The organism is Pigmentiphaga sp. CHJ604 (assembly GCF_036972535.1).
GTDB lineage: Bacteria > Pseudomonadota > Gammaproteobacteria > Burkholderiales > Burkholderiaceae_B > Pigmentiphaga > Pigmentiphaga daeguensis.
Genome location: NZ_CP136998.1, coordinates 1 through 111,498 on the forward strand (window position 1 = coordinate 1; position 111,498 = coordinate 111,498).

Annotated in this window: 108 protein-coding genes and 4 pseudogenes; 55 read left to right on the top strand and 57 right to left on the bottom strand. The window is 67.2% G+C overall.

The window, feature by feature from the left end; genetic code table 11:
- Positions 1–186: 186 nt before the first annotated feature.
- The 6 genes and pseudogenes from dnaA to R4823_RS00030 all read left to right on the top strand — a co-directional run.
- On the top strand, positions 187–1,710 hold the full coding sequence (dnaA, locus tag R4823_RS00005) for a chromosomal replication initiator protein DnaA (protein WP_338616995.1): 1,524 nt from the start codon (positions 187–189) through the stop codon (positions 1,708–1,710).
- Between the two features lie 241 nt (positions 1,711–1,951).
- Complete coding sequence (gene dnaN / locus R4823_RS00010) at positions 1,952–3,058, top strand: DNA polymerase III subunit beta (protein ID WP_087839045.1); 1,107 nt, start codon at positions 1,952–1,954, stop codon at positions 3,056–3,058.
- A 222-nt stretch (positions 3,059–3,280) separates the two neighbouring features.
- Positions 3,281–5,788 carry a DNA topoisomerase (ATP-hydrolyzing) subunit B gene (gyrB, locus tag R4823_RS00015; protein ID WP_087839044.1) on the top strand — a complete coding sequence of 836 codons (2,508 nt, stop codon included), beginning with the start codon at positions 3,281–3,283 and terminating at the stop codon, positions 5,786–5,788.
- 148 nt (positions 5,789–5,936) lie between these two features.
- Positions 5,937–7,085: an ImmA/IrrE family metallo-endopeptidase gene (locus R4823_RS00020; protein ID WP_087839043.1), complete on the top strand. Its 1,149-nt coding sequence runs from the start codon at positions 5,937–5,939 to the stop codon at positions 7,083–7,085.
- Positions 7,085–7,177 carry a DUF4411 family protein gene (locus R4823_RS00025; protein ID WP_338616997.1) on the top strand — a complete coding sequence of 31 codons (93 nt, stop codon included), beginning with the start codon at positions 7,085–7,087 and terminating at the stop codon, positions 7,175–7,177. Before R4823_RS00020 ends, R4823_RS00025 begins: the two co-directional genes overlap by 1 nt.
- 28 nt (positions 7,178–7,205) lie before the next feature.
- A pseudogene (locus R4823_RS00030) lies at positions 7,206–7,583 on the top strand (DUF4411 family protein); the annotation flags it as partial.
- A gap of 41 nt (positions 7,584–7,624) precedes the next feature.
- On the opposite strand, the gene R4823_RS00035 reads toward R4823_RS00030, so the two are convergent.
- Positions 7,625–8,539, bottom strand: coding sequence for a LysR family transcriptional regulator (locus tag R4823_RS00035; protein ID WP_338616998.1), 915 nt, complete (start codon positions 8,537–8,539; stop codon positions 7,625–7,627).
- Between the two features lie 133 nt (positions 8,540–8,672).
- Between R4823_RS00035 and R4823_RS00040 the strand changes: the two genes are divergently transcribed.
- Together R4823_RS00040 and R4823_RS00045 are read left to right on the top strand one after the other, a co-directional pair.
- Positions 8,673–8,867: a hypothetical protein gene (locus R4823_RS00040; RefSeq protein WP_087839040.1), complete on the top strand. Its 195-nt coding sequence runs from the start codon at positions 8,673–8,675 to the stop codon at positions 8,865–8,867.
- Between the two features lie 198 nt (positions 8,868–9,065).
- Entirely contained in the window at positions 9,066–9,317 is a 252-nt protein-coding gene (locus R4823_RS00045; protein WP_087839039.1) for a hypothetical protein, read from the top strand.
- 9 nt (positions 9,318–9,326) lie between these two features.
- Here R4823_RS00045 and R4823_RS00050 read toward each other — a convergent pair whose 3' ends face one another.
- From R4823_RS00050 to R4823_RS00070, 5 genes are all read right to left on the bottom strand, one after another.
- Positions 9,327–9,602 (bottom strand): DUF2164 domain-containing protein, encoded by a 276-nt coding sequence (locus R4823_RS00050; RefSeq protein WP_087839038.1) that lies wholly within the window; start codon positions 9,600–9,602, stop codon positions 9,327–9,329.
- A 31-nt stretch (positions 9,603–9,633) separates the two neighbouring features.
- A complete protein-coding gene (locus R4823_RS00055; RefSeq protein ID WP_338617001.1) occupies positions 9,634–10,734 on the bottom strand; it encodes a fumarylacetoacetate hydrolase family protein in 1,101 nt (366 codons plus the stop codon).
- A 182-nt stretch (positions 10,735–10,916) separates the two neighbouring features.
- Positions 10,917–11,906: a tripartite tricarboxylate transporter substrate binding protein gene (locus tag R4823_RS00060; protein WP_087839032.1), complete on the bottom strand. Its 990-nt coding sequence runs from the start codon at positions 11,904–11,906 to the stop codon at positions 10,917–10,919.
- A gap of 204 nt (positions 11,907–12,110) precedes the next feature.
- The gene (locus R4823_RS00065) at positions 12,111–12,695 is read right to left on the bottom strand and encodes a VOC family protein (protein WP_254914602.1); all 585 of its coding nucleotides are present in this window, start codon (positions 12,693–12,695) and stop codon (positions 12,111–12,113) included.
- A gap of 14 nt (positions 12,696–12,709) precedes the next feature.
- Entirely contained in the window at positions 12,710–13,636 is a 927-nt protein-coding gene (locus R4823_RS00070) for a fumarylacetoacetate hydrolase family protein (RefSeq protein ID WP_087839031.1), read from the bottom strand.
- Between the two features lie 346 nt (positions 13,637–13,982).
- Between R4823_RS00070 and R4823_RS00075 the strand changes: the two genes are divergently transcribed.
- Positions 13,983–14,630: a GntR family transcriptional regulator gene (locus tag R4823_RS00075; RefSeq protein ID WP_087839113.1), complete on the top strand. Its 648-nt coding sequence runs from the start codon at positions 13,983–13,985 to the stop codon at positions 14,628–14,630.
- A gap of 43 nt (positions 14,631–14,673) precedes the next feature.
- Entirely contained in the window at positions 14,674–15,408 is a 735-nt protein-coding gene (locus R4823_RS00080; protein ID WP_087839030.1) for an ABC transporter substrate-binding protein, read from the top strand.
- A gap of 222 nt (positions 15,409–15,630) precedes the next feature.
- Here the strand turns inward: R4823_RS00080 and R4823_RS00085 are convergent, their stop codons facing one another.
- The 8 genes from R4823_RS00085 to R4823_RS00120 form a co-directional block, all read right to left on the bottom strand.
- On the bottom strand, positions 15,631–16,608 hold the full coding sequence (locus tag R4823_RS00085; protein ID WP_087839029.1) for a tripartite tricarboxylate transporter substrate binding protein: 978 nt from the start codon (positions 16,606–16,608) through the stop codon (positions 15,631–15,633).
- A gap of 57 nt (positions 16,609–16,665) precedes the next feature.
- Positions 16,666–17,604 (bottom strand): ABC transporter substrate-binding protein, encoded by a 939-nt coding sequence (locus tag R4823_RS00090; protein WP_132980235.1) that lies wholly within the window; start codon positions 17,602–17,604, stop codon positions 16,666–16,668.
- Between the two features lie 190 nt (positions 17,605–17,794).
- Complete coding sequence (locus R4823_RS00095; protein WP_087839027.1) at positions 17,795–18,538, bottom strand: IclR family transcriptional regulator; 744 nt, start codon at positions 18,536–18,538, stop codon at positions 17,795–17,797.
- 67 nt (positions 18,539–18,605) lie between these two features.
- On the bottom strand, positions 18,606–19,397 hold the full coding sequence (locus tag R4823_RS00100; protein WP_165963252.1) for an IclR family transcriptional regulator: 792 nt from the start codon (positions 19,395–19,397) through the stop codon (positions 18,606–18,608).
- Positions 19,398–19,426: 29 nt separating this feature from the next.
- Positions 19,427–20,404, bottom strand: coding sequence for a tripartite tricarboxylate transporter substrate binding protein (locus R4823_RS00105; protein ID WP_338617004.1), 978 nt, complete (start codon positions 20,402–20,404; stop codon positions 19,427–19,429).
- A gap of 46 nt (positions 20,405–20,450) precedes the next feature.
- On the bottom strand, positions 20,451–20,816 hold the full coding sequence (locus tag R4823_RS00110; protein ID WP_279820146.1) for an NIPSNAP family protein: 366 nt from the start codon (positions 20,814–20,816) through the stop codon (positions 20,451–20,453).
- Positions 20,813–21,577, bottom strand: coding sequence for an RraA family protein (locus R4823_RS00115; RefSeq protein ID WP_279820144.1), 765 nt, complete (start codon positions 21,575–21,577; stop codon positions 20,813–20,815). The genes R4823_RS00110 and R4823_RS00115 overlap by 4 nt, the downstream gene beginning before the upstream one ends.
- Positions 21,578–21,592: 15 nt before the next feature.
- A complete protein-coding gene (locus tag R4823_RS00120) occupies positions 21,593–22,564 on the bottom strand; it encodes a membrane dipeptidase (RefSeq protein WP_279820142.1) in 972 nt (323 codons plus the stop codon).
- A 198-nt stretch (positions 22,565–22,762) separates the two neighbouring features.
- Here R4823_RS00120 and R4823_RS00125 point away from each other — a divergent pair, with 198 nt between their 5' ends.
- Genes R4823_RS00125 through R4823_RS00135 form a run of 3 tightly spaced genes read left to right on the top strand, consistent with a single transcriptional unit; the run spans position 22,763 to position 26,512 of the window.
- Positions 22,763–23,266, top strand: coding sequence for a (2Fe-2S)-binding protein (locus R4823_RS00125; RefSeq protein WP_243724602.1), 504 nt, complete (start codon positions 22,763–22,765; stop codon positions 23,264–23,266).
- Positions 23,267–23,276: 10 nt separating this feature from the next.
- Positions 23,277–24,278, top strand: coding sequence for a xanthine dehydrogenase family protein subunit M (locus R4823_RS00130; RefSeq protein WP_087839020.1), 1,002 nt, complete (start codon positions 23,277–23,279; stop codon positions 24,276–24,278).
- A gap of 11 nt (positions 24,279–24,289) precedes the next feature.
- A complete protein-coding gene (locus tag R4823_RS00135; protein WP_338617006.1) occupies positions 24,290–26,512 on the top strand; it encodes a xanthine dehydrogenase family protein molybdopterin-binding subunit in 2,223 nt (740 codons plus the stop codon).
- On the opposite strand, the gene R4823_RS00140 is transcribed toward R4823_RS00135, so the two are convergent.
- Entirely contained in the window at positions 26,501–27,349 is an 849-nt protein-coding gene (locus R4823_RS00140) for a LysR family transcriptional regulator (protein ID WP_279820138.1), read from the bottom strand. The genes R4823_RS00135 and R4823_RS00140 overlap by 12 nt on opposite strands.
- 42 nt (positions 27,350–27,391) lie before the next feature.
- Between R4823_RS00140 and R4823_RS00145 the strand changes: the two genes are divergently transcribed.
- Both R4823_RS00145 and R4823_RS00150 read left to right on the top strand, forming a co-directional pair.
- On the top strand, positions 27,392–28,270 hold the full coding sequence (locus R4823_RS00145; RefSeq protein WP_132980240.1) for a M24 family metallopeptidase: 879 nt from the start codon (positions 27,392–27,394) through the stop codon (positions 28,268–28,270).
- Positions 28,271–28,407: 137 nt separating this feature from the next.
- Positions 28,408–29,580 (top strand): annotated as a pseudogene (locus tag R4823_RS00150) (MFS transporter); the annotation flags it as partial.
- A 98-nt stretch (positions 29,581–29,678) separates the two neighbouring features.
- On the opposite strand, the gene R4823_RS00155 reads toward R4823_RS00150, so the two are convergent.
- The 9 genes from R4823_RS00155 to R4823_RS00195 form a co-directional block, all read right to left on the bottom strand.
- Positions 29,679–30,407: a class I SAM-dependent methyltransferase gene (locus tag R4823_RS00155; RefSeq protein WP_132980241.1), complete on the bottom strand. Its 729-nt coding sequence runs from the start codon at positions 30,405–30,407 to the stop codon at positions 29,679–29,681.
- The gene (locus R4823_RS00160; protein WP_132980242.1) at positions 30,404–31,201 is read right to left on the bottom strand and encodes a class I SAM-dependent methyltransferase; all 798 of its coding nucleotides are present in this window, start codon (positions 31,199–31,201) and stop codon (positions 30,404–30,406) included. Before R4823_RS00160 ends, R4823_RS00155 begins: the two co-directional genes overlap by 4 nt.
- Positions 31,202–31,280: 79 nt before the next feature.
- Positions 31,281–31,844, bottom strand: a complete 564-nt coding sequence (locus R4823_RS00165; RefSeq protein ID WP_338617008.1) for a GNAT family N-acetyltransferase — start codon at positions 31,842–31,844, stop codon at positions 31,281–31,283.
- A 3-nt stretch (positions 31,845–31,847) separates the two neighbouring features.
- Complete coding sequence (locus R4823_RS00170; RefSeq protein ID WP_132980244.1) at positions 31,848–32,672, bottom strand: IclR family transcriptional regulator; 825 nt, start codon at positions 32,670–32,672, stop codon at positions 31,848–31,850.
- Between the two features lie 30 nt (positions 32,673–32,702).
- Positions 32,703–33,413, bottom strand: coding sequence for an amino acid racemase (locus tag R4823_RS00175; RefSeq protein ID WP_087839003.1), 711 nt, complete (start codon positions 33,411–33,413; stop codon positions 32,703–32,705).
- 196 nt (positions 33,414–33,609) lie between these two features.
- Entirely contained in the window at positions 33,610–35,193 is a 1,584-nt protein-coding gene (locus tag R4823_RS00180) for an AMP-binding protein (RefSeq protein WP_338617010.1), read from the bottom strand.
- Positions 35,190–35,813 carry a 2-hydroxychromene-2-carboxylate isomerase gene (locus R4823_RS00185; protein ID WP_132980245.1) on the bottom strand — a complete coding sequence of 208 codons (624 nt, stop codon included), beginning with the start codon at positions 35,811–35,813 and terminating at the stop codon, positions 35,190–35,192. The genes R4823_RS00180 and R4823_RS00185 overlap by 4 nt, the downstream gene beginning before the upstream one ends.
- A gap of 2 nt (positions 35,814–35,815) precedes the next feature.
- Positions 35,816–36,781 (bottom strand): tripartite tricarboxylate transporter substrate binding protein, encoded by a 966-nt coding sequence (locus R4823_RS00190; RefSeq protein ID WP_338617011.1) that lies wholly within the window; start codon positions 36,779–36,781, stop codon positions 35,816–35,818.
- Positions 36,782–36,891: 110 nt separating this feature from the next.
- Positions 36,892–37,407, bottom strand: a complete 516-nt coding sequence (locus R4823_RS00195; protein WP_132980246.1) for a MarR family winged helix-turn-helix transcriptional regulator — start codon at positions 37,405–37,407, stop codon at positions 36,892–36,894.
- Between the two features lie 149 nt (positions 37,408–37,556).
- Between R4823_RS00195 and R4823_RS00200 the strand changes: the two genes are divergently transcribed.
- From R4823_RS00200 to R4823_RS00255, 12 genes are all read left to right on the top strand, one after another.
- Positions 37,557–38,329 (top strand): IS5 family transposase gene (locus R4823_RS00200; protein WP_132980470.1). Its coding sequence is split into 2 segments (ribosomal slippage): positions 37,557–37,881 and positions 37,881–38,329, totalling 774 coding nucleotides; the frame shifts between segments, so codons are not numbered across the junction.
- 125 nt (positions 38,330–38,454) lie between these two features.
- Positions 38,455–40,146, top strand: a complete 1,692-nt coding sequence (locus tag R4823_RS00205) for an FAD-dependent oxidoreductase (protein WP_165963254.1) — start codon at positions 38,455–38,457, stop codon at positions 40,144–40,146.
- Positions 40,136–40,345: a DUF2783 domain-containing protein gene (locus R4823_RS00210; protein WP_087838997.1), complete on the top strand. Its 210-nt coding sequence runs from the start codon at positions 40,136–40,138 to the stop codon at positions 40,343–40,345. The genes R4823_RS00205 and R4823_RS00210 overlap by 11 nt, the downstream gene beginning before the upstream one ends.
- Entirely contained in the window at positions 40,342–41,547 is a 1,206-nt protein-coding gene (locus R4823_RS00215; protein ID WP_087838996.1) for an FAD-dependent monooxygenase, read from the top strand. Before R4823_RS00210 ends, R4823_RS00215 begins: the two co-directional genes overlap by 4 nt.
- A 10-nt stretch (positions 41,548–41,557) precedes the next feature.
- A complete protein-coding gene (locus R4823_RS00220) occupies positions 41,558–42,169 on the top strand; it encodes a nuclear transport factor 2 family protein (RefSeq protein ID WP_165963255.1) in 612 nt (203 codons plus the stop codon).
- 31 nt (positions 42,170–42,200) lie between these two features.
- Entirely contained in the window at positions 42,201–43,265 is a 1,065-nt protein-coding gene (locus R4823_RS00225) for an ABC transporter substrate-binding protein (protein WP_176400735.1), read from the top strand.
- Between the two features lie 20 nt (positions 43,266–43,285).
- Positions 43,286–43,807, top strand: coding sequence for a DUF664 domain-containing protein (locus R4823_RS00230; protein WP_132980250.1), 522 nt, complete (start codon positions 43,286–43,288; stop codon positions 43,805–43,807).
- A gap of 35 nt (positions 43,808–43,842) precedes the next feature.
- The gene (locus R4823_RS00235; protein WP_132980251.1) at positions 43,843–44,418 is read left to right on the top strand and encodes an NAD(P)H-dependent oxidoreductase; all 576 of its coding nucleotides are present in this window, start codon (positions 43,843–43,845) and stop codon (positions 44,416–44,418) included.
- A gap of 49 nt (positions 44,419–44,467) precedes the next feature.
- Positions 44,468–45,454 (top strand): tripartite tricarboxylate transporter substrate binding protein, encoded by a 987-nt coding sequence (locus tag R4823_RS00240; protein ID WP_165963257.1) that lies wholly within the window; start codon positions 44,468–44,470, stop codon positions 45,452–45,454.
- A gap of 201 nt (positions 45,455–45,655) precedes the next feature.
- Positions 45,656–46,747, top strand: a complete 1,092-nt coding sequence (locus tag R4823_RS00245; protein WP_132980252.1) for an aromatic ring-hydroxylating dioxygenase subunit alpha — start codon at positions 45,656–45,658, stop codon at positions 46,745–46,747.
- Positions 46,748–46,909: 162 nt separating this feature from the next.
- Complete coding sequence (locus R4823_RS00250) at positions 46,910–47,410, top strand: hypothetical protein (RefSeq protein WP_132980253.1); 501 nt, start codon at positions 46,910–46,912, stop codon at positions 47,408–47,410.
- 11 nt (positions 47,411–47,421) lie between these two features.
- Positions 47,422–48,033, top strand: coding sequence for a hypothetical protein (locus R4823_RS00255; RefSeq protein ID WP_279820109.1), 612 nt, complete (start codon positions 47,422–47,424; stop codon positions 48,031–48,033).
- A 42-nt stretch (positions 48,034–48,075) separates the two neighbouring features.
- Here the strand turns inward: R4823_RS00255 and R4823_RS00260 are convergent, their stop codons facing one another.
- From R4823_RS00260 to R4823_RS00275, 4 genes are all read right to left on the bottom strand, one after another.
- Entirely contained in the window at positions 48,076–49,404 is a 1,329-nt protein-coding gene (locus R4823_RS00260; protein WP_279820106.1) for a cytochrome c, read from the bottom strand.
- On the bottom strand, positions 49,404–51,677 hold the full coding sequence (locus tag R4823_RS00265; protein WP_338617017.1) for a molybdopterin cofactor-binding domain-containing protein: 2,274 nt from the start codon (positions 51,675–51,677) through the stop codon (positions 49,404–49,406). The genes R4823_RS00260 and R4823_RS00265 overlap by 1 nt, the downstream gene beginning before the upstream one ends.
- Positions 51,674–52,180 (bottom strand): (2Fe-2S)-binding protein, encoded by a 507-nt coding sequence (locus tag R4823_RS00270; protein WP_087838986.1) that lies wholly within the window; start codon positions 52,178–52,180, stop codon positions 51,674–51,676. The genes R4823_RS00265 and R4823_RS00270 overlap by 4 nt, the downstream gene beginning before the upstream one ends.
- 257 nt (positions 52,181–52,437) lie before the next feature.
- A complete protein-coding gene (locus R4823_RS00275) occupies positions 52,438–53,265 on the bottom strand; it encodes a DUF3014 domain-containing protein (RefSeq protein WP_132980255.1) in 828 nt (275 codons plus the stop codon).
- Positions 53,266–53,456: 191 nt separating this feature from the next.
- Here R4823_RS00275 and R4823_RS00280 point away from each other — a divergent pair, with 191 nt between their 5' ends.
- From R4823_RS00280 to R4823_RS00295, 4 genes are all read left to right on the top strand, one after another.
- Positions 53,457–54,251, top strand: coding sequence for an enoyl-CoA hydratase-related protein (locus tag R4823_RS00280; protein ID WP_087838984.1), 795 nt, complete (start codon positions 53,457–53,459; stop codon positions 54,249–54,251).
- Between the two features lie 311 nt (positions 54,252–54,562).
- A complete protein-coding gene (locus tag R4823_RS00285; RefSeq protein WP_087838983.1) occupies positions 54,563–55,537 on the top strand; it encodes a tripartite tricarboxylate transporter substrate binding protein in 975 nt (324 codons plus the stop codon).
- Between the two features lie 39 nt (positions 55,538–55,576).
- Entirely contained in the window at positions 55,577–57,367 is a 1,791-nt protein-coding gene (locus tag R4823_RS00290; RefSeq protein ID WP_132980256.1) for a thiamine pyrophosphate-binding protein, read from the top strand.
- A 27-nt stretch (positions 57,368–57,394) separates the two neighbouring features.
- The gene (locus tag R4823_RS00295) at positions 57,395–58,867 is read left to right on the top strand and encodes an aldehyde dehydrogenase family protein (RefSeq protein WP_087838981.1); all 1,473 of its coding nucleotides are present in this window, start codon (positions 57,395–57,397) and stop codon (positions 58,865–58,867) included.
- On the opposite strand, the gene R4823_RS00300 is transcribed toward R4823_RS00295, so the two are convergent.
- Positions 58,868–59,164 carry an acylphosphatase gene (locus tag R4823_RS00300; RefSeq protein WP_087838980.1) on the bottom strand — a complete coding sequence of 99 codons (297 nt, stop codon included), beginning with the start codon at positions 59,162–59,164 and terminating at the stop codon, positions 58,868–58,870.
- 97 nt (positions 59,165–59,261) lie between these two features.
- On the opposite strand from R4823_RS00300, the gene R4823_RS00305 reads away from it, so the two are divergent.
- Both R4823_RS00305 and R4823_RS00310 read left to right on the top strand, forming a co-directional pair.
- Entirely contained in the window at positions 59,262–60,467 is a 1,206-nt protein-coding gene (locus tag R4823_RS00305; RefSeq protein WP_087838979.1) for an MFS transporter, read from the top strand.
- Positions 60,468–60,545: 78 nt separating this feature from the next.
- A complete protein-coding gene (locus R4823_RS00310) occupies positions 60,546–61,205 on the top strand; it encodes a bifunctional 4-hydroxy-2-oxoglutarate aldolase/2-dehydro-3-deoxy-phosphogluconate aldolase (protein WP_087838978.1) in 660 nt (219 codons plus the stop codon).
- 10 nt (positions 61,206–61,215) lie between these two features.
- Here the strand turns inward: R4823_RS00310 and R4823_RS00315 are convergent, their stop codons facing one another.
- Entirely contained in the window at positions 61,216–63,051 is a 1,836-nt protein-coding gene (locus tag R4823_RS00315; protein WP_243724604.1) for an ABC transporter ATP-binding protein/permease, read from the bottom strand.
- 201 nt (positions 63,052–63,252) lie between these two features.
- Between R4823_RS00315 and R4823_RS00320 the strand changes: the two genes are divergently transcribed.
- Positions 63,253–63,801 carry a tripartite tricarboxylate transporter substrate-binding protein gene (locus R4823_RS00320; protein ID WP_165963260.1) on the top strand — a complete coding sequence of 183 codons (549 nt, stop codon included), beginning with the start codon at positions 63,253–63,255 and terminating at the stop codon, positions 63,799–63,801.
- Positions 63,802–63,820: 19 nt separating this feature from the next.
- On the opposite strand, the gene R4823_RS00325 is transcribed toward R4823_RS00320, so the two are convergent.
- Together R4823_RS00325 and R4823_RS00330 are read right to left on the bottom strand one after the other, a co-directional pair.
- A protein-coding gene (locus tag R4823_RS00325; protein WP_087841031.1) for an IS3 family transposase occupies positions 63,821–64,956 on the bottom strand; the annotation gives its coding sequence in 2 pieces (ribosomal slippage) (positions 63,821–64,701 and positions 64,701–64,956; 1,137 coding nt in all).
- A 388-nt stretch (positions 64,957–65,344) separates the two neighbouring features.
- Positions 65,345–66,814, bottom strand: a complete 1,470-nt coding sequence (locus R4823_RS00330) for a hypothetical protein (RefSeq protein WP_338617020.1) — start codon at positions 66,812–66,814, stop codon at positions 65,345–65,347.
- A 523-nt stretch (positions 66,815–67,337) separates the two neighbouring features.
- On the opposite strand from R4823_RS00330, the gene R4823_RS00335 reads away from it, so the two are divergent.
- The 3 genes from R4823_RS00335 to R4823_RS00345 all read left to right on the top strand — a co-directional run bounded on the left by R4823_RS00335 (position 67,338) and on the right by R4823_RS00345 (position 69,829).
- Positions 67,338–68,312 (top strand): tripartite tricarboxylate transporter substrate binding protein, encoded by a 975-nt coding sequence (locus R4823_RS00335; protein ID WP_132980766.1) that lies wholly within the window; start codon positions 67,338–67,340, stop codon positions 68,310–68,312.
- Between the two features lie 59 nt (positions 68,313–68,371).
- Positions 68,372–68,899, top strand: coding sequence for a cupin domain-containing protein (locus R4823_RS00340; RefSeq protein WP_243724708.1), 528 nt, complete (start codon positions 68,372–68,374; stop codon positions 68,897–68,899).
- Positions 68,900–69,004: 105 nt separating this feature from the next.
- Positions 69,005–69,829, top strand: a complete 825-nt coding sequence (locus tag R4823_RS00345) for an amidohydrolase family protein (RefSeq protein WP_243724709.1) — start codon at positions 69,005–69,007, stop codon at positions 69,827–69,829.
- Between the two features lie 50 nt (positions 69,830–69,879).
- Here R4823_RS00345 and rrtA read toward each other — a convergent pair whose 3' ends face one another.
- Positions 69,880–70,356: a rhombosortase gene (rrtA, locus tag R4823_RS00350; protein ID WP_338617022.1), complete on the bottom strand. Its 477-nt coding sequence runs from the start codon at positions 70,354–70,356 to the stop codon at positions 69,880–69,882.
- Between the two features lie 178 nt (positions 70,357–70,534).
- Positions 70,535–71,670 (bottom strand): IS3 family transposase gene (locus R4823_RS00355; protein ID WP_087841031.1). Its coding sequence is split into 2 segments (ribosomal slippage): positions 70,535–71,415 and positions 71,415–71,670, totalling 1,137 coding nucleotides; the frame shifts between segments, so codons are not numbered across the junction.
- Between the two features lie 69 nt (positions 71,671–71,739).
- Between R4823_RS00355 and R4823_RS00360 the strand changes: the two genes are divergently transcribed.
- The 4 genes from R4823_RS00360 to R4823_RS00375 are packed head-to-tail and all read left to right on the top strand — an operon-like array spanning position 71,740 to position 75,392.
- Positions 71,740–72,267, top strand: a complete 528-nt coding sequence (locus R4823_RS00360) for a tripartite tricarboxylate transporter substrate-binding protein (protein WP_256369626.1) — start codon at positions 71,740–71,742, stop codon at positions 72,265–72,267.
- A 10-nt stretch (positions 72,268–72,277) separates the two neighbouring features.
- Positions 72,278–73,246: a TAXI family TRAP transporter solute-binding subunit gene (locus tag R4823_RS00365; RefSeq protein WP_087838976.1), complete on the top strand. Its 969-nt coding sequence runs from the start codon at positions 72,278–72,280 to the stop codon at positions 73,244–73,246.
- Positions 73,247–73,281: 35 nt separating this feature from the next.
- A complete protein-coding gene (locus R4823_RS00370) occupies positions 73,282–74,265 on the top strand; it encodes a hypothetical protein (protein ID WP_338617024.1) in 984 nt (327 codons plus the stop codon).
- A gap of 17 nt (positions 74,266–74,282) precedes the next feature.
- Positions 74,283–75,392: an alcohol dehydrogenase catalytic domain-containing protein gene (locus R4823_RS00375; RefSeq protein WP_338617026.1), complete on the top strand. Its 1,110-nt coding sequence runs from the start codon at positions 74,283–74,285 to the stop codon at positions 75,390–75,392.
- Positions 75,393–75,400: 8 nt separating this feature from the next.
- On the opposite strand, the gene R4823_RS00380 is transcribed toward R4823_RS00375, so the two are convergent.
- The 4 genes from R4823_RS00380 to R4823_RS00395 form a co-directional block, all read right to left on the bottom strand.
- A complete protein-coding gene (locus R4823_RS00380) occupies positions 75,401–76,285 on the bottom strand; it encodes a LysR family transcriptional regulator (protein ID WP_087838973.1) in 885 nt (294 codons plus the stop codon).
- 4 nt (positions 76,286–76,289) lie between these two features.
- The gene (locus R4823_RS00385; protein ID WP_338617028.1) at positions 76,290–76,697 is read right to left on the bottom strand and encodes a DoxX family protein; all 408 of its coding nucleotides are present in this window, start codon (positions 76,695–76,697) and stop codon (positions 76,290–76,292) included.
- A gap of 87 nt (positions 76,698–76,784) precedes the next feature.
- Positions 76,785–77,594, bottom strand: a complete 810-nt coding sequence (locus R4823_RS00390; RefSeq protein ID WP_338617030.1) for a class III extradiol ring-cleavage dioxygenase — start codon at positions 77,592–77,594, stop codon at positions 76,785–76,787.
- Positions 77,595–77,834: 240 nt separating this feature from the next.
- Positions 77,835–78,614 (bottom strand): helix-turn-helix transcriptional regulator, encoded by a 780-nt coding sequence (locus R4823_RS00395; RefSeq protein WP_132979676.1) that lies wholly within the window; start codon positions 78,612–78,614, stop codon positions 77,835–77,837.
- Between the two features lie 107 nt (positions 78,615–78,721).
- Between R4823_RS00395 and R4823_RS00400 the strand changes: the two genes are divergently transcribed.
- From R4823_RS00400 to queC, 3 genes are all read left to right on the top strand, one after another.
- Complete coding sequence (locus tag R4823_RS00400) at positions 78,722–79,954, top strand: MFS transporter (protein ID WP_087838966.1); 1,233 nt, start codon at positions 78,722–78,724, stop codon at positions 79,952–79,954.
- A gap of 97 nt (positions 79,955–80,051) precedes the next feature.
- The gene (locus R4823_RS00405; RefSeq protein ID WP_165963132.1) at positions 80,052–80,213 is read left to right on the top strand and encodes a DUF6726 family protein; all 162 of its coding nucleotides are present in this window, start codon (positions 80,052–80,054) and stop codon (positions 80,211–80,213) included.
- The gene (gene queC, locus R4823_RS00410) at positions 80,213–80,923 is read left to right on the top strand and encodes a 7-cyano-7-deazaguanine synthase QueC (RefSeq protein ID WP_132979677.1); all 711 of its coding nucleotides are present in this window, start codon (positions 80,213–80,215) and stop codon (positions 80,921–80,923) included. Before R4823_RS00405 ends, queC begins: the two co-directional genes overlap by 1 nt.
- Positions 80,924–80,929: 6 nt before the next feature.
- On the opposite strand, the gene R4823_RS00415 is transcribed toward queC, so the two are convergent.
- The 6 genes and pseudogenes from R4823_RS00415 to R4823_RS00440 form a co-directional block, all read right to left on the bottom strand.
- Complete coding sequence (locus R4823_RS00415) at positions 80,930–81,121, bottom strand: DUF4351 domain-containing protein (RefSeq protein WP_256369627.1); 192 nt, start codon at positions 81,119–81,121, stop codon at positions 80,930–80,932.
- Between the two features lie 21 nt (positions 81,122–81,142).
- Positions 81,143–81,703: pseudogene (locus tag R4823_RS00420) on the bottom strand (Rpn family recombination-promoting nuclease/putative transposase); the annotation flags it as partial.
- Positions 81,704–81,975: 272 nt separating this feature from the next.
- A complete protein-coding gene (locus tag R4823_RS00425; RefSeq protein WP_087838963.1) occupies positions 81,976–82,941 on the bottom strand; it encodes a D-2-hydroxyacid dehydrogenase in 966 nt (321 codons plus the stop codon).
- A gap of 191 nt (positions 82,942–83,132) precedes the next feature.
- Positions 83,133–84,389 (bottom strand): annotated as a pseudogene (locus R4823_RS00430) (malic enzyme-like NAD(P)-binding protein); the annotation flags it as partial.
- Positions 84,390–84,739: 350 nt separating this feature from the next.
- The gene (locus R4823_RS00435) at positions 84,740–85,468 is read right to left on the bottom strand and encodes a GntR family transcriptional regulator (protein WP_243724499.1); all 729 of its coding nucleotides are present in this window, start codon (positions 85,466–85,468) and stop codon (positions 84,740–84,742) included.
- Positions 85,469–85,506: 38 nt separating this feature from the next.
- Entirely contained in the window at positions 85,507–86,481 is a 975-nt protein-coding gene (locus R4823_RS00440; protein WP_087838960.1) for a tripartite tricarboxylate transporter substrate binding protein, read from the bottom strand.
- A 149-nt stretch (positions 86,482–86,630) separates the two neighbouring features.
- On the opposite strand from R4823_RS00440, the gene R4823_RS00445 reads away from it, so the two are divergent.
- The 3 genes from R4823_RS00445 to R4823_RS00455 all read left to right on the top strand — a co-directional run bounded on the left by R4823_RS00445 (position 86,631) and on the right by R4823_RS00455 (position 91,057).
- Positions 86,631–88,223, top strand: a complete 1,593-nt coding sequence (locus R4823_RS00445; protein WP_338617032.1) for an AMP-binding protein — start codon at positions 86,631–86,633, stop codon at positions 88,221–88,223.
- A gap of 58 nt (positions 88,224–88,281) precedes the next feature.
- Positions 88,282–89,055, top strand: coding sequence for a citryl-CoA lyase (locus R4823_RS00450; protein WP_087838958.1), 774 nt, complete (start codon positions 88,282–88,284; stop codon positions 89,053–89,055).
- Positions 89,056–89,197: 142 nt separating this feature from the next.
- On the top strand, positions 89,198–91,057 hold the full coding sequence (locus R4823_RS00455; protein WP_338617033.1) for a PhoX family phosphatase: 1,860 nt from the start codon (positions 89,198–89,200) through the stop codon (positions 91,055–91,057).
- Positions 91,058–91,232: 175 nt separating this feature from the next.
- Here the strand turns inward: R4823_RS00455 and pcaD are convergent, their stop codons facing one another.
- Together pcaD and pcaB are read right to left on the bottom strand one after the other, a co-directional pair.
- Positions 91,233–92,399 carry a 3-oxoadipate enol-lactonase gene (pcaD, locus tag R4823_RS00460; protein WP_087838956.1) on the bottom strand — a complete coding sequence of 389 codons (1,167 nt, stop codon included), beginning with the start codon at positions 92,397–92,399 and terminating at the stop codon, positions 91,233–91,235.
- Positions 92,400–92,402: 3 nt separating this feature from the next.
- Complete coding sequence (pcaB, locus tag R4823_RS00465) at positions 92,403–93,764, bottom strand: 3-carboxy-cis,cis-muconate cycloisomerase (protein ID WP_165963133.1); 1,362 nt, start codon at positions 93,762–93,764, stop codon at positions 92,403–92,405.
- A 194-nt stretch (positions 93,765–93,958) separates the two neighbouring features.
- On the opposite strand from pcaB, the gene R4823_RS00470 reads away from it, so the two are divergent.
- The 6 genes from R4823_RS00470 (at position 93,959) to R4823_RS00495 (ending at position 100,016) form a co-directional block, all read left to right on the top strand.
- Entirely contained in the window at positions 93,959–95,125 is a 1,167-nt protein-coding gene (locus R4823_RS00470) for an enolase C-terminal domain-like protein (RefSeq protein ID WP_338617034.1), read from the top strand.
- A gap of 11 nt (positions 95,126–95,136) precedes the next feature.
- Positions 95,137–96,057, top strand: coding sequence for a 2-dehydropantoate 2-reductase (locus tag R4823_RS00475; protein ID WP_338617036.1), 921 nt, complete (start codon positions 95,137–95,139; stop codon positions 96,055–96,057).
- A gap of 19 nt (positions 96,058–96,076) precedes the next feature.
- Positions 96,077–97,336, top strand: coding sequence for a 3-isopropylmalate dehydratase large subunit (locus R4823_RS00480; protein ID WP_087838953.1), 1,260 nt, complete (start codon positions 96,077–96,079; stop codon positions 97,334–97,336).
- Positions 97,333–97,836 (top strand): 3-isopropylmalate dehydratase small subunit, encoded by a 504-nt coding sequence (locus R4823_RS00485; RefSeq protein WP_176400733.1) that lies wholly within the window; start codon positions 97,333–97,335, stop codon positions 97,834–97,836. Before R4823_RS00480 ends, R4823_RS00485 begins: the two co-directional genes overlap by 4 nt.
- Positions 97,837–97,876: 40 nt before the next feature.
- Positions 97,877–98,890, top strand: coding sequence for a tripartite tricarboxylate transporter substrate binding protein (locus tag R4823_RS00490; protein WP_087838952.1), 1,014 nt, complete (start codon positions 97,877–97,879; stop codon positions 98,888–98,890).
- An 82-nt stretch (positions 98,891–98,972) separates the two neighbouring features.
- Entirely contained in the window at positions 98,973–100,016 is a 1,044-nt protein-coding gene (locus R4823_RS00495; RefSeq protein ID WP_087838951.1) for a LacI family DNA-binding transcriptional regulator, read from the top strand.
- Between the two features lie 85 nt (positions 100,017–100,101).
- On the opposite strand, the gene R4823_RS00500 is transcribed toward R4823_RS00495, so the two are convergent.
- The 10 genes from R4823_RS00500 to R4823_RS00545 form a co-directional block, all read right to left on the bottom strand.
- Complete coding sequence (locus R4823_RS00500; protein WP_243724500.1) at positions 100,102–100,257, bottom strand: hypothetical protein; 156 nt, start codon at positions 100,255–100,257, stop codon at positions 100,102–100,104.
- Positions 100,258–100,275: 18 nt separating this feature from the next.
- Positions 100,276–101,229: a porin gene (locus R4823_RS00505; protein WP_338617040.1), complete on the bottom strand. Its 954-nt coding sequence runs from the start codon at positions 101,227–101,229 to the stop codon at positions 100,276–100,278.
- 163 nt (positions 101,230–101,392) lie between these two features.
- Entirely contained in the window at positions 101,393–102,571 is a 1,179-nt protein-coding gene (locus R4823_RS00510) for an alpha/beta hydrolase (protein WP_279818815.1), read from the bottom strand.
- A 22-nt stretch (positions 102,572–102,593) separates the two neighbouring features.
- On the bottom strand, positions 102,594–103,121 hold the full coding sequence (locus R4823_RS00515) for a VOC family protein (protein WP_279818812.1): 528 nt from the start codon (positions 103,119–103,121) through the stop codon (positions 102,594–102,596).
- A gap of 37 nt (positions 103,122–103,158) precedes the next feature.
- Complete coding sequence (locus tag R4823_RS00520) at positions 103,159–103,884, bottom strand: ABC transporter ATP-binding protein (RefSeq protein ID WP_087838948.1); 726 nt, start codon at positions 103,882–103,884, stop codon at positions 103,159–103,161.
- A complete protein-coding gene (locus tag R4823_RS00525) occupies positions 103,877–104,659 on the bottom strand; it encodes an ABC transporter ATP-binding protein (protein ID WP_279818809.1) in 783 nt (260 codons plus the stop codon). The genes R4823_RS00520 and R4823_RS00525 overlap by 8 nt, the downstream gene beginning before the upstream one ends.
- A complete protein-coding gene (locus R4823_RS00530) occupies positions 104,656–105,651 on the bottom strand; it encodes a branched-chain amino acid ABC transporter permease (protein WP_279818806.1) in 996 nt (331 codons plus the stop codon). Before R4823_RS00530 ends, R4823_RS00525 begins: the two co-directional genes overlap by 4 nt.
- The gene (locus R4823_RS00535) at positions 105,648–106,532 is read right to left on the bottom strand and encodes a branched-chain amino acid ABC transporter permease (protein ID WP_279818803.1); all 885 of its coding nucleotides are present in this window, start codon (positions 106,530–106,532) and stop codon (positions 105,648–105,650) included. The genes R4823_RS00530 and R4823_RS00535 overlap by 4 nt, the downstream gene beginning before the upstream one ends.
- 18 nt (positions 106,533–106,550) lie before the next feature.
- Complete coding sequence (locus R4823_RS00540) at positions 106,551–107,720, bottom strand: ABC transporter substrate-binding protein (protein ID WP_087838944.1); 1,170 nt, start codon at positions 107,718–107,720, stop codon at positions 106,551–106,553.
- 19 nt (positions 107,721–107,739) lie between these two features.
- On the bottom strand, positions 107,740–108,345 hold the full coding sequence (locus R4823_RS00545) for an NAD(P)H-dependent oxidoreductase (protein WP_087838943.1): 606 nt from the start codon (positions 108,343–108,345) through the stop codon (positions 107,740–107,742).
- Positions 108,346–108,476: 131 nt separating this feature from the next.
- Between R4823_RS00545 and R4823_RS00550 the strand changes: the two genes are divergently transcribed.
- Together R4823_RS00550 and R4823_RS00555 are read left to right on the top strand one after the other, a co-directional pair.
- A complete protein-coding gene (locus tag R4823_RS00550; RefSeq protein WP_279818797.1) occupies positions 108,477–109,400 on the top strand; it encodes a LysR family transcriptional regulator in 924 nt (307 codons plus the stop codon).
- Between the two features lie 126 nt (positions 109,401–109,526).
- A complete protein-coding gene (locus R4823_RS00555) occupies positions 109,527–110,510 on the top strand; it encodes a tripartite tricarboxylate transporter substrate binding protein (protein WP_279818794.1) in 984 nt (327 codons plus the stop codon).
- Between the two features lie 12 nt (positions 110,511–110,522).
- On the opposite strand, the gene R4823_RS00560 is transcribed toward R4823_RS00555, so the two are convergent.
- Positions 110,523–111,437 (bottom strand): LysR family transcriptional regulator, encoded by a 915-nt coding sequence (locus R4823_RS00560; RefSeq protein ID WP_176400732.1) that lies wholly within the window; start codon positions 111,435–111,437, stop codon positions 110,523–110,525.
- Positions 111,438–111,498 lie beyond the last annotated feature (61 nt).

Genomic DNA, 111,498 nt, shown 5'->3' on the forward strand with positions numbered 1-111,498 from the left:
CCTCCATGGTGTCAAATAAATCCAATGTTGTCAATCAGTTAGGCGCGGCGCAGCCGGGATGGACCGGGCGCGCCTGTGGATAACTTCCGCCCGGAGGAGTAGAATCGGAGGTTTCGGGATCGGCCACTAGAACATCCTTCGCGCCCCCTGTCCTGCGTGGGCGCACCGGTCCTATTAGCGAGATTCATGGAAGATTTTTGGCAAACCTGCGCCCAGACGCTAGAGCAGGAACTCACTCCTCAGCAGTACAGCGCCTGGATACGTCCCCTCGTCCCGCTCGCCTTCGATGAAGCCGAGGCGGTGCTGCGGGTCGCGGCGCCCAATCGTTTCAAGCTCGACTGGGTGCGCAGCAATTTCTCCGGCCGTATCGAATCTCTGGCGGCGCAGTGGTTCCAGCGCCCCGTGCAAGTCAAGTTCGAACTGGATACCCCCCGCATGGTGGCCCCACTGCGGCCGCCCGCGCCCAGCCCCGCTGCCGTTGCCGCCAACGGGAACGGCCACGCCGGCAACGGCCATGCCGCGCCGCGCCAGGCTGCGCAGGCGCCGCTGGGCTTTCCCGGCGATCCGGTCGCCGCGGTCAATTCCGCGGCGGCCCGGGCGGCGCAGCGGGCAACCGAGGCGCCTCGTCCCGCGCCGCGTCCCGCCGCTCCGGCCAAGGCCGAAGCCAGCGAAGCCACGGGCATCTACGAACGGTCGCGCCTGAACGTCGAGCTCACCTTCGAGAACTTCGTCACCGGCAAGGCCAACCAGTTGGCCCGCGCCGCCGCGCTGCAGGTGGCCGAGAACCCCGGCACCTCGTACAACCCGCTGTTCCTGTATGGCGGCGTGGGCCTGGGCAAGACCCACCTGATCCACGCCATCGGCAATTCCATGATGGCCGAGAACGCCGCCGCGCGGGTCCGGTACATCCACGCCGAGCAGTTCGTGTCCGACGTGGTCAAGTCCTACCAGCGCAAGGCCTTCGACGATTTCAAGCGCTACTACCATTCGCTGGACCTGCTGCTGATCGACGACATCCAGTTCTTCTCGGGCAAGAACCGCACCCAGGAAGAATTCTTCTACGCCTTCGAGGCCCTGGTGGCGCTGCGCAAGCAGATCATCATCACCAGCGATACCTATCCGAAGGAGCTGTCCGGCATCGACGACCGGCTCATCTCGCGTTTCGACTCGGGCCTGACCTGCGCCATCGAGCCGCCCGAGCTGGAAATGCGCGTCGCGATCCTGCTGAAGAAGGCGGAGACCGAGGGCGTGCACCTGCCCGAGGAAGTGGCCTTCTTCATCGCCAAGCACCTGCGCAGCAACGTGCGCGAGCTGGAGGGCGCGCTGCGCAAGGTCCTGGCCTACGCCAAGTTCCACGGCCGCGCCATCACGGTGGACGTCTGCAAGGACGCCCTGAAGGATCTGCTGTCCGTGTCCAACGGCCAGATCACCGTCGAGAACATCCAGAAGACCGTGGCGGACTTCTACAAGATCAAGGTCGCCGACATGTATTCCAAGCGGCGGCCCGCCAACATTGCCCTGCCGCGCCAGATCGCCATGTATCTGGCCAAGGAGCTCACCCAGAAGAGCCTGCCCGAGATCGGCGAGCTCTTCGGGGGCCGCGACCACACCACGGTGCTGCACGCGGTGCGCAAGATTTCGGAATCCCGGGCCAAGCAGGCGGAACTGAACCATTCGCTGCACGTGCTCGAACAAACCCTGAAAGGATGACGAACCGCGACGAACCCCATCCGGGACCCTGTGAGTTGGAGTGTGGAAAAACCGTGGAGCATTTCTGGACAACCCGACGCCGTTTTTTTCGATCGAAAGTTGTTCATGGTTGTGCGCTATTCTCCAGGCCGGTTCCCCACTCGCTAAAAACTGGACAAGTTCTTGATTTATAATAGTTTTTTGAAGAAATTCCAGTTATTCACAGGGTCCTATTAACTACCAACCCAAAGAAGGATTGGATATGCAATTGGTCAAAGCCTCACGCGATGCATTGCTGAAGCCGCTCGCGACCGTTTCAGGCATCGTGGAACGGCGGCACACCCTGCCCATCCTGGCCAACATCCTGTTGCGCAAGGAAGGCAGCCGCGTGTCGTTCGTGTCCACCGACATCGAGGTTCAGATCACCACCCATGCCGATTTCGGCGTGGGTGATGCGTCTGAGTCCACCACGGTGGCAGCCCGCAAGCTGCTCGACATCCTGCGCGCCCTTCCCGACACCGGCGACGTGTCCCTTTCCCTGGCCAACAAGAAGCTGTCGGTCCAGTCCGGCAAGAGCCGCTTCGCGCTGCAGACCCTGGCGGCCGAGGAGTTCCCCACCGTGGCCCAGCCGGCCTCGTGGAACGCTTCGCTGACCATGACGCAGAAGTCGTTCAAGCACCTGATGAACATGGTGCACTTCGCGATGGCGCAGCAGGACATCCGCTACTACCTGAACGGCATGCTGCTGGTGCTGGACGGCAACAACGTGCGCTGCGTCGCCACCGACGGCCACCGCCTGGCCTATTGCGCGGTCGCCATCGATGCCGATGCCCCCAAGCAGGAAGTGATCGTCCCGCGCAAGACGGTGCTGGAACTGCTGCGCCTCCTGGACGACAGCGAGGAGCCCATCGAGATCTCGGTGGCAGCCAATCAGATCCGTTTCCGCTTCGGCGACGTCGAGCTGATCTCCAAGCTGGTCGAAGGCAAGTTCCCCGACTACCAGCGCGTGATCCCGAACGGCTACACCAAGCATTTCCCGATCGCCCGCGAAGCCCTGCAGCGCAGCTTGCAGCGCGCCGCCATCCTGACCACCGACAAGTTCAAGGGTGTGCGGATGCAGATGGCCGATCATGTCCTGAAGATTTCCGCCAGCAACGCGGAACAGGAAGAGGCCCAGGAAGAACTCGAGATCGACTTCGGCTTCGAGCCCCTGGACATCGGTTTCAACGTCAGCTACCTGCTGGACGTGCTGGGCAACCTGAAGGCCGAGACGGTGCAGTGGAGCGTGGGCGACGCCAACTCCTCGGCGCTGATCACCTTGCCCGACGACACGGACTTCAAGTATGTCGTGATGCCTATGCGCATTTAAGGCCCCCCCTACGCGCTTACGCGCGCCCCCAGGGGCGGCACTGGCGGACCGGCAAAGCCGGATCCGCTGTGCCCTGGGTCTGGGGAGGATGTCTTGGGGTGGGGCGGTGGTTTTTTAGGTTGTTCCTTTGGGGGGCAACCGTGGGTGGCCTGAGTGGGCGCCCACTTTTGTTTTTTCTGGCGGGTGGGGTATTGCCTGTGCAGAGTGGATGGTTGGATATCTATGACCGAACAGAACACTACGCCCGAGTCGGGCGAGATCGATAACAGCCTTGACGGGACGCCCGTGGTGGCCGCTGCCCCTGTGGTGGACAGCTACGGCGCCGACTCCATCAAGATGCTGAAGGGGCTGGAGGCCGTGCGCAAGCGGCCGGGCATGTACATCGGCGATACGTCCGATGGCACGGGCCTGCACCACATGGTGTTCGAGGTCGTGGACAACGCCATCGACGAAGCGCTGGCCGGCTATTGCGACGAGATCATCGTCACCATCCATGCCGACAACTCCATCTCGGTGTCCGACAACGGCCGGGGCATTCCGACCGCCGTGCACAAGGACGACGAATTCCAGCGCAGCGCCGCGGAGATCGTCATGACCGAGCTGCACGCGGGCGGCAAGTTCGACCAGAACTCGTACAAGGTCTCGGGCGGCCTGCACGGCGTGGGCGTATCCTGCGTGAACGCGCTGTCCGAATGGCTCCGTCTCAGCATCCGGCGCAACGGCGAGCTGCACCAGATGGAGTTCCGCCGCGGTGAACGCGTCGAGCCGCTGAAGGTCACCGGCAAGACCGACAAGCGCGGTACCCGGGTGCAGTACCTGGCGGATTCGCAAATCTTCACCAACGTCGAATACCACTACGAGATCCTGTCCAAGCGGCTGCGCGAGCTCTCGTTCCTGAACAACGGCGTGCGCATCAAGCTGGTGGACGAGCGCCAGGGCAAGGAAGAAGACTTCGCTTTCAGCGGCGGCGTCAAGGGCTTCGTCGAGTACATCAACCGCGCCAAGACCGTGCTGCATCCCAACGTCTTCGCGGTGGCCACCGAGTCGTCGGCCGGCGGCGTGCCGGTGGGCGTGGAAGTGGCGATGCAGTGGAACGACAGCTACACCGAAAGTGTGCTGTGCTTCACCAACAACATCCCGCAGCGCGACGGCGGCACGCACCTGACCGGCCTGCGCGCGGCGATGACGCGCATCATCAACAAGTACATCGACGAGAACGAACTGGCCAAGAAGGCCAAGGTCGAGACCACCGGCGACGACATGCGCGAGGGCCTGACCTGCGTGTTGTCGGTGAAGGTGCCCGAGCCCAAGTTCAGCAGCCAGACCAAGGACAAGCTGGTATCCAGCGAAGTGCGCCCCGCCGTGGAAGACGCCGTGGCGCGCAGCCTGGAGAGCTGGCTGCTCGAGAACCCCATCGACGCCAAGGCCTTGTGCGGCAAGATCGTCGAGGCCGCCCGCGCCCGCGAGGCCGCGCGCAAGGCGCGCGAGATGACGCGCCGCAAGGGCGTGCTGGAAGGCGCCGGGCTGCCCGGCAAGCTGGCCGACTGCCAGGAAAAGGATCCGTCCAAGTCCGAGATCTACATCGTCGAGGGCGATTCCGCCGGCGGTTCGGCCAAGCAGGGCCGCGACCGCAAGTTCCAGGCCATCCTGCCGCTGCGCGGCAAGGTGCTGAACGTCGAGAAGGCGCGTTTCGACAAGCTGATCAGCAGCGAGCAGATCGCCACCCTGATCACCGCGCTGGGCACCAGCATCGGACCCGACTTCAACATCGACAAGCTGCGCTACCACCGCATCATCATCATGACCGACGCGGACGTGGACGGCGCGCACATCCGCACGCTGCTGCTGACACTGTTCTATCGCCAGATGCCGCAGCTGATCGAGCATGGCTATGTCTACATCGCCCAGCCGCCGCTGTACAAGGTCAAGGTCGGCCGCGACGAGCGCTACCTGAAGGACGACGCCGAAGAGGCCGCCTTCATGCTCGAGCTTTCGCTCAAGGATGCCCGGCTGTTCCCCTCCGCCGACGCCCAGCCCATCGCCGGCGACGCGTTGAAGGAACTGGCGCGCCAGTACAACCTGGTCGACGCCGTGATCGAGCGCCTGTCGCGTTTCGTGGACCTTGCCACGCTGTCGGCCATCGTGCGCGGCTTCGAGGCGGACCTGTCGTCCGTGGACCAGGCCGAGCTGTCGCGCCAGCGCCTGCAGGCCGAACTGGAAGACCCGTCCATGCCCGGCGTGGTGCAGGTCAAGGTCTCGGTGGACGAGGAAACCCAGCAGTCCAGGCTGGAGATCCATCGCAACCACCACGGCAATATCCGCGTCAGCGTGATCGACCAGCATTTCGTCGACGGCCCCGACTACAGCGTGCTGCGCAACGCCGCCCAGACCTTCCAGGGCCTGATCGGCCCGGGCGCGAAGATCGAGCGCGGCGAAGGCGACAAGCGCAAGGAACTGCCGGTGGCCGACTTCCGCGAAGCCATGCAATGGATGCGCGCCGAGGCGGAACGCTCGCTGTCCAAGCAGCGCTACAAGGGCCTGGGCGAGATGAACCCCGGGCAGCTGTGGGAAACCACCATGGATCCCACCGTGCGCCGCCTGCTGCGGGTGCAGATCGAGGACGCGATTTCGGCGGACGAGATCTTCACGACGCTGATGGGCGACCACGTCGAGCCGCGCCGCGCGTTCATCGAGACGCATGCGTTGATGGCGGGGAATATTGACGTTTGAGGCACGGCTGACTTACGGCGCATCGACCGTCCAGCAAGACAATTCGACGGCCACCTTTGGTGGTCGTTCGTTTTTGTGTTTCGTTTCAGGACACTCCAGTGACCGGCCAATTGATGTGCGAAACATTGCTGCGATATAAACTCCAGGCATGACTCGCGTCTCCATACAACCAATCATGTTCATCTGGGCCCGCCAGCGCGCCCAGATGGATGAGGCTGTGCTGCTGGCGCGTTTTCCTCGCCTTATGGAGTGGGAGTCCGGCGCTATCCAGCCCACTTTGCGCCAACTCGAACAGTTCGCGCAGGCTACGCACGCGCCGTTGGGGTATTTCTTCCTTCCCGAGCCTCCGCGAGAGGACTTGCCGATTCCCGATTTTCGGACAATGGGCCGAGATTCGCCACGCCTGACTGCCGATCTGCTGGATGTGATTTTCACCTGTCAAACGCGACAAACTTGGTATCGGGACGAAGCCCTGGTTAACGGCGAGAAGCCACTGCCCTTCGTCGCCTGCGTGACGATGGAAACGCCGCCGATGGAAGTGGCGCAACGAATCCGCGAGGTGCTCGGGTTCAGCGTGGAGGCTCGTTCTGAATGTCCCACGTGGGCTGAGGCATTGCGCCTGTTTATTGCGCAGGCCGAGCAAGCAGGTGTGATGGTGATGGTCAGTGGGGTGGTGATGAACAACAACACCCGGCAGCTGAACCCCCGTGAATTTAGAGGTTTTGCCCTTGCGGATAAGCTGGCACCCTTGGTGTTCATCAACGGGGCGGATAGCAAGGCTGCCCAGATGTTTACGTTGGCGCACGAACTTGCGCATTTGTGGCTGGGGCAGTCGGCTTTGTCGGATGCTCGGATATCGGAAGTTTCCGATTACGCCGTGGAAGTATGGTGCAACCAGGTAGCAGCCGAACTGCTTGTTCCCCGGGCGGACTTTCTTGATGCGCTTCGCGCCGATGAGCCGCTGGATGCCGCATTGAAGCGGCTGGCACGACATTTCAAGGTAAGCACCTTGGTGCTTCTGCGGCGGATGTGGGACGTGGGATATCTCGATAGAGCGGCGTTCTGGCGGGCTTATCGGGATGAAGAGGCGCGTTTGAGGAGTTTGGCTGAGCGCAATGCAGGAGGCGGCGATTTCTATCGAACCACTGTCGCTCGCGTCAGCAAGCGATTTGCTCAGTCCTTGGTTGCAAGCACCCTTGAAGGGCGAACTTTGTACCGGGATGCGTTTCGCATGCTTGGCATCGCAAAGTCGGGCACGTTCAACGAGCTGGGGCGAATACTGGGATTTCCGACCTGATGGCCTACCTGCTGGATGCCAACGTCTTCATTCAGGCCAAGAACCTACAGTACGGGTTCGACTTTTGCCCCCGCATTTTGGTCTTGGCTTGACCAGGCATATGACGCCGGGCGACTCTGCAGCATTCGCCAAGTGGGTGATGAACTGACTGGTGGTGGGGACGAATTGGCCGAGTGGGCACTGGGTAGGGAGGACGGATTCTTCCTGGCCCCGGACGCCGCTGTGCTTACTGCCGCCCAGCACGTAAGCGCATGGGTAGTCCAACAAGGGTATGAGCCTGCGGCTGTGAATACCTTTATGCAGGTAGCGGACTTCTGGTTGGTTGCAACCGCGTTGACCGGCCATCATACGCTGGTGACGCATGAAGTGGCGTCAGCATCCGTCAAGAAAATCAAGATTCCCAATGTGTGCATTGGACTAGGGGTGGACTTCATGTCTCCCTACCAAATGCTGCGCAGGGAGCAGGCTAGATTCGTCTTGGGGCCAACGCCGACTTGAGGCTAGGCGCCGGATCGTGGCTCATCGAGCATCTAGCGCTTTCAGCCCGGCGCCTGCGCGCCGTCCATGCCGCGCAGCAGTTCCTCCAGTGTGGCGCGCGCCGCCTCCCCCGCCGGACTCAACGGCCGCGCGGTACTCCACACGACGCTGATGCCACGCTGGATGGCCGGCTCGGCAATGGGGGTGAAGGCAATGCCGTCCACCACGGCCGGCACCGGGCCGATGCGGGGGCGGATCGTATATAGCTCGCCCTGCCGCATCAGCGCGGTGATCAAGTGGCTGGAACTGGCGTTCAGCACCGGGCGCACCTCGCGGCCTATGCCGGCCGCGGCGCTGTCGACCAGCCGCCGCAGCCGGTTCGGCGGGATGGACAGAGCCAGTGGATAGGACAAGGCATCCCCCAGCGGCATGGACGCCGGCAGCACGGGGAAACCGTCCGCGGGGCCGCAGAAGCAGAACACCTGCCGGCCGCGCTCGATCGCATGCAGGCTGGTGTCCGAGCTGCCTTCGGGCAGCACGCCTATGTCGGCCTCGTTGCCCGCCATCCATCTGGTGATGGCGTGGCTGTCTCCTTCCAGCAGCGTCAGGCGCACCCGCGGATGGCGGTCGCGCATCGCGCCGAACAGGACGGGGCCGAGCTGGTCGGCCAGCGAGGTCGGGATCGCCACGATCAGGTCGCCGGCCGGTTCCGTGGCGACGCGCGCCATGGCGGCTTCGGCCTCGGCCACGTTGCGGAAGATGCGCCGCGCATGGGCGATGAGCTGTTCGCCCGCGTTGGTGGGTTGCACGCCGCTGGACGAGCGTTCCAGCAGCGGCGTGCCCAGCGATTCTTCCAGCAGCCGGATCTGCCGGCCCACCGCGGGCTGCGCTCGCAGCAGGCGCGCGGCCGCGCGATTGATGCTGCCTTCTTCCACCACCACCAGGAACGCGCGCAGATGATCGAGATTGAGTGCCACGCAGCGTCTCCAGGCCTGGCCGCTATCCATTTTTTTTAGAAAAGCTCTAAAGGAATTGTACTTCCGCGCCTTCGCCGCGCTGATTAGACTGCCCGGCATCCCGGGGCATGTCAGGCCGCGGTGGGAGGAGGAGATGACTCAGGATATCGATCGGGGCCGGCGCCGGGTCCTGGCCACGGCCGCTCGATCCGCCGCTGTGGCCGGGCTGGTGCCGGCCTGCGCGCTGGCGCAGTCCTATCCCTCGCGTCCGGTGCGCCTGCTGGTGCCGGTCAGCGCGGGCGGCGGCACCGACATGATCGCATCGCCAAGGCCGACCAGCACGCACTGATCGAAGCCCACGGTGGCCGCGAGGCGGTGGTCCGGCGCGGGGGATTCGGCGCCACGCCGGCGCCGGGCGTGGAGGCGAAGTTCGCATAGCAGCCGGGACTCGTGGATTGGATCGCCATGCTGGATAATCCATCCAGAAGCCGGGGACTTATCGGCCCCGGCCGGCTGCCCTAAGCTGAAGCTCCCAAGTGAGGCCACCATGCGTACCCTGATCATCATCGCCATCGGACTGGTCCTGGCCATCGCGCTGCTGCGCGTGGTCCCCGCGCCCCATCGCACCTGGGCCGCCGGGCTCTTCACGCTGGCCTGGCTGGCGGCGTGCGCATGGAACCTGCGCACCGGCCTTTCCCACGGCTATACCCTGGCCGAGGAACTGCCCATCCATGCGGCACTGTTCGGCATCCCGGCGCTGGTCGCATGGGGTCTGTGGTGGTGGGCGCGCCGTGGGTAAGGCGCGAGCCTAGCGGCGCCCCTTGCTCGCCTGGTCGTACTTGCGCCAGTAGGCAAACTCTTCCTCGTGGACCTCGAGGTCGATCTCCGATAGGCGCAACTGCAACCGCTCCTGCACGTCCGCGACCGCCTGGTTGTAGATCGCGGGCCCGATCTCTTCGACGAAGAAGGCGAGCAGCCCGCCGGCGGCGACGTTGCCGATGGGCTCCTCCATGTTCTGGTCGAAGTAGCGCTGGATCGAGGCGATGGCAGTGGTGCGGACTTGCTTGTCGAGTTCGATGGTCATGTCGGCTTTCTGGCGAGGGGCGCCGGGCCGTTCAATTTATCACCTCCTCCACGCGGTTCACCAATTTCCCGATCTTCTCGATCTCGCATTCGATCACGTCGCCGTCCTTCAGCCACTGGCGCGGGTTCATCGCATAGCCGACGCCCGAGGGCGTGCCGGTGGCGATCACGTCGCCCGGCTCCAGCGTCAGCCCCGACGACAGCGACGCGATGGTGCGCGGGATGGAGAAGATCATCGCGCCGGTGCTGGCGTTCTGGCGCTGTTCGCCGTTGACCTTGAGGGAGATCCGCAGCGCATGGGGATCGCCGACGGCTTCGGGCGAGACGATCCACGGGCCGAGGGGGCAACTGCCGTCGATGGCCTTGCCCTTGAACCACTGGTCGTGGCGTTTCTGCAGGTCGCGGGCGCTGATGTCGTTGAGGATCGTGTAGCCGAAGATGTGGCCGGGGGCGTCGCCTTCGGCGATGTCGCGGCCGCCCTGGCCGATGACGACGGCGAGTTCGACCTCGTAATCCAGGCGGCGGGTGACGCGCTGGTCGTAGCGGATGGCGCCCTCGTGCGGGACGATCGCGGTCCAGGGCTTGGTGAAGAACTGCGGATGCTCGGGCTCCTGGGTATCGAGATTGCGCAGCGCCTGCGGCGCCTGCAGACGTCCGCCCAGCAGCGACAGCTCCAGCGAGCGCGCGCGTCCGATGGTGAACAGGAAGGCGCCGCCGCTATGGTTGCCGGCCTGGATCTCGCGCATCTGGAAGAAGGCCGTGTCGACGGCCACCACCAGGTCGCAGGACGTGGCCAGGTAGACGCCGCCTCCGATGGCCGGGCCGTTCACGGCCGCGACCACTGGCTTGGCGTTGCGCTGGATGCGCTGCCGCGCGGCGACGTTCCAGCGGCCGTAGGCATCGATGGCCTGGGGATCTGCCTGGGCGGTGAAACGCAGGTCCTGGCCGGCGCTGAAGATGTCGCCCGCGCCGGTCAGGACGGCGCAGCGGCAACCCGGGTCGACCTCGACCTCGTCGAAGGCGGCGACCAGTTCCTGGAAGGTCTGGAGATCGTGGGCGTTCCTGGCGTCGGGGCGATCGATGACGACCCGCCAGATGGGGCCTTGTTGGTCGATCCTGATGTGCTGAGGCATGGTGTCTCCTGTCGTGGCCGCGTGCATCGGTGCGGCGGATTATCTCGACGGAAGACACCGGGAAGACGTCGCTTTCACCAGTGTGAAAGCGTTTTCACAAATGTGAAATTCAGTGATGTGGAAAACGCAGAAGCGGTTCGCGCGCAGATCCGCGCGAACCGCTTCAAGGACACGCGGGAGACTTATTGAGGTTCGATCCCCGCCGCCTGGATCACCGGCTTCCACTTGGCCGTCTCGGCCTTGATGCGGGCGGCGAACACGTCGGGCATTTCACCCAGCGGCGTGATGCCGGCGTTCTCGAGCTGTGCGCGGAAAGCCGGTTCGTTGATCATCTTGCGGCCTTCCTCGGCCAGCTTGGCGACCACGTCCGCCGGCATGCCGGTCGGGCCCATCAGTCCGTTCCAGGTGTCGACCTCGTGGCCCGGGTAGGTTTCCGCGATGGTGGGTACCGAAGGCAGCTGCGGCAGGCGCTTGTCGCTGGAAACCGCCAGCAGCGTGAGCTTCTCGGGCGTCTTGGCGTAGGACATGACTTCCGAGACGCTGGCGCTGTACATGTCGATCTGCCCGGCCAGCACGTCGGCCAGGGCCGGCGCGCCGCCGCGGTAGGGAACGGTGGTGGCGGTCACGCCGACGCGGCTCAGGAACAGCAGCGCCGACAGGTGGGTCAGCGTGCCGTTGCCGCCGTGGCCCACGTTCAGCTTGCCGGGATTGGCCTTGGCGTAGTTGACGAGGTCGGTCACGGTGCGGAAGTTGCGCTGGGGGTTGACCGCCAGCACGAAGGGGTTGCCGCCCACGTTGACGATGGGGGCGAGGTCGCGGATCGGGTCGTAGCGGATCTTGTTGGTCATGGGCGCCGTGACGATCTGCGTCATGGTCGCCATGAACAGCGTGTAGCCGTCGGGCTGGGCGCGCGCGACCTGCTCGGCGGCGATGGTGCCGGCCGCGCCGCCCTTGTTGTCCACGATGAAGGGCTTGCCGAAGATCTTGCTCATGCGCTCGGCCATCATGCGGGCCATCATGTCGGTATTGCCGCCCGGGGCGAACGGCACCACGATGGTGACCGGCCGGCTGGGCCAGGCATCGGCGGCCAGGGCGGTGGCGGGGCCCGCGGCGATCGCGGCCGCCGCCAGGGCCAGGGGAATGCGGCGCAGCCATTGCTGGAGGGGGTTCATGGTGTCGTCTCCTTCATCGGTCGTCATTGTCGTCGGTGGAGCAGGCCGCCGTTCGGTGCGAGCGCGCCGGCGGCCGGAAAACGGGCGCGAAAGGGGCCTCCCCGCGCGCGAACGCGCCGGGGCAATGCCTGTGGAAAGAATCCCCTTGCGTGCCGGGTTCGTATGTGCCGGGCTGGCGGGCGCCGGGGCCGCCGGCGCTCGTGCTCAGTCTTTTTTTCCCGTGTCCTTCTTGCCGTCCTTGGCGGCCAGCACCGCGGCGGGCGGCTGGACGACGAAGTGGGCGAGGCGGTGCCGGTCGAACGATTCCAGGTTGCGCTCCCAGGTCTGCGGCTGGTGGTCGGCGTCCATCGGAATCTGGTCCATGTCGGTATAGATCTCGACGTTGTTGCCGTCCGGATCCTTGAACACTAGGAACCAGTTCGCGCCGGGGCCGTGCTGGCCGATGCCGCGCTCGATCGTCACGCCCAACTGGCGGGCCACGTCCACGGCGCGGCGCATTTCCTCGACCGATTCCACGTAGTACGAGAAGTGCTCGAGCCCTGGGCGCGTATAGCGCGGAAGATCGTCGCGGTCGGGGGCGTCGTCGGGGATGCGCGACAGGGCCAGGTCATGGTGGTCTTCACCCGCCCGCAGGAAGACCATCTGGTCGCCGATGCGGTCGGACACGCGCAGGCCCATGACCTCGGTATAGAAGCGGGTGGAGGCTTCGAGGTCGCGAACCATCAGGACCAGGTGGCCCAGTTTGCGCGTACGGATGGGAGCGACCGGTTGCTGGTCAGCGGATGTCACGTTTGCCTCCTTGCCTATCGGCTTTCCTGCACGACGGTGTTCTCGATCGTGCCGATGTTCTCGATGCGCGCCACCATCCTGTCCCCCGCCTTCAGGTAGACGCCGCGCCCCATGCCCACGCCGTCGGGCGTACCGGTGGCGATGAAGTCGCCGGGATGCAGGGTCAGGATGCGCGACAGGTAGGCGATCTGCTCGGCCACCGAGAAGATCATTTCCGAGGTGCTGCCGTCCTGCATGGTCTCGCCGTTGACCGCCAGCGACATGCGCAGTTGCTGGGGGTCGCCGATGCAGCCCGCCGGCACCAGCCACGGGCCCATGGGACCGAAGGTGTCGAAGCTCTTGCCGCGGAACCAGTCGTGGGTGAAGGGATAGTCGGTGCGGCGGTTGAGGTCGCGCGCGCTGATGTCGTTGAATACGGTATAGGCGGCGATGGCCGACAGGGCGTCGTCGACCGGTACGTGGCGGCAGGTCTTGCCGATGACCACGCCCAGTTCCACTTCCCAGTCGAGCCGACTGGTCTCGGGCGGCATCTGGACGTTTTCGCCGGTGGCGACCACGCTGGTCTCGGCCTTCATGAAGATGTAGGGCTGGCTTTCGCTGCGCGCCGCCAGCTTGGTGCCCATCTCGTCGGCGTGTTCGTAGAAATTGGAAGCCGTCGCGAAGATGCGGCGGGGCTGGTAGGGGACCGCATAGGTGGCGTCTTCCACCACGGCCAGCCGGCCGCTTGCGGCGAGTTGGACGGCGCGATCGGCCATCGTGGCGATCAGCGGGCCGCTGCCGGCCCAATCCGCGATCAGCGCGCCGATGCCCCCCGCCACGCGGGCCGGGTCCACGTCGCAGGCTTTCGCCAATTGCGCCAGGTCATACAGGGTGTCGTTGACCACCAGGCCAGGATGCTTGCCGCCGTTGCGCTGATAAGTCGCCAGACCGTGCCAGTTCACGGAATCTCCTCGTTGCTGTCTGTGTTGGATCCGGGGCGTCGACCCGGCGGGACCGCCAGTTTTACCCCATGCTTTGGGATACTTTAAGCATGTCGTGTATACACGTCAACCGTTTTAAGATAAATTTTTTGCCAGGTGTGTGCCAGAAAAAGGGGAGGACAAACCCGGAATGGCAGGGGCGGGGCAGGAGTCGGCCATCGAATGCGGCTGCTTTTTGTATGCAATATCGTCCTAGTGTGTTCAATAAGGGAGATCCGGCATATCCAGGTGCCGCTCATGTTCATGGTCGAAGCGGTGCCGCGTATAATCCGCGGGCATTCGCTGGCCCATGTTGAAGGATGCTTTCGTGACCACCATTGCCGCTCGGATCAGCCAGTCGCTGGCTGACGAGATCATTGCGGGTACCCTGGCCCCGGGCGAGAAGCTCGAGGAGCCCTCGCTGGCCGAGCGCTTCCAGGTATCGCGCACACCCATCCGCGAGGCGCTGCGCCTGCTCAATGCCCGCGGCCTGATCGAGCTGGTGCCGCGCCGTGGCGGCGTGGTGGCCAACGTCAGCGCCGAACAACTGGCCGACATGCTCGAGGCGCTGTGCGAACTGGAGTCGCTGTGCTGCCGCATCGCCACCCAGCGCATGAGCGCCATGCAGCGCCGCCAGCTCGAACTGCTGCACGAACAGGCCCAGCAGGTTTCCGAGCGCGGCGATGCCGATGCCTATCTCAAGATCAACGCGCGCTTCCACCAGCTCATCTGCCAGGGTACGCAGAACCAGACCCTGGTCGCTCAGGTCGAAAACCTGCGTGACCGGCTGGCGCCGGTGCGCGCCGCGCAAAGCGGGGTCGAACGGCGCTTCGAAACTTCCCATCGCGAACACGAGAAGATCGTGGAAGCGGTGCTGGCCGGCCAGCCCGAGCAGGCCTACCTGGCCATGCGCAGCCACACCACCCGGCTGACGCTTCATGTGATGGAGCAGATCGAGGCCCAACGCGCCGGCTAGCGACCATTCCTCGCGCGTCGGCCACTGAAGGAACTGATTCGCCATGCAACCGACCGAAGCCCTTCGCGCCGCCTTCACGCCCCAGCAGGTCCTGCGCGCTTCCATCAACGTCGGCAATCCCATACTCGCCAGCCGTGACGACGAGCACGGCGCGCGCGGCGTATCGGTGGACCTGGCGCGGGAACTTGCCAGACGGCTGGGCGTCGGGCTGGAACTGGTGGTCTTCCCGTCGGCCGGCGAATCGGTCGAGGCCGTGGCCGCCGAACAGGCCGACATCGGCTTCTTCGCCATCGACCCCAAGCGTGGCGAGCACATCGCCTTCACCGACGCCTACGTGGTGATCGAGGGAGCCTACCTGGTACGCGACGGCTCGCCCATCGCCGCCCATGCCGACGTGGACCGGCCGGGCGTGCGGGTCACGGTCGGCAAGGGCAGCGCCTACGATCTCTACCTGACCCGGAGCCTGCTGCAGGCAAGCATCGAGCGGGCGCCGACGTCGCCGGCCGTGGTCGACGTGTTCCTGGAAAGCGGCGCGGACGTGGCGGCCGGCGTGCGCCAGCAGCTCGAAGCCGATGCCGCGCGGCTGGGCGGCGTGCATCTGTTGCCCGGTCATTTCATGTTGATCCGGCAGGCCATGGGCGTGCCCAAGTCGCGCGGCGATGCCGCCGCGGATTACCTGCGCGCCTTCGTCGAGGAAATGAAGGCCTCGGGGTTCGTCCAGGAAGCGCTGGCGCGCCATGGGATAACCGGCGCGGCGGTGCCCCGCGCCGAAGACTGAACAGGCGCTAGGCTGACTCGACATTCATTTTCTTTATCCGGTCTTGTCCGGGGTGCCGGGGCCGGCTTCGCTGCGCCTGCGCGCCCGCCCGGCCCCGGCACCCCGGACAAGACCTGCACCGCTGGACACGCAGATCCATGGGCGGATCAAGAACCCATTCCTGCAAGTAATCACACTCATCGCATCCTTAGCCATCATGGATGCCATGAATGTCGATTCCCCCTAGTCCATCTGCACGTGCAGCCTGGAGAACACGTCCGACCAGAACCGCTGTTCCTGGTCGGTGTAGGCCTTGATCTGCGCGAGATCCATGTCCACGGTCTCGGCTCCCATTTCCCGTAGCCGTTCGGTGGTCTTGGGCTGGGCGATGGCCTTTCTGATCGACACGTTCAGTTTCTCCAGGATGGGCCTGGGCGTGCTGGCGGGCGCGAAGATCGCCGCCCACGAGTACAGCCCGAAGCCGATACCCGACTCGCGCAAGGTGGGCAAGCCGGGCATCAGGTCAGTGCGTTCCGGGCTGGTAACGGCCAGCGCCCTGACCAGTCCCTGGTCGATGAAGGGCTTGGCCGAAGCCAGCACCGCGAACATCATCTGCACCTGCCCACCCACCAGGTCGTTCAAGGCCGGCGCTTCCCCGCGGTAGGGCACGTGGACGATGTCCACGCCGGCGGCGTTCTTGAATATCTCGCCGTTCAGGTGCAGGCTGGATCCGCGCCCGCCCGAAGCGAAGTTCAGCTTGCCCGGGTGCGCCTTGGCGTACTGCACCAGTTCCTGGGCCGTGCGTATCGGCAGGGACTTGTTGACGATCAGCACGCCCGGGTTGCGGGCGATCATGGCGACGGGAACCAGGTCCTTGAAGAAATCGTAGCTCTGGTTGCGGTAAAGGAAGGAGTTGGTGACGCCCGAGAGTCCGCTGACGCCCAGCGTATAGCCGTCGGGCGGGGACTTGGCGACGAAGCCCGTGCCGATGTTGCCGTTGGCGCCCGGACGGTTGTCGACGATGGCGCCTTGGCCCAGGAAGGGCTCCAGATCGGCCAGTGCCGCGCGTGCGAGGGAATCGCTGCTGCCGCCCGGCGCATAGTTGACGACCACGCGTATCGGCCGCTCCGGGTAGTTCGATGCATCGGCCGCGGCGCAGGGGATGGTGGCCATCGTACCCGCGAGCAAACCGGCGATTGCGAGGAGTTTCGTGCTGTCCATGCGACCGACCTCAGTGGATGTGTTGGCTGCCTGCCCTCGATACCTGGAACGGATGCTTCATTCGATCAACACGTCCGCCTCGTCGATCAAGGATGCGGGAAGCTGGAGTCCGAGCAGGCCGGCGTTCTTCAGGTTGAGCGTGGTGGGGCCGCGCATGCTGCGGTCGATGGGGATTTCCGCGGGATCCGCCCCATGCAGTATCTGGTCGACGACTTGGGCCATCATCGGCCAGCCCTTCTTCTTGCCCGGGCTGATGGTCGCCAGGCCCCCCGCTCGGGTGATGGACAATTGGTTGCCCACGGCAGGCAGCCGCGCGTCCAGGAAGAGCCTGCCCAGCATTTCGCCGTTCATGTTGAACAAGGCATGGGGCCCCACCAGGACGGCCTGGCAGCCATCGCGCTTCATGGCGTGGACGCTGGACTCGAAGTCCTCGATCCGCAGCGTTTCATAGATCGGCATCTCGCAACCCATGGTCCGTGCGGCTTCGCCGAATTCCCGCATCACGGCGGGCGCGGGCGAATAGGTCGGGTTGTACAGGTGGCCGATGCGGGTCAGGCCGGGAACCGCCATCTTCAGCAGCCTGACCTTGGCCCAGTTGTTGTAGGGAATGTAGGAGAAGCCGGTGAAGTTCATGCCCGGCCGCCGGTAGCTTTCCGCAAGCCCCGCCTCGATGTGATTGGTGGCCCAGCAGACGACGGGAATCCTGACGTCCCGCGTGGCTTCCTTGAGCGCTATGTTGGCATTGGTCAGGAAGGAAACGATCACATCCGCGGGCCAGGCCACGAGGGCGTTGGCATGGGCCTGGATGAGATCGGGATCGCGGTTGCCGTACAGCTCCTGGTAGACCACGTCGACGTTTTCCCGATAGCCGATGGTCTCCATGCCCCGCTTGAAATCGACGATGTCCTGCGTGTCGATGACAGGATCGCCTTTCGCCACGACGTGGATCAGGCCGACCCGGTACGGCCTGGCCGGCCCCTTGTGTTCCCCTGGCATGAATGTCTCCCTTCCCTGCTTTGGTCGCGGGTTGTTCTGAAATAGAGAACGGCGTATCGAAATACGAACCTATCATAAGCACCGGCGCGCAAGGCCGTCAATCGGTGAATGCCTGCGCGGGGCAAGGCCGGGCGGCCTCGGTGTCTGACGACGACGCGAGGCGCTCAGGCGGAAACGAAGTGGGATGGGGTCAGGCGGAGGAGCCGAGTTTTTCCGAGACCCGGCGGGCGGCCTCGCACACCCGCTGCGCATGGTCGCGCATCAGCTTGGGCGTGAGGCGGTCGGTCGGCCCCGAAATGCCGATGGCGGCAATGGCCTTGCCATAGCGGTTGAAGACGGGAGCGGCCAGCCCGCCTATGCGTTCCCGCCATTCGCCGCGGTTGATCGCATAGCCGAGCTTGCGTATGCCGGCCAGTTCCTTGCGCAGGGCTGCGTCGTTGGCCAGGGACAGGCCCGTGTGGGGGGCGAGTGCCGCGGCCGCGGCCGCGATGATGGCATCGTCCTGGTAGGCCAGCATCGCCTTGCCCGTCGCGACGGCGCTGGCGGGCGCCCGGCCGCCGACCTCGGTGTACGCCCGGATGGGTTGCGGGCTGTCGATCTTTTCGAGATAGATGACCTCGGTCTTGTCGAGTATCGACAAATGCACCGTTTCACGCGTTTCGAGCGCGAGGCTTTCCATCTCCGGCAAGGCCACGGTGCGCACCGCCAGGCGTCCCACGATCTTCTCGCCCAGGCTCCAGATCTTGGGCGTGGCGAAATACTTGCCTTCGACGGAATCGACATAACCGAGCGCGGCCAGCGTCTGCAACAGGCGGTGCGCGTTGCTCTTGGACAGTTCGAGTTCGCTCGCAATGTTGGTTACCCCGCGCGGCGTATCGCTGTCTGCCAAAGCCTCGAGCAGTTTCAGGCCCTTCGAGAGGGTCTTGTCGATCATAGGAAGAAGAGGATTCGTTGCGGATCACGGGCGAGTTTATCTCGCGCGGATTCGCTTGTCCCGTGGCCTACCGCAAGCGCCGGCCCGGCCCCGCCAGGCTGCGTTCGATCCGCTTCCTTCTTTCTTCCAGTGCCTTGACCAGCGCCGGCACCCGCTCGGGCCGTATGCGGTCCTGTACCGCGCTCAGGCTCAGCGCCGCGGTGGGGGCGCCGCGCGCGTCCGATACCAGCACCGCCAGGCCGCGCACGCCGGTCATGACCAATCCGTCGCTCAAGGCGTAGCCGTCCCGGCGCGCCCGTGAGACCGCCTCGCGCAGCGACGGTTCCGACACGTTGGGGTAGGCCCGCAGCGGTTCGCGTATCGATTCGAACACCAGTTCCGCCTCGTCCTCGGGCAGCGCCGCGATCATGATGATGCCGCCCGCCCCCACGCCCAGCGGCCGGCGCGTGCCGACGTCGACGGTGAAGGCCTTGATGGGATAGGGTCCCATCTTGCGTTCGATGCAGACGGTGTCGTAGCCCGAGCGCACCGCCAGGAAGGCGGTGTCGCCGGTTTCGTCGGCCAGCGCCTGCATCTCGGGCCCGCACAGCTGGCGCAGGTCGGCGCGGCCGCTGGAGACGGACCAGCCCAGCACCGCCATTTCCATGCCCAGGCGGTAGCGCCGGGTGTCCTCGTCCTGTTCCACCAGGCCGTGTTGCAGCAGGGAAGTCAGCAGCCGGTGGACGGTGGGCTTGGACAGGCCCGAGGCATGCTGGAGATCGATCAGGCGCAGGCCGGATTCGCCGGCCGACGCCAGGAGCCGCAGCACCGCGACGGCCCGGTCCACGGTCTGCGCGCCGCTGGTGTCGGGACGGTTCATGGCGCGCATCGTAGCATGCGGGTTGGCCGTCACTCGCCGTCGAGCTTGATGCCGGTCTTGCTGACGATGCCGCTGTACAGGTCGATCTGCTGCTTCCAGAAGGCGGCCAGTTCCGCGGGCGTGGAACCGACGGCGTCGGACCCGGCATCCTTGAACCGCTGGCGCGACTGCGGGTCTTTCGCGGCGGCCGAGACGGCCGCGGCCAGGCGGTCCAGGACGGGCTGGGGCGTGCCGGCGGGCGCGTAGATCGCGACCCAGAACGGGAACGCGTAGCCGGGTACCGCCTCGGCCACGGTGAGCACGTCGGGCAGCATGGCCGAGCGCTCGGTGGTGGTCACTCCCAACGCGCGCACCCGTCCTTCATGGATGTTGCCTATCTGCGGCGGCACGCCGTCCAGCATCATGTGGATGCGCCCGCCCAGCAGGTCCTGCATGGCCGCCGCCGTGCCCTTGTAGGGCACGTGCTGCATGTTGACGCCGGCCAGGGTCTTGAACAGCTCCGAGGCCAGGTGGATGGCGGTGCCGTTGCCGGAAGACCCGTAGTTGTACTTGTCGGGATTCTTCCTGAGCAGTTCGACGAATTCCTTCATGTTCCGCGCCGGCACCTTGGGATTGACGACCATGACCAGCGGGAACTGGGCGACCAGGGACACGGGCGCGAAGTCCTTGACCGGGTCGAAGCCCAGCCGCTCCTTGCCCAGCAGGCCGGTGGCGACGGCGGACGAGGAATTGAAGATCAGGGTGTAGCCGTCCGGCGCCGCGTTGGCCACGGTCTTGGCGGCGATGGCGCCGCCGGCGCCGGCCATGTTTTCCACGACGACCTGCTGCTTGAGGTCCTCGGCCATCTTCACCGCCGCGATACGGGCCAGCTGGTCGATGCCTCCCCCCGGGGAGAACGGTACCAGCAGCCGTACGGGGCGGGTGGGGAAGTCGGCCGCGCGGGCCGGCAGGGAGGCGGTGGCGGCCAGCGCGAAGGCGGCCGCCCAGTGGATAAGGGGCTTGAACATGTATGTCTCCATTGTGCGGGCCTGTCGCGGCCCGTGTCGTGGCGCGTCAGGGTTGGCCGGACAGGTCGAGGCCGCGCGCGTCGTCGATGAGATGGGCCAGGCGTTCGCGGAAGAAGGGCGCCGGCTTGAGGATGCGGCACTCCTGCGCCAGCATCAGCGGCCTGGCCTGGACCAGGAAGGCCTTCCAGTCCGGGTCGGCGAACAGCGCCTCGCGGCAGTCCATGCGCTGCTGCAGGCTGCGGTAGCCCCATTGCGTGACGGTCTGGTTCAGGGCGCCGATCTCGCTCACGTAGTAGCCCAGCAGCGCGGGCAGGTGGCGCATCTGCGCGGCCATCCCTTCCTTCCTATAGAGCGCGACGAAGGCGTCGAGGTTGCCCGGGTGGAAGGTATAGAGGCGTTGTTCGACGATCATGTCGCCTCCCGCTGGTCCTGGCTGAACTTGTAGACGTGGGTGCGCCTGGCCAGTTCGGGAATGGGCATGCCGGCCTGGATATCGTGGTAGCGGCGGGCCTCGCCTTCGCCGATTTCCTGGGCGCGCTTGAGTACCGTCTCGACGGCCTCGCGCGGGATGAAGCAGATGGCGCCTTCGTCGGCCACCACCAGGTCGCCGGGCCGCACCTGCACGCCGCGTATGTGCACGATGCCGTTGATGGCGACGGTCTCCAGCCGCCACTTGCCCGTGATGGAGCTGACGCCGCGCGACCAGATCGGGAAGTCCTGCGAGCGCGACTGCTCGACGTCGCGGATGGCGCCGTCGATGACGGCGCCCGCCTCGCCCTGGCGCTTGGCGATGGCGGCCGACAGCCCGCCCATGTTGGAGATGCCGGGCACGCCTTCGATGACGAGCACGTCGCCGGGTTCGGCCAGGTTGTGGGCCTCGATCTCGGCCATCTTCGAGATGCGGTCCTTGGCGCCCTTGTAGGCGTCATCGCGCTGTTCGACGTTGCGCAGGGTCAGCGCCGGGCCGGCCATGCGCCGCCCGGGCAGGGTGGGAGGCAGGTCGCAGCCCGGGACCACGCCGCACAGGCCCAGTTCGTCCATGGCGTCGGAGACGGTGCCGGTCAGGTCCTCCAGCGCCAGGAAGGCGTCGATGACGGCCTGCGGATAGCGGGGGATGTCGAGGTCGCCGAAGACGGCGGCGGGCAGCTTGCCCAGGGGAGTCTTGCTGGTCATGGGATGTCCTTGTGGTCAGGCGGCGGGCGTGCCCGCCATCACGATGCGGAAGAGCCGCAGGAAGTTGTCGCGGGCGATGGCGTCGATGTCGCGGCGCGCCAGGCCGATGTCCGCCAGGCCGGCCAGCATGTCCTGCTGGGCCTGCAGGTCGTTGATGGGATAGCGCCATGGCCAGGTCCCGTAGACCTCGGGTTTGCGCATGAATTCCTGGTAGCGCTCGGCCGGCTGGTCGGTGATGAAATCCGAGCCTATGCCCACGTGCGCCACGCCGATGCGGTCGACGGCATAGCGGATGTGCGCCACCACGTCCTGCGCGCCCGGGGTTTCGCCCGGCATGCGCACCAGCGGCGGCAGGTAGGTGATGCCCAGCACGCCGCCGTTGGCCTTGAGCGCGTCCAGCAATGCGTCGCTCTTGTTGCGGGCGTTGGGGCACAGGGCGTAGGCATTGGCATGCGTCACCGCCACCGGATGGCGCGAGAGGGCCAGCACGTCCAGGCCGCTGCGGTCGCCCACGTGCGACAGGTCGATGACGATGCCCAGGTCGTTCAGCACGCCCACCAGTTCGCGCCCCAGCGAGGACAGTCCGGCGTCGGCCGGTTCTGCGCAGCCGTCGCCGTACAGGTTGCGGATGTTGTGCGCGACCTGGATCACGCGCACGCCCAGCGCGTGGAAAAGCTCCATCAGCTTCAGGTCACGCGCCACGCCCGGCACGTTCTGGTAGCCCAGCACGATGCCCAGCTTGCCCGCCTGCCTGGCTCGCTCGAAGCCGTCGCCGTCCTCGACCACCTGGACCAGGTCCGACAGGGTGGCGAGGTGCGCGCGGTAGTCCGCCAGCTGGTTCAGCGAATGGCGCAGGTCGGGGATGGGGTTGATGCCGCGAAAATTGTTCAGCGTGATGTGGACGGCTTCCACGCCGTGGGCCAGGCAGGCCTCGGCGTAGGCGGCGGTCATGCGCGCGCCGTTCAGCAAGTCGAATACCTTGATCATGCTCGGTAGTTTTCCTGGTGATTGCTGGTCCGTAATATGGACCAGCGAGAGCAGGATTTTCTGTTTATAGAAATAATGTGTCGATATAGGTAGTCCGATATATGGACCAAAAGGGCAAAACGGGCGGCGCCGGTCCCCATGCCCGGGCCGGGGCCGGGAACGGCAGTTGCTGCGGCGCCGGGGCTTCCGGAGATCGCCATGTGCCCTGCCCCCGCCTCGCAACCCGCCATGTTCCTGTCCACGAAAGTGGGCCTGACCGTCAACGGGGTGCGCCACGAGTTGCGCCTGGACCCTCGCACCACCCTGCTCGATTGCCTGCGCGAACACCTCGCCCTGACCGGGACCAAGAAGGGCTGCGACCATGGGCAGTGCGGCGCCTGTACCGTCCACCTGGATGGCCGGCGGGTCAATGCCTGCCTGGTGCTGGCGGCCACGCTGGACGGCCGCGAGGTGACCACCGTGGAAGGACTGGCCCGGGACGGCGGACTGCATCCGGTGCAGGCGGCCTTCCTGGAGCAGGATGCCTACCAGTGCGGCTACTGCACCGCGGGCCAGATCATGTCGGCGGCGGCGCTGCTGTCCGAACCCTGCGGCGAGACGGATGCCGATATCCGCGAGGCCATGAGCGGCAACCTCTGCCGCTGCGGCGCATACAAGAACATCCTGGCGGCCGTGCGGCAGGCGCGCCGCGGCACCGCGTAGCGGGGCGGCCATGGAAATATTCCAGCTCTGGCGAGCCGAAGACGTCGCCCAGGCGGTGGGTGCCGCCGCCTATGCCGAAGACCGCCAAGGCTCGACGGTCCGGTTCCTGGCGGGCGGCACGACGCTGATCGACCTGATGAAGCTGGACGTGGAACGGCCGGCCATGGTGATCGATATCAGCCATCTGCCGCTCGACCGCATCGAGGCCACGCCCGGCGGCGGCGTGCGCATAGGCGCGATGGTGCGCAATTCGGACCTGGCCCATGATCCGTTGATCCGCGAACGCTATCCGGTGCTGTCGCAGGCGCTGCTGTCCGGAGCCTCGGCGCAGTTGCGCAACATGGCGACGACCGGCGGCAACCTGTTGCAGCGGACCCGCTGCGTGTATTTCCGCGACGTGGCCATGCCCTGCAACAAACGCGAGCCTGGTTCGGGCTGTCCCGCCATCGGCGGCTACAACCGCAACCTGGCGGTGCTGGGGACCAGCGAGGCATGCATCGCCAGCAATCCGTCGGACATGAACGTCGCACTGATGGCGCTGGGCGCCACGATAGACATCCAGGGGCCCGGAGGCGCGCGCACGGTGGCCATCGACGATTTCTTCGTGCTGCCGGGCGATACGCCGCAGCGCGAGACGGTGCTGGAGGAAGGCGAGCTGATCACGCACGTGACGCTGCCCGCGCTGCCAGCCGGCACCCGCTCCCATTACCTGAAGCTGCGGGATCGCGCGTCCTATGAGTTCGCCCTGGCCTCGGCCGCGGTGGTCGTGACCATGGCCAACGGCAGCATCCAGGCCGCGCGGGTCGCCATGGGCGGCGTGGGCACGCGGCCCTGGCGCTCGCCGCCGGCCGAAGTCCTGCTGGCGGGCGGCGCGCCCTCGGCGGCGGTATTCGATGCCGCGGCGCGGGAATTGCTGCGCGAGGCGCGGCCGCAAAGCCAGAACGCGTTCAAGATCGAGCTGGCGCGGCGCTGCCTGGTCCACGCCCTGGATACCGTGACGGCGGCCGGCTGACGGAGAGCGAAATGACCCAGCACACCGAATCCTCCATCGGCGCCGGCCATATCCGCGTGGAAGGGCCGCTCAAGGTGACGGGCCGCGCGCGCTACGCGGCGGACCACGGCTTGCCCGGCATGCTGCACGCCGTACCGGTATGCGCCACCGTGGGAAAGGGGCGCATCCTGGGCATCGAGACGGGCGTCGCCCGCGGCATGCCCGGGGTGCGCAAGGTCTACACCCGCGAGAACATCGGCCGTTTTCCGCGCGTGGACGAGAGCGCGGCCAAGCTGGACGAATACCGTCCGCCGATGGAGGACGACGAGATCCGCTACTACGGCCAGTATGTCGCGCTGGTGGTGGCCGACACGCTGGAGCAGGCGATGGCCGCGGCGGCGGCGGTGGCCGTGCAATACGACGCGCAGACGCCGGACGTATCCATGGATCTGGCGCCCGATGACGAACCGCGGGTGGATACCGAGCGCGGCGATGCGCCGGGCGCATACGCCCAAGCCGGGATCCGCATCGACCATACCTACACCACGCCGCCCGAGACCAACAATCCCCTGGAGATGCACGCCACCGTGGCGGTCTACGACGGCCGCGCGTTCACGCTGTACGAAAGCTCGCAGGGCATCGTGAACCATCGCGTGGCGATGGCGCGCATGCTGGACGTGCCGGAAGATAGCGTCCGCGTCGTTACCGAACACGTAGGGTCGGGTTTCGGCAGCAAGCTCTGGCCCTGGGGACACTCGCTGCTGGCGGCGGCCGCGGCGCGCGACCTGGGAAGTCCGGTCAAGCTGGTGCTGAGCCGCCGGATGATGTTCCACAACGTCGGGCATCGCTCCAACACGAGCCAGCGCGTGCGCCTGTCCGCGACCAGGGATGGCCAGCTGACCTCGCTGCGGCACGATTACCTGTTCCATGTGGCGATGGATGAATACCACAAGGAAAACTGCGGCGAGGCGACCGGCTTCCTGTACAGCACACCCAACCTGCGCGCCGCCTACGGATCCGCGCGCCGGAACATCGCGCCCACTACGTCCATGCGCGGGCCGGGCGCCGTTCCCGGCCTGTACGCGATCGAATCGGCCATGGACGAGCTGGCCATCGAGCTGGGCATGGACCCCGTCGAACTGCGGCTGCGCAACGAACCCGAGCAGGACGAAGCGGCCGGCCTGCCCTTCTCGTCCCGCCACCTGCGCGAGTGCCTGCTGCAAGGCGCGGAGCGCTTCGGCTGGGCACGGCGCGATCCGCGCGTCGGATCCATGCGGCGCGACGGCCTGGTCCTGGGATGGGGCATGGCGGCCTGTTCATGGATGGCGGTCAGGCTGAAGGCACAGGCCAGCGTGGCGCTGCGGGCCGACGGTACCGCGCGCGTGGCCAGCGCCACGCAGGACATCGGCACCGGTACCTACACCGTGATGGCGCAGATGGCGGGCTCGGTGCTGGGCCTGCCGCCCGACCGCATCGAGGTGGCGCTGGGAGACACGGCGCTGCCGCCGGGACCCACCTCCGGCGGCTCGATGGCCACCGGTTCGCTCGTGCCCGCGGTGCTGGCGGCCGCCCGCGACGCGGTCCGCCAGCTGGCCGCCTGCGCCGCGCGCGCCGGCCTGCCGCAACTGGCCGGCGTGGCCGCCGACGACTTGCGGTTGACCGGCGGCCGGCTGCATGGCGCGGGGCGCCCGCCATCGTCCGGGGTGCCTTTCCAGGACGTGCTGCGCGCGGCGGGCATCGAGCGGATCGAGGGCCACGGCCAGTCCGAGGGCAGCGACGCCGACCCCCGGGCCAAGCGCCATTCCATGCATTCCTTCGGCGCTCATTTCGTCGAGGTGACCTGGGAGCCGGCCATCGCCCGGCTGCGCGTGGCCCGCGTCGTGACGGTGATCGATGCCGGGCGCATCATCAATCCGCGCACCGGCCGCAACCAGATCGAGGGGGCCGTCGTGATGGGGGTGGGCATGGCGCTGCTGGAAGAAACTTCCTACGATTCGCGCCAGGGCGCACCCGTCAACAACAACCTCGCGGACTACATGGTCGCCACCCATGCCGACGCGCCGGACATCGACGTGCATTTCGTCGAGCATCCGGACACCGTGCTGAACGAACTGGGCGCGCGGGGCATCGGCGAGATCGGCCTGGCCGGGGTGGCGGCTGCCATCACCTCGGCTGTCCACCATGCCACCGGCGTGCGCGTGCGGGACCTGCCGGTGAAGGTCGAGACGCTGCTGCAGGCGCGGTCAGCGGATTGACCCACCCCGTGTCCTGGCCTTCGTCCGGGCCGGATGCGGCCCGCCATGGAACAACTCCACGATCGCCTGCCGCAGCCAGGTGTTGCCCGGTTCCTGGTCATGGCGCTTGTGCCAGTACACCATCACGTCGTAGCCCGGCATCTGCACCGGCGGAGCGAAGTGGCACAGGCCCCAGCGCCGGGCCACCGACAGCGCCAGGTTGCGCGGCATGATGGCCACCACGTCGGTGTCCGACACCAGTTCGGCGATGGCCAGGAAGTGCGTCACCCGCGCCACCACCCTGTCGCTCATGCCGTTGGCCACCAGCATGCGGTCGATCAGTATCGAATGGTTGGTACCCGCCACGTTCGGCACCACGTGTCGCGCCCGCTTGAACTCGGCCAGGCTGAGCGTGCCGCGCGGCACCGTGGATGGCCGCGCCACGCAGGCATAGACGTCCGAGAACAGGATCCGGCTGCGCACGCCGGCGATGTCGGGGTTGATGGCGCCCAGCGCCAGGTCGATGGTCCCCTTCGAGAGTTCCTGGGCCAGCTCCTCCGGGCTCGCGCTGGTGGCGATGGTCTCCACGCACAGCTGCGGCGCATGGTGCTGGAGATGGCGGATCAGCCGGGGCAGGAAGGTGTGCTCGCCGATGTCGGTCATCGCCAGGCGGAACACGCGTCGCGCGGTCGCGGGTACGAACGAACCCTTCTCCAGCGTCTGGGCCAGGATCTGCAAGGCCTGGGACACCGGGCCCACCAGTTCGTCGGCGAAGGGAGTGGGCTCGACGCCCTTGGCCAGCCGCACGAACAGCGGATCGCCATACATGTCGCGCAGGCGGGCCAGCGCGTGGCTCATCGCGGGCTGGTCGGTGGGACTCGCACCCCCGAAGGCACCATCATGCACGGCACCTATGAGGCGCTGGTCCGCGCGGTGCCGAACGCGAGCTTCGTCGAGGCAGGCGAACTGATGCAGGACGTGCGCGAGGTCAAGAGCCAGGAAGAGATCGACGTCCTGCAATGCTCCATCGACCTGGTCGAGCGCGCGCTGGAGGCGCAACTGGCCGCGGCGCAGCCTGGGGTGCCGGACTATGTCGTCTGGGCCGAGACCATGCACGCCATGTTTCGGCGCGGCTCGGAACTGTCGGTTCATTTCAACTGGATCAGCGGCGATAATCCCGGCCGCACGCTCACGCGGCCCACCGCCCGGCCGCTGCGCGAGGGCGACCTGATCCTGGGCGAGATCGAGGCCTCGGTCATCGGCTACCGCGCCCAGCGCCTGCCCGTGGTGGCGGTGAACCGCTGTCCGCCCGTCATCCGCGACCTGTCGGTCATCCATGGCGACATGTACGCCGAACTGCTCGAGGTGCTGCGCGCCGGTGCCACCGTACGCGAGGCGATCGCCGCGACGGTGGACATCACGCGCCGCATCGCGCCGCGCAGCGGCCCGCTGGCCGGGCTGAAGGCCTCGCTTATCCTGCACGGACGGGGATTGGGCGACGACCGGCCGCTGGTGCTGACCAAGCTCGGCGGCGATCCCTTCTACGGCGCGACCGAACGCGCCATGGAGGCGGTGTTCCCCGAGGACGGCGTCTATATCTGCAAGCCGGCGATCTCGACCGCCGACGGCGTGTTCCAGTTCGCCTGGGGCGACACCGTGCGTGTCACGGCGCGCGGCGCGCGGCGCATGGGCAGGATGCCCCACGGCGTACAGGTCTCGGAACCCGGGTCGTTCACCGACTGGCCCACCGACGTCACGGTGCTGGGCGGGGGGGCGTAGGCGGGCCCGCCATGCTCCGGAGGGAATGCGCTACGATGGGCGCGGCCAAAAAGACATCCCCCACCGGAGCGGGCATGGACAACGACACGCCGATCGACCCCTACCGCAAGATCAGCGCGCGCATCATTCCGCTGATGATGCTGCTGTACCTGATGGCCTTCCTGGACCGGGTGAACATCAGCTTCGCCGCGCTGACCATGAACCAGGACCTGGGTTTCACGCCGACCATCTTCGGCTGGGGCGCAGGCATCTTCTTCATCGGCTACTTCCTGTTCGAGATTCCCAGCAACGTCATCCTGGAGAAGGTTGGCGCGCGGCTGTGGATCGCGCGGATCATGGTGACCTGGGGCCTGATCTCGGCGGCCATGGCCTTCGTGTCCGGCACCGCGAGCTTCCTTACATTGCGCTTCCTGCTCGGCGTCGCCGAGGCGGGCTTCCTGCCCGGCATGCTGCTCTACCTGACCTACTGGTTCCCGGCCCGTCACCGGGCGAAGTTCATCGCCCTGTTCATGGCGGCGGTGCCGCTGGCCAGCGCGATCGGCTCGCCCATCTCGGGCCTGCTGGTCGGCATGGACGACGTGATGGGGCTCAAGGGCTGGCAATGGCTGTTCATCCTGGAAGGACTGCCCTCGTGCGTGCTCGGCATCGTGGTCCTGTTCGCGCTGCCGGACAGGCCGGCCACCGCCAGGTGGCTGTCGCCGCGCGAGCGCGAGATCGTCGAGGCAGACCTGGCGCGGGACCGGCTGGCCGGTTCGGGGCGCAGCCACCACGCCATGTGGCCGGCCCTGGTGGATCGCCGCGTGCTGGTCCTGTGCGGCGTGTACTTCGGCATCGTCATCGGGCTGTACGGCATCGGCCTGTGGCTGCCGCAGATCGCCAAGGCGATGGGTTACTCGAATGCCGCGGTCGGCTTCATCGTGGCCGCGCCCTATGCCGTCAGCGCGGTGGCCATGCTGGCCTGGGGCCGCCGCAGCGACAAGCGCGGAGAACGCGCCGGCCACGTCGCGGCCGCGGCCCTTCTCAGCGTGGCCGGCCTGCTCGCCAGTCTGTACTTCGGCACGCCGTGGATCGCGTTGTGCTGCCTGGGCCTGGCCTCGGTCGGCATCTATGCCTGCCTGGGGCCGTTCTGGGCAATGCCGCCGCTGTTCCTGCAAGGCACGGCGGCGGCGGGCGGCATCGCGCTGATCAACTCGGTGGGCAACCTGGGCGGCTTTGCCGGCCCCTACCTGATGGGCTGGATCAAGGAAAGCACCGGCAGCTTCTCGCTGGGCATGGCAGCCCTGGCCGGCTGCCTGGGCGCGGCCGCGATATTGGCGCTGTCGCTGGGCCGGGAGATGCGGGCGATGCGCGGCCGGATCATGCGTAGCCGCCCTTGCATGCTTCCAGGGCGGCCGGCCGGACCGGCCGTTCAAGCCGATGCCGAGACCAGCAGCATCATCGGCCGCTCGCGCTCCTCCGCCAGTTCGGGCATGGCCCGCACCTGTTCTTCCGTGGGGCCCCATTCGACCAGGCGCGTCACGGTGAATCCGGCCTCGACCAGGAGCCGGAACAGTGTGCCCAGGGTGCGGTGCTGCTTGACCACGCCCTCGGCCAGCCAGTTCGTGACGCGCGGGCCTTCGAGCTGGTAGTTGTCCACTGGCCAGGTCTTGCGGCCGTCGACACCTGGCAACCATCCCGGATGGCGCGAGGCCATGTAGATCGGATGCTCGATGGAGAAAACCAGGCGGCCTTCCGGCTTCAGCGCGGCGTGGATGGCCGCGAGCAGTTCCGGCAGGCGCTGGATGTAGTGAAAGGTCAGCGAGCTGTACGCGAGATCGAATGCCCGGGCTGGCAGCGCGGGCTGTTCGAGGTCTGCCCGCCGATAGTCTATGCCGCCTTCGGGAGTCAGCTCCCGCGCCCGAGCGAGCATCCGCTCGGAAACGTCGAGCGCCAGCACGCCAGCGGCACCATGCTCCCGCGCCCATCGGCTGAACCAGCCATATCCGCAGCCCAGGTCCACGATGGCCTGGTCCCGGACGTCGCCCACCATGTCCCGCAACGCCGGCCACTCGGGCGCGCCCGCCAGGCCGTGGACGGACCGGCCGAGGCGGCCGTAGCCTTCGAAGAAGGCGGGGTTGTCGTAGATGTTCTGGCTCATGGCGCCGATGCCACCCGATCCACCCGCACCAGGCAGTATGCGGCGGTGTCGTAGGGAACGGTCACGACGTCGCGGCCGCGCAGTTCGGGCTGGGCGTCGATCAAGGTCCGCAGCCGTTCATCCACCCCGGCCCGCTGTTCCGGCGGCAGCGCCGAGATGAAGCTGGTGGAGCGCACCCGGTTCAGGATGACGTCTTCCGGGGATCCGGTGTGGTCGTTGGCATAGTGCCGCTCGTCCATGGGGCCGAAGCCCGGATGGGGAAAGGCCTGGCGCCAGGCACCGGTGTAGTAGCGCGGCGCGTCGCCCTCGAACTCGTTGACGATGCGGTCGATCGCGGCCACCCAGGGCACGCGCGCGTCGCGCATGTTCCAGACCAGTCCCAGCCGGCCGCCGGGCTTGAGCACGCGATGGATCTCGTCCAGGGCCTCGGCCGTGGCGAACCAGTGGAAGGCCTGCGCGCACACGACCACATCGACACTGGCATCGGGTAGCGGGATGGCGTCGGCCGTGCCGACCAGCGGGCGGACCTCGGGATGGGACGCGGCCAGCTTGTCCAGCATCGCAGCCACCGGCTCCACGGCGATCACGCTGGCGCCCGTGGCAAGCAGGCGGGGCGTGAACTTGCCGGTGCCCGCGCCCAGGTCCAGCACGGTGGCGCCGGCATGCAGGCCCAGCGTATCGCGCAGCCATCCGGCGATTTCCGGCGGATAGTCGGGACGTCCGCGGACGTAGGTGTCCGCCCCTTTGGTATAGCCGTCGACGGCTGAGTGATGGATGGAGCTCGTGCTGTCCATGTGTTCTCTCCGGTGAAGCGCGGGGGCGATCTGTTTTACCATGCGCGTCTATCGGGGCCAGGAGGCCGCATGCAGGCAATCAACCGCCCGCCGCCTGGCCCTTGCGCCGTGCAAGCCATTCCTCGCGCGTGATCTCCCAGATTTCGCTGGGCAGCCTGCCCGATACGTAGCCGCGCTCCTCGGTGGCGACCATGCGCATGCTGCCGCGCGCCGAGATCCGGCTGGACGCGATGTTGGCCGCAGCCTTGGGCACGCGCAGCCTGGGTTTGCCCAGCACGTCGAACCAGTAGGCGGTGACCGCTTCGGCGGCTTCCGTCATCAGGCCCTGGCCTTGCCATTCCGGCACGATCCAGAAGCCCCGGTTGTTGTCCGGGTCGTCCATCAGGCTCACCACGCCGATCAGCCGGCCGGGCTCCTGCCTGGGCCGCAGGCTCCAGTGCCACTCCCGGCCTTGCGCCATGGCCGGCAGCGCCGCATCGCGCAGGAACACGAGCGCGCCGTCCTCGGGATACGGCCAGGGAACGCGGTCGGCCAGGAAGCGCACGATCTCCCTGCGCGCGAAGGCATGCTGGATGGCCGGGGCATCGGCCAGCGTCAGGGGAGGCAGCAGCAGGCGCGGCGTGGAAAGCGCGGGAATGGGCATGGCCTACTCCGCCGCGGGCTTCCAGCCGATGGATCGCGATACGCCCTGGGTTTCCTCGACCAGCGCCGCGGCGATCTCGGCGGCGCTGGGCACGATCGCCTGGCCGGGCGGTTCGCGGAAGATCAGCGTGATGACGGTGGACAGCGCGCCCTGGTAGTCGAGGATGGGCGCGGCCAGGGCCGACAGGTTGTTGACGTAGTGGCCGTGGTTCTCGGCATAGCCGCGTGCGCGCACGGCCTGCCTCGTCTGGTCCAGGTCGGCGGCGGCCATGCGTTCGCCCCGCGCCTTGGCGCGCGCGACTTCCTTCTGGATGAAGGGTTTGGTGATGGCCGGCGGGAGGTGGGCCATGAAGACGATGCCCGAGGCCGAGGTCAGGACCGGGAACACCGATCCCAGGCCGAGGTCGGTGCCGATCAGGAAAGTGCTGCGTTTGAGCCGCACGCAGGTCGGCCCCGATTCGCCCCACACGCACAGCAGGCCCGTCAGGTCGAAGCGCGTACAGATGCGGTCCAGCGCCTGCGAGGCCAGCGTGAAGACGTCGGTCTTGGTCATGGCCGACACGCCCCAGCGCAGCGCCTGCGGCCCCAGGCCGTAGTGGCCGGTGGCCGGGTCCTGCACCACCAGTCCCGACTTGGCGAAGCTGGTCAGGTAGCGGTGCGCCTGGCTGGCCGAGATGCCGGCGTCCCTGCCGATGTCGCGCAGCGGCAGCGAGCCGGTGGCGGCCGCCAGTGCGTCGATGACCCGCACGCCCACTTCGACGGACTGGATGCCTTTCTTCTCGCGCACGGCGGGCGTTGCGGCACGCTTGGGCTGTTTCGATGCGGGCATGCGGGGCAACCTGTCAGATGGTGGACGGGATCACGGCGGTCCTCCCAGCGCCCGCTCGACCGCGGCCTCGGCATGCAGCCGGGTGGTGTCGTAGCAGGCGAGAGGCGGCGCGGCGCCGTCCAGCAGCAGCGGCAGTTCGGTGCATCCGACGACGACCGCCTGCAGGCCGGCGAGCCGCATTCCGTCAATGATCGCCAGCACCCGTCGGCGCGAGCCGGGATCGATGCGGCCGCGCGTCAGCTCGTCGACGATGATGGCGTCCAGCGCCGCGCAGTCCTCGGAAGCCGGCGGAACCAGTTCGATGCCGTGGTGGTCGCGGTACCAGTCCCTGTAGAAGGGCGACATGGTGACGTGGCGGGTGCCGATCAGGCCGGCGCGATCCAGGCCGGCGGCTCGCAGCGCGGTGGCCGTGGGAGTGCCGATGTGCAGCAGGGGCAGGCCGACGCCGCGTTCGACCTCGTCGGCGAAGCGGTGGGCGGTGTTGGCGGTCAGCAGGAAGAAGCCGGCGCCGGCACGCGCCAGCCGCTGGCCCGCATGGACGAGCGATGCGCCCACATCGCCCCAGCGGCCGTCGGCGCCGGCCTGCAGCAGCGGCTCGAAGTCCAGCGTGACGAGGATGCTCTCGGCGTTGTGGTGGCCGCCGGCGCGGCGCTGCATGGCCTCGTTGATCAGCCGGTAGTACAGGGCCGACGATTCCCAGCTCATGCCGCCTATGAGGCCGATCAGCTGTGTTTGTGGCATGGGTCGAATTCCTCCGGCATGGCTGGGCGCCCGAAATTCGAGGAATTGTACTATGAACAATATATTGGCTATTGTGCAATAGCGGCCGGGGTTCCGGCCGATGCCCGTGCGCCCGCGCCAGCCGGGCGCCGCACGCAGGGCGTCGGGCCCGTATCCGCCCGATTTCCATGCGCGCCTGGAGGCGAGCCGGCACCGGTCAGCCCGTTGCCGCGCCCGGTGCCGCCGCCAGTTCCCTGAGCCTGGCCTTCGATATCTTGCCCACGCCGATGCGGGGGAAATCCTCGACGAACACGACCTCGCGCGGCACCTTGTACTTGGCCAGTTCCCGCCGGCATGCCTCGACGATGGCGTCGGCCAGCCCCGTGACGCCGCCGTCCGCCGGCAGTCGCACGAAGGCGACGGGAACTTCGCCGTAGGCGGCATCGGGCCGGCCGACCACGGCCACTTCGCTTACCCGGGGTACCGTCCGGATGACCCGCTCTATCTCTGCCGCGGAGACCCCTTCGCCGCCGACCTTGAGCAGGTCCTTGGCGCGGTCGCCGAACTGGATCGAGCCGTCTTCATGCAACAGCACGCTGTCGCCCGTCCTGAAGTAGCCATCATCGTCGAAGGCGTCCCGCGTCGCTTGGGCATTGCCGAAGTACTCGGCAAACAGGGTGATCCCCCGTATGCCACGGACCAGAAGATTGCCGCGTTCGCCGGGCAGGCAGTCGCGGCCCCGGTCGTCGACGATGCGTACGCCGTAGCCGGCGGATGGGCGGCCGATGGCGCCGGGCCGGGGAGGCGACCACGGATCGGTGACGATGCCTTGCGCGACCATTTCGGTCATGCCCCACGCTCCCATCATCCTGATGCCGAAATGGGCCTCGTGCTCGGGCAGCCAAAGCGCATTGCACCATTGCCGGAAGGCGTGGCCGCGGGGAACGGGCATGCCCGCCAGCACGTTGGCACTGAAGATGACGTGAGATCCCACGGTGCTGCGATGCTCGAGCGCGACCGGCCAATAGCGGCTGGCCGAGAAGCGGGGCTGCAGGACGATGCTGGCGCCGGCCCAGAGCGCGGGAAAGACCGACCAGGACAGGCCGACCACGTGGAACAGCGGCAGGAACACCTGGAACACGTCGTCGCCGCGCAGGCCGTGCTGCATGGCGCCGAGTCTGCCGGCCCACAAGGCGTTGGCATGCGTCCATGCCACGCCCTTGGGACGCGAGGTCGTGCCACTCGTGAACAGCACGGACAGCGGCGCCGCCGCGTCGGGCGGGCGTTGCGGCGCGGGCGCGGCCAGCAGCGCGGCGTGGCGTTCGTCGGGCCGTGGCGCGGTGGCGGCGTCGGCGGGCTGCCCGGCATCGTCGTCGGTGATCGCCAGCCATTTCAGGCCGGGGCAATGGCCGCGGATCTTCGCCGCGAATTTCGGATGCGTGACGGCCCCGCAGGCCTCCGTCAGTTCGGCGAAATAGGCCAGTTCCGGTCCGGCGGCCATGGCATTGGTGGGAACACAGACGGCGCCCAGATGCGCGCAGGCGAAATACGTCAGCAGGAATTCCGGACAGTTCTCCAGGTGCATCAGGACGCGGTCGCCGACGCGCACGCCGCGCCTTTCCAGGCCGCCCGCCAGCGAGGCGACCTGTCCGGCGAACTCGGCGTAGGTCCAGGTGCGCGATACGCCGGGCTCCGGCGCCCAGGTCAGGAACGGGTGTCCGGGCCGCTCGGCCGCCTTCCTGCGGAGCAATGTGGCCAGATCGTGGCCGGTGAATTGAAGCAGCGCGTCCTGGTGTGTCATGGCGCGGGATCCCACGAACCGTGCTCGAGCCAATGTTCGAGCATCCATAGGCGGTCCACCCCCCAGAGGGGTTGGCCGTCGACGATGAAGAAAGGCACGCCGAACACCCCCTGGGCGACCGCGTGATCCACCTCTTCCTTGAGCGCGGCCTTGATGCCGGGCGATTCCATGCCTTGGCCCAGCGCCGCGGTGTCCACGCCCAGCAATGCCGCTTCCTCCAGGACCGCTTCCGCGGTGGAGATGTCTTCCCCCTTGGCCCACAGCCTGGCGCAGATGGCGCGCGCAAAGCGCGCGGCCTGCGCGGAATCGTGCCGCTTCAACCAGAGGAAGGCGCGCAGCGCGCGGATGGGGGACACGTCCGGGTGGCGCAGCTCGCATATCGGCACGCCCAGCAGACGCGCCATGCGGTGCTTGTCCTGCCGGGAGTAATCGGCCTTGAGCGGCGTCGCCGGAACCGGCTTCAATCCCATCACCTGCAGTACCGTGACGCTCAGGAGCACCGGCCGCCAGTCCACCTGCCTGCCATGGCGCGCCGCCAGTGTCTCGATTTGGGTCGAAGCCAGGTAGCCATAGGGAGAGATCGGATCGAAGTAGAAGGCGATGGGGGAAGGCTGGTCCATGCCTACAACTTCTCGATGCCGGCCGCCTTCACGATGCCGCTCCATCGCGTCAGCTCGCTGGCGATGAGACGCGAGAACTCGGCGGCCGTGCTGGTTTCCGGATCCAGCCCCATGGCGGCATACCGTTGTTGGACTTCCGGTAGCGCGATCACGCGATGTACCTCGCGCTGGAGACGGTCGACGATGGCCGGCGGTGTGCCGGCGGGGGCCAGCAATCCTTGCCACAGCTGCACGTCCAGGCCCTTGAGTCCCAGGCTGGTGAAGGTCGGCACGCCCGGAAACGAGGGGTGTTCGGCACGCGAGGTGATCGCTATGGCCTTGAGCTTGCCCGTCTTCAAGCCGGCGCCGATGGAAATCGAGTCGGAAATGGTCGCCAGCACGTCGTTGGCGATGGCGGCATTGACCGCGTCGGTACTGCCTTTGTAAAGGATTTCCTGGAACCGGGAACCCGCCTGCAGGTTGAGCTGTTCGCCGATCAGGCGAAACGGCGCGGCCGCGGACGAATAATTGGCTTTTTCGGGATGCGCCTTTGCATAGGCCAGCAGCTCGGGCAGGCTCTGGGCGGGCCCGCTCTTGTTGACGGCCACCAGCACCGGCAGCGACGCGACCAGCGAAATCGGAGCGAAATCCCTGGCGGCGTCGTACTTCACTTCCTTGTACAGCGCGGGGTTGATCGCGAGCGCGCCACTGGCGCCCAGCAGGATGGTGTAGCCGTCGGGCGCCGCGCGGGCCACGTACTCCGTCGCGATCATCGAGGCCGCGCCTGGGCGGTTCTCGACCACCACTTGCACCCCCAGCCCTTCGGACATTTTCTGCGCGAGCACGCGCGCCAGGATGTCGCTGCCGCCGCCGGCGGTATAGCCCACTACCAGGCGTACCGGCCGCGTGGGGTAGTCGTTCGCGAAGGCGGGGGCGTGTACGAACGCGGCGAGCACGACGGCCCCCGCCGACAGGCGTTTGCAAGGCATGGTGTCTCCTGAGTCATTGGCCGCTTCTGCTCGGCTGGCCGATCGCTGGCAGGGACAATATAAGGCTTCCTTACAATATGCGTAACGAGGGGGAACCCTAGTCCGGCGCGCTACATCTCCAAGGCCCGGCCCTGCAGCTTGTCGACCACGCGGAACAGCGTCGCGCGTTCCTGCGCCGACAGGCCCGACAGCAGGTCTTCCTGGAATTCCAGGGCCACGGGAACGATGGCCCAGTAGACCTCCTGGCCGGCATCGGTCAGGTCCAGGAAGGCTTCGCGCCTGTCGTTCTCGTTGGGCCGCCGCCGGATCAGTCCCGCCGCCTCGAGATCGGTGATCGCGCGCGAGACCATGACCTTGGTCATGCGGGTCTTGGCGCAGATATCGCGTGCGGTCATCGCGGCGTGTTCCCCTTCCGCGCCGCGCCGCTCACCCAGGAAGGAAATCACGCGCCAGCGCGGGCCGTCGATGCCGAAGCGTTCGGAATACGCCGCATAACTGCGCGCGAAGCGGTCGGCGACCAGGCTCGACAGCATGTTCAGCCGGTAGGGCAGGAAGGCGTCGAGCTGCAGGGAAGGGTGTTCGCCTGCCGGGCGGGAGGAAGCGGGCGTCGATCGCTTGATGGCCATGGGGACGAAGCAGGGTCTGGTGCCAAAGGGCGAATTCTAGTCCTCTTGCCGCGGCGGACGCAGGCCTGGGTGGCGCAGGCACCCGGGTTTTGCCTAGGTCGTGTTAACACTAATGGTGTTAATCATGAAAATTAAGAGATACTTCGGTGATGGAAATCAGCGAAGCCCAATTCAAGCAGATAGAGCATTGCCTTCCTCGCCAGCGGGGCAATGTGAGCATGAGCAATCTGAACGTGCTGAACGCGATCCTGTACGTGGCCGAGCACGGCTGCAAATGGAGAGGGTTGCCGGAGCGTTTTGGCAACTGGCACACGATCTATACGAGAATGAACCGGTGGTCCAAGAGCGGCGTTCTGGATCGGGTGTTCGAGCAACTGCAGCAGTCGCAGATTGTCCGGATACGCATCGAGGCGGTGTCGCTGGACAGCACGATAGTCAAAGTGCATCCGGACGGTACGGGGGCCCTCAAAAAAAAGGCCGCCAAAGCATTGGCAAGTCTCGAGGAGGCTGGACCACCAAGATTCATCTGGTTGCCGCGGATGCTCGAACGGCAGTGATCTTCGCGCTGTCGCCGGGCCAAGCCGGCGATGGCCCGCAGGGGCGGGCACTGTTGCGCCGCCTGGGCAGACCGAATCGGCCACTGCACTTGCTGATGGACAAAGCCTACGAAGGCAACGAGACTCGGCAACTGGCCTTGGATTTGGGATACATCCCAGTCGTGCCGCCATTGAAGACGCGTGTTCAGCCATGGCAGTACGACCGGGAGATGTATAAGCGGCGCAACGAGGTCGAGCGCCTGTTTCGGCGACTCAAAGGCTTCCGCAGAATCTTCTCCCGCTTCGACAAACTCGACGTCATGTTTACCGGGTTCATCAATTTCGCCCTGATTGCAGATGGGCTGCGTTGTGTTAACAGGCCCTAGTCGCCGAACCTTCGGAAATCGCTTGACTTGGTTTCATAGGAAACCAATACTGTTCGGAAATTAGTTTCGTAGGAAACTAATTGCGGCGCATGGACCGCATATCGATTCTTGATGGAGTGTCCGGCATGGCATCGACCGAAGGCATATCGGGCAGTGGCGCGCGATATGACTCCCTTTACTTCGACTATGTGCACCATCCTTTCGAGCTTCCCCCGGAAATGCGCGGGGACGCGCCGGTGCACCAGGTGGTCGTCGCCGGCGCCGGGCCCGTCGGCCTGACCGTGGCGCTGGAGCTTGCCCGGCGCGGCATCGAGGTGGTGGTGCTGGAGGAAGACGACACCGTCAACCGGGGCAGCCGGGCGGTGGGCACCGCGCGGCGCAGCCTGGAGATCTTCGAGCGCATCGGCGCGGGCACGCGTTTCGTCGAGACCGGCGTGTCGTGGAAGGGCGGCCGCAGCTACTACCGGGACAAGCTGGTGCTGGATTTCCAGGTGCAGCAGGATCCGCGGCTCAAGCATCCACCCATGGTGTCGCTGGCGCAGTGCCACGTCGAGCAGTACCTGTACGAGGCGCTGCGCGCCTACCCCAACGTTTCCCTGCGCTGGTCGTCGCGGCTGGAGCATGTCGAACAGGACGGCGAACGGGTGACCGCCCGGGTCCATACGCCGTCCGGGTCCTACGCGTTGCATGCGCAGTGGCTGGTGGCGTGCGACGGCGGCCGTAGCGCGGTGCGCCGCTCGCTGGGCAAGGAGCTGCGGGGCAGCGTGTACGAAGGCCGCTACCTGATCGTCGACATCCAGATGCGCAGCAAGGAACCGCCCGGCCGGCGCGTCTGGTTCGACCCGCCGGCGTTTCCGGGGGCGACCATCATCATGCACAAGCAGCCCTTCGACATCTGGCGCATCGACTACCAGCTGTTGCCCGAAGAGGACCTGGAACGGGAGATCCAGCCCAAGCGGGTGCGCGAGCGGGTGACCGAATTCCTGGCGTCGATAGGCGAGACGGCGGATTGGCAGATCGACTGGATCAGCCCGTACCGCGCACACAGCCTGACGCTGGACGACTACCGCGATGGCCGCGTGCTGTTCGCCGGCGACGCCGCGCACCTGGTCCCCATCTTCGGCGCGCGGGGCATGAACGGCGGCGTGGACGACGCTCACAACCTGGGCTGGAAGCTGGCCTGGGTGGCGGCGGGACAGGCTCCGCCGGCCCTGCTGGATACCTATTCGATCGAACGCGTGGATGCGGCCAGGCAGAACATGGCACTGGCGGAGAAGAGCACGCGTTTCATGACGCCGCCCACGCGCGGGCACGCCGTCATGCAGGAAGCGGTGCTGTCGCTGGCGGTAAGCGAGCCCTTCGTGCGCGAGCTGATCAATCCTCGCCAGGTGACGGAACTGCGCATGACCGGTTCGTCGCTGCGTCTTGCCGACGATGGTTCGTTCGGCCACGGCCCCGCGCCCGGCGCCGTCTGCCCGAACCTGCCATGCGGCGCATCGGCCGGCGGGACGGTGTTCCTGCACGACAGGCTGGGTCGCGATTTCACGCTGCTGGCGTTCGGCGACGCTGGACTGGGCGACAAGTCGCGGCGCCTGGACGCGCTGCGCGCGTCGATGGGCGTGCCGTTCGGCATCGATGCCGTCGCGCTCGACGATGCCGGGATCGCCGGGGCGTTCGACGCCAGGCCGGGTACGGCCTACCTTGTGCGGCCCGACGGCCACGTGATGGCGCGGTGGCGTGCCTGGGAACCCGAAACGGTGTTGCCGTGCCTGGTGCGCGCGGTGCGCGGTAAAGAGGAGTTGGACCATGCTGGTTGAACAGACATTGCCCGCGGGGCTGCTGGAACGCAATTGGGAGGCGCTGGCCGTCGCGATGAACGCGGCCGGGCCGGACAAGGAGGCGGTCTTCCTGGCCAAGGTCGCCTTGATGTTGTCGTCCATGCTGGCCGATCCGGGCCGGCTGGCGCAGGTCATCGAGGTCGCACTGCGCGACCTGCGGCATGGGGAGCAGGCATGAGCACGGGCGACAAACGCATCGCCATCGCCGGCGCCGGCATAGGCGGCCTGGCCGCGGGGCTGGCCCTGCTCAAGCAGGGCTTCGACGTCGACATCTACGAACAGGCGGCCGAGCTGGGCGAGGTGGGTGCCGGCGTGCAGATCAGCCCCAACGGTACGCGGCTGCTCCAGGCATGGGGGCTGGGCGACGCCATGTTCGAACTGGGCACCCAGACCAGGGGCAAGGAGATCCGCGTCTGGAACACGGCGGACGCCAATCGCTACCTGGAGCTGGGCGCCGCGTCGGTATCGAAGTACGGCGCGCCCTACCTGACGTTCCATCGCGCGGACCTGCATGCGCTGCTGCTGGAAGCCGTGCGGCGGGAGAAACGCGACGCCATTCACCTGAACGCCGCCTTCGCGTCCCTGGGCACGGCTGACGGGGGCGCCGAGATGCGCCTGGCCTCGGGCCGGACCGTCCGGGCCGATGCGCTGATCGGCGCCGACGGCGTCCATTCCAAGGTGCGCCAGGCCTTGTTCGGTGCGGACCGGCCCCGGTTCACCGGCTGCATGGCCTGGCGTGGCCTGATCGACGCGAGCCGCCTGCCGGCATCGATCAACCGCACGGGCGGCGTGTCCTGGCTGGGGCCGACCGCGCACGTGCTGACCTATCCCATCCGCAAGGGACGGATGCTGAACTTCATCGGCATGGTGGACCGGGCGGACTGGACGGTCGAGTCATGGAACGCGCGCGGCACGATAGCGGAATGCCTGGCGGATTTCGAAGGCTGGCACGAGGACGTAATCGCCATGATCGAGCGCATCGAGGTGCCCTACAAATGGGCACTGATCGTGCGCGATACCCTGCCCGTCTGGGTGCGGGGGCACGTCGCCCTGCTGGGCGATGCCTGCCACAGCACGCTGCCCTTCATGGCCCAGGGCGCCAACATGGCGCTGGAAGACGCCATGGTGCTGGGCCGCTGCCTGCGCCGCACACCCGATGACATTCCGGCCGCGCTGGCCTCGTATGAACGGATGCGGGTCGAGCGGACCACGCGGATCGTGAACGAGTCGGCGGCCCAGATCACGCGCGTCCATGCGCCCGTGTTGGCCGAGGCCGGCGCCGCGCGGGAACACATCCGGCGCGAGTGGGAGCCGCACCGTGTCGAGGACCGCTACGACTGGGTCTATGGCTATGACGCCATCGAACAGCCTTTCGCCTAGGAGCGCCGCCATGTCTTCTTCCGCCGCCGACGATCTCGCCATACGGAGCCTGCGGCAGCGATGGGCCTTCCATCGCGACCAGGGCGATTTCGCCGGCATGGCCGGCTGCTTCCACCCCGAGGCGACCGCCAGCATCTCGTGGTTCAACGGCAAGGTCGCGGACCTGGTGCCGCTGCTGGCGGCCAGCGACGCGGCGCGCAAGCCCGGCGAACACGGCAAGCACTGGGTCGGGAACTGCCGCGTGGACCAGCGTGGCGACCGGGCCCTGCTGGAGTCCGACATGGCCATCCTGATCCGCGAGCACATCGACGGACAACTGTTCGACTACACCGGCTACTGCCGTTTCCTCGACCAGGTGGAACGCCGCGCCGGCAGGTGGGGCATCCTGCACTGGACGGCGATCTTCGACAAGGACCGCCTCGATCCCGCGCAGGGCGAGGCGCCCCCATGGCTGCGCGAGGTGGATCTGGCGGCCCCGGATGCCGGGCTGGCCTTCATGCGCCTGCGGCAACGCAAGAAGGGCCGCGACGTGTCCGCCTCGACGGTGGTGGGCGGCGGCCAGGCCGAGCAGCAATTGCGGCGCGCGGCCTGGGCATGGCTGGAGCGGCGCGATGGCCAGTGAACATTCCCCCTTGAACGATGAGTCCCGCGTGATGAATCCCTCCACTCTCTGGTACACCCGCTGCCCGGTGCCGACGGCGTTCGGCGTCGCCGTCGAGCGGGGCTTTCTCGATGCCGAACTGGCGCGCGACGGCATCGTGGCGCGTTCGCTCGCATCCAGCACCGACAACCAGGTCAGACAGTCGCATTTCCACCATTCCCAGCCCAACTCGTTCCGCCACGGCGGCAACGGCCCTCCGCTGGTGACCCGCTCGCGCGGCGGCCGGGTCAAGCTGATCGGCCTGTCGTGGAACGACAGCATCAAGCCCATGCTGGTCATGCCGGACAGCGGCATCGCCTCGGTGCGCGAACTGGCCGGCAGGAAGGTCTCGCTGCCGATACGCGCCGGCGATTCCATCGATTTCTGGAAGGCCTCGTCGCTGCGGGGCACCGAACTCGCGCTGGCGCGCGAGGGCATGACCATGGATGACGTGGCGATGACGCCGGTCTCGACCAACCGGACGTTCATGGACGGAGCGACGGCCTCCACCGCCCGGACGGCCACGCTGTGGGGCGCGCAATGCATGCTGGGCCACCAGCGCGAGGAAGCCTTCGCGCTGGTCCGGGGCGAGGTGGACGCGCTCTACAGCCAGGGCGCGATTGCCGCCGTGGTCATGGGGTTCACCGGCGCGGTGGCCATCGCCGACGCGGCCTCCAGTCCCGACCTGGCCGGTCGCGTGAACAACGATGCACCGCTGGCCCTGACCGTGAGCGAGGACCTGCTGGCCGAGCAGCCGGAACTGGTGGCGCGCTGCCTGGCCGCGGTCCTGCGCGCGGCCGCCTGGGCGGCGGCCAACGAGCGCGAGGCCAAGCGTGTCATCGCTGCCGACACCGGCCTGCCCGAGGAACTCGTGGACGCGGCCTTTCCGCAGGAGGTCCACCGCCAGCTCGAGGTCGACCTGCGTCCGGAGTGGGTGGAGGCGCTGCGGGTGCAACACGACCACTTGCTGCGGCATGGCTTCCTGGCCGCGCCCATCGACTTCGACCGTTTCGTCGACCATGGCCCGCTGCGGCGCGCCCGGGAAATCCTGGCCGGCGAAGCGGCCGTGTCCCAGTGAACAAAGACAAGGAGACCGCCATGCCCGAGGAATTCACCCGCTTCCTGACCCTGTTCGACCGGCTGGTCCGCTACTCCGACGACTGGGTGGCGCGCATGGACGCCGGCAAGATGGACTGGGCCCCGATCGAGAACGCCAGCACGCGCTTCGGCACGCGGGTGTCGCGCATCACCGTGCGCAGCCTGCTGATCCATACGGTGCTGGCCGAGCGCAACTGGGTGCGCGCCATCCCGGCCTGCGAGCCCGGTGGTGTCATTCCCCTGCCGAGCGATCCCGCCGCCGCGGCCCGTTTCGAACAGGGGGACCTGCGCGCGACGGCGCTTGCCCTGCACGACGAGAACCTCGAGGCGCTGGGCCGCTATACGCCAGCCGAGCTCGGCAAGAAGGTGCACTTCGTCGGCCGGGAATGGTCCGGCATGGGGCTGTTGTGGGGCATGTACGCCCACCGCGCCTTCCACGTCGGCAACATCGACATCTATCTGCGGCAGAGCGACGTGGTCGGGCCCGAGTTCTTCGAGTTCAACCCGGCCATCATGGCCTGATGCCGGTCTCTTTCCCTCTCTTGCGATCCTGACCCATGACCACTTCCCCCCTACGCATCGCGGGCCTGTGCGGCAGCCTGCGCAAAGCCTCCTACAACCGGCTGGCCCTGGAGGCCGCCGGCAGTCTCATGCCGGCCGGCATGGAGCTGTCGGTGCTCGACATCCGGGGCTTTCCCATGTTCGACGCCGACGTCCTGGCCGAAGGAATGCCCACTGCCGTCCGGAAAGTGCGGGAGGCCGTGCGCGGCGCGGATGCCGTGCTGATCGCCAGCCCGGAATACAACTTCTCGGTGTCCGGCGTCCTGAAGAATGCGATCGACTGGATTTCCCGCGGCGACGACCAGCCCTTCGCCGGCAAGCCGGTCGCCATCCTCAGCGCCACCCAGGGGCCGCTGGGCGGTGCGCGGTCACAGTACGACCTGCGCAAGATCATGGTCTTCCTGGACGCCCTGGTGCTGAACAAGCCCGAGGTCTTCATCGGCATGGCGCCGGGCAAGTTCGATGCGGCCGGCGCGCTGGCCGACGCCCCGACCCGGGAGATCCTGGGCCGGCAGATGGCCGCCCTGCAGGCGTTCGTGCAGTTCGTGCGGCGCGGGCGGACCCAGCCCTGACGGGCGGACGGCCGTCCTGCGTCCATATCGTTCCAACCGGAGAATGGCGATGTTCGGATTGATGAAGCGGTTGCTGCGGATCGGGGGCATGGCGATGGTGGGCCTGGCTACCGCGGGTGTCCATGCGCAGGGCTTTCCCGCCAAGCCCTTGCGGTGGATCGTCGGCTATCCGGCCGGCGGGGGCAGCGACAACGCGGTGCGGATACTGGCGGCCAGGCTGGCCGAGAAGCTGGGGCAGCCCGTCATCGTCGAGAATCATCCGGGCGCGGCCACCATCGTCGCGGCGGAAACGGCGGCCAAGTCCGCGCCGGACGGCTACACGCTGTTCTCGGTCGACAACGGCACGGTCGTCTTCAACCCCCTGCTCTACAAGAAACTGCCCTATGACCCATCGCGCGACTTCGCGCCGGTGGCCCTGTACGGCAAGTTTCCGTTGTTGCTGGTGGTGAATCCGCAGGTGGTGCCGGCCGACTCGGTCGCATCGCTGGTGCGCCTGGCCAAGGCGGCGGGCGGATCCATGGGGTATGCCTCGCCCGGCCTGGGCAGTCCGCAGCACCTGGCCGGCGAGCTATTCAAGGAGATGACCGGCGCGCCGCTGCTGCACGTCCCCTACAAGGGCACCGCGCCGCTGACCCAGGATCTGCTGGGCGGCCATATCGGCGTCTCTTTCATAGGCGTGCCCACCGGCATGCGGCAGGTCCAGGCGGGCAAGCTGCGCGCGCTGGGCGTGGCCGAGGCGTCCCGTCTGCCCTCGCTGCCCGAGATCCCGACCCTGGCCGAGGCCGGGGCGGGCGACATCGTGGCCTATGCCTGGCAGGGCGTGGTCGTGCCGGCGGGGACGCCTGCCGCTACCGTCGACCGGTTGTCGGCGGCCTTGCAGGCGATCGTCAAGAGCCCAGACGTCCAGGCACGCCTGCGCGAGATAGGCGTCGAGCCGATGGAGGGTGGCAAGGCCGACATGGCGGCCCTGACGGCCGGCGACCTGAAGCGCTGGGGGGACGTGATCCGCAAGCGGGGAATCACGCTGGAGCAATAGTGAGGGGATGTGCAAACCTGTATACAGATTTTCCACAGAAAAAGGCGATGATCAGAGATAAGGGGCAAAAATCCTAGGGTTTTCCCGCTATTTCCCTTGTTTTGATTCGGGAGCAAAATCAACCTGTATACAGATTTGATGATGCTCCGTTCCTCGCATGCGCCTAGCCGCTGCCACGGGCCGGGCTCCTGGAGGAAGACCATGTTTCTGAAGAACACCTGGTACGTCGCCTGTACCCCCGATGAAATCGCCGAAAAACCGCTGGGCCGCCAGATCTGCGGCGAACGCATGGTCTTCTACCGGGGCCAGGACGGCAAGGTGTCCGCGCTGGAAGACTTCTGCCCCCATCGCGGCGCGCCGCTGTCGCTGGGTTTCATCGACAAGGGCGAACTGGTCTGCGGCTACCACGGCCTGCGCATGAACCCGGACGGCACCTGCGCCGGCATGGTCGGGCAGCGCGTGCGCGCCTTCCCCAGCATCCGCAGCTACCCCGCCGTGGAACGCTACGGCTTCATCTGGGTGTGGCCGGGCGACGCCGAGCTGGCCGATCCCGCCAAGATCCACCACCTGGAATGGGCCGAGAGCCCCGACTGGGCCTACGGTGGCGGCCTGTACCACATCCATTGCGACTATCGCCTCATGATCGACAACCTCATGGACCTCACCCATGAGACCTACGTCCACGCCAGCAGCATCGGCCAGGCCGAGATCGAGGAATCGGCCCCGTCCACCAAGACCATCGGCGACGAGGTCGTGACCAGCCGCCACATGGAAAACATCAAGCCGCCCCCGTTCTGGGCCGCGGCGCTGCGCGGCAACGGGTTGGCCGACGACGTCCTGTGCGACCGCTGGCAGATCTGCCGCTTCACGCCGCCCAGCCACGTGCTGATCGAAGTGGGCGTGGCGCATGCCGGCAAGGGCGGCTACAACGCGCCGGCCGAGTTCAAGGCCTCGAGCATCGTGGTCGATTTCATCACCCCCGAGACCGAGACCTCGATCTGGTACTTCTGGGGCATGGCGCGCAACTTCAAGCCCAACGACGAACAGCTCACGGCCACTATCCGGGAAGGCCAGGGCAAGATCTTCGGCGAGGACCTGGACATGCTGGAAGCGCAGCAGCGCAACCTGACCGAGAACCCGGGCCGCAAGATCCTGAAGCTCAATATCGATGCCGGCGGCGTGCAGTCGCGCGTCGTGCTGGATCGCCTGCTGGCCGCGGAAGCCGCCGAACGGGCCAGCCGCATCGCGGCGTCCGCCGAAGCGGCAACGGCGCAGGCGGCCGCGGCGGGTTGAAGGGTAGTGTATTGAATCACGACCCGGCATAGACATGCCGGGTTTTTTTGCGCCTATCTATGGCGGCTGGCGCCTCGCCAGGATCTCCCCTGCGCGAGGTATAGTTCGAGCCACTACTCTACTCTAATAAGAGAGACCGATTACTCGACGCAGGGAGGGGGAATGAAAGATAGCGGGAGATGGGTGGCAACTGGCGCCATCGCGATGCTGTTGTCAGGATGTGCGACGACTTCTGTTTTGATACCGGAGGGGTATGGCGGTCCGATTGCCACAATCAAGGACAACGCCGTTTCGGAAACAAAGAATCGAGGCCAGTTTTTTTATGTGGCCGAAATCGACGGAAAGCGGGTGGATAATGCGCTTCAAACCACTCGGGTGGCGAACAGTGGCGCTGGCTTTGCGCTGAGCCCCGTTCCCTTTGCCAGAGAGGTCCCGGTTCGCCCGATGACTCTCAAGCTGCAGGCACGGGTCGCCTACGGCGCACCCCTTCAAGCCATGGCCAATGCGACTACGCTGTACACGGCGGAATCCGTTCTTACCTTCACTCCGGAGCCGAACAAGAATTATCTGGTGACAGGAGCGCTCAATGAGAGTCAGCAGCTTGTCTGGCTTCAGGATGAGCAGGGAAACAAGCTGGCAGCAGATGCTCCGGCATCCAAGTGACGGAGCCGCCCGTGAATACTGTGAATAGAGTTTTCCCGCTGCCGTTTCCTGGTTTCAAGTCGATCGCCTGCACGGCGTTCGCGATCATGGCGGCAGGTTGTACCTCTCATCCATTGGTACAGGATTACGCCCCGCCGGTCTCGAGTTGCTGCGCCCGGGCTCAGGAGATCGCCTATTCGGAGTTGCCATTCGGTGGGAAGGTGGATATCGCTTTTGCTCCGTCATCGCCTACGTATGTGATCGAAGGTAAGCCGCGTCATGTTGGCGGCGTTCGTATTCCGTCAGCAGTCGACCCCTCTTCCTTGATTGTCACTACATATGGTTCTACGACTTATTTGCCGATGGCGACGGCCGTGGTGCCCGATTTCATTTTCCTAGATGAAGCCTTCCAGATCGTCGGTCGCGCTGTCGCGGATTATTCAGATTATCGGGGGCCGCTTGCCTCGGGCTCTTTCGGGCTCCAGACCCGGGTGCTGGTACCGGCAAAGACCCGCTATGTCATTGTTACGCCCGGACAGCCTACCCAAACCAAGCCCATAGGCTATGGAGGTGTGGGCCAGCGTTACTCCATGCCGCCCGCCGCGCTTGGCGAGATCTCATTGCAGTTGTACGGTCATTCGTGAAGCGAACGACGGGGTGCTTCTCCAGAAGCGCCCCGTTCCCCGTTATTGCTCCCTCCCCTGCAACGCCAGCGGATACTCGCCCCGGATCCGCCTGACCGCATCCTGCACGCCATTCCAGGCCGGCTGGCCGGTGAAGGACTCGCGCATGAACTGCACCACCGCCGCGACCTGCGCATCGTTCAGCGCATACGCATAGCCCGGCATGTGGCCGCCCCGCGGGTTGCCCGCATCGTGCTGGGTGCCGTTCAGGACGTAGCGGATCACGTTGTCGGGCTGGTCCAGGTTCAGCGAGGTGGCCAGCCACAGCGGCGGCTGGGCGCCGAACAGGTCGGGTCCGCCGGGACCGGGATGGTGGCAGGCCGCGCACGCGTTGGCGTAGATGCGGGCGCCCAGCGTGTCGGTGGTGGCCACGGCGGCCTGCGCCGCCGCCTCGCGCTGCGGCGGCGTGGGGCCGGTCTTGCCCTGGCCGGCCCCGGCCATCTGGCTGGCGATGTAGGTGGCCAGCGCACGGGTGTCGGACTCGGCGATCTGCGAGGTGCCGACGCGTACCACCGGGGTCATGGATGCGCCGGCCGCGCCATGCTGGTCCGAGTAGCCGGCGCGCAGGTAGTCGAACAGGGCCTGTTCGGTCCACGGTATCGGCGCCTTGGAGGACCCATTGAGCGCCGGGGCGATCCAGCCTTCGGCTTGGCCGCCGCCCAGGTGGTCCTTTCCGCTTTTTTCGGCGCCCAGCGCGTTGCGGGGCGTATGGCAGGCGCTGCAGTGGCCCAGCGCGACCGCCAGGTACTGGCCGCGGTTCCAGGCTTCCGATTCCGAGGCCACCTTGGCGACCGGATCGCGGTCCAGGAACAGCAGGTTCCACCCGGCCATCAGCATGCGCTGGTTGAAGGGGAACGGCAGATGGGTTTCCTGCGGCTGGTTGCGGACCGGCGGCTGGCTCATCATGTAGGCGTACAAGTCATGCATGTCCTCGTCGCTCATCTTGGTGAACGAGGTGTACGGGAAGGCCGGGTAGAGGTGCGTGCCGTCGCGGGCGATGCCGCGTCGCATGGCCCGCTCGAAGGCCTCGAACGACCATCCGCCTATGCCGGTCTCGGTATCGGGCGTGATGTTGGTCGAGACGATGACGCCGAAGGGCGTCTCCATGTGGAACCCGCCGGCGTTGGCCTGCCCGCCCGGCGCGGTATGGCAGACGACGCACATGCCGGCGGCTGCGACTTCCTGGCCGCGCCGGACTTGTTCTTCGGGGAATTGCCTGGTATCCACCGTCGCGGTGGGGATCTCCGGCTCATGCGCGATCAGCGCTGCGCCGGCCGCGACGACGACCAGCAGGATCACGATGGTCAGCAACCACTTGGCGGCGCGGCTCATTATTTGGTCTCCTTGTTGGCGGCGGCAAGGGCGGCCCGCACGCGTTCGGGCGTGAAGGGCGCTTCACGCAGGCGCAGGCCGGTGGCGTCGAAGATCGCGTTGGCGATGGCGGCGGGACCGGGAACGGACGCCGATTCGCCGGAGCCCAACGGCGGATTGCCGTTGGGCGGCATCAGTACCACGTCGACCTCGGGCAGCTCGGTGAACTTGAGGATGGGATAGGCGCCCCATTCCAGGCTGGAGACGCCGTTCTGGTCGAAGCTCACGCTTTCCTTCAGCGTGCGGCTGACGGTCTGGATGACGTTGCCTTGCACCTGGTGGCGCACGCCGTCGGGATTGATCATCAGGCCACAGTCCTGGCCCGCCACGACGCGGGTCACCCGTACCTTGCCGGTGTCCAGGTCGACCTCGACGTCGGCCACCCAGGCGCACCACGAGGCGCCCACGCCGGGGAAGGTGCCGTGCACGTACTGGTGCTGGGAGACGCCGCGGCCCTTGACGACGCCTTTGGTCGGGCGCTCGGCCGGCGCCTTGCGCGGCTGCCAGCCGGCCTTCTCGGCCACGGCCTTGAGCAGCGCGATGGGGCGCGGGTCCTCCATGAAGCGCAGGCGGAACTCGACCGGGTCGGCGCTCTCCTTGGCCGCGAGCTCGTCCATGAAGGATTCGTGGGCGAAAACGTTGGGCAGCGCGGCCACGCCGCGCATCCACGACGCGCGCACGATAGGCGCCATGTCCAGCGCCACGATGTCCAGGTCCGAGGCGCGGTACTGCGGGATGGCGGTGCGGTCGCCCATCTCGAACACCGTGGCCTCGGCCTTCTCTTTGCCCATCAGCAGCGAAGCCAGCAGCGGCGCGCCGTTGGAGGGATAGCGGGTGCCGAAGCGGTAGACCAGCGAATCGGAGCCGGCGATGCCGCCGTGCACGTCCATGGTCTGGGCCGTACCCTTGGGCTCCCAGGCGTGCTCTTCCTCGCGCATGTATTGCACGCGCACCGGCTGGCCCAGCTCGCGCGCCAGCACCGCGGCATCGGCCGAAGCGTCGTCGGCGCAGTTGCGGCCGTAGCAGCCCGAGGCCTCCATCCGCACGACGCGGATGCGGTCTTCCGGGATGTCGAGCATCTTGGCGATGTCGCTGTGCAGGTTATGGGGGTTCTGGCTGCCGCTCCAGACAGTCAGCTTCTGGTCCTTCCAGTCGGCCACGCCGCAGGACGGGCCGATGGAGCCGTGCATCTGGTAGGGCCACACGTAGGTCGCCTTCACCGTGTTCCTGGCCGATGCCAGAGCCTTGTCCGGGTCGCCCTTCCTGGCCAGGGGGCGCTGCTTGGAAGGCTGGGAGGCGAGCGCGTCGGTGAGCGAGGCCATGGAGCCCAGCGCCGGCGGCGCCTTCCATTTCACCTTCAGCAGGCGCGAGGCCAGGATGGCGTCTTCCTCGCGGCGCGCGACGACAGCCACGAAGTCCTTGATGACGACGACTTTCACCAGGGACTTCACCTTGGCCACCGAGGACTCGTCCACCGATTCCAGGCTGGTAGCCACCATGCCGCCCGAGTCGCGGCCCAGGTAGGGCGGCCGCACGATGCGCGCGTGCAGCATGCCCGGCAGGCGCACGTCGTGGACGTAGGTCAGCTTGCCGGCGACCTTGGCGGGAATGTCGACGCGCGGCACGGGGCTGCCGACGATGGTGTATTCCGAGACCGGCTTGAGCGGAACGTCGGCCGCCAGCGGCACCGACAGTGTCTTGTTCTCGATCAGTTCGCCGTAGGAGGCCAGGCGCTCGCCGCTGGCGCGCAGTACCTGGCCGTTGCGGGTGACGAGCGAGGAGACCGGCACGTCGTGGCGGCGCGCCGCCTCTTCCAGCAGGAATTGCCGGATCTGCGCCGCGGCCTTGCGCATGGGCACGGCCGACGCCTGTACCGAGTTGCTGGCGATGGTGGGACCCTGGTTGGGCGTCGCGTCGGTGTCGCCCAGCACCATGGTGACCTGGCTCATGCCGACGTCCAGTTCTTCGGCCACGATCTGCATGAACGCCGTGCGGATGCCGGTGCCCAGGTCGACGTGGCCGTTGCAGGCGCGGACGGTGCCGTCGGCCATCAGTTGCACATAGGCCGAGACGAGGGTCTTGTCCACCAGTTGCGAGCCGGCATCGGTGGCCGGGCCGGCGGCGGCCATGCCGCGCTTGACCAGGGCGGGGAACGTGAAAGTGACCGCGAGGCTGCCGGTGGCCGCCAGGAACTGGCGGCGCGAGAGGCGCGGGGCGTGCGAAGTCGTCTTCATTGCGCGCCCTCCGCCATGGCGGCCGTCATGGGCGCGGCCTTGCCTTGCAGTTCGGCGGCCCGCTGCACCGCCTTGATGATCTCGATGTGGGTGCCGCAGCGGCACAGGTTGTAGGCCAGCGCCTGCTTGATCTCGTCCACCGTGGGGCGCGGATTGCGGTCCAGCAGCGCCCGCGCGGCCATGATCATGCCGTTGATGCAGTAGCCGCACTGGGCGGCGTTTTCTTCGATGAACGCCTGCTGCACGGGATCGAGGGCGTCGCCCTTGGCCAGGCCCTCCAGGGTGACGATGGGGTTGCCCTGCACGCTGCCAGCGGGGATCAGGCATGAGCGCGCGGCCTTGCCGTCGATCAGCACCGTACAGGCGCCGCATTCGCCCAGTCCACAGCCGAATTTCGGTCCGTTCAAGGCCAGATCATTGCGCAGGATGTAGAGCAGCGGGGTGTCCTTGTCGGCTTCGACGGAATGCTCTCCGCCGTTCACCTGGAGTTTTAACGATGCCATGTTCGTTTCCTGTGTTGGTGGCGTTCAACCGGCCGGCTCGCAACGCGATGCGGAGCCACCATTACCCTAGCTGGACCATGGGCTGGCGAGGACACATAGGTGTGTCGACTTGTTGCCGGAGGGCCGTCTCGCGCGGACGGCGTCGCTGGAAAAACCTAGGGTTTACACTGATCTGGACGTAAATGCAAACCGAGTGGCCGGTAATTAATGGCAGCAAGGAGCGGGACCGCGCCTTGACCGCCCGGCTCGCACCGGCCTCAGCGCGTCATCGATTGCGTGACGTGGCGCCGGAAGTCCGCCAGCTTGGCCTTGAGCGCGCGCCGGTTGTCCGGGCCCATGCGCAGCAGGATCTTCTGCCCCGAGGTAAGCGATTCCAGGGCGGGGTCGGAGTATTCGTAACTTACCCACGGACGCTGGAGTTCCTTGGGGCCTTTCACCTCGGGCAGGTTCACGGCCACGGGCTCGGCCGGATCGGGCGTGGCCAGCAGCGTGTCGATCACGGCCACCAGGCGGTCGTTGAAGTAGCCGCGCGGATAGCCCAGGTCCTCGTAGGCCTTCTGGAACTGGGGATAGAGCTGCTTGTAGAGCGCGGCCGCCTTGTCGGTGCCGACGGCCGTGACGGCGGCCACGAAGGGCCGGTAGCGGTTGTAGTTGGCGGCGGCGATGCGTTCGCCGGGCGCCGCGCCCTCGACGGCGAAGCGGCCCTGCGTGGGGTTGAGCGGCCAGACCCGCGGGGGCGCGTGCGGGCGGGCGAGATTGTCCACCGTGGCCACCGCGCGCTGGATGAAATGATCCAGGTTGAAGAAAGACAGCACGGCATCCCGGCCCAGGAGGCCGGTCATGGCCACGGTGATGTCGGGCGCGGCCGGCGGCTCGGCCGTCTCGGCGGCGGGGGGCGGTTCGATGGGGTGCTGGATCTCCGGCTCGGGCGGCGGCGGCGCGGGCGGTTCGGCGGATTCCGCGGCCGCCGGAGGAGACTCCGCCACAGACGTCGGCGGCTCTGGCTGTGGCCGCAGCCACAGGTAAAGGCCGGTGCCGATGGCTGCCAGGGCCAGCACCACGACGAGGGAAGACAGTCGGTTCATGGCGTGCCTATGTCGATTGAGTCCGGAAACACTGTACCAGCCGCGCGGAAGGGTTCACAGGCCGGTACGGGGTAGTTGCCGCATCGGCATCCCCGCGTGCGGAAAAGGCACGGAAGCCACGCCGCCATTTTTGTGTATTCTCGAAGATCGCAGCCTGCAACCGCCTTTCCCCCAACTCCACTGGATTCCCCATGTCTGACAGTCAAGCCCAACAGAACAAGGCGCCGGTGCGCCAAGAGCGTCACGACAACGTCGGCGTCATCGTGATCGACCGCCCCGAGCGGAAGAATGCCCTGAATGCCGAGGTCAAGGCCACGCTGGTGCGCTACCTGCGCGAGTTCGAGCAGGACCCGGCCATCGGCTGCATCGTGCTGACCGGCGCCGGCGGCTATTTCGTCGCGGGCTCGGACATCGTCGAGATGTCCACCATGCAGCCCACGGACCACGCCCTGCAGGGCGGCGACCAGGTATTCCACGTGCTGCGCGGGCTGGGCAAGCCGGTCATCGCGGCGGTCGAGGGTTTCGCGCTGGGAGGCGGATGCGAGCTGGCGCTGGCCTGCGACATCATCATCGCGGCCGAGGGCGCGAGCTTCGGCCAGCCCGAGATCAAGGTCGGCATCATTCCCGGCGGCGGCGGCACGCAGCGCCTGCTGCGCTCGGCGGGCAAGTACAAGACGCTGCTGTGGTCGCTGACGGGCGATCGCATCCCGGCCAGGACGGCCTATCACTCCAACATGGTCAGCGAACTCGTGCCCGACGGCACCGCGCTCGAACGCGCCCTGGCCATCGCGCGCCAGATCTGCGCCATGCCGCCGCTGGCGGTGCGCGCCATCCGCGATGCCGTGCGGCTGGGAGCGGACGCCAGCCTGGAAGCCGGGCTGGCCATCGAGCGCCGCGCCTTCGAGCGGCTGTTCGACAGCCAGGACCAGAAGGAAGGCATGCGCGCCTTCATCGAGAAGCGCGCCCCGGTGTTCAAGGGACGCTGATTCCCGCCGCCGCCGTGGCCGCTCGGGCCGCGGCGGCTCCGCTTTCCGCCCGGCCGATTCGCCGGCCGTCTTTTCATCCCTTCTCTTCCCTTCTCTTTCGTCCCGGCCCGTGACGACCCGCGCCGTCGTCCGCGCCGTCCCGAGCGCGTCGCCTCGGTTTCGAACATTGAATCATCATTCAAGGTTGAGTGAATTGATTCAACATTCAAGATTGAACGCCCGGATGCCAGTCCCTATCATGGCCCCGCCAACGAAACGGCCCGCTGCGTGACGCCTCTCGCCTCGCGCGGCGCGGACCACAGCGAGGAGACATGATGAAACATCCCTATCGCGCGGCGTTCGCCGCGGCGCTCATCGGTTGTTGCGCGGCCGCCGCCGCGTCCGCCCAGGACTATCCCAGCAAGCCCATACGCATCATCGTGCCGCTGCCGCCGGGCGGCTCGAACGACGTGCTGGCCCGCGTGCTGGGCGAGGAAATGTCGAAGACGCTCGGCCAGCCCTTCGTGGTGGAGAACAAGCCTGGCGCCGCCGGCAACATAGGCACCGACCAGGTGGCCAAGGCCAGGCCCGACGGCTATACGCTGGGAATCGCGCCCAACCAGACCGTGGCCGTCAACCCCGCGCTGTATCCCAAGCTGCCCTTCGACGTGCAGAAGGACCTGATGGGAATCGGCCTGATGGCCACGCTGCCCATGACGCTGGTCGTGCCCAGCCAGTCGAAGGCCGGTTCGATCGAGGAACTGATTGCCATGGCCAAGGCCGAGCCAGGCAAGCTGACCTATGCGTCGGCCGGTTCAGGCAGCCCGCAGCACATGTCGGCCGAGATCTTCCAGTCGCTGACTTCCACCCAGATGACCCACGTGCCCTACAAGGGCTCGAACCCGGCGCTGGTGGACGTGCTGGCGGGCACGGTGGACGTCATGTTCTGCCCCATCAATTCCGCGTTGCCCTACATCCAGAACGGCCGCCTCAGGGCGCTGGGCGTGACGGGTGCGCAGCGGCTGCAGACGCTGCCCGAGGTGCCCACCATTGCCGAGAAGGTGCCGAATTTCGCGAGCGACATCTGGATCGGGTTGATCGCGCCCGCCGGCACGCCGCCCGATATCGTGCAGAAGCTGAACGCCGAGCTGAACCGCGCGCTGAAGATGCCGGCGGTGCAGGCCAAGCTGGCCGAGCAGGGCATACAGGCCGCCACCAGCACGCCGGCCGAGCTGGACCGGATGATGCGCGACGACCGCAAGCGCTGGGCCGAGGTCATCAAGCGCGCCAACATCCGCGTCGATTGAATCTTCTCTCCGCCTTTTTCTTCATACACAGGAAACACCATGAAGTCCTCCACCGAATCGCTGGTGCGACGCGATGAACCCCAGCCGTGGGAACACGACGGCGTGGCATGGGGCAGCGACAGGATCGCCGACCTGCTGCGCGAGCTGGACATTCCCTATCTGATCCTGAACCCGGGGTCGAGCTATCGCGGCCTGCACGACAGCCTGGTCAACCACCTGGGCAACCGCCAGCCGCAGATGATCGTGGTGCTGCACGAAGAGCACGCGGTCGCCATCGCGCACGGCTATGCCAAGGTGACCGGCAAGCCGCTGGGCGCTGCGCTGCATGCGAACGTGGGCCTGATGCACGGGTCCATGGCCATCTACGATGCCTGGGTGGACCGCGCGCCGGTGATCATCCTGGGTGCGACCGGGCCGGTGGATGCGGCCAAGCGCCGGCCGTGGATAGACTGGATCCATACCGCGCAGGACCAGGGCGCCCTGGTGCGGCACTTCGTCAAGTGGGACGCCCAGCCCGCGTCCGTGCCCGCCGCGCTGGAAGCCCTGCTGCGCGCCCGCCAGATCGCGACCACGGCGCCGCACGGCCCGGTATACGTCTGTCTGGATGCGGCGGTGCAGGAGGCGCGCTGCGACGAGGACATCCCGCTGCCCGATCCCGCCCGCTACCTGCCGCCGCCGCCCGCCCGGCCGGCGGACGAGCAGGTGCGGCAGGCCGCGGCCTGGCTGTCGCAGGCGAAGCGCCCCGTCATCCTGGCCGGACGGGTGTCGCGCTCCGAGGAAGGCTGGGCCGCGCGCGTGCGCCTAGCCGAGACCCTGCGGGCGCAGGTGCTGACCGACCTGAAGGTGGGCGCCGCCTTCCCCACCGATCATCCGCTGCATGCAGCGCCCAGCGGCATGTTCCTGCATCCCGAGGCGCAGAAGGTGCTGCGCGAGGCCGACGTGGTGCTGAGCCTGGACTGGCTGGACCTGGCGGGTACGCTCAAGCAGGCCTGGGGCGCCGACCCGGTGGGCAGCCGCGTCATCCAGGTGTCGGTGGACCACTACAGCCACAACGGCTGGAGCATGGACCACCAGGGCCTGCCGCCGGTCGATCTCTTCCTGTTGTCCGAACCCGAACCCGCGGTCGCGCTGCTGAACGAACACGTGACGCCGCGCCGCGAGCAGGCGCCTGCGGCGGCGCCGGTGCGGCGCCCCGAAATACCCGGAGACCCGGCCGCGCCCATGACCGTGCCCACCGTGGCCGCCGTGTTGCGCAAGGTGCTGGGCGATGCGCCGACGTGCCTGACGCGCCTGCCGCTCAGCTGGAGCGGCGAGTTCTGGGACTTCCGGCATCCGCTGGATTTCGTCGGCTACGACGGCGGCGGCGGCGTGGGCTCGGGCCCCGGCATGGCGATCGGATCGGCGCTGGCGCTCAAGGGCGGCGATCGCCTGCCGGTAGCGCTGATCGGCGACGGCGACTACATGATGGGCGTGAACGCGCTGTGGACGGCCGCCCATGCCGGCATCCCCATGTTGATGATCGTCTGCAACAACCGCTCGTTCTTCAACGACGAGGTCCACCAGGAACGCGTGGCGCGCCAGCGCGGCCGGCCGGTCGAGAACCGCTGGGTAGGACAGCGGATCGACGAGCCCGCCCCCGACCTGGCGGCGATCGCGCGGGCACAGGGGCTGATCGGCATCGGGCCGGTCCGGCGCGCGGACGAGCTCGAGCGCGTCCTGGCCGAGGCCGTCGCGACGGTCAGGCAGGGCGGCATCGTGGTCGTCGATGCCATCGTCCAGCCCGGCTACAACCCCGCCATGACCGCGGGCCTGACCCGTTCCAGCCACTAGCTTCCGCTTTTTTCAAGAGAGTCTTCCATGCGTGCTCACGAGATCCCCCCGGGCATACTTCCCACCCGGCGCAGCCTGTACTACGGCGGCGCCTGGCACGAACCGGCCTCCGGCCTGTATGCCGACACCATCAATCCCGCCTATGACGAAGCCATCACCCAGGCTCCGGTGGCGGGCGCGGACGACGTGGACGCCGCCGTGCGCGCGGCCCAGGCCGCGTTTCCGGCCTGGGCCAGCCTGCCGCCCGCGCGCCGGGCCGACTACCTGCGCCGCGCCGCCGCCGTCCTGCGCGAACACGCGCTGCCGCTGGCGCAGCTCGATTCGCTGAACAACGGGAATCCCGTCTCCGCCCTGTTGAACGATGCCGGTTTCGCCGCCGACGGCCTGGAGTACTTCGCCGGCCTGGCCGCCGAGGTCAAGGGCGAGACGATACCCATGGGCGACGGCAACCTGAACTACACCGTGCGCGAGCCCATGGGCGTGATCGCCCGCATCGTCGCCTACAACCATCCGCTGATGTTCGCGGCGCTGCGCATCGCGGCGCCGCTGGCCGCGGGCAACACGGTGGTGGTCAAGGCGCCCGACCAGGCGCCGCTGTCCATCATCCGGCTGGCCGAGCTGGTGGGCGACATCTTCCCGCCGGGCGTGGTGAACTTCCTGTGCGGCGGCCGCGAATGCGGCGACGCCATGTCGCGGCATCCGCTGGTGCGCAAGGTCACGCTGATCGGCGGCGTGCCGACCGGCAAGGCGGTCATGGAGACGGCGGCCCGCGACTTGAAGCCCGTGCTGCTGGAGCTGGGCGGCAAGAACGCGCTGATCGCCTATCCGGATGCCGATCTCGACAAGCTGGTGCAGGGCATCATCGGCGGCATGAACTTCACCTGGTCGGGCCAGAGTTGCGGCTCCACCAGCAGGGTCTTCCTGCACGAGTCCATCCACGACCGCGTGCTCGAGGCCGTGGCCCGCCTGCTGCCCGAGCGCCACAAGCCCGGCATCCCCATCGACCCGGCCACCACCATGGGGGCGCTGGTCAGCCGGGCGCAATTGCAGAAGGTCGAGGGCTTCGTCGCTTCCGCCCTGGAGGAAGGGGCGCGGCTGGTGAGCGGTGGCAAGCGGCCCGCCGACCCCGCGCTGGCGCAAGGGTTCTTCTTCGAGCCGACGGTGTTCGCCGACGTGCAGCCGCACATGCGGCTGGCGCGCGAGGAAGTCTTCGGTCCCATCCTGTCGGTCTTCAAGTGGCGCGACGAGGATGCGCTGTTCGAGCAGGTGAACGGCGTCGATTTCGGGCTGACGGGATCGATCTGGACCCGCGACCTGGACACGGCACACCGGGCCGCACGGCGCATGACGACGGGCTATGTGTGGATCAACAACACCAGCCAGCATTTCCTGGGCGCGCCCTTCGGCGGCGTCAAGCAGTCGGGCATCGGCCGCGAGGAATGCTTCGCCGAATTGCTGGAGTTCACCTACACCAAGAACGTGAACGTCAAGCTGGGCTGATCATTGCTGCTCGAAGCGGGCGAACCGCCGGTCGATGAACTGGCGCTCGCTCGCCAGGTCGTCCACGCGCGCCTGGGGCGGGCCCTGGCGCATCCATTCGAGCATCTGGTCGACCTGGTCGGGCGTGCCCTGCACCAGCGCCTCGACCGAGCCGTCGTCATTGTTGCGCACCCAGCCGCCCACGCCTACCAGGTGGGCGCGCCGGACCGTGGCCAGGCGATAGCCGACGCCCTGGACCCTGCCGGTCACGCGGACGAGTACGGTTTCCAGGGGGGCGGTGCTGTCGAGTTCTTGCATGGATCGATTCGAAAATGGCTGGGGAATCGAGTCTACCAGCGGAAAACGTGCCCGCCGGCGTTGGATCAGATAAGGCTTCGTGCGGAATAATGTCGTCATGACCGCATCCGCTTCTTCCCCTTCCCTGAGTCCCGGCCTCGTCTGGCTGATGTCCATCGCCACCGGCTTGACCGTGGCGGCCAATTACTATGCCCAGCCGTTGCTGCACGTGATCGCCGGCGACCTCGGCCTGTCCGTGCCCGAGGCCGGCTCCATCGTGACGGCGGCCCAGGTCAGCTACGCGGTGGGACTGTTCCTGCTGGTCCCGCTGGGCGATCTGCTGGACCGGCGCAACCTGATCTTCGTGATGACGCTGCTGGCCGCCGGCGGGCTGTGCGCCAGCGCGCTGGCCGGCAACCTGCCGGTCCTGCTGGCCGGCACGACCGTGGCCGGGCTGTTCTCGGTGGTCGCCCAGGTGCTGGTGCCCTTCGGCGCCACGCTGGCGGCGCCGAACGAACGCGGCAGGGTGGTGGGCACGCTGATGAGCGGCCTGCTGCTGGGCATCCTGCTGGCGCGCACCTTCGCGGGACTGGTGGCGGCGCTGGGCAACTGGCGCCTGGTCTACGGGATCGCCGCGCTCCTGATGGCCGCGCTGGCCTTCATCCTGCGCCGCTCGCTGCCGCACCATCCGGCGCAGGCGGCCGGCATGCCGTATCCCCGGCTGATCGCATCGATCGCGGCGCTGTTCGCCCAGGAGCCGGTGTTGCGCACCCGTGCCCTGCTCGGCGCCCTGACCTTTTCCAGCTTCGCCATGTTCTGGACGTCGCTGGCCTTCCTGCTGTCGGCGCCGCCGTTCGGCTATTCCACCTTCACCATCGGCCTGTTCGGCCTGGCGGGCGCGGCCGGCGCGCTGGCGGCCGCCCGGGTGGGGCGGCTGGCCGACCGCGGCAGGGGCGAGACCGCCACGCGCTTCGGCCTGGCGGTGCTGCTGGTGTCGTGGCTGCCCATCGTGCTCGGCCAGTATTCCGTGGCGCTGCTGGTGGTCGGCGTGATCCTGATGGACCTGGGCGCGCAGGCCTCGCACATCAGCAACCAGAACGCCATCTATCGCATCCGCCCCGAGGCGCGCGGCCGCCTGACGGCGGCCTACATGACGAGCTACTTCATCGGCGGCTCGCTGGGCTCGCTGGCATCGGCCTGGCTATACGCGCATGCCGGCTGGCATGGCGTGTCGATCGGCGGCGCCGTGGCCGCGCTGGCCGCCGCGGCGGCCTGGACCCTGCGGCCGCGCGCATCCAGGGCCGTATCCCCGTCCGCCCGCTAGCGGCGCGTGTTGCCGCCCCTTACAGGCGCGCGCCGCGCGCCATGCTAGCCTGTGTCGGATTCTTCCCGGACGACGAACATGGCCGATTCCATCCCCCAGCAGCGCTGGGCCGTGCTGCGGGCCGCGCGGCTGATCCCCGTCCTGCGCTACCAGGACGCCGAGACCGCCCTTTACGCCGCGCAGGTGGCTTTGCGCGCCGGCTGCCGGGGCATCGAGCTGACCTGGACCATTCCCGGCGTGCTGGATGTCCTGCGATCGCTGCGGACCGAGGCCGAACGGGCCGGCCACGCGGACGTGCTGATAGGCGTGGGCACCGTGCTGGATGCCGAGCAGGCCCGCTCGGCCCTGGAAGCGGGCGCCGATTTCCTGGTCGCGCCGGGCGTCGTGCCGGCGCTGGTGGAACTGGCGGGCGCGGCGGGCGCCCTGAGCATGCTGGGCGCGTTCACGCCCACCGAGATCCTGGCGGCGAAGGCGGCCGGCGCCGACGTGGTGAAGATCTTTCCCGCCGGCACCGGCGGCCCGGGCCACCTGGCGGCGGTGAAGGCGGTCTTCCCCGACACGCTGTTCTGCCCGACCGGGGGCGTGACGCGCGAGAACATGTCCGCCTATTACCGCGCCGGCGCCGATATCGTCGGCATGGGCAGCAACCTGTTCGACAAGGCGCGGCTGGCCGCGCGCGACACCGAGGCGCTGGTGGCGTCGCTCCAGGCCACGCTCCAGGACGCCGCGGCCGCCTGACCGGATCGAATCAGGTGGCCTGCTCCGCGGCCTGGTAGGGCTTGAGCTCGTCGCCGCCCGCGGTGCTTTCCTGCTGCCGGCGCCACATGGCCGCATAGGCCCCGTCCAGCGTCAACAACTGGTGATGGCGGCCGCGCTCCACCACCCGGCCGCCGTCCAGCACGATGATCTCGTCGGCGTCGATGATGGTGGACAGGCGGTGGGCGATGGTCAGCGTGGTGCGTCCGCGGCTGACCTCGCGCAGGTTGCCCTGGATCTCGCGTTCGGTGTGCGTGTCCAGCGCGCTGGTGGCCTCGTCGAATACCAGCACCGCCGGCCGCTTCAGGATGGTGCGGGCGATCGCCACGCGCTGCTTCTCGCCGCCGGAGAGCTTCAGTCCGCGTTCGCCCACCACGGTCTGGTAGCCGTCGGGCATGGCCAGGATGAAATCGTGGATGTGGGCCAGGCGCGCGGCTTCCTCGATCTCGGTCTGGGTCGCGCCCGGGCGCCCGTAGGCGATGTTGTAGTAGATGGTGTCGTTGAACAGCACGGTGTCCTGCGGCACGATGCCGATGGCCGCGCGCAGGCTGGACTGGCTGATCTTGCGGATGTCCTGGCCGTCTATCAGGATCGCGCCGCCGCTGACGTCGTAGAAGCGGAACAGCAGCCGGCTCAGGGTGGACTTGCCCGCGCCCGACGAGCCCACCACGGCCACCGTCCTGCCCGCGGGTATGGTGAAGCTGACGTCCTTCAGGATCAGGCGCCGCGGATCATAGCCGAACACCACGTGGCGGAACTCGACGGTGGCGCCGTCCACGCGCAGGTCGGGCGCGCCGGGCTCGTCGGCGATCTCGCGGTCTTCCGACAGCAGCTCGAACATGCGGTCCATGTCGATCAGCGATTGCTTGATCTCGCGGTAGACGAAGCCGAAGAAGTTCAGCGGCTGGTAGAGCTGTAGCAGGTAGGCGTTGACCAGCACGAAGTCGCCGATGCTCAGGCGGCCGGCGACGATGCCGCGCGCCGCCATCCACATCACCACGGTCAGGCCGACCGAGATGATCGCGGCCTGGCCGATGTTCAGCAGCGACAGGCTGACCTGGCTCTTGACCGCCGCGCGCTCGTAGCGGCCCAGCGCGTGGTCGTAGCGCCGCGCCTCGTGTTCCTCGTTGCCGAAGTACTTCACGGTCTCGTAGTTGAGCAGGCTGTCGATGGCCTTGGTGTTGGCCTCGGAGTCGGTCTCGTTCATCTGGCGCCGGAACTTCGTGCGCCATTCGGTGACGAGCAGCGTGTAGGCGATGTACAGCACCACCGTGACCAGGGTCGCCAGCGCGAACCAGGCGTCGAACATGTGCCACAGGATCACGGTGACCAGCCCGATCTCGAACAGCGTGGGCAGCACGTTGAACAGCATGTAGGACAGCAGCGTGCTGATCGCCCGCGTGCCGCGCTCGATGGAACGCGTGAGCCCGCCGGTCTGGCGGGCCAGGTGGAAGCGCAGCGCCAGCCCGTGCAGGTGGCGGAACACCTGCAGGCCGACGACGCGGATGGCGTTCTGCGCCACGCGCGCGAACACCGCGTCGCGCAGTTCCGAGAACACCAGCGACAGGACGCGGGCGCCGCCGTAGGCCAGGATCATCCCCACCGGGATGGCCAGCGCGGCGGCCGCCGTGCCGCCCAGGGCGTCCACCGCCGACTTGTAGAAGATGGGGACGTAGACGTTGGCGACCTTGGCGGCGACCAGCAGTGCCAGGGCGGCCACGATGCGCAGGCGCAGCCGGGGCGCGTGGGCCGGCCACAGGTAGGGGAGCAGGGTGCGCAGGGTGGCCAGGCCGCCGCCGGGGCGGCGCGCAGGAGCAGGTGTGTTCAAAGCGTGTTTCCAGGAAGCAATGTTGGCAACGATACGCCTGTTCGGATATCCAGGCTCGTTTACCCCATGGGGATGCGCCGACGCGGGGGCGGCGACGGCAGCCGTTTGCGTTGTCTCAGCCGGCGAGAATTCCGTTTGACCGCTTCCCGCCCGGATTCCAGTATTCGCACGACAAACCACCCGGGAAAAGGGGAGACAACCATGGAATCAGACATTTCTGGCGTTCGCGCGCGCCGGCGCGCATGCCGCGTGCTGGCCTGCCTGCCGGTCCTGGCATGCGCCGCGCTGTTCGTGGGCGCGGTGCCGGCGGCGGCCGAGCCTTTCGACGGTGGCCGCGTGACCATCGTGGTGTCCGGCCGTGCCGGCAGCTCGTTCGACAACGCCGCGCGACTGGTGGCCGAACCCTTGTCCAAGGAGTGGGGCGTGCCGGTGGTCGTGGACAACCGCGCCGGCGCTTCCGGCGTCATCGGCGCCGCCCACGTGGCCAAGTCGCCGCCCGACGGCCGCACCATGCTGCTGGGCACCACACCCTACGTGCAGGCGCCGCACCTGCTGCGCTCGGCCGGCTACGACCCGGTGGCCAGCTTCGTGCCGGTGGCCCAGCTCTTCACCGCCCAGCTTTGGCTGGGCGTGAACGCCGGGCTGCCCGTCAAGACAGTCAAGGAGTTCGCCGCGTACGCGGCGCGGCCTGGCGCCCAGTTGTCGTTCAGAGGTGGCTCCGGTTGTTTGGACAGTATTTTGAGATTTTAAGTGGAACGCTCCGGGCACATCATGCTGCCGTTTTAATCGCAGGCAGCATCGCGAAGTATGCCTCATCGGGGGTCTGATCGGCCAAACTGGAGTGAGGGCGCCTCTGGTTGTACAACTGGATATACGCCCCGATGGACTGCCTGGCCTGGCTGACCGATTCGTAGGCCTTCAGATACACCTCCTCGTACTTGATGCTGCGCCATACCCGTTCGACAAACACGTTGTCGCGCCAGCTTCCCTTGCCATCCATGGATAACCGGATGCCTCGGCTTTGTACCGCTTCAGTGAAGGCGCTGGCTGTGAATTGGCTGCCCTGATCGGTATTGACGATATCAGGCAACCCGTAGCGGGTAAAGGCTTCTTCCAAGGCGTCAACGGCATGCACCGCTTCCAGCGTGATGGCCACCCGATGAGCCAGAACCTTGCGACTGGCCCAGTCTACGACTGCGGTCAGATACACAAAGCCCCGAGCCATCGGGATATAGGTCGTATCCAGCGCCCACACCTGATTGGCCCGGTTAATCCGCATATCGCGCAGCAGGTACGGCCAAACTTTGTGCTGGACGTTGCGCCGGCTCGTGTTGGGCTTGCAATACAGCGCCTTAACGCCCATGCGTTTCATCAGGGTGCCCACGTGTCGTCGGCCGACCTCATGGCCGTCACGGCGCAGTAGCCGCGCCAGCATGCGGGCCCCGGCAAACGGAAACTCCAGATGCAGCTCGTCGATCCGGCGCATCAACATCAGATCTCTATCGTTGACAGGCCGGGCCTGATAATACACGCTCGATCGAGCAATCCCCACCAATTTGGCCTGGCGTGACACCGGCAGTGCATGCGTACGGTCTATCATCGCTTTGCGCTCAGCAATCCCGCCTTGGTGAGCGCGCTTTCTAAAAAATCATTCTCCAGCGTGAGCTGGCCGATCTTGGCATGTAGCACCTTCAGATCGGCCGGCGGCTCGTTGTTGCTCTGTCCTGCCGACCCGAATACGTCCGCCGCCTTCTCCTGCAACTGCCGCTTCCATTCCGTGATCTGGTTCGGATGCACATCAAATTGCTGAGCCAGTTCGGCCAGGGTGCGATCCCCCTTGACCGCCGCCAAGGCCACCTTGGCCTTGAACGCCGCTGAGTGTGTTCGTCTCGTTCTCTTGGTCATCTCTCTGGTTCCTTTACCGGCATTATCGCCGGATCAGGCCCAGAGCTCTCCACTTATCGGACTGTCTGAATTTCCGCCGCCACCTCTCCAGGCTTGTTCTCAACGACGACCGGTTGGCCCCATGTCTTGCCAAGATGTTGACTCAAAGAACGGGCGAGAACGTCATTGCTGCCACCTGGCGTAAACGGAACGATCATCCGGATGGGCTTCTTTGGCCAGGCTCGATCGGCGTCTTGTGCGATCGCAGGCAGGGTGACAGCAAGAGCTAGCACGCCGGCGACGGCGAGTCGGAGGGGAGATGGCATGGTGATTCCAGACGTGAGTTAGCCCTTCGCACAGACGAAACTGCGCGAGGGGCGGAGTAGAAAAGTCAGTCGTATCCGTGCGTTCAGCGGCGGGCCCGAAGTCCAATCAAATGAGTGACGAGACCACGCCAGCGCGTCAAAGCGATGAGTGCAGCCAGGACAGCCAACCCGGCCAAAGCTTCGAGCGACATGCTGCCGCCTCCGCTCAGGACGGGACTGGAATCTGCCCGGTATCTTGGGGAAGCCCAGCCGTCGACGTAATCAAATAGGTTTTTGACGCTATTCGAATAGGCCGCAGCGCCACCTGTGTTCATGCAGTTGGCGCAGGGCGTGAAGCCATGCGTTGCGCCTTCAATGAACACCAGATCCTTGTCCTTGGCCGCCGAAGCATCAAATTCCTCTTCGGAGTCCCGGATGAACAGATAGCCTCCCATCCCCATGACAAGGGTTGGCACTGAGATCGCACCTACCGCGCAGATCGTTGAGTTGTTGCTCGAACAATGGTCGATCCCATCCAGCGAGTTTGTAGAGCGCACCGCTTGGGTGGACAGGAACGAGCGCAGCGATAACTGCTTCGTACCGCGGTTGAACGACATCGTCGAAGCCAGCGTATCGAGCTCCACTGGGCTCACGGATGTCACAAGCTGGCGGTCGATCGAGCCATCGTTGCGGATCAACTTTTGAGGACGCTGGGTTTTGCGCAGTGAAATTTGCGGATCGAGGCTATGCAGCTGCGATGCTCCGCCAGGACCTGCTCCCGGATTGCCGCCATGCGGAATCGCGAATTGATCGTTGTCGGGGAAAGGCCCTTTGCCGGCCGCAATGTCTTTGGTGCGGCGATCAGCTTCGGCGATCAGCGAATTCATGCGGCGCGACTGGGCAGCAAAATAACGCGCTTGGAAGTCGGGTGAGTAAGTCGAGGCGCCCGCAGCGTTATAGCCATTGGCGGGGCTGTAAGGATCAAGCGCCGGATCAAAGGCGCCCGGCGTTTCGCGCAACACCGATCCATTCAGGCTACGAAGCAAGATGACCGGAACACCTGGGTGCGCATCGGCGAGGATCAGACCGTCGGCTGGGGGAAGATTCGCTAGGTCGTTATTGCAGGGAACGATCTTGCGCGTGTCCTGGCAAAAACCGATGCCTTTCTCCGCTACGGCTTGGTAAAAACTTACGGTCGGCCCGCCGCCGCTATGACCGAAGAGGATCACTTTCTCGATCCCCGGCTGCTTACGCAAATATTCGACACCGACCTTTACGTCGAGTGCAATGCGGTCCCAATCGACCTGGAACTCGTTGTTCTCGAAGCGGGTGTTCATGCAGAAAACCGCATACCCGCGCTTGGAAAGCTCCGAACAACCAATGTGGCTCAAATAATTGCCCGTGCGATGCACGATGAGAAAGGCCACCTTCGGATTGGGATTTGCGTCGGGCGTGTAGTACAGCGCCTTGACACCGCCACTCGTGTAGTAAGTCGGGCGGCTTTGGGCCTGAGCAGCGCCGCTTGCGCACGCAACAGCTGCGAGCAAACAGGCCACTATCCTGATTGGGTTCATTGTCTTGTCTCCTGATGTACGTCGTTATGTGCCGCCGCATTCGATGTCGCAGGCGTGCCATGCAGTTGGGCCAGAACGCTACCTCAACCTCTTCTAAAAAAGCTAAGCAATCTAATAATTTAATTAGCTCTCTAATAGAATATTGATTAAGGTTCGGTGTGTCAAGCGCATCGAGCCGATTCGAGTGAGAGGAGAAACCCTTGAGCTGCTTGCAATCGCGTACGAACCGGCAACGCGAAGGCGTGAGCACAAATCGGGAGGAATCCAAGCGGACTGAATTAGGCGCTCCATTTTTTGCTTGGCTGGATTCTTCAGCATGCCCGCTGGCCCGCCAAGCGGTGGACGCGAATACAGAGTATTCAGAATTTCAATGAGCCTGTCTTTGCGGGCACCGCTCCCCTATTCATCTAACGAATAGGCTCAATGCGTCATCGCACATTGCGCATCGTCTGACAGTCCATAAAATACTTAGAACTCGAACGATATTCTCGAGATCTTATAAAAATTCGATAGGAGACAAGATATGAGATGGCGCCCTTTTGCATCAATGATGGCAGCCTGTATGGTCCTAACGACGGCCCCGGCGCATGCTGCCGAGCGCAATGCGTATCCCAGCCGTCCCGTCCGTATGGTGGTGCCGTTCCCGCCCGGTGGACCGACCGACATCTTGGCCCGCGTGCTTGGCCAGCACCTCTCAGAGAGTCTTGGGCAGCCTTTCGTTGTGGAGAACAAGTCAGGCGCGAATACGTTGATAGGCGCCGAGCTGGTCGCCCGCTCTGCTCCTGACGGCTACACACTGCTAATGGCTGTGGACAACACGCTCGTCATGAATCAGTTCCTCTATAGCCGGCTCTCTTATGACCCGGTGAAAGATTTTTCTCCAATCGCCAAGATGGCCGATTCTCCACTGACCTTGGTCAGTGGGAAGGATGGCCCGAAGACGCTTGATGAACTTGCTGCATTGGCACGCGCTCAGCCGGGCAAGATTTCTTATGGCTACGGAACTATCACATCCCAGTTGGCTGGCGAGATGTTGAAGAGTGAGCTGGGGCTGGACATGGTCGGCGTCTCCTATCGCGGAAGTAACGGAACAATCCAAGGGATGCTTTCACAAGATGTCACGTTCGTCATCGACGGCGTTGCCACAGCTCTTCCCCATATCAAGGGTGGCAAGCTCCACGCTCTTGCGAACCTCAGCCAAACTCGCATCCCGGACCTGCCCGCATTGAGCCCAGCGGCCGATCACCCGCGCTTGCACGAGATGAACGTAGCTGTTTGGATGGCGCTAGTTGCTCCCGCCGGGACACCCGACGCGGTCATCCAAAAAATCGAGGCAGGAGTCAGCGCTGCTTTAAAGAAGCCTGACGTTCAAGAAAAACTGTTGGGAGCCGGTCTGGTGCCAAAGGCCGGCACGTCCGCAGAGCTCAAGCAGCTGATTAGGGCGGAATCTGCCCGCTGGAAGCCCGTCATCGAGCGCGCTGCAATCAAGATCCAATGAACCCGGCGATTCCGCGTCGCCCCTTAAATTCCGCATTGCCCCTCAATAAAGGAATCATCATGTCGAGTTTGCCCACAACTGAAGCTGCTCCCGTCGCGCCTATTGCCAATAGTGCCGATGAATGGCGAGATGAGATGGCCCGCTTGTCGCAGTCGGCCGTACCGAGTTTTTTTAAAATTCGCGCGAGACTTCCGATCGAGGGCCGCACCAATCAGGTACTGGGCGCGTCACGGCACATGAACGTGGTGCTGAAGACCTATGCGAGCGGCGGTGAAAACGAATTGCACGCTCATTCGAACGAGGATCATGTCTTTGTCGTCATGCAAGGCAGTGCCTTGTTTTACGGCCCGCGGGGAGAAACGCGGCGTGTGGTGAAAAACGAGTGCGTGCTGATTCCTTGCGGCGCGTTTTACTGGTTCCAGGCTGAAGAAAACGAGCCGCTCGTGATGCTGCGCATTGGCGCTGCCGTCAACCCGGATACCGATGTGCTTGCGCGTGTCGATCCTGACGGCATGCCTTTCGATGGCTACTCGGAAAAGAACAAGGAAGTCGCATATCGCCTGCATGAAGACCAGTGGTTCGAATAACGCCTGCCAAGTGACGTATCAAGCTCCCTTATCTACTGACATCCCCGAGCACACCCTATGCCTATCCTTTGCCAACCACCGTTGACTTCGGAACGCCGCCCCACTGTGCGTGCGCCTCAGGGCGCGACCGATTGCCACGTCCATGTCTACGGCCCGAACAGCGATTACACGCTCGCTTCAACGAGGACTTTCGATGTGCCCGAGGCGCTTCCCGCAGATTTGGCAGGCACGCTTGATCGGCTGGGAATCGATCGTGTTGTCCTGGTTCAACCAAGCGGGTACGGCGTAGATAATCGGCGCCATCTTGACGCGATGCGCGAAGTCGGGCGTCCAGCCCGGATGATCGCTGCGTTACGGGCCGATACGCCGGACCCAGACCTCGACGCAATGCACGAAGCTGGCGTGCGCGGCGTGCGTTACACGATTGGACATGCGGGAGCCGCCCCGCTGACCGAGATGCCCATCCTGGCCGAAAGGATTAAGCGGTTGGGCTGGCATGTGCAGTTGCACGTGATGAACGATGGAGGCGGCGTGCCTCTGGCCGACATGGAGTCGACCTTGGCCCGACTTCCAGTGGACGTGGTCATAGACCACCTGGGATCTCTGCGAGCCTCCGACGGCATTGACCAACAGGGATTCCAAGCGTTGCTGAGGCTCGTCGGGCGCGGAAGGACTTGGGTGAAGCTCTCTGCGGGATACCGGTTGTCGAACACCTCTCCGCCATACAGCGACCTGGTGCCATTCGTTCAAGCGCTTCTGGAACAAAACGCTAACCACCTGCTATGGGGGAGCGACTGGCCTCACGTGTCCTTTGAAGGTTCGATGCCGGATACGGCCGATCTGCTTGATCAGATGACCGCCTGGATTCCTGATACGGCTGTTCTCGAGCAGATCCTGGTCGAAAACCCAGCCGAGCGGTATGGCTTCTAGAGAATGCAGTTCTCACACCAGACGCCCTTCGAGGCGAAGAAGAGCGGTCATTACCGTAGGACTCGCGGGCCGAGACTTAGCAACGCGCCCATCATTGCACCATACACATGAGCAGATACGATGATCGCGCCGCCGATCATCTCCTCTTCCGATGCGCCGGGCCCAACCCAAACCTGGGAGGCAAGCCGACCGACTATCAGGAGCAACAGAGTGGTCATACGCCAGTCGCGGCCCGCAGATGGCAAGCTGCCTCGCACCAACACACCATAGATCACGCCCGACAGTCCTACGTAATGGGCTAACTTCGGGTCAAGCAACAGCAGGCCGAGCCCAACGCCTATCGCTATCGCACCTACTTCCAGCCAAAATCGGCGGCGGGCGAACAATTTGGGAAACAGCAATGCGCCCACTATCCACCCACCTACGTTAAGCAGGCAATGAGTCCAGCCAAGGTGTACCAGCTGCCCGGTAAGCAAGCGCCACGCCTCGCCGTCAAGAATTGCGGCGCGATCGTAGCGCAGAGACATCGTCGACTCCGGCGCCAACAATTGAAGCACGAGAAGCATCAAAACGACTGCACTGGAATTGCCAAAGCCTCGCCCGAACGGTTTGTCACTTTGGGGCACTTCTTGAGGCGGCGACATAGAGGTGGCTCCGGTTGTTTGGACAGTATTTTGAGATTTTAAGTGGAACGCTCCGGGCACATCATGCTGCCGTTTTAATCGCAGGCAGCATCGCGAAGTATGCCTCATCGGGGGTCTGATCGGCCAAACTGGAGTGAGGGCGCCTCTGGTTGTACAACTGGATATACGCCCCGATGGACTGCCTGGCCTGGCTGACCGATTCGTAGGCCTTCAGATACACCTCCTCGTACTTGATGCTGCGCCATACCCGTTCGACAAACACGTTGTCGCGCCAGCTTCCCTTGCCATCCATGGATAACCGGATGCCTCGGCTTTGTACCGCTTCAGTGAAGGCGCTGGCTGTGAATTGGCTGCCCTGATCGGTATTGACGATATCAGGCAACCCGTAGCGGGTAAAGGCTTCTTCCAAGGCGTCAACGGCATGCACCGCTTCCAGCGTGATGGCCACCCGATGAGCCAGAACCTTGCGACTGGCCCAGTCTACGACTGCGGTCAGATACACAAAGCCCCGAGCCATCGGGATATAGGTCGTATCCAGCGCCCACACCTGATTGGCCCGGTTAATCCGCATATCGCGCAGCAGGTACGGCCAAACTTTGTGCTGGACGTTGCGCCGGCTCGTGTTGGGCTTGCAATACAGCGCCTTAACGCCCATGCGTTTCATCAGGGTGCCCACGTGTCGTCGGCCGACCTCATGGCCGTCACGGCGCAGTAGCCGCGCCAGCATGCGGGCCCCGGCAAACGGAAACTCCAGATGCAGCTCGTCGATCCGGCGCATCAACATCAGATCTCTATCGTTGACAGGCCGGGCCTGATAATACACGCTCGATCGAGCAATCCCCACCAATTTGGCCTGGCGTGACACCGGCAGTGCATGCGTACGGTCTATCATCGCTTTGCGCTCAGCAATCCCGCCTTGGTGAGCGCGCTTTCTAAAAAATCATTCTCCAGCGTGAGCTGGCCGATCTTGGCATGTAGCACCTTCAGATCGGCCGGCGGCTCGTTGTTGCTCTGTCCTGCCGACCCGAATACGTCCGCCGCCTTCTCCTGCAACTGCCGCTTCCATTCCGTGATCTGGTTCGGATGCACATCAAATTGCTGAGCCAGTTCGGCCAGGGTGCGATCCCCCTTGACCGCCGCCAAGGCCACCTTGGCCTTGAACGCCGCTGAGTGTGTTCGTCTCGTTCTCTTGGTCATCTCTCTGGTTCCTTTACCGGCATTATCGCCGGATCAGGCCCAGAGCTCTCCACTTATCGGACTGTCTGAATTTCCGCCGCCACCTCTTTCTCCAGCCCGGGCCAGGGTTCCACCCCGCACCTGAACATGGTCATCCTGATGCAGCAGGCCGGCATCGACATGCTGCACGTGCCCTACACCGGCATCCCGCCCGCGGTGATGGACGTGGCGGCCGGGCGCATCTCCAGCGTGTTCGCGTCCTACTCCGACCTGCTGCCGCACGTGCAGGCGGGCACCCTGCGCATTCTTGCCAGCACCGGTTCGACGCGCTCGCCCATCAGTCCCGACATTCCGACCATGAAGGAGTCGGGCTACGGCGGGTTCGAAGTGGTCGGCTTCGGCGGCCTGCTGGTGCCGGCCGGCACGCCCGCCGCGCTGACGGCGAAGATGGCCGCCTCGGTGCAGAAGGTGCTGGCGCGTCCCGAGATCCGCAGCCGCCTGCTGGAACTGGGCTTCGAGCCGGTGGACAGCAACCAGCAGGCCTTCGGGGCACTGGTGCGCGAGCAGAATGCATTCTGGGCGAAGGTGATCCAGGACGCCCACGTCAAGGTCGAATAGGAGTTCCTTCATGCAACCCGCACTTTCCCGCTCGTACCACCTGCGCTTCGTCGGCGACTGGGGCCAGGCGAACTTCCACCGCATCTGCTCCTGGCTGTGCGAGGAGTTCTGCAAGCGCGCCGGCCCGCGCAGCCGCGTGGCCATATGGAGCATACGCGCCGGCGGTATCGAGGCCATCGACCTGGTGCAGGAAGGCGAGGTGGACCTGTGCCTGGTGACGCCGGCGATGCTGATGCCGGCCGCGCTGACGGGCCAGTCCATCTTCCAGGGACGCGCCGCGCCCAACCTGCGCTCGCTGGCGGTGCTGCCGCAGAACGACCGCATGGTGCTGGCGCTGCGCCCGGACCTGGGCATCCGTTCTTTCGAGGAACTGCGCAGCCGCCGGCCGGCCCTGCGCATCGCCACGTCGCGCAACGACGGGACCAACTTCATCGGCTATATAAGCCGCCTGTTCATGGCGGCCCACGGCATCGACGAGGCCACGCTGGCGGCCTGGGGCGGATCCTACGTCGAGGACACCAATCCTCGCGACAGCCTGGCGCGCATGGAGGCGGGAGAGGTGGACGGCGTGCTGCAGGAAGCGATCATGACGCCGTGGTGGGCGCGGATCGTCGAGTCCGGACTGGCGGTGCCGCTGTCCGCGGAACCTTCCGCCCTGGCCCGGCTGCGCGCCGATCACGGCTTCCCGGCCAACGCGCTGCCCGCAGGCTACTGGAAGAATCTCGAGACGCCGGTGGAGGCCCTGGACTTCTCGGACTTCCTGGTGCTGGTGCGCGACGACATGGACGAGGAGGTGGCGCATCTGCTGACCTGGTGCCTGGTGGAGACGCGCGAGGCCATCGAGCGCCAGTACCGCCACCTGCCGCCGCAGCGCAGTCCGCTGTCCTATCCCATCGATCCCGCCAGGATGGCCCGGCCGTCCATCGCGCTGCATGCGGGCGCGCAACGCTATTACCGCGAGGCGGGGCTGCTGGCCTGAGCCGCTCGTTCCCGCCCGCCCCGAAGGAGACCGCCGTGCCCGAAGTCCTTGAATACCTGGAGGCATTTCCTTTCGACGCGCCGCCCCGCGTGCTGCGCCGTCGCGAGGAACTGCTGCTGGCCGAACCCCTGCCGGGCGGCGGCCGCCCTCCCCGCGCGTACCCGCCCGTCGAGGCGGTGCATTTTCCCCCCGGGTACGTGGACCAGCCCTTCGTGCCCCCGCGCGGAGTCTACGAAAGCGCGGCCATGCGGATAGAGTGGCAGACGATGAATGCCCGCCAGCCTTTCTACCACCGCAACTGCGGCGTGGACGAGATCTCGTTCCAGGTGTGCGGCGACCGCACCATCATGACGGAACTGGGCAGCGTGGACGTGGCGCCGGGCGAGTTCGCCCGGCTGCCCGACGGCGTGGCCCACGACAACTATGGCCGTCGCGACATCCACCTGCTGTTCTACGTGCCAGGTCCGGTCGAGCGCCTGGGCGCGGTGGACCGTCGCTCCGAGGCCAGGATCCCGCCGTTTCCGGGTTGGTCGCCCGCGCCCCTGAACGAGCTCGTCACCGAAGGCGTGGCCGGCCCGGGCCAGGACGTGGCGCTGTCTCCCATCGACGAACGGCTGCTGCTGTCCCATGCCGATGAAACACAGGAGCGGCTGGAGGTCCTGCGCATCGGATCGGGCAGCGAATGGCTGTATCGCGGCCCCACGGCCATGATCGGAACCACGGCCGCCGCCGCCTCGACCGGACACGTCTATCGCCGGCTGCGCAACGCCGAGGAGATCCAGTATCAGGTCTCGGGTACGCGTACGCTGGTGACCCAGCGGGGCGTGCTGCGCCTGGCGCCCGGGGACTTCGTCCGCATTCCCCGCGCCGTGGCCTTCGCCAGCATCCACGCGGAGCCCAGCACGCATCTGTCGCTGGTCTCGACCCAACCCATCCCGCAGGTGGCGCAAGGCGCCCGCCAGGCCGAGCGAATGACGCCGTCGGAAATCGACGCGCTGCGCCCTGGAAAACCGACTTGACACACAAGGACAGCAATATGAGCGACATGCTTGCCGCGCGCGCCCACCAGGGCGCGACCGAATTGCGGCTGGAGCGGGTGCCGGTGCCCGAGCCCGGCGCACGGGACGTGCTGATCAAGGTCGTGTCCGCCGGCATCGCGCCCGGCATGATGAAGCTGCTCGAGCGCGGCCGCTTCAAGCACCTGCCGTCCACGCCCGGCCACGAGATCGCCGGCGTGGTCGTCGCGGCGGGACGCGAGGCCGACGCCTCGCTGGTCGGCCGGCGGGTGCGGGTGCATCCCATGCTGTCCTGCGGCGACTGCGTCTATTGCCGCACCGACCGCCAGCAACTGTGCGCGGAGACCGCCATGATCGGGCACGCCGCGTTCGGCACCGGCAAGCTGGAGCTCTACGCGCGCTATCACGACGGCGGCCTGGCCGAGTATGCGCGCGCCCCGGACTGGCTGGTCGACCCCCTGCCCGACAACGTCGGCTTCGACGTCGGCGCCAAGGTGCACGACCTGGCCAATGCCGTGCGCGCGCTCAAGTGCGCGGCCATTCCCGAGCCGGGGCGCCTGGTCATCACCGCGGCCACCGGCACCATGGGAACGGCCAGCATCCTGCTGGCGCGGTTCTACGGCGCGCGCAGCCTGGTGCTGGTGGCGCGGTCGCGCGAACGCCTGGAGGCGCTGCGGCCGCTGGCGGGCGACCTGCCCGTGGAACTGGTCGCGCTGGACGAACTGGCGCCCGACTGGGCCGAGAGCCAGGGCCTGACCCGCCGGCTGCGGGAGGTGCTGCCGGGAGGCGCGGATGCCGTGCTGGACTATTTCCCGGGCGGCCCGGGCACGATGCAGGCACTGCGCGCGCTGGCGCTGGGCGGCACGCTGGTGCACATGGGCGGCAACGCCGTGCCGCTGTCGCTGACGGTGGCCGAAGCCATGCAGATGTGCTGGAAGATCGTCGGCACCCGGGCCTGCACGCGATCGGATACCGACGCCGTGCTGGAACTGCTGGCATCGGGCCGTCTGAACGCCGATGCGCTGATCACCCATCATTTCCCGCTGGCCGAGGTGAACCGGGCCCTGCGGGTCATGCTCGATCGCAGCGAACCGATCTGGATGGCCGTGGTGCACCCGGGGCAGGGCTGAACAGGCCCCTAGGCGAATGCCTCGCTGAAGAAGTCGATGAAGGTCCGCACCTTGGGCGCCATGAATTTGCGGCTGGTATAGGCGGCGTACAGGGTCACCGAAGGGGGCCGGTACTGCGGCAGCAGGCGCACCAGCGCGCCGCTGTCCAGGTCGTCGGCGATCAGCCATTCCGGCAGGTAGCCGGGTCCGATGCCCGCCAACAGGCTGTGTCGTGCCAGGGACGAGTCGTCCGTCTTCAGCGCCGTGGGCACGCGCAGCGTCGAGGGTCCCCCGGGTCCCAGCAGGGGGATTTCCTCGGATCGCTTGATGTAGGCGGGCAGGACGGCCGGACGGTCGGCCAGCCGGGCGGGCGACTCGAAGGGGCCGTGCCGTTCCACGTAGTCGCGCGAGGCCGCCAGCACGAAGCGGACCTCGCACAGCGGCCGCACGATCAGCGATGGCGCGTTCTGCGTGGTGGTGGCGCGCAGGGCCAGGTCGAAGCCTTCCTCGGCCAGGTCCACCTTGTAGTTGCTCAGGCGCAGGTCGATGACCACGCGCGGGTAGCGTTCGCGGTAGCACGCCAGCATGCCGGCGAAGCGGCCGTTGGCGCACCAGACCGGCGCGGTGATCTTCAACTGGCCGCGCGGCTCGGCGTGGCTGTCCTGCAGGGTGGCCTCGGCGTTGTCCAGCAGGTCCAGCGCTTCGCAGCACTGCTCGAAGTAGACCTGCCCCGCCTCGGTCGGGCTGACGTGCCGGCTGGTGCGGTTGAGCAGGCGGGCGCCCAGGCTGCGTTCCAGGTGGGCCAGGTGCTTGCTGGCCATGGCCGGCGAAATCCCCAGTTGTCCGGCCGCCCGCGCGAAGCTGCCCGCCTCGACCACGAGGCGGAACACCTTCATGCTGACCAGCGTGTCCAAGCGTTCAGGCCTTGCCGCGCGACGCGTCGATGCTGAAGGCGCCCGCGCCGGCCACGGCGAAGAACAGGAACACGAAGCAGTACAGCACCGCCGGCTCGCCGCCGTTCTGCAGCGGGCTCAGGAAGGCCTTGGGCGCATGCGCCATGAAGTAGGCCACGGCCATGAAGCCGCACAGGATGAACGCCACCGGCCGGGTGAACAGGCCCAGGATCATCAGCAGGCCGCCGCCGATCTCCAGCACGCCGGCCAGGCCCATCAGCGAGAACAGCTGGATGCCTTGCATGCCCAGCGACGGGATGTCGAAGAACTTGGCCGTGCCGTGCTGCAGGAACACGTAGGCGATGACGATGCGCATGACGGCTTGCGCGCGGGGGGCCCAGACGGCGAGGGTGTCGTTGGTGGAGGTCTGCATTGGCTATTTTCCTTCAAGAGTGACACGCGGGTGAAAAAGACTGTGTCCAGGACCACGGCGCCCGAAGGGCGTAGGGGGTGGGTTTCCCTACCCGAACCGGGTAGCCGAGACGATGACGTTCATGACTTCATCCTGAAAAATGCGGCTGCCGGGGTCGTCGCCGGCCGCGCCCGCCGCCACCATCAACGGTAGCAGGTGATCGGGCCGGGGCTGCGAGACGCGCGCGTCGGGCGCCGAGGTCCAGTTCGCCAAGGCCTGTTCGCGCGCCTCGCGCGGCAGCGCCACGGTCTCGGCCAGCCAGTCGTCGAAGCGCTGCGAGGCCGGCTTGAACGCCGGCGCGAAGCCCCGCATGTTGTGGAAGCTCATGCCGCTGCCCACGATCAGCACGCCTTCGTCGCGCAGCGGCGCCAGCGCGCGGCCCGCCGCCAGGTGGGCCTCGGGGTCCAGGCCGGTCTTCATGGACAACTGGACGACAGGAATGTCGGCGTCGGGAAAGATCAGCTTGAACGGCACGAACACGCCGTGGTCCAGCCCCCGCTCGGTGTTCGAGCCCGAAGCGATACCCGCCTGCCCCAGCAGCTCGCGCACGCGGCCGGCCAGCGCGGGCGAACCCGGCGCCGGGTATTGCAGCCGGTAGGTGTGCTCGGGAAAGCCGTAGTAATCGAACAGCAGGGGCGGGTTGGGGCTGGCGTTGACGGTGAAGTCGTCCTCTTCCCAGTGGCCCGAGATCACCAGCACCGCGTCGGGACGGGCGCCCGCCGACGCGGCGAGTTCCTTCAGGAAGGCGGCCATGCGGTCCCACATGTGGGGATCGCCGGGCCATTCCATGAAGAAGCAGGGGCCGCCTCCATGGGGGATGAAGAACGTGGGCAGACGGTGGGCGCTCGAGGCGGACATGGCAGCTCCTGTGGCGTGGCCTTTGTCGGCAATATAGGCGCGTACTGTCAGGCAATCAATCGTGCAAAACGGAAGAGTTCGTTTCCTGTCCGTTGATGATCCACGGTGCGGGTTGAGGCCATTCCAGGCGCCAGCCTGTGCGTACTGCCGGGCTGCGGCCACGCCGCGCATCTGGAGCGCGAGGACTGGTTCAACGCCGTCGTTGCGGATTTCCTGGATCAACCCTGACCGAATGGCCGTCTATTGGTCGAAGAAGGCGCTCGGCGCCACGCCGAACTGCCGCTTGAACATGGTCGAGAACGCGCTGGGGCTGGCATAGCCCAGCTCCAGCGACACATCCAGGATCTTCGCCCCTTCGGCCAGGCGCTCCAGCGCCTCCAGCAGCCGGGCCTGCTGGCGCCACTGGCCGAAGGTCATGCCGGTCTCGCGCACGAAAAGACGGTGCACGGTCTTGGCGTCCACGCCCAGCCGGGCCGCCCAGCCCTGGGCGGTGGTCTTGTCGTCGGGAGCGGCGACGATGGCTTCGCACACCGCCTGCAGGCGCGGGTCTGCGGGCCGGGGCAGGCGCAGCGGCAGCGTGGGCAGTTGCCGCAGTTCATCCAGCAGCAGCCGCATTACCCGGCCGTCGCGGGTATCTTCGTCGTAGGGGCCCTGGATGTCGATCGCCGCCAGGATCAGCTCGCGCAGCAGCGGCGAGATCGCCATGACCGAGCAGTGGGGCGGCAATTGCCGGGCGGCTTCCGCGTGGATGTAGGCGGTGCGCATCCGTACCGCGCCCACCATGCGCAACTCGTGGCGCACGGCGGGCGGCATCCACAGGGCCCGGGTGGGCGGCACCACCCACCGGCCCATCTCGGTATGCGCGACCACCACGCCGTACAGGGCGTAGACCAGTTGACCCGAAGGGTGCTGGTGCGGCCCGGTGCGGTAGTCCGGCGGGAAGTCCTTGGCCATGGCCGTGACCGGCCGCTCGCGGCGGTCGTAGTCGTGGTAGTCGGGAAAAAGGGAGCTTTTGTCCATTTCTAGAAGGCGTGTGCCTTATTTTCGCAAGACAGGCGCAATCTGGACAGGTACGCTTACGAAAATACGTAAAAACCCTGAGCCCATCGGGCATCTCCAGAGACTCCATGCAAAGCGTCAACCCTGCCCAAGTTCCGCCCGCCCAGGCTGAACGCACCGGTTTCAAGATACTGGGCGCGATCAGCTTCTCGCACTTCCTGAACGACATGCTGCAGTCGCTGATTCTGGCGGTGTATCCGCTGTTGAAAAGCGAGTTTTCGCTGTCGTTCACCCAGATCGGCCTGATCACGCTGCTCTACCAGTTGACCGCCTCGCTGCTGCAGCCGCTGGTCGGCCTGTACACCGACCGCAATCCCAAGCCCTATTCGCTGCCCATGGGCATGGCGTGCAGCATGGCCGGCATCGTGCTGCTGGCCTTCGCGCCCAACTACGCCATGCTGCTGGTGGCCGCGGCGCTGCTGGGCACCGGATCGTCCATCTTCCATCCCGAATCCTCGCGCGTCGCGCGCCTGGTGTCGGGCGGCCGCCACGGCCTGGCGCAGTCCATTTTCCAGGTGGGCGGCAACGCCGGCAGCGCCATGGGACCGCTGCTGGCCGCCTGGTTCATCATTCCGCGCGGCCAGGACAGCCTGGCGTGGTTCGCGCTGGCCGCGCTGCTGGCCATGGTCGTGCTTTATCAGGTGGGTGCCTGGTACAAGCGGCAGCACCTGTCCGGCCCGCGCAAGGCCCGGCCGGCGGCGCCCGCGCCCACGCTCAGCCGCGGGACCGTCACGGGCTCGATGGCCATCCTGCTCACGCTGCTGTTCTCCAAGTATTTCTACATGGCCAGCTTTACGAGCTACTACACCTTCTACCTGATGCACCGCTTCGACGTGTCGGTGCAGGCCGCGCAGATGCACCTGTTCGCCTTCCTAATCGCGGTGGCCCTGGGCACGATACTGGGCGGCCCCATCGGCGACCGCATCGGCCGCAAGAAGGTGATCTGGGGCTCCATCCTGGGCGTGGCGCCGTTTGCGCTCGTGCTGCCCTATGTGGGACTGGCATGGACCGGCGTCCTGAGCTTCGTCATCGGCCTGATCCTGGCGTCGGCCTTCTCCGCGATCCTGGTGTTCGCCCAGGAGCTGATGCCGGGCAAGGTAGGCACCGTCTCGGGCCTGTTCTTCGGCTTCGCCTTCGGCATGGGCGGCCTGGGTGCCGCGGTGCTGGGCAAGGTGGCCGACGTGACCAGCATCGAATACGTCTACCACCTGTGCTCGTTCCTGCCGCTGCTGGGTCTCTTGACCGCCTTCCTGCCGGATCTCGGCCGGCCGCGTGCCAAGCCGGTCCTGGCCAAGGCCTGACGGGGGCGTTCCGGGGGCCGCGGGCTCCCGGTGCACGACATGCCATCCCATAGTGCTACCCTGGTGGCGACACGCACGACACTCCTGCCAGGGTTACATGAAAAGTCTTCTGCTTGCCTTCGCCTGCGCGACCGCGCTGAATGGTTGCGGCGTGGTGGCCGCGCCTTGCCGCATCGCCTCCGCCGGTCTCAAGATCGTCCCCGTGGTGGGTGATATCGCCGCCGCGCCCACCGACGCCTGCGCCGCGGTGATCGACTGATGGACGCGCGCAAGGCACTCGTCCTGTTCTCCGGTGGCCAGGACTCCACCACCTGCCTGGCCTGGGCGCTCGACCGCTACGCCAGGGTCGAGACCGTGGGCTTCGACTACGGCCAGCGCCATCGCGTGGAACTCGATGCCCGCCGCAACGTGCTGCGCGAGATCCACGCCCGCTTCCCGTCCTGGTCGCCCCGGCTGGGCGAGGACCACGCCATCGACCTGTCGGTGCTGGGCGCCCTGAGCGACACCGCGCTCACGCGCGATACCGAGATCAGGCTGACCGATGCCGGACTGCCCAATACCTTCGTGCCAGGACGCAACCTGGTCTTCCTGACCATGGCCGCGGCGCTGGCCTATCGCCGCGGGCTGGAGGTCGTGGTCGGCGGCATGTGCGAAACCGATTTCTCCGGCTATCCCGATTGCCGCGACGATACCGTCAAGGCCTTGCAGGTCGCGGTGTCGCTGGGCATGGGGCAGCGTTTCACCTTCGAGACGCCGCTGATGTGGCTGGACAAGGCCCGGACCTGGCAATTGGCCCAGGACCTGGGCGGCGACGCGCTGGTCGGGGTCGTGGCCGAGCACAGCCATACCTGCTACCTGGGCGATCGCAGCAAGAGATTCGACTGGGGCTACGGATGCGGGACTTGCCCTGCCTGTGAACTGCGGGCGGCGGGGTATGGACGCTGGCGGCAGGAGTCGAGCGGCGTGTAGCGTCGCCTAGTCGCCGAACACTTCGGCCAGCGTCGCGGCATCCAGTACGCTGACGGACCAGGTTTCCAAGTCGGCGTCCGACGCGTCGCGCAGGCGCTGGATCGTGGCATCGGGCAGGGGGCCGAAGCGGCGGGCCAGGAGGCGTTCGAGCAGGGCGGATTCGCCTTGCCGGCGACCTTGGGCAAGGCCTTGGGCCAGGCCTTGTTCGAGACCTTGTTCGAGACCTTGTTCAAGTCCTCGCGCTCGGCCTTGCTCGAGGCCCCGTTCCAACCCAGTCCGAGTCGCGTAGGCCAGCGCCGCCGCATCGTCGGCGATTGCCTTCTCGCGGGCATACGCGCGCCAGCGCGCATCTTCGTCCATGGTCAGGACCTTCAGCCTGCCGACCGCTTCACGCACCGGTTCGTGGGTGATGTCCTTCATGCTGGCTTCCTCCCATCCGTGCTGGAAGCACGCGACCCAGGCCGACAGCGCCGCCGGCAGGCACCTCAGGCGCTCCGCCTTGGTTAGCTCGATTATATGCAGTTGGAGTTCCTTGCCCAGTCGTATCGCGGGCTGGCGCCGGTCGCGCAATTCGAAACGCCAGTCCGCCTGCCCCGGATCGTCGAACAGATCGTGCGCCAGGAAATGGATGGCAATCGCCGGCTTCAGCAGTTCATAGTCCTGGCCTCGCTGGATCTGCTCGGACAGCGTGCGGGCCAGGTAGTAGGCGCTGCGGGCCGGCCAGCGCTCGTAGCGCCGTACCTGCATCTCGATGTTGTAGAGCTGGCCGCTCGCGTCGCGCGCGTGAACAAGAGCTTGAAGACCAAGTCATTGCGCAGGTCGAGTAGAGGGGGCGGCGCCCGTCGGGAGGGATCTGCCGGAAGCGGCTGCCCCGGCTCCGACAGCGTGAAGGTTTCCGTGAAGGCGGGCCTGGGGGCGGAGGACGGGACGAAGCCGATGGTGGGTTGCATGAGAGTTCCTTGGAAGACCCCTCTACCCTAGCCCCCGTCCCGTGCTCCCGGACGATCGGTGGCCACCGATCGTCCATGAGGAATTGCGCGTATGCGCGAGTATTACTTCGGCAGGACCACGTTGCGCGGCTTGCCCGCGACGAACGCTTCCAGGTTGTCCACCAGTTGGTCGGCCAGCGTCTGCATGGCTTCCTGGCTGGCCCAGGCCACGTGCGGGGTCAGGATGAAATTGGGTTGCCTGACGTGCAGCAGCGGATTGGCGTCGGCGGGCGGTTCGCCGTCGGCCACGTCGAAGCCGGCGCCGGCGATGGTGCCGGCGCGCAGGGCCTCGGCCAGCGCCGCTTCGTCCACCAGCCCGCCGCGGGCGGTGTTGATGAGCAGCGCGGTGGGTTTCATGGATGCCAGTTCGGCGCGGCCGATCATGTTGCGCGTGGCGGCGCTGAGCGGCAGGTGCAGCGTGACGACGTCCGAGGTGCGCAGCAGCTCCGGCAGGGGCAGGTTCACGATGCCCGGCTCGTCCACCGGCGAGCGGCTGGCGACGCAGATCTCCATGCCGAAGGCGCGGCCCAGCGCGGCCACCGACCGGCCCAGCGCGCCGTAGCCGACGATGCCCAGCCGGCTGCCGGACAGGTCGCGTATGGGGTAGTCGAGGAAGCAGAACTGCTGCGACCGCTGCCACTTGCCGGCTTCGACGTCGGCGGCATAGGCGCGCAGGTTGCGGCGCAACGCCAGGATGAGCGCGAAGGTATGCTCGGGCAGCGAGGCGGTGGCGTAGTTGCGGATGTTCGACACGACGATGCCGCGTTCCTGGCAGGCGGCCAGGTCGATGATGTCCGTGCCCGTCGCCGCCACGGCGATCATCTTCAGCGCGGGCAACTGGTCCAGCTCGGCGCGGCGCAGCGGCACCTTGTTGGTGACGGCGATGGACGCATCCTTCAATCGCGCCACGACCTCATCGCGGGAAGTGATCTCGTGATCGACCCAGGCGTGGGAGAAGGCGGGCGGCCGGATGGTGGCCTGCAGGCTGGCCCGGTCCAGGAAGACGATCTTGTGCGTGAACGACGACATGAGAAGCCCTCTATGGATGGATCCCCCCTACGCGCTTCGCGCGTCCCCCAAGGGGCGGCACTGGCGGACCGGCGGAGCCGGATCCGCTGTGCCCCGGATGGGTATCCAGCAGGTGATGATCCGCTCGCCGCCAGAGCGGAAGGCAAATTGCCGTTCCGCTCCTGCGCCAGCGTGTGGGAAGACTACTTCAGCAGCGACTGGCGGTAGGCGTCGATGTCGCCGATGGGACGGCGCGCGACGCCCGAATCCATCGCGGCCAGTGCGACGGCGGACGCGACTTCGCTGATCAGGCGGGGATCGAACGGCGTGGGAATGAAGTAGTCGGGGCCGAATTCCAGCTTGTGGTTGGGATAGGCCTTGGCGACTTCGGGCGGGATGGGCTGCTGCGCGAGATTGGCGATGGCGTTCACGCAGGCGAGCTTCATCTCGTCGGTGATGCGCATGGCGTCCACGTCCAGCGCACCGCGGAACAGGAAGGGGAAGCAGAGGACGTTGTTGACCTGGTTCGGGTAGTCCGAACGACCCGTCGCGATCAGGCAGTCCGAGCGGACGGCGCGGGCCACTTCCGGACGGATCTCGGGTTCGGGATTGGCCAGCGCCAGGATCAGGGGGCGCAGCGCCATGGTCGAGACCATCTCCGGGGTCAGCAGTCCGGCGGCGGAGCATCCCAGGAAGACGTCGGCGTCCTTGACCGCATCGGCCAGCGTGCGCGCGGTGCTGGTGGTGGCATAGCGCGACTTGTTGAACTCCATGGACGCGTCGCGGCCTTCGTAGACCACGCCCTTGGAATCCACCAGCAGGATGTTTTCCTTCTTCAGCCCCTGGCGCACCAGCAGGTCCAGGCAGGCGATGGCCGCGGCGCCGGCGCCCGAGCAGACCAGCTTGACCTGGTCCAGCGACTTCTCGGCCAGCTTCAGGCCATTGACGATGCCGGCGGAGGCGACGATGGCCGTGCCGTGCTGGTCGTCGTGGAAGACCGGGATCGACATGCGCTCGGTCAGCCGGCGCTCGATGTAGAAGCACTCGGGCGCCTTGATGTCCTCGAGATTGATGCCGCCGAACGTGGGCTCCATCATCGCGATGGCGTCGACCAGCTTGTCGGGATCCGTCTCGGCCAGCTCGATGTCGAAGACGTTGATGCCTGCGAACTTCTGGAACAGGCAGGCCTTGCCTTCCATGACCGGCTTGGCGGCGTACGGCCCGATGTTGCCCAGGCCGAGCACGGCGGTGCCGTTCGAGATGACCGCCACCAGGTTCGAGCGCGACGTGTAGTAGCGCGTGGCCTGCTGGTCGTTGGCGATGGCTTCGCACGCGGCGGCGACACCCGGCGAATAGGCCAGCGACAGGTCGTGCTGGTTGTCGAGCGGCTTGGTGGGGACGACGGAGATCTTTCCGGCGATGGGGAACTGATGATAGGCGAGCGCCTTATCGGTAAGCGAAGAATCCATTGTTTTATATATAGAACAGTAGCGGCACGTGAACGAACATTGTATGCCCGGTTGAGCACGGCACGGCGCTCGGCGTGGCCCGGAGGGCCGCGCGGGGCGGCGCATTCGCGACCGCGCGGGCAAGGCGCGGCAAGGGTCGATGCGCATCGCAACGATCATGCGACGCAGCATCGCACCGTAGGGCCGTGGTATGGAGAAGAGGATTTGCGCGCGCCATGGCGCGCGCCGTTCGCGCACGCGCCGGAGGATGCTGCGTTACAACAACAAGCGGGCCGATACGCCGATACCGGGCCGCGTCTGGCGGCCCGGACGATAGTTGCGGGGAGGCAACTAGGATCGGGCCAGGCGCCTTACAGTGCGCGGAGCATGCGCGTCAGCCTCACCTTGTAGGCGGCGCGGATGTGTTCCCGCGTGATGCGCTCGGCAAGATCGGGATCGCGCTGTTCCAGCGCCGCCACCATTTCCTGGTGCTCGCGTGAACTGACGTCGGCACGCTCGGGTATGGCCAGCGTGGTGGGGCCCAGCAGCGCCATCGACTCCTGCAGCGAATTGAGCGTCTTCAGCAGATAGCGGTTGTGGGCGCAGCGGTACAGCGTCTCATGGAAGAAGCGATTGTTGATCGCGAGCTGTTCGTGCTGGCCGACCAGTTGTGCGTCGCGGTCGGCGATCTCCCTCAGGGCCGAGATCTCCACGTCGGAAGCATGGCGCGCGGCCAGCCGCGCGGCCGTGCCTTCCAGCACCTCGCGCATGACATACAGTTCGTTGACCATGCTCTGGTCGAGCTCGGTCACGATGAGCCCGCGTCCGGACTCGTTTGCCACCAGCCCCTCGCTTTCCAGGCGGCTCAGGGCCTCGCGTACGGGCGTGCGGCTCAGGCCCAGCAATTCGGCCAGCTCGATCTCGCGCAGGCGCGTGCCGGGAGCGAGTTCGCCGGTGCGGATGGCGGTGCGCACATACTGGTAGGCCTGCTCGCCGCGCGAGCACGAGGTCTGTCCCAGGTTCTTCGCGCTGGGCACGGCGGGCGCCGCTTTCTTTCTGGGCATGGACGGCGGAATGGCGGGTGGCAAAGCAAGGATCATAACCAAGTCCGTGCCTTGCTCCCGCGTGCCGCCCTGGTTCAAGGCGAGGCTGTCGCCGCCTTGGAAGGCTTGAGCAGCTTGCTCCAGCGCGTGATTTCCTCGCGCACGAAACGGCCGAATTCCTCCGGGGACGACACGCGTACCTCGCCGTCGATGACGTCGAATCGCTTGGCGACCTCCGGGTCCGCGAGACTGGTGCGCAGCGCGCCGTTGATCTTGTCGATGATGGGCTTAGGCGTGCCGGCCGGCGCGAACATGCCCCACCACACCACGGCCTCGAAATCCTTGACGCCCTGTTCGGCGATGGTCTTGACGTCGGGCGCCGACTGCAGGCGCCGCAGTCCGCTGGTTGCCAGCAGCTTGGCCCGCTTGCTGTCCAGGTGGGGCTTGATCTGCGACAGGCCGGTGAACGCCAGATCCACGTGGCCGCTGGCGACGTCGAGCATGGCCGGGCCGGCGCCGCGATACGGCACGTCCAGGATGTTGGCGTGGGTGGCGGCCTTGAAGAGTTCGGTGGCCATGTGCGAGGCGGATCCCTCGCCCGAGGTGGCGATGGTCAGCTTGCCCGGTTGCCTGGCAGCCAGTTCCAGCAACTGTGGGATGTCGTTGGCGGGCAGGTTGGCGCGCGCGGCCAGTCCCATCGCGTAGGTGATGACCAGGCCGATGGGCGCGAAATCGTCAGGCGTCCGGTAGGGCAGCTTGGGCAGCAGCGTGGGGTTGGTGGCGAAGCTGGGGCTGACGATCAGCAGCGTATAGCCATCGGGTTCGGCCTTGGCCACCGCCTCGGTGCCCGTCACGGTATTGCCGCCGCCGCGGTTGTCGATGATGACGGGCTGCTTGAGGGTGGCCGACAGCTTCTCGGCGAAGGCGCGGGCGATGAAATCGCCGCCGCCGCCCGCGGCGAACGGCACCACGATGCGAACGGGCTTTTCGGGATAGTGGTCGGCCGGCGCGGCGTGGCCGGGCAGGGCGAAAGCGGCCAGACAGACCGCTGCGCCAAATGCGTGCTTCATGTCTCCTCCTGAGGGGGGCCGGGGTTCGTGCCCGTGGCGCCGCCGCAGGCGGGGTCGGGCACTATCGGTATTCGCTTGAATACAATTGTGCACGCACGTATCCAGGAAGTAAACTGGCAAGGTCGAATCCTGTTCCGAGCCGCTCGACCATGCAAAGTCCGCTCGAAGTTCTGAACCGCTATCGCCCCCACGACGGAACCCTGCACGATGCCTTCCTGAGCCGGTGCGCCGAGCAAGCGTCCCGGCCTTTCCTGATCCAGGACGGCGAATGCTGGACCTGGGCCGAGTTCGGCCGGCGCTACGAACGCCTGGCGCGGGCGCTGGCCGCGCGGGGAATCGGGCCCGGCGCCCGCGTGGCGGTGGCCGGGCGCAACGACAAGGCGCACGTGCTGGCGCTGTTCGCGCTGGCCCGGCTGGGCGCCACCATGGTGCCGGTCAATCCCGATTTCGGTCCGCGCGAGATGGACTATGCGCTGCGGCACGCGGAGGTGCAGGGCATCCTGGCCGAAACGCGCCTGCTCGACCTGGTGCGGCCGATCGCCGCCGGTTTCCAGGTCCCCCCCTGGCTGATGACCATGGACGGCCCGCAGGACGATGCCGGGTCGCTGGCCGCCGCGCTGGCACAGCCGGTGGGGCAGGCGCCGCTACCCGTCCCGGCGGCCACCGATACCTGCGTCATCATCTACACGTCCGGCACCACGGGATTTCCCAAGGGCGTCATGCACAGCCAGTACAACCTCGTGACCGCTGGCGAGGCCAACGTCGCGCGCGTGCACCTGCAGCCCGACGACAGGCTGATGATCATCCTGCCGTTCTTCCACATGAATGCGTTGTTCTACTCGGTGGGCGGCGCGCTGGCTTGCGGCGCGGCGATGATCCTGGTGCCGCGCTTTTCCGCCTCGACGTTCTGGCAGGTGGCGGCCGACAACGGCGCCACGGTGGTCAACATCATCGAGGCCATCGGCACCATCCTCGCCTCCCGCGACCGGCGTGAATACCGGCCCGATCACCGCCTGCGCGCGGTATACGGCGTGCGCAGGAAGTCGGCACCCGCATTCCGCGACGAATTCGGAGTGCCGCACCTGTTCTCGGGCTTCGGCATGACCGAGATTCCCGGCGTTACCTGCAATCCCTACGACGGGCCCGACAAGCCGGGCAGCATGGGCGTGGTGGCCGCGCATCCGGATCCGGCCCGGCCCTGGGCGCGATGCCGCGTGGTCGACGATGCCGGCCGGGACGTGGGCGTGGACGAGGTCGGCGAGCTCTGGGTGGCCACGCCCATCGTCATGCAGGGGTACTTCCGCGATCCCGAACAGACCCGCCAGGCCTTCGAAGGCGAGTGGCTCAAGACCGGCGACCTGGTGCGGCGCGATGCCGACGGCTTCTTCTTCCACGTCTCGCGCAAGAAGGACATCATCCGCCGCCGCGGCGAAAACATCGCCGCCGCCGAACTCGAAATGGTCATCAACGAGCACCCCGCCGTGTTCGAGGCGGCGGCCCTGGCCGTGCCGTCCGAACTGGGCGAGGACGAGATCCTGGTGGTGGTGGCGCCGCGCCCGGGCGCCACGCTGGCCGAAGCCGAGGTGGCCGAGTGGTGCCGCGGCCGGTTGGCCGCCATCAAGGTGCCGCGCTACGTGGCGCTGCTGCCCGAGCTGCCGCACACGCCCACGCACAAGATCGCCAAGAACCTGCTGCGCGACGATCCCGCCGTCAGGGAACGGATCGTGGACCTGCAGGCCTGAACCCATCCCCCGCCGTCGCGGGCACAATGCGAATCTGACATCGAAGGAGACACGACCCATGGCCAAGCGCAAGCAACTCAGGACCGACATCTGCTGGAGCACCGAAGACAAGATCACCATCAAGGGGCTGGACCTGTGCCAGGACATCATGGGCAAGGTGTCGCTGGGCGACATGGCCTTCCTGGAAATGATGGACCGCCTGCCCAATGAGCGCGAGTCACGCGTGTTCAACGCGCTGGCGGTGATCCTGGTCGAGCACGGGATGACGCCCAGCGCCATCGTGACCCGCATGACGCTGGCGGGTGCGCCCGAAGCCATGCAGGCCGCGGTGGCGGCCGGACTCAGCGGCCTGGGCAGCGTGTTCGTGGGCAGCATGGAGAATGCCGCCCGCATGCTGCAGGAGGCGTTGCCGGATCCGGCCCGGCCCGGGGACATCGCCGCCCTGGCGGCCCGCATCGTCGACGAACACGCGGCGCGCGCCCGCACGGTGCCGGGCATCGGCCACCACATCCACAAGCCGGTCGACCCGCGTGCCCCGCGCCTGTTCGAGATCGCCCGTGACAACGGCTTCGACGGACCCTACGTGGCGCTGATGCAGGCGGTGGCCGAGGCGGCGCAGTCGCGCCTGGGCAAGAGCCTGCCGGTCAACGCCACCGGCGCCATCGCCGCGGTGGCCAGCGAACTAGGCATTCCCTGGCGCGTGGTCCGGGGCATAGGCGTCATGTCGCGGGCCATCGGGCTGGTGGCGCACGTGCTGGAAGAATTGCGCGAGCCGATGGCGCGCGAGATCAAGGCCATGGTCGAGGAGGAAGCCACCGCGCACCTGCGCTGATGTCTATCCGCCGCTTCCGGGTCCGCCTTGCGGGGCGGACTTTTTTTCGTCCGTAACCCGGCTGTCATCTGGGTCTTTTAACCTCGCGCTCGGTCAAGCTGACAAGCAGCTTAATACCGTCTTTCCACACCACGAGGTTTGAATGTCCTACCTGACAGATAAATTGCGCGCTCCGTCTCGCGAGGCGCAGGGAGAAGTCACCGTCCCCGGCCAGATGTTCGACGAGATCGTCGCCGCCAACCCCGCTCGCCGCACGCTGCTCAGGAACAGCTTCGGCCTGTCTATCCTGTCGGTCTTCGGTGCCACGACGCTGGCCGCCTGTGGCAGCGACGGCGATTCCGCGCCCGCGCCGGGCGGCGGCGGAGGTGGCGGTGGTGGTGGCACCGATCCGGTCGGCCCCGACTACTCGGTGAAGTTCGAACGGCTGGCCGACAAGATCACGGCCGACACCGTGACCGTGCCCAAGGACTACCAGGTGCAGATCCTGTACTCGGCCGGCGACAAGTGCGAGACGGGTTCCGCCGGGTACGCCGGTACGCCCCAGTCGTGGCCGGACACCGAGACGCAGGCCGGCGGCCAGCACGACGGCATGCACTTCTATCCGCTGGACGGCGTCGACCCCAACAAGGGCGGCCTGCTGGCCATCAACCATGAAAGCACCGACAACGCCACGCTGAACCTGGCCGTGGAAGGCACCAAGACGCGTCTGTCGAACGTCGGCGTCTCGGTCGTCGAGGTCGCGCGCGGCGATGACGGCACGTGGGCGGTCAAGGCCAACTCCCGCTACAACAAGCGCTATACCGGCAACACCGTCTACAACGTCGGCGGCCCGGCCGCCTCGGCCGTCAGCGGCACCCGCAAGGTGGTGGGCACGCTGAACAACTGCGCCAGCGGCCCGACGCCCTGGGGCACGTACCTGACCTGCGAAGAGACGACGGACAACTACCTGGATCCCACGCAGGACGAGAAGGGCTACGGCTGGGTGGTCGAGATCGATCCCTACACGCCGACCTCGACCGCGGTCAAGCGCACCGCCATGGGCCGCTTCGACCACGAGAACACCGCGTACATGACGGACGAGGCCAACCGCGTCGCGTTCTACATGGGCGACGACGGCACGCCGGGCTGCATCTACAAGTTCATTCCCAGCAAGGCCTACGACCCCAAGAACCGCGCGGCCAACCTGAACCTGCTGGACGAAGGCACGCTGTACGCCGCCCGCTTCAACGACGACGGCACCGGCAACTGGGTCGAGCTGACGCACGGCAAGAACAACCTCACCCTGAACGCCATCGACCCGGGCAACTACACGCAGACCGCGCCGGACCAGCCGCCCACGCCCGTCATCGTCAATTTCGCCAGCCAGGCCGACGTGCTGATCAATACCAAGGTCGCCGCGCGCGTGGCCGGCGCCACGCTGATGGACCGTCCCGAGTGGATCACGGTGGGCGTGGACAAGACCGTCTATTGCACGCTGACCAACAACGGCAGCCGCAAGCGCACCAGCGCCGCCAATCCGCGCATCAGCAACTCGCACGGCCACATCGTGCGCTGGAAGGAACGCGGCGATTCGCCGCTGGCCACGACGTTCGAATGGGAACTGCTGCTGCTGGCCGGCCAGGACCCGGCGGACGGCGCCGCGGCCAACGTGACCGGCAACATCAAGGGCGACGAGTTTTCCAGCCCCGACGGCATCCGCGTCGATCCGCAGGGCCGCCTGTGGGTGCAGACCGATTCGGGCACGGGCTCGAACATCACCGACATCTTCGGCAACAACTCGATGTACTACATCGATCAGGAAACGGGCGAGTCCAAGCGCTTCCTGGTAGGCCCCAAGGGCTGCGAGATCACGGGCATCGCCTATACGCCCGACCTTGCGACCTTCTTCATCAACATCCAGCACCCGAACGGCGTGTGGAACACCAAGCGCGCCGGCGGCGGCGACGCGCGGTCCGCCACGATCGTGGTCAGCCGGAAGGACGGCAAGCCCGTGGGCGCCTGAACGACCAAGGAGGGGGCGTTGCCGCGGTACGGGCGCACCCCCATTTACAGCCCGGATGGCCTGGCCATCCGGGTTTTTTTTGGCATTTTCCTGCGTCCCGCGCCGATACGTGGTCCAGGCGGGGGGCGTGGGGAATTTCGCCCCCCCCCCCCGGAGCCCCGGACGGGAGCAGGCGCTAGCCCTGCTTGTGCTTCTCGATCACCTTGCCGGCCAGGTGGAAGCCGGTGTTGGCCGCGGGTACGCCGGCATAGATGGCGGCCTGCACCAGGGTTTCCTCGATGACGGCGGGCTCGATGCCGGCGCGCAGTGCGGCGGCCACGTGCATCTCGAACTCTTCCCAGCGGCCCAGCGCCAGCATCATGGACAGCACGGCGATGCGCCGGGTGGTGTCCTCGAAGCGGCTGGAAGTCCAGACCTCGCCCCAGGCGTAGCGCGTGATGAAGGCCTGGAAGCGGCGGTTGAAGGGCGTGATCGCGGCGTTGCGGGCATCGACGTAGGCCGGGCTGAGCACCTGGCGACGGCGCGCCATGCCGTAATCGTAGCGGTCCTGCTCGGTCTCGACCGGCGGATCGGTCAGGAACTCGATCAGCGTGTCGCAGAACTGCAGCGGCACCTCGCTGGCCGCGATATGGGCGGCGGGCAGCATGCGGGCCGTGGCGCCCGGGATCCGGCCGGCGATGAATTCGCCCGCGGCCGGCGGCGTCGAGACATCGCGCTCGCCGGTGACGACCAGCGTGGGGACGGTGATGCGGTGCAGATCGTCGGCCACCTGCATGTCGCGGATGGCCGCGCAGCAGCCGGTGTAGCCGGTCGCCGACGTCTGCAGGAAGGTAGTGCGCACGCGCTGGTAGGGGATGCCGTTGCGTTCGACGTATTCCGGCGTGAAGAAGCGGCCCATGGCCATGTCGACGATGCTTTGCATGCCGTTGGCGCGCACGGTGTCGATGCGGGTCTGCCAGGCCTTGGGGTCCATCTGGCACGAGGTGTTGCACAACACCAGGCGGCGCAGGCGCCCCGGCTTGTTGATGCCGTACCACATGCCCACCATGCCGCCCAGCGAGACGCCGGCGTAGTCGAAGCTTTCGGCGCCGGCAGCCGTGGCGACGGCGTCCAGGTCGTTGCCCAGCTGCTCCAGCGTGTAGTCGCCGGCCGGCGCGTCCGAGGCGCCATGGCCGCGCGCATCGAAGCGGATCACGCGGAAATGGCGCATCAGGCGCGGCAGCACGTCGTCCCAGACCGCGAAGTCGGTGCCGATGGAATTGCCCAGCACCAGCGGCGGCAGGTTTTCGTCGCCGTCGCTGCGCCAGTAGATGCGGGCGTCGCCGCTGACAACGTGGGGCATGTTCTAGTCCTCCTGGATAAGGGTCTTCTGTTCCTGCCATTGGTACAGCACGGCGCTGCACATGGGCTGGCACGCGGCGATCTGCGGCTGCGGGCCGGCCAGGGTATCGATGTCCTGCGCGCCGAGCACGGCGGTGACTTCGGGAATCTGCTTGAGCAGTTCGGCCACCGGCGTGCGCTGCGAAATGGCCTGTTCGCACACCTGGCCGATGATGCGCTGCGCCTGCGCCGGGCCCAGCAGAGCCGACAACCGCAGCGAAATGCCTTCCGAATAGACGACGCCGTACAGGCGGTCGATGTTGGCCTGCATGGCCTGCGCATCGACGCGCACGCCCTCGGCGATGTCGACCGCCGCGGCGATGCTGCTGGCGGCAAGGCTGAACAGGTCGGCCAGCACCGGCAGCGAATTGGGCCAGGTGCCCAGGCCGCGTTCGTGCTCGGAAGCGAGCTCTCCGGCCAGGATGGACGCGAGCGCCGGGGCGCGATACGCGGCATCCATCAGGTACATGCTGGAGACGGGGTTGCGCTTGTGCGGCATGGCCGACGAGCCGCCGCGTCCTTCGCCGGTGGGTTCGAAGGCCTCGGCCACTTCGGCCTGCATGAGCAGGGAGATGTCGCGGCCGATCTTGCCCAGTGCGCCGCACAGGATGGCCAGCTCGCTGCCCAGCCGCGCCAGCCGGTCGCGTCCGCCCTGCCACGAGATGGCGGGCACGCGCAGGCCCAGCCGGTCGGCCAGCGCCCGCGCGACGCGCTGGCCTTCGCCGTAGTGGGTGGCCAGCGTGCCGTTGGCGCCGCCGAACTGCAGCGTGCAGGCTTCGTCGCCCGCGCGTTTCAGGGCCACGCTGCTGCGCCCCGCGGCGTCGAGCCAGCCTGCGACCTTCCAGCCGAAGGTGACGGGCGCGGCGGGCTGGATCAGCGTGCGGCCCAGCAGCGGCGTGCGCCGATGGGCCTCGACCTGCCCGGCCAGCGCATCGCCCAGCCGGACCAGCTCGGTCCGCAGCAGGTCCAGCGACTGCCGGGCCAGCGTGACCATCGCGGTGTCGGCCAGGTCCTGGCTGGTCGAGCCGTAGTGCACGTACGCGGCGGCGCCTTCGTTGCGCCCGCCTACCGCGGCCTTGAGCATCTTGACCAGCGGGATGGCCAGGGTGCCAGCCACGCGGGCATCGGCCGCCAGCTTGCCGGCGTCGAGCGAAAAGGACGAGCAGGTATCGATGATGGCCGCGGCTGCGTCGGCCGGGATGACGCCGCAGTCGCGCTGCGCGGCGGCCAGTTCGGATTCGAAGCGGATCATGGCGGCGATCACCGCCTGGTCGGTCCAGATGGCCCGGATGGCCGGGGTCGAGAAGAAGGCGTTGAGAGCGTCCATGGGGAAGGCCGTATCGGAGGGGCCGCGGCGGCGGCCGGACTGGGCATGACGATAGCATGGCGGGCCACGGGTTTTCCCCCGGCCATGCGCTCCCTTGACGAATGCACACGTGTGCATTTATGCTGGCCGCCGGTATGAAAAAGAAGCGGCCGGCGTCGCCGGGCGACAAGGGCCATCCACAGGAAACAGGCACCATGATCATCAAGGAGCTGCGGGAACTCACGGTCCCGCTGCGCGGCAACATCTCCAACGCCCTGGTCAATTTCTCGGAGCACACCGTCTCGCTGGTGGCGGTCGTCACCGACGTGGTGCGCAACGGCAAGCCGGTCACCGGCATCGCCTTCGACTCCATCGGCCGCTACGCCCAGGGCGGACTGCTGCGCGAGCGCTTCTTCCCGCGCCTGCTGGCCGCCCGCCCGGAATCCCTGCTGGACGCATCGGGCCGCCGCTTCGATCCCGCCAAGGTGCACGCCTGCGCGATGCGCAACGAAAAACCCGGCGGCCACGGCGACCGGGCCGCCGCGGTGGGCGCGCTGGAGCTGGCGTTCTGGGACCTGAACGCCAAGCTGGACGACGAACCGGCGTTCCAGACCATAAGCCGCGCCCATGGGGTCTCGCGCCTGCGCGACGATGTGGACGTCTATGCCGCGGGGGGCTACTACTATCCCGGCGATCCGTGCGCCATCCTGCGCGACGAATTGCTGCGCTACCGTGACATGGGCTTCTCGGCCTTCAAGATGAAGATAGGCGGCGCGGACCTGGCCACCGACGTCGCGCGGGTCGAGGCGGCGCTGGAGGTGGCCGGCGACGGGTCCAGGCTGGCGGTCGATGCCAACGGCCGCTTCTCGGTGGACGAGGCGGCGGCCTATGGGAAGGCCATGGCGCAGTACGGGCTGCGCTGGTTCGAGGAAGCCTGCGATCCGCTGGATTTCGATGCCAACCTTCGTTTCATCGAAGGCTATCCGGGTGCGGTGGCCACGGGCGAGAACCTGTTCTCGGCCGCCGACGTGCGCAACCTGCTGCGCTTCGGCGGCATGCGGGCGGACCGTGACATCTTCCAGATGGACGCGGGGTTGAGCTACGGCCTGACGGAATATGGCCGCATCCTGGCCGAGATGGACGCGCATGGCTACCGGCGGGCGCAGCTCTATCCCCATGGCGGCCACCTGATCAACCTGCATATCGCCGTGGGACTGCAACTGGGCGGCTGCGAGGCCTATCCCGGCGTGTTCCAGCCCTTCGGCGGCTACTGCGACGATTGCGTGGCGGGCGACGGCCGCATCGCGCCGTCGAGCGCGCCCGGCTTCGGGCTGGAGCGCAAGCCGGAGCTGCGCGAGGCGATCGGACAACTGCTGGCGTGAAGGAGACGCGCATGAAGATCCTGGTGATGGGCTGCGGGGCCATGGGCTCCATCTATGCCGGCCTGCTGGCGGCGGGCGGCAACGAAGTGGTGGCGGTGGACACCTGGCGCGAGCACGTTGCAGCCATGCGCGACCGTGGCTTGCGGGTGGAAGGCGCGAGCGGCGACCGGGTGGTGAAGGTACGCGCGCTGGAACAGGTGCCGGACGAAGCCATGGACCTGGTCGTGGTGGCGGTCAAGGCCGCGCACGTGGCCGAGGCGGCAGGCCGGCTGGTTCCGGCCGTGGGGCCGGACACCCGCGTACTGACCATCCAGAACGGCATGGGCAGCGCGGACATGGTGGCGCGGGCGGTGGGCGCGGAGCGGGTGGCGGTCGGTATCGCCGGCGGCTTCGGCGCGCAGATGCGCGGTCCCGGCCACACTTTCCACAACGGGATGGAGATCATCCGCATGGGCGCCTACTCGACGCTGGCGCGCGAGCAGGTGGACGCCATCGCGGCCCTGTGGCGGGCGGCCGGCTTCAAGGCCGAGGCCGTGGACAACATCGCCGCCATGCAGTGGGAGAAGCTGATCTGCAACGTGGCCTATAGCGCGCCGTGCGCGCTGACCGGCATGACGGTGGGCGAGGTCATGGACGATGCCGACATGGGGCCGGTCAGCCGGGCCGCGGCGGTCGAGGCCTGGGAAGTCGCGCGGGCGCGCGGCGTTGCGTTGGCGGTGCAGGATCCGGTGGCCCATGTGCGCGCGTTCGGTGCCAAGATCCCCAATGCCAAGCCGTCGCTGCTGCAGGATCTCGAGAATGGCAGGCCCAGCGAGATCGATGTCATCAACGGCGCCGTGCCCCGGGAAGCGGCGCTGGCGGGCATGCAGGCCCCGGTCAACGCGACGTTGACGGCGCTGGTCCGCCAGCGCGAGCGCCGGGCGGCGCGCTGATGGCATCCGGGAGCCGCCCATGGGCATGACCGCCACCGAGAAGATCTTCGCCCGCCACGCCGGGCGCGACCGGGTGCGCCCCGGCGAGATCGTCACGGCCCGGATCGACCGCGCGCTGTTGAACGACGTCAGCGGGCCGATCGCCTTCGAGCGGCTGGCGCAGATGGGCGTGGCGCGGCTGCGCGAACCGGACCTGGCGGTGCTGGTGGGCGATCATTTCGCGCCGCCCAAGGACGTGGCCTCGGCGCGCGCGCTGCGGTCGCTCCAGCGTTTCGCCGACGAGCACGGCGTGCGGCACCACTACGACATCGGCACGGGCGGGATCGAGCACACCCTGCTTCCCGAGCTGGGGCTGGTGCGGCCCGGCGACCTGATCGTCGGCGGCGATTCCCATACCTGCACCTATGGCGCCTTCGGGGCGATCGGCATAGGCATGGGTTCCACCGACATCGCGGCGGCGCTGGCGATGGGCGAGCTGTGGTTCACCGTTCCGGCCACGTTGCGCATCGAGTTCCGCGGCGAGCGGCAGCCCTATGTGACCGGCAAGGACCTGATCCTGCACCTGCTCCAGCGCCTGGGCGTGGACGGGGCGGCTTACCAAAGCATGGAGTTCGGCGGCCCCGGCATGGGCGGAGTGACCATGGACGAGCGCATGGCCTTGTGCAACATGGCGGTGGAAGCCGGCGCCAAGACCTGCATCGTGCCGCCCGACGACACGACGCGGGCATGGGCACGGCGCGCAACCGGCGGCGCAGGCATGATCGAGCACGGGGACGCGGACGCCGACTATGCCGGCCGCCTGCAGGTGGCGCTGGAGACGCTGCCGGTCCTGTGCGCCAAGCCCTACTCGCCAGGCAACGTGGCGCCCGTGGCCGAGGTGCGCGGCGTGCGGGTGGACCAGGCCTACATCGGCAACTGCGCCAACGGTACCCTGACCGACCTGCGCCAGGCCGCGGCCATCCTGCGCGGACGCAAGGTGGCGCGCGGCGTGCGCTGCGTGGTCGTGCCGGCCACGCGGGACATCTATCGGCAGGCATTGGCCGAGGGGTTGATCGATATCTTCGCCGAGGCCGGCGCGCTGGTGTCGCCCTCGACCTGCGGCGCCTGCGCCGGGCTGAGCACGGGCGTGCTGGCCGAAGGCCAGGTCTGCGTGGCGACCACCAACCGCAACTACCGCGGCCGCATGGGGGATCCGGGTTCCCAGGTCTACCTGGCCAACGCCCACGTCGCGGCGGCCAGCGCCGTGGCGGGCGAACTCATCCATCCGGAGGCGTTGTGACGCAAGCCAGCGCAACGGTGCGCCGTTTCGGCGACGACATCGACACCGACGTGATCATTCCCGCCATCTACCTGACCTCGCATCGTCCGGAAGTGCTGGCCCGCCATTGCATGGAACCGCTGGACCCCGGATTCGCCGCACGGGTCCGGCCCGGCGACGTGCTGGTCGCGGGCCGCAACTTCGGCTGTGGTTCCTCGCGCGAGCATGCGGTGCTGGCGCTGCAGGCGGCAGGCATCTCGTGCATCGTGGCCGAGAGCTTCGCCCGCATCTTTTTTCGCAACGCGCTCAACAACGGGCTGCCGCTGGTGGCCTGCCCGGACGCGGTCCGCGATGCCCGCGAAGGCGACGCGATCCGGGTGGACCTGGACGGCGGACAGGTCTGGCTGGGGGCGCGCGCCTACCCGTTTCCCGTCCATCCGCCCTTCCTGGCCGACATGATCCGGCAGGGCGGGCTGGTGGAATACGTCAGGCGGCGACTGGCCGAGACCGGTCCGGACTGACTCACCATCAAGGCGCACAGACGCCAGAGGAGACCTGCATATGGACCCCGATACCCGACGATGCGGCCGCGGGCGGCGCCTCGCGCTTGCCGCCAGCCTGCTTTCCGCCCTGCTGCTGGCAAATCCCGGACCGGCGTCCGCCCAGCCCGCCGCCCGCTATCCCGACAAGCCCATCCGCCTGATCGTGCCGTTCGCGGTGGGCGGCACCAGCGACGTGTTCGCGCGGCTGGTGGGCCAGAAACTCTCCACCGCCTTCGGCCAGCAGGTCGTGGTCGAGAACCGGCCCGGCGCCAACGGCAACATCGGCACGGACATCGTCGCCAAGGCCGAGCCGGACGGCTACACGCTGCTGTTCGCCGCCGATGGCACCATGGTGATCAATCCCAGCCTGTACGAGAAGCTGCCGTTCAACGTCGAGCGCGACCTCGCGCCAGTGTCGCGGGTGGTGCTGGTACCGCTGATCATCGTCGCCAATCCGCAGCTGAAGGCCTCCACGCTGCCCGAGCTCGTGGCCCTGGGCAAGCGCGCCGACGCCGACCTGGATTTCTCGTCCGCGGGATTGGGCAGCACCGGCCACCTGGCGGGCGAACTGCTGAAGTCGCGCACGGGCATACGCATGTCGCACGTGGCCTACAAGGGCGGCGGGCAGGCGGTCACGGACGTGGTGGGCGGACAGGTGCCGCTGCTGGTGACGGCGCTGGCCACCGCGGACCCCTTCATCAAGAGCGGCAAGCTCAGGGCCATCGCGATGACCTCGGGCAAGCGCGCGGCCGGGGCGCCCGACATTCCCACCGTGGCCGAGGGCGGCGTGCCCGGCTTCGATGTCTCGTCGTGGTACGGCATCCTGGCGCCCGCCCGCACGCCCGCGCCCGTCATCGATAAGCTGCATGCCGAACTGGCGCGCATTCTGCAGGCCGACGACGTGCGGCGCCGTTTCCGGGAACTGGGCGGCGAACCCATCGGCGACACGCCGCAGGCCTTCGCCGGCGTGATCAAGGAGGATCTCGCCAAGTGGGCGCGCATCGTCAAGGACGCCGGCATCAGCGTGCAATAGCCGCGCGCCTGGGGTGGCCGCCTGCCCGCGCACGGACAGGCGGACGGGTACACTCTGGGCACCGGATGCCCACAGGAAGCCCATGGCCAGTTCCAAGCCCGCCCACGGTCCCGTCACCATCAAGGACATCGCCGCCGCGCTGGGCATTTCGCACACCACCGTCTCGCGCGCGCTGAACGATCATCCCAAGCTCAGCGACGACACCAAGGCGCGGGTGCGGCAGGTGGCGCGGGAACTGGGCTACGTGCTGAACGCCTCGGGGCGCATCCTGCGCGGCGGCGCCAGTCCGCTGGTGGGGCTGGTCATCCCCGACATCCAGAACGATTTCTACAGCGCGATCGCCAAGCGCCTGGCGGAGCGCTGCCGGGACGCGGGCTTCCAGATGGTGCTGGCGATCACCGAGGACGATCCCGACGCCGAGTGCGGCGAAGTCCAGGCGCTGATCCAGGCCCGCGCCGCCGGGATCGTCATCACGCCTTCGCCGGCGCCCCTGCCCCGCACGGTCGAACTGCTGGCCGGCACGCCCGCGGTGCAACTGATACGCAGCGTCGCGGCGCTGGCCACCGACGTGGTGGCGATGGACGATGCCGCGGCGGCGCATGACGCGGCGGCCCACCTGCTGGCGCTGGGCCACCGGCGCATCGGCTACGTGGGCGGATACGCGCGCATCAAGCCGGGGCGCGACCGCCTGCGCGGCTTCGTGAAGGCGCATGCCGAGGCGGGGCTGGAAGCGGACCCCGATCTGGTCGTGCAGGTGCCACCGCGCCAGGAGTACGGTGCCGAGGCCATGCGCCGGCTGTTGGCCGCGCGAGAGCGGCCCACCGCGGTGGTCATTGGCAGTTCCGAGCTGACCATCGTCGCGCTGGCGGTCATCCGCGAGCATGGCCTGTCCATTCCGTCGGACATCTCGGTCGTGGGCTATGGCGATCCCAAGTGGTACGAACTGACGACCCCGCCGCTGGCGGCCATCCGGCTGCCCATCGATGCGTTGGCGGCGTCCACGGCCGAGCTGGTCTTCACGCGCATCGGCGCGCAGGCAAAGCCAGGCGGTCCCGCGCCCGCGCTGCGCAAGATCCGCATCCGGCCCGAACTGATCGCGAGAGGTTCCGCCATTCCTCGCCGCTGAGCGCGCCGAAGGGCACGGCCCTGGCCACTATCCGCCCGGCCGAGACCGGCCCGCGCCGGCGTGCCACACCGGCGCGGGGACAGCTTCAGAACTTGTGCCGTATCCCGGCGATGACGGACATCTGCGTCTTCGAGTCCGACGGCAGGTTGCTGAAGATCTGCGCGTAGCGGGCGTCGCCGGCGGCCTTCTGGTAGATGCCCACCAGGAAGACGTCGGTGCGCTTGGACAGGAAGTAGTCCACGCCCAGGTTCAGCTGGTGTCACTTGGGTTTGTTGCCGTTGCTGCTGTACTTGCCGTCGGTGAAGATATAGCCGGCGCCCACCAGGGTGCTGGGATTGATAAAGTAGGTGATCGTGCCCTCGTAGTTGGACAGCTTCAGGTCGCTGTTGTCGAAGTAGTCGAACTTGCTGTGGGTGTACAGGGCCGAGACCTTCAGCGCCGGCGTGATGGAGTAGGATCCGCCCGCGCCGTACATGGACTGGCGGTTCACGCCCGCGCCGCCGGGGCTGGTGACGAAGGGCGAGGTGATGCCCCAGTCGCCGTAGATCGCGCCGTTGGGGTTGGTGGCGCTGTTGGGCCGGCGCATGTCGTGATAGGCCACGCCCACCGACCAGGGGCCCTGGGTGTAGCCCAGCCCGGCGCTGATGCTGCGGTTGTCGGTGGAGTCGCCCGGCTTCTCGGCGGCGCCGTAGACGCCGATGAACTGCAGGCCGCCGAATTTGTTCATGTACTGCACGGAGTTGCTGATGCGGGCCACCGGGAACAGGTTGTCGTTGTCGCCGATGTGGGTGCCGATCGACGCGAACTGGATGGCCGATTCGTAGCCCACCAGGGTCTGCGACATGGCGTCCATCTGCCGGCCGATGGTGACCTGGCCCCAGGTGTCGTTGGCCAGGCCGACGATCGCGGTGCGGCCGAACAGGCGGCCCTGGGTCCAGGTGCCGGTGTCGGGCGAGAAGCCGCTTTCCAGGTTGAACAGCGCGCGCGTGCCGCCGCCCAGGTCCTCGGTGCCGCGCAGCCCCCAGCGCGAGACCTGCATGACGTTGGCCTTGAGTTCGGTCAGGCTCTTGCCGCCGATGTTATTGGTGTAGGACAGGCCCTCGGAAATGATGCCGTACAGCGTGACGCTGGTCTGGGCCTGGGCGGTGCCGGCCAGGGCCGCTGCCAGCAGTCCGCAGCCTGCCGCGGCGGAGGCCGCGATGCGTGTCTTCATGGTGTCTCCCCTCTTGTTGGTGATGGCCTGGCGATGGGCAAAGCAGGGTCCTCCAGGCGCGCGGGGGCGTCCGGATGCGAAACCCGTCGTCAGGTGTGGTGGCGCGCCGGACGGTCAGGACAGGCCCGTGCCCCGGGCCTGCGACCGGCGGAGGGCGCGCCGGTCAGTCAAGCAGTCCGCGCTGCCTAAGCCAGTCCATGCATAGGTCCCCCGCCTGTTGCAGATGTTCGGGTTGGCCGACGAAATAGTGGTTGGCACCCCGGATCACGGCCATGCTCTTGTCGGCGCTTGCCGCCGCGTCGAAGATGCGGCGGGTGTGAGGCTGCGGCACGGCGTCGTCGGCCGAATGCTCGATCGCCAGCAGCGGCACGTGGATGCCGGCGGCGCATTTCTCGCCGTGCGCGTTGGTGTCGTCCGGCGACCATTGCGACAGCCACGAGCGCAGCGTGGAAAATCGCGCCAGCCCGATGGGGCCGTTGTTGGCGGTCTCGGGCACGCCCATGAAGCAGGTGCCGATGGGGCGGTCGTTGGGGTCGATGGCGCCATCCAGGAATCGGGGTTCGGCCATCGTCCTGTGGGTGACGAAACCGCGCTCCATTTCCTTGCCGCCGCGCTTCTTCAAGGTCTCCAGCGTTTCCTTCACCCATGCCGTGCGGCGGCGGATGCGGGCCAGCTGCGCGGCGCGGAAGCGCGCGAGGAATTCGGCCGAATAGGGCGGCTTGCGATCGGGGTGGTAGAGGTCGAGCTCCGGGTCCCGGCGATCGGGATCGTTCTCGTCGACGACGCTGGGGTCGATCCAGTCGGCGAAGGTGACGGCGCGCGAGACGTGCGCCGCCTGGAAGATCATCGCGTCGGCCGGTATCAATCCGGCGGTGGTGATGGCGCAGGGATCGCCCGCCGGCGTGTGGGTGATGGTGGGCCGTTCGGCCTGCGACTGGTAGAACAGCGACAGCGAGCCGCCGCCCGACCAGCCCATCAGCACGATCTTCTCGTAGCCCCATGTTTCGCGGGCATGGCGGATGTAGGCGCCCAGGTCCACCGCCACGTTCTCCATGATGAGGGCGCTGTCGTTGCGCGCATACCGGCTGCCGGCGCACAGCACGTGCAGGCCGCGGGCGGCCAGGGCGCGCGGCATGGGCAGCAGCTGCAGCGTGGTGGCCGGATGCATGAAGACCAGCAGGGTCCGCGATTTCACGCCCTTGGGGACGTAGCGGACGCCTTCGAGGTGGATGGTGCCGAGCGAGCCTGCGAAACCGTATACCGACTTGAAGGCGGCCTGTTCGGGGAATTCGACGTGCACCCATTCGGCCTGGGTGTCGTGGAGGGGGCTGTCCTTGCTCATGCTGTGCGAGATCTCCCTGTGGTCAGCGCGCGGCGGCCAGGCGAGCGGCCTTCTCGCGGGTCCAGGCATCGCACTGGGCGCGCGCCGTGGCCCGGTAGCCGGCCATTTCCTCGTCGCTGGCCACGGTGGTGGTCAGCTCCAGCCGCACGCCGTTGGGATCGAAGAAGTAGATGGATTGCACGAAGCCCTCGTGATCGACGGGACCCAGGACTTCCACGCCGGCGGCCAGCAGGCGGGCACGCGCTTCTTCCACCGCCTGTACCGAGTCCACGCGCAGCGCCAGGTGGTTGGCCCAGCGCGGCGTGTTGGGCGAGGGGTCGGCCGCCTGGTTGTCGCCCAAGTCGAAGAAGGCGACGTTGCTGCCGTCGGTCATCTCGAAGAACAGATGGACGTAGGGGCAGTGTTCGCCGGTGCTGGGGATGGTCTCGGCTCGGACCAGGTGCGTGAGCGGCAGGCCCAGGATGTCCTCGTAGAAACGGCGGGTTTCCTCGGCGTCGCGGCATCGGTAGGCGAAGTGGTGCAGGCCGCGGATGGGTACGAAAGATGTCATGGTGTTGCTCCGGATGAAACGTGGGGTCGCGTCGGGCTCATGCCGCCTGCCGCGCCAGATCGAAATAGAGTTGGGCGAGGTCGTCGCGGCGGGCCAGCTCGGCGCTGTCGGCGGCGAGCGCGATACCGCCCTTCATCAGGACATAGGCGCGGCGCGTGAAGGGCAGCGCGATGTCCAGCTTCTGCTCGACCAGCAGCATGGTCAGGCCATCGGCCCGCAGCCGGTCCAGCACCGCCAGGATCTCGTCCACCACGCGCGGCGCCAGGCCCAGGAAGGGTTCGTCCAGCAGCAGCACGCGCGGCGCGGACATCAGCGCCCGGCCGATCGCCACCATCTGCTGCTCGCCGCCCGACAGGGTGCCGGCAAGCTGCCGGCGCCGCTCGGCCAGCCGGGGAAACAGCCGGTAGACGAAATCGAAGCGTTCCTCGGCACGCGAACGGTCGCGCCGGACCAGCGTGACCGAGCCCAGGCGCAGGTTGTCTTCCACCGACAGCGGCGCGAACACATGCCGGCCCTCGGGAACCTGGACCAGCCCGCATTCGACGATGCGGTGGCTGGGCAGTCCGCCTATGTCGGCGCCGGCCAGCTTCACCGTGCCCGAGCGCTGCACGAGGATGCCCGACAGCGCCGCCAGGAGCGTGGTCTTGCCCGCGCCGTTGGGCCCCAGCAGCGCGACGGTCTCGCCCCGTTCGACCCGCAGGTCGACATTGCGCACCACGGGTGCGTGGCCATAGCCGCCGCTGACATTGCGTAGTTCAAGCATGGGCCAGGTTCTCCACGTTGCCGAGGTAGGCCTCGATCACCGCCGGGTCGGCGCGCACCGCGTCGGGCGTGCCGTCGGCGATCTTGCGGCCGAAGTTCAGGACCGCCACCCGGTCGGCCAGGGCCATCAGGAAGCGCATGTCGTGCTCGATCAGCAGGACCGCGATGCCCTGGCGGGCGATGCCCAGGATGATCTCCTCCAGTCGCGCGCATTCGCCCGGTGCCAATCCGGCGGCCGGTTCGTCGAACAGCATCAGGCGCGGGCCGGCCGCCAGTCCGCGGGCGATTTCCAGCAGGCGCCCCTGGCCGAACGACAGCGTCGAGACCTCGGCCTGCGCGAACTCGCCCAGGCCGACGAAGTCCACCAGTTCGTCCGCCCGCCGCCGTGCCTCGCGCTCGGCGCGATAGGAGTCGGGGGTTCCGGCCAGCACGCGCCACAGCGACGCCGGCATGCGCGTGTGCATGCCGACCATGACGTTCTCGCGCACCGACAGGCTGTCGAAAGACTTGTTGTGCTGGAAGGTGCGCACGATGCCGCGTGGCGCGAAGCCGTGCGTGGGCACGCCCGCCAGGGACCGGCCGTCGAAGGCCAGCGTCCCGCTGGTGGGCGCGAAAGCGCCGGCGATCATGTTGAAGGTGGTGGTCTTGCCGGCGCCGTTGGGGCCGATCACGCCCACCACTTCACCCGCGCGCACGTCCAGGTCCAGGTCCGAAACGGCGTGCAGGCCGCCGAAACGCTTGCACAGGCCGCGTGCCTGCAACAGGGGGGAATTCATGCCAGGCCCTCCCGTTTCACCGCCTTGGGCTCGACCGCCGGCACGCGAGGCAGGGCCGAGGGAGACGGGTGGCGACGGGCTTGCAGCCGGTCCCACAGCCCGATCAGGCCACGCGGCTGGAACAGCACCGCCAGTACCATGAACACGCCGAACACCAGGGCATGGTGGTGCCCGATGATGGGCGAGAGCACCAGCGGCATCAGGTAGAGCAGCACCGCGCCCAGGATGGCGCCCGCCATGCGGCCGCTGCCGCCGACGATCACCATGAACAGCAGCAGGAAGGCGTTCTCCAGACCGAAGATGTGCGGGTTCACGGTGTTGTCGACGAAGGCGTAGACCATGCCGGCCACGCCCGCCAGCGCGCTGGTGACGGCATAGGCGATGACCTTGGTGCGCCGCACGTCCACGCCCATGGCCGCGGCGGCTTCGGGGTTGTCGCGCACCGCGCGGCAGGCGCGGCCGAACCATGAACGGTCCAGCCGGCCGATGATGGCCATGGTCGCCAGCATCAGCACCACGATCACCACCGTGTACCAGGGGCCCGTGACATGCACGCCGAAGATGTCCGGCAGCCGGTAGCTGGCGAGCCCGCCGGTGCCGCCGGTGATCGCGCCGCCCTCGTTCAGCACGACGATGAAGAGCTGGGCGAAGGCTAGCGTGGCCAGGGCCAGGTAGAAGCCTTCGAGGCGGGTGGCGGGTATGGCCACCACCAGCGCCAGCGCCACGCAGACCGCCACCGTGGCCAGCACCGCCAGCGGCAGGGGCAGGCCCGCCTGCGTGACGAGGATGACGATGGTGTAGGCGCCGATGCCATAGAAGCTGAAATGGGAGAAGGCGATCTGGCCCGAGATGCCGAACAGGAAGTTGTAGCTGATGGCCAGCGCGATCCACAGCAGCATCTTGCGGTAGATGTCGGTCTGGTAGGCCCCCAGCGCGAAGGCGATGGCCGACAGCACCACGGCCGCCACGGCGTAGGAAAGAAAGGACTTCATGCGCGGGCCTCCCGGGGACGCAGCAGGCCCGCCGGGCGCACCAGCAGGAAGGCGATCAGCAGTACCAGCGGCACGCCCATGGCAAGGCCCGGCGGCACCGGCGCGTAGCGCACCGTGAACTGCTCGGCGAAGGCCAGGATCAGGCCGCCCAGCAGGGCGCCCTCGACCCGTGTCGCCCCGCCTATGACCAGCGCGGTGAAGCCCTGTATGGCCAGCGGCATGCCCATCAGGTAGTGGGCCGAGACGTTGGGCGCCACCAGCATGCCGGCCAGTCCGGCCACCACCGCCCCGGCCGAGAAGGACAGGGCCGTCACGCGAGACAGGTTGATGCCCATCAGCGCGGCGGCGCGGCGGTCCAGCGCGACCGCCTCGAACGACCGGCCGGTCAGGGTACGTTCGAAGAAGTACCAGGCGCCCGCGAACACCGCCAGGGCCACCGCGATGATGAAGAAGCTCTGGTACGAGCCGGCAAGCAACCCGAGTTCCAGCCGGCCGAAGCCGAAGGCCGGCGGCACGGGTTGCGGATCGGGGCCGAAGCCCAGCGATACCAGTTCGCGGAACACCACCAGCATGCCCAGCAGCGCGAGCACGGGCGCCAGCGGCGGCGCGCCCCTGACCACCAGCGGCCGCACGGCCAGCCGTTCGGTCAGCCAGCCCACGGCCACCATCAGCGCGGCCACCAGCGCAATCGACACGGCATAGGGCAGCTCCACGCGGGACAGCGCCACATAGGCGCCGAAGGCCGCCACCATGGCCCATTCACCCACGCCGAAGTTGATGATGCCGGTCGGGCGCGTGATCAGCAGGTAGGCCAGCGCCACCAGTCCGTAGATACAGCCGCTGGCGGTGGCGCTGACGAGAAGTTCGAGTAGATCGGTCATGAGGCCCCTGCACCCGCGTCACTGCGCGCCCGAGAAGACGACCTTGCCCTGCTTGTCGCCCTCGTACACCCGCACCACCATGCCGTTGCGGTCGAAGCCCGTGCGCTTGCCCCCGGAGAACCCATAGGAAGACCCCACCGCGCCGAGCACGCCCACGTAGCCCTGCGTGGCCTGCATGGCCGCGCGCACCTTTTCCTTGTCGGTGCCGCCGGCGCGCTTGATGGCGTCGGCCACCAGCATCAGCCCGTCGTAGCCGTAGCCATTCAGGTTGTAGGGTTCGACGCCGTTCTCTTTCTTGTAGGCCTCGATGAAGCGGCGCGCTTCCGGCTTGGCCGGGTCGAAGGCGTCGACGAACACCACGCCGTCCAGCAGTCCCTTGGCCACCACCGCGGTCTGCGGTACCGACAGGTTGAAATTGCCCAGCACCGGCATCTTCAGGCCGAGCTGGCGGTATGAACGCAGGATGAGCACGTTCTCGGGCGTGGTGACGCCGGTCAGGAAGATGGCGTCCGGCTTGGCCGCGCGCACCTTCTGCATCTGCGGGTCGGCGGTGGTCGAGCCGCGCGGGACCACTTCCTCGGCCACGATCTGCGCGCCGGATTTCTCCAGTCCGGCCTTGAACGAGCGGTTGGTCAGCTGGCCCAGGTCGGAGTTTTCCCCCACCAGCGCCACGCGCTTGAAGTTGCGGTTGGCGGCGTAGGCCAGCAGGGTGGCGATCTGGGTCGAGCCCAGGGGGCCGGTCTGCCAGAAATAGGGATTGTCGATCTGCGTGGTCAGGGTGTCGCCGCTGTTGGACGGCGTGAGCTGCGGCGTCTTGGTTTCCAGCGTGACGGTCTGCACCTGCTGGGTCGACGGTGTCAGCGACAGCGACAGGATGAAGGTGGCGCCGGCCTCCACCAGCTTGCGCGCGGCCGTGGCCGAGATGTCGGGTCGGGCCTGGTCGTCCTCGATCAGCAGCTCGACCTGGCGGCCCAGTATGCCGCCCTTGGCGTTGAGCTCCTTGGCGGCGAAGACGGCGCCGGCCGTTACCGGTTCGGCATAGGGCTTGGCGGGACCGACCTTGTCGGTGATGATGCCTATCTTGATGGGCTGGGCCATGGCGGGGGCCATGGCCAGGGCGGCGGCGGCCAGGGCCGCGCACAGGGCGAATCCGGCCATGCGGCCGGACCGGGGGGATGCGATTTTCATGGTGTCTCCTCCTGTTGTTCTAGGCGCGCGCCTGGTCCAGCGCGCGCAGGCGCCGGACCCAATGGGCGAAGGCCGTCATCTGGTCGCCCAGCACCTTGCGCGTGGCTTCGTCGGCCAGCCGGCCCTTGGCGTCGAACTTGGTGTGGCAGGAACCGATGAATACCTCGGGCCGCAGCAGCACCTGCGCCTCCAGGCAGCCGAGGATCTTGCGCAGGTCGTACTGGTTGCGCGCCCCTCCCACCGGCCCCTGGGTGGCGGACAGCAGGGCCACCGGCTTGTGGCGGAAGGGCTGGGGATCCAGCCGCGAGAGCCAGTCGATGGCGTTCTTGAGCGCGCCGCTGACCGAGAAGTTGTATTCGGGACTGGCGATGAGCAGTCCGTCCGCGGCGCGCAGGCGATCGGCCAGTTGCCGCACCGGCCCGGGAATGCCTTCGGCCTCCATGTCGCCGTTGTAGATGGGAATGCCGTCGAGTTCGGCCAGTTCCAGCGACAACTCGACCGGCATCAGGTCGTGCGCGGCGAGCAGCGCCATGCGGTTGTAGGAACGGCGCCGCAGGCTGCCGCATATCCCCAGTATCTGGAGGCGGCCGGCCTGATGCGCGCCAGGCGTCGTATGAGCGTCCAAGCGTCTGTCTCCCGTGGCGCCTTCGTGGGCGCCTGTTTTTCGTGATGGCGAAGCCAGTCTATGACCGAGCGATATCAATTCCTAGCAAAATGGTTTATCTTCAATATCAACGGCGTTGATATCACTCTGGCATGGACCTGCTGCGCTTCGACCTGAATCTGCTGCTGTGCTTCGACGCTATCTACCGGCACCAGCGCCTGTCGGCCGCGGCCGACGAACTCAATCTCACCCAGCCGGCGGTCAGCGCCGCGCTCAAGCGCCTGCGCGCCCATTTCGACAATCCGCTGTTCGTGCGCACCTCGCGCGGCAGGCGGCCCACGCCGTTCTCGGACGGCATCGCGCCCAAGATCGCGCAGGTGCTGGAAGTGCTCAAGGGGGTGGACCTTTCGTCGGAATTCACGCCCGCCAGCACCACCATCAATTTCCGCGTCTACATCAACGACGTCGGCATGATCGTCGCGATGCCCCAGGTGCTCGCGCATCTGCGCAAGCACGCGCCCCACGCGCGCCTGACCATCGTGGACCTGCGTCCCGACGAGGTGGTCGACGCCCTGGACAGCGGCAACATCGACCTGGCCATCGGCTACTTCCTGGGCATGCCCAACTGGGCGCGCCAGCAGAACCTGCGCACCACGCGCTACGTCTGCATGGTCGCCGGCCATCATCCCGAGATCCGGGACTCGCTGTCGCTGGAGCAATTCCTGCGTTGCCGCCATGCCATGTACGTGAACAGCGGCTCGCAGTACTACGCCATGGAACAGGCCCTGGCCGAGCGGGGCCTGACGCGCGACGTCATCCTGCACGTGCCGCGCTTCTCGGCCCTGCCCTTCCTCGTGGCGCAGGCCGACCTGATCGCGACCGTGCCCGAGGACCTGGGCACGCTGTTCTCGCGGCTGCTGGACGTGAGGATCTTCACGCCGCCGCTGGAACTGGCCAATTTCCAGATACACCAGTACTGGCACGAGCGCCTGCATGCCGAACCGGCGTACCGCTGGCTGCGGCAGATCGTCTACGACAAGACCTCCGGGCTGACCGTGGCGCGCCGCGCCGATTGAGTGCCGGGGCGACTCAATCGATGCGTGTTTTCGAATTGGACGGTGCCGCCGGCCAGGGCTAGAGTGCGGCGTCGCTCCGGGAACGGCTGTTTCCCGGTCTCATCATTCCGTCCAGGACAGCACGCCATGCGCAAGACCCTTTCTTCTTCCCCCTTCCGCCACGCCGCGTGGGCCATGGCCGCGGCCGCCGCGGCCGGTCCGGCCAGCGCGCAGACCTATCCCGACAAGCCGGTCCGCATGGTCGTCGCATTCGCCCCGGCGGGCGGAACGGACATCGTCGCCCGGCTGGTGGCTCCCCGCATGGCCGAATTGCTGGGCCAATCGGTCGTGGTCGAGAACCGGGCCGGCGCAGGCGGCGTGATCGGCACCGAGAACGTGGCGAAGGCCGCGCCCGATGGCTACACCACCCTGATGGCGACGATGGGCAACCTGGCGGTCAATCCGTACCTGTATTCGATGCGCGTCGACGTCCAGCGCGACCTGAAGCCGGTCAGCAAGGTGGTGGAAGTGCAGTTCGCGCTGTTGGTGCATCCGTCGGTGCCGGCCAAGACTCTGCGCGAATTCATCGACCTGGCCAAGGCGCGCCCCGGCCATCTGACCTATTCGTCGTCGGGCATAGGCGGCGGACCGCACCTGGCCGGCGAGTTGTTCGACAGCCTGGCTGGTACCAAGCTGACGCACGTGCCCTACAAGGGTAGCGGGCAGAGCCTGTCGGACCTGATAGGCGGGCAGGTGTCGGCGTCGTTCGACAGCCTGCTCCAGGCGCTGCCCTACGTGCGGGACGGACGGCTGCGCGCGCTGGCGATACTGGGCAGCGAACGCTCGCCGCTGCTGCCGGACGTGCCCACCGTGGCCGAAGCCGGCGTGCCGGGCTATGAGTTCACCAACTGGTACGGGCTGGTCGCGCCGGCAGGCACGCCGCAGCCGGTGGTCGAAAAGTTGAACGGTGCCGTGCGCCAGGTGCTGGGGCAACCCGATATCCGGCGCAAGCTCGAGGACATGGGCGCGCGCGTGGTGGGCGATTCGCCGGAGGCGTTCGGCAAATTCATCGCCAACGAGAACACCAAGTGGGAGAAGGTGATCCGCGCCGCCAAGATCACGGCCCAATAGGCCGGACGCGTGCTACGGTTCGCGCGGCACGCCGCCCTGCATTGCGGCCAGGTCGACGAATTTCTCGGCCGCCGGGTTGCGCATGTCCTGCCTGCGGACCGCGTACAGCGTGGTGATGTTTTCCTGCGTGTCCGCCAGTGGCCGGTAGTGCAAGGCGCCGCTCCAGGTAGCCTGGGCCGAGGCCGGCACCAGCGCCGCGCCCATGCCCGCCTCGACCAGCGCCAGCATGGTCGGCAGGATGCTCGCCTGGACCACGTGCGGCACGACTTGCGCCGCATGGAAGAGCCGTTGGCACAGTTCATACGAGTACGGTGCCTGATCGGGAGAAAATCCAATCAGGTGCAGCCCGTCCAGGTTGCTGACCGGCACTTGTTCGAGATGCGCCAGGGCATGATCGGCGGGCAGTGCCAGCACCAGCCGCTCCCGCGCGATGACGCTGTGCGCCAGGCGCGGGTCGGCGAGGGACTTTTCCGGCGGCCGCAGCAGCGCGACGTCCAGCTTGTCGGCGTGCAGCGCATCGAGCATGGGCTCGGGCCGCATTTCCTCCAGCCGCAATTCGACCTCGGGGTACTGGCGGCGGAAGGCCGAGACCAGGCGCGGCAGCGTGCGGTAGATGGAGCTGGCGGTGAAGCCGACGGCGACGCTGCCGGCCGATCCGCTGGCGGCGCGCCGGGCCGCGTCCGCCGCCGCTTCGGCGTCCTGCAGGATCTTTTTCGCGCGGTCATGCAGGATGCGGCCGGCGGGCGTCAGGCTGACCGAGCGCGTCGTGCGATGGAAAAGCTCGGCTCCGATCAGCTGCTCCAACTGGCGGATCTGCTGGCTGAGCGGCGGCTGGGTCATGTGGAGCCGCTCGGCGGCCCGGCCGAAATGCAGCTCTTCCGCGACGACCGAGAACGTGTGGAGCAGGCGCATGGAAAGCAGTGGCACTTTTTTCCCGATGTATGGAGCGGCCCCGAAGGCCGTTCGTTCTATTGACATGGTTGACCCG

What these genes read in the sequence shown, in the direction of transcription:
- R4823_RS00295 (WP_087838981.1), top strand. Translation starts at nt 57,395, where the DNA reads ATGCGTGCTCACGAGATCCCCCCGGGCATACTTCCCACCCGGCGCAGC.
- R4823_RS00520 (WP_087838948.1), bottom strand. Translation starts at nt 103,884, where the DNA reads ATGCTTGAACTACGCAATGTCAGCGGCGGCTATGGCCACGCACCCGTG.
- R4823_RS00160 (WP_132980242.1), bottom strand. Translation starts at nt 31,201, where the DNA reads ATGGACAGCACGAGCTCCATCCATCACTCAGCCGTCGACGGCTATACC.
- R4823_RS00260 (WP_279820106.1), bottom strand. Translation starts at nt 49,404, where the DNA reads ATGAGCCGCGCCGCCAAGTGGTTGCTGACCATCGTGATCCTGCTGGTC.
- R4823_RS00305 (WP_087838979.1), top strand. Translation starts at nt 59,262, where the DNA reads ATGACCGCATCCGCTTCTTCCCCTTCCCTGAGTCCCGGCCTCGTCTGG.
- R4823_RS00365 (WP_087838976.1), top strand. Translation starts at nt 72,278, where the DNA reads ATGCAACCCGCACTTTCCCGCTCGTACCACCTGCGCTTCGTCGGCGAC.
- R4823_RS00390 (WP_338617030.1), bottom strand. Translation starts at nt 77,594, where the DNA reads ATGTCCGCCTCGAGCGCCCACCGTCTGCCCACGTTCTTCATCCCCCAT.
- R4823_RS00210 (WP_087838997.1), top strand. Translation starts at nt 40,136, where the DNA reads ATGCTGGTTGAACAGACATTGCCCGCGGGGCTGCTGGAACGCAATTGG.
- R4823_RS00165 (WP_338617008.1), bottom strand. Translation starts at nt 31,844, where the DNA reads ATGCCCATTCCCGCGCTTTCCACGCCGCGCCTGCTGCTGCCTCCCCTG.
- R4823_RS00110 (WP_279820146.1), bottom strand. Translation starts at nt 20,816, where the DNA reads ATGATCGTCGAACAACGCCTCTATACCTTCCACCCGGGCAACCTCGAC.
- R4823_RS00275 (WP_132980255.1), bottom strand. Translation starts at nt 53,265, where the DNA reads ATGAACCGACTGTCTTCCCTCGTCGTGGTGCTGGCCCTGGCAGCCATC.
- R4823_RS00285 (WP_087838983.1), top strand. Translation starts at nt 54,563, where the DNA reads ATGATGAAACATCCCTATCGCGCGGCGTTCGCCGCGGCGCTCATCGGT.
- R4823_RS00440 (WP_087838960.1), bottom strand. Translation starts at nt 86,481, where the DNA reads ATGAAGCACGCATTTGGCGCAGCGGTCTGTCTGGCCGCTTTCGCCCTG.
- R4823_RS00135 (WP_338617006.1), top strand. Translation starts at nt 24,290, where the DNA reads ATGACCCAGCACACCGAATCCTCCATCGGCGCCGGCCATATCCGCGTG.
- R4823_RS00235 (WP_132980251.1), top strand. Translation starts at nt 43,843, where the DNA reads ATGACCACTTCCCCCCTACGCATCGCGGGCCTGTGCGGCAGCCTGCGC.
- R4823_RS00490 (WP_087838952.1), top strand. Translation starts at nt 97,877, where the DNA reads ATGGACCCCGATACCCGACGATGCGGCCGCGGGCGGCGCCTCGCGCTT.
- R4823_RS00450 (WP_087838958.1), top strand. Translation starts at nt 88,282, where the DNA reads ATGGCCAAGCGCAAGCAACTCAGGACCGACATCTGCTGGAGCACCGAA.
- R4823_RS00245 (WP_132980252.1), top strand. Translation starts at nt 45,656, where the DNA reads ATGTTTCTGAAGAACACCTGGTACGTCGCCTGTACCCCCGATGAAATC.
- R4823_RS00180 (WP_338617010.1), bottom strand. Translation starts at nt 35,193, where the DNA reads ATGACACACCAGGACGCGCTGCTTCAATTCACCGGCCACGATCTGGCC.
- R4823_RS00540 (WP_087838944.1), bottom strand. Translation starts at nt 107,720, where the DNA reads ATGAAAATCGCATCCCCCCGGTCCGGCCGCATGGCCGGATTCGCCCTG.
- R4823_RS00115 (WP_279820144.1), bottom strand. Translation starts at nt 21,577, where the DNA reads ATGACCAGCAAGACTCCCCTGGGCAAGCTGCCCGCCGCCGTCTTCGGC.
- R4823_RS00250 (WP_132980253.1), top strand. Translation starts at nt 46,910, where the DNA reads ATGAAAGATAGCGGGAGATGGGTGGCAACTGGCGCCATCGCGATGCTG.
- R4823_RS00435 (WP_243724499.1), bottom strand. Translation starts at nt 85,468, where the DNA reads ATGATCCTTGCTTTGCCACCCGCCATTCCGCCGTCCATGCCCAGAAAG.
- R4823_RS00505 (WP_338617040.1), bottom strand. Translation starts at nt 101,229, where the DNA reads ATGAAGACACGCATCGCGGCCTCCGCCGCGGCAGGCTGCGGACTGCTG.
- R4823_RS00550 (WP_279818797.1), top strand. Translation starts at nt 108,477, where the DNA reads ATGGACCTGCTGCGCTTCGACCTGAATCTGCTGCTGTGCTTCGACGCT.
- R4823_RS00455 (WP_338617033.1), top strand. Translation starts at nt 89,198, where the DNA reads ATGTCCTACCTGACAGATAAATTGCGCGCTCCGTCTCGCGAGGCGCAG.
- R4823_RS00170 (WP_132980244.1), bottom strand. Translation starts at nt 32,672, where the DNA reads ATGCCCGCATCGAAACAGCCCAAGCGTGCCGCAACGCCCGCCGTGCGC.
- R4823_RS00475 (WP_338617036.1), top strand. Translation starts at nt 95,137, where the DNA reads ATGAAGATCCTGGTGATGGGCTGCGGGGCCATGGGCTCCATCTATGCC.
- R4823_RS00470 (WP_338617034.1), top strand. Translation starts at nt 93,959, where the DNA reads ATGATCATCAAGGAGCTGCGGGAACTCACGGTCCCGCTGCGCGGCAAC.
- R4823_RS00100 (WP_165963252.1), bottom strand. Translation starts at nt 19,397, where the DNA reads ATGAACCGTCCCGACACCAGCGGCGCGCAGACCGTGGACCGGGCCGTC.
- gyrB (WP_087839044.1), top strand. Translation starts at nt 3,281, where the DNA reads ATGACCGAACAGAACACTACGCCCGAGTCGGGCGAGATCGATAACAGC.
- R4823_RS00425 (WP_087838963.1), bottom strand. Translation starts at nt 82,941, where the DNA reads ATGTCGTCGTTCACGCACAAGATCGTCTTCCTGGACCGGGCCAGCCTG.
- R4823_RS00020 (WP_087839043.1), top strand. Translation starts at nt 5,937, where the DNA reads ATGACTCGCGTCTCCATACAACCAATCATGTTCATCTGGGCCCGCCAG.
- dnaA (WP_338616995.1), top strand. Translation starts at nt 187, where the DNA reads ATGGAAGATTTTTGGCAAACCTGCGCCCAGACGCTAGAGCAGGAACTC.
- R4823_RS00125 (WP_243724602.1), top strand. Translation starts at nt 22,763, where the DNA reads ATGTGCCCTGCCCCCGCCTCGCAACCCGCCATGTTCCTGTCCACGAAA.
- queC (WP_132979677.1), top strand. Translation starts at nt 80,213, where the DNA reads ATGGACGCGCGCAAGGCACTCGTCCTGTTCTCCGGTGGCCAGGACTCC.
- R4823_RS00225 (WP_176400735.1), top strand. Translation starts at nt 42,201, where the DNA reads ATGAATCCCTCCACTCTCTGGTACACCCGCTGCCCGGTGCCGACGGCG.
- R4823_RS00480 (WP_087838953.1), top strand. Translation starts at nt 96,077, where the DNA reads ATGGGCATGACCGCCACCGAGAAGATCTTCGCCCGCCACGCCGGGCGC.
- R4823_RS00050 (WP_087839038.1), bottom strand. Translation starts at nt 9,602, where the DNA reads ATGACCATCGAACTCGACAAGCAAGTCCGCACCACTGCCATCGCCTCG.
- R4823_RS00215 (WP_087838996.1), top strand. Translation starts at nt 40,342, where the DNA reads ATGAGCACGGGCGACAAACGCATCGCCATCGCCGGCGCCGGCATAGGC.
- pcaB (WP_165963133.1), bottom strand. Translation starts at nt 93,764, where the DNA reads ATGGACGCTCTCAACGCCTTCTTCTCGACCCCGGCCATCCGGGCCATC.
- R4823_RS00310 (WP_087838978.1), top strand. Translation starts at nt 60,546, where the DNA reads ATGGCCGATTCCATCCCCCAGCAGCGCTGGGCCGTGCTGCGGGCCGCG.
- R4823_RS00205 (WP_165963254.1), top strand. Translation starts at nt 38,455, where the DNA reads ATGGCATCGACCGAAGGCATATCGGGCAGTGGCGCGCGATATGACTCC.
- R4823_RS00080 (WP_087839030.1), top strand. Translation starts at nt 14,674, where the DNA reads ATGCAACCGACCGAAGCCCTTCGCGCCGCCTTCACGCCCCAGCAGGTC.
- R4823_RS00220 (WP_165963255.1), top strand. Translation starts at nt 41,558, where the DNA reads ATGTCTTCTTCCGCCGCCGACGATCTCGCCATACGGAGCCTGCGGCAG.
- R4823_RS00530 (WP_279818806.1), bottom strand. Translation starts at nt 105,651, where the DNA reads ATGAAGTCCTTTCTTTCCTACGCCGTGGCGGCCGTGGTGCTGTCGGCC.
- R4823_RS00280 (WP_087838984.1), top strand. Translation starts at nt 53,457, where the DNA reads ATGTCTGACAGTCAAGCCCAACAGAACAAGGCGCCGGTGCGCCAAGAG.
- R4823_RS00445 (WP_338617032.1), top strand. Translation starts at nt 86,631, where the DNA reads ATGCAAAGTCCGCTCGAAGTTCTGAACCGCTATCGCCCCCACGACGGA.
- R4823_RS00230 (WP_132980250.1), top strand. Translation starts at nt 43,286, where the DNA reads ATGCCCGAGGAATTCACCCGCTTCCTGACCCTGTTCGACCGGCTGGTC.
- R4823_RS00405 (WP_165963132.1), top strand. Translation starts at nt 80,052, where the DNA reads ATGAAAAGTCTTCTGCTTGCCTTCGCCTGCGCGACCGCGCTGAATGGT.
- R4823_RS00270 (WP_087838986.1), bottom strand. Translation starts at nt 52,180, where the DNA reads ATGGCATCGTTAAAACTCCAGGTGAACGGCGGAGAGCATTCCGTCGAA.
- rrtA (WP_338617022.1), bottom strand. Translation starts at nt 70,356, where the DNA reads ATGTCTCTGCGCTACGATCGCGCCGCAATTCTTGACGGCGAGGCGTGG.
- R4823_RS00340 (WP_243724708.1), top strand. Translation starts at nt 68,372, where the DNA reads ATGTCGAGTTTGCCCACAACTGAAGCTGCTCCCGTCGCGCCTATTGCC.
- R4823_RS00140 (WP_279820138.1), bottom strand. Translation starts at nt 27,349, where the DNA reads ATGAGCCACGCGCTGGCCCGCCTGCGCGACATGTATGGCGATCCGCTG.
- R4823_RS00090 (WP_132980235.1), bottom strand. Translation starts at nt 17,604, where the DNA reads ATGCCAGGGGAACACAAGGGGCCGGCCAGGCCGTACCGGGTCGGCCTG.
- R4823_RS00040 (WP_087839040.1), top strand. Translation starts at nt 8,673, where the DNA reads ATGACTCAGGATATCGATCGGGGCCGGCGCCGGGTCCTGGCCACGGCC.
- R4823_RS00535 (WP_279818803.1), bottom strand. Translation starts at nt 106,532, where the DNA reads ATGACCGATCTACTCGAACTTCTCGTCAGCGCCACCGCCAGCGGCTGT.
- R4823_RS00495 (WP_087838951.1), top strand. Translation starts at nt 98,973, where the DNA reads ATGGCCAGTTCCAAGCCCGCCCACGGTCCCGTCACCATCAAGGACATC.
- dnaN (WP_087839045.1), top strand. Translation starts at nt 1,952, where the DNA reads ATGCAATTGGTCAAAGCCTCACGCGATGCATTGCTGAAGCCGCTCGCG.
- R4823_RS00055 (WP_338617001.1), bottom strand. Translation starts at nt 10,734, where the DNA reads ATGCCTCAGCACATCAGGATCGACCAACAAGGCCCCATCTGGCGGGTC.
- R4823_RS00510 (WP_279818815.1), bottom strand. Translation starts at nt 102,571, where the DNA reads ATGAGCAAGGACAGCCCCCTCCACGACACCCAGGCCGAATGGGTGCAC.
- R4823_RS00105 (WP_338617004.1), bottom strand. Translation starts at nt 20,404, where the DNA reads ATGTTCAAGCCCCTTATCCACTGGGCGGCCGCCTTCGCGCTGGCCGCC.
- R4823_RS00400 (WP_087838966.1), top strand. Translation starts at nt 78,722, where the DNA reads ATGCAAAGCGTCAACCCTGCCCAAGTTCCGCCCGCCCAGGCTGAACGC.
- R4823_RS00120 (WP_279820142.1), bottom strand. Translation starts at nt 22,564, where the DNA reads ATGATCAAGGTATTCGACTTGCTGAACGGCGCGCGCATGACCGCCGCC.
- R4823_RS00375 (WP_338617026.1), top strand. Translation starts at nt 74,283, where the DNA reads ATGAGCGACATGCTTGCCGCGCGCGCCCACCAGGGCGCGACCGAATTG.
- R4823_RS00385 (WP_338617028.1), bottom strand. Translation starts at nt 76,697, where the DNA reads ATGCAGACCTCCACCAACGACACCCTCGCCGTCTGGGCCCCCCGCGCG.
- R4823_RS00085 (WP_087839029.1), bottom strand. Translation starts at nt 16,608, where the DNA reads ATGGACAGCACGAAACTCCTCGCAATCGCCGGTTTGCTCGCGGGTACG.
- R4823_RS00555 (WP_279818794.1), top strand. Translation starts at nt 109,527, where the DNA reads ATGCGCAAGACCCTTTCTTCTTCCCCCTTCCGCCACGCCGCGTGGGCC.
- R4823_RS00190 (WP_338617011.1), bottom strand. Translation starts at nt 36,781, where the DNA reads ATGCCTTGCAAACGCCTGTCGGCGGGGGCCGTCGTGCTCGCCGCGTTC.
- R4823_RS00525 (WP_279818809.1), bottom strand. Translation starts at nt 104,659, where the DNA reads ATGAATTCCCCCCTGTTGCAGGCACGCGGCCTGTGCAAGCGTTTCGGC.
- R4823_RS00060 (WP_087839032.1), bottom strand. Translation starts at nt 11,906, where the DNA reads ATGAACCCCCTCCAGCAATGGCTGCGCCGCATTCCCCTGGCCCTGGCG.
- pcaD (WP_087838956.1), bottom strand. Translation starts at nt 92,399, where the DNA reads ATGCCCCACGTTGTCAGCGGCGACGCCCGCATCTACTGGCGCAGCGAC.
- R4823_RS00095 (WP_087839027.1), bottom strand. Translation starts at nt 18,538, where the DNA reads ATGATCGACAAGACCCTCTCGAAGGGCCTGAAACTGCTCGAGGCTTTG.
- R4823_RS00515 (WP_279818812.1), bottom strand. Translation starts at nt 103,121, where the DNA reads ATGACATCTTTCGTACCCATCCGCGGCCTGCACCACTTCGCCTACCGA.
- R4823_RS00195 (WP_132980246.1), bottom strand. Translation starts at nt 37,407, where the DNA reads ATGGCCATCAAGCGATCGACGCCCGCTTCCTCCCGCCCGGCAGGCGAA.
- R4823_RS00025 (WP_338616997.1), top strand. Translation starts at nt 7,085, where the DNA reads ATGGCCTACCTGCTGGATGCCAACGTCTTCATTCAGGCCAAGAACCTA.
- R4823_RS00045 (WP_087839039.1), top strand. Translation starts at nt 9,066, where the DNA reads ATGCGTACCCTGATCATCATCGCCATCGGACTGGTCCTGGCCATCGCG.
- R4823_RS00330 (WP_338617020.1), bottom strand. Translation starts at nt 66,814, where the DNA reads ATGAACCCAATCAGGATAGTGGCCTGTTTGCTCGCAGCTGTTGCGTGC.
- R4823_RS00240 (WP_165963257.1), top strand. Translation starts at nt 44,468, where the DNA reads ATGTTCGGATTGATGAAGCGGTTGCTGCGGATCGGGGGCATGGCGATG.
- R4823_RS00130 (WP_087839020.1), top strand. Translation starts at nt 23,277, where the DNA reads ATGGAAATATTCCAGCTCTGGCGAGCCGAAGACGTCGCCCAGGCGGTG.
- R4823_RS00155 (WP_132980241.1), bottom strand. Translation starts at nt 30,407, where the DNA reads ATGAGCCAGAACATCTACGACAACCCCGCCTTCTTCGAAGGCTACGGC.
- R4823_RS00145 (WP_132980240.1), top strand. Translation starts at nt 27,392, where the DNA reads ATGCACGGCACCTATGAGGCGCTGGTCCGCGCGGTGCCGAACGCGAGC.
- R4823_RS00265 (WP_338617017.1), bottom strand. Translation starts at nt 51,677, where the DNA reads ATGAAGACGACTTCGCACGCCCCGCGCCTCTCGCGCCGCCAGTTCCTG.
- R4823_RS00175 (WP_087839003.1), bottom strand. Translation starts at nt 33,413, where the DNA reads ATGCCACAAACACAGCTGATCGGCCTCATAGGCGGCATGAGCTGGGAA.
- R4823_RS00335 (WP_132980766.1), top strand. Translation starts at nt 67,338, where the DNA reads ATGAGATGGCGCCCTTTTGCATCAATGATGGCAGCCTGTATGGTCCTA.
- R4823_RS00395 (WP_132979676.1), bottom strand. Translation starts at nt 78,614, where the DNA reads ATGGACAAAAGCTCCCTTTTTCCCGACTACCACGACTACGACCGCCGC.
- R4823_RS00290 (WP_132980256.1), top strand. Translation starts at nt 55,577, where the DNA reads ATGAAGTCCTCCACCGAATCGCTGGTGCGACGCGATGAACCCCAGCCG.
- R4823_RS00300 (WP_087838980.1), bottom strand. Translation starts at nt 59,164, where the DNA reads ATGCAAGAACTCGACAGCACCGCCCCCCTGGAAACCGTACTCGTCCGC.
- R4823_RS00185 (WP_132980245.1), bottom strand. Translation starts at nt 35,813, where the DNA reads ATGGACCAGCCTTCCCCCATCGCCTTCTACTTCGATCCGATCTCTCCC.
- R4823_RS00320 (WP_165963260.1), top strand. Translation starts at nt 63,253, where the DNA reads ATGGAATCAGACATTTCTGGCGTTCGCGCGCGCCGGCGCGCATGCCGC.